General features: G+C 70.6%; 103 protein-coding genes, 1 tRNA gene, 1 other RNA gene and 2 pseudogenes (1 of these 107 only partly in view). 58 read left to right on the top strand and 49 right to left on the bottom strand.

The features are described 5' to 3' along the window. Both nhaA and BM314_RS19605 read right to left on the bottom strand, forming a co-directional pair. Positions 1-280: the start of a Na+/H+ antiporter NhaA gene (gene nhaA, locus BM314_RS19610; RefSeq protein WP_091675543.1), read on the bottom strand. It extends 923 nt beyond the left edge of the window; only the first 280 of its 1,203 coding nucleotides appear in the window; its start codon is at positions 278-280; its stop codon lies beyond the left edge, outside the window. Between the two features lie 54 nt (positions 281-334). Beyond that, positions 335-976 carry a thiol:disulfide interchange protein TlpA gene (locus BM314_RS19605; RefSeq protein WP_091979658.1) on the bottom strand — a complete coding sequence of 214 codons (642 nt, stop codon included), beginning with the start codon at positions 974-976 and terminating at the stop codon, positions 335-337. Positions 977-1,018: 42 nt separating this feature from the next. Between BM314_RS19605 and argH the strand changes: the two genes are divergently transcribed. The 3 genes from argH to BM314_RS19590 all read left to right on the top strand — a co-directional run bounded on the left by argH (position 1,019) and on the right by BM314_RS19590 (position 3,770). Then, positions 1,019-2,398, top strand: a complete 1,380-nt coding sequence (gene argH, locus BM314_RS19600) for an argininosuccinate lyase (protein ID WP_091979656.1) — start codon at positions 1,019-1,021, stop codon at positions 2,396-2,398. A gap of 253 nt (positions 2,399-2,651) precedes the next feature. Next, positions 2,652-2,933, top strand: a complete 282-nt coding sequence (locus tag BM314_RS19595) for a hypothetical protein (RefSeq protein WP_091979654.1) — start codon at positions 2,652-2,654, stop codon at positions 2,931-2,933. A 108-nt stretch (positions 2,934-3,041) separates the two neighbouring features. Continuing rightward, positions 3,042-3,770 (top strand): hypothetical protein, encoded by a 729-nt coding sequence (locus BM314_RS19590; RefSeq protein ID WP_056524404.1) that lies wholly within the window; start codon positions 3,042-3,044, stop codon positions 3,768-3,770. An 8-nt stretch (positions 3,771-3,778) separates the two neighbouring features. Here the strand turns inward: BM314_RS19590 and BM314_RS19585 are convergent, their stop codons facing one another. Next, positions 3,779-4,060 (bottom strand): hypothetical protein, encoded by a 282-nt coding sequence (locus tag BM314_RS19585; protein WP_091979652.1) that lies wholly within the window; start codon positions 4,058-4,060, stop codon positions 3,779-3,781. Between the two features lie 407 nt (positions 4,061-4,467). Next, positions 4,468-5,145 carry an HAD family hydrolase gene (locus BM314_RS19580; protein ID WP_091979650.1) on the bottom strand — a complete coding sequence of 226 codons (678 nt, stop codon included), beginning with the start codon at positions 5,143-5,145 and terminating at the stop codon, positions 4,468-4,470. Positions 5,146-5,332: 187 nt separating this feature from the next. Here BM314_RS19580 and BM314_RS19575 point away from each other — a divergent pair, with 187 nt between their 5' ends. Then, a complete protein-coding gene (locus BM314_RS19575) occupies positions 5,333-5,653 on the top strand; it encodes a hypothetical protein (protein ID WP_020091308.1) in 321 nt (106 codons plus the stop codon). A gap of 41 nt (positions 5,654-5,694) precedes the next feature. Here the strand turns inward: BM314_RS19575 and BM314_RS19570 are convergent. From BM314_RS19570 to BM314_RS19565, 3 genes and pseudogenes are all read right to left on the bottom strand, one after another. After that, positions 5,695-6,177 (bottom strand): annotated as a pseudogene (locus tag BM314_RS19570) (PAS domain-containing protein); the annotation flags it as partial. Between the two features lie 333 nt (positions 6,178-6,510). Continuing rightward, the gene (locus BM314_RS30675; protein WP_170855056.1) at positions 6,511-6,678 is read right to left on the bottom strand and encodes a hypothetical protein; all 168 of its coding nucleotides are present in this window, start codon (positions 6,676-6,678) and stop codon (positions 6,511-6,513) included. A 9-nt stretch (positions 6,679-6,687) separates the two neighbouring features. After that, positions 6,688-8,214: an FAD-dependent monooxygenase gene (locus tag BM314_RS19565; protein ID WP_091979648.1), complete on the bottom strand. Its 1,527-nt coding sequence runs from the start codon at positions 8,212-8,214 to the stop codon at positions 6,688-6,690. 55 nt (positions 8,215-8,269) lie between these two features. Between BM314_RS19565 and BM314_RS19560 the strand changes: the two genes are divergently transcribed. Then, positions 8,270-8,923, top strand: coding sequence for a TetR/AcrR family transcriptional regulator (locus tag BM314_RS19560; RefSeq protein ID WP_091979646.1), 654 nt, complete (start codon positions 8,270-8,272; stop codon positions 8,921-8,923). Positions 8,924-8,949: 26 nt separating this feature from the next. Here the strand turns inward: BM314_RS19560 and mepA are convergent, their stop codons facing one another. After that, positions 8,950-9,870 (bottom strand): penicillin-insensitive murein endopeptidase, encoded by a 921-nt coding sequence (gene mepA, locus BM314_RS19555; RefSeq protein ID WP_020091303.1) that lies wholly within the window; start codon positions 9,868-9,870, stop codon positions 8,950-8,952. Positions 9,871-9,990: 120 nt separating this feature from the next. Between mepA and BM314_RS19550 the strand changes: the two genes are divergently transcribed. Then, on the top strand, positions 9,991-10,407 hold the full coding sequence (locus BM314_RS19550; protein WP_170868146.1) for a PRC-barrel domain-containing protein: 417 nt from the start codon (positions 9,991-9,993) through the stop codon (positions 10,405-10,407). A gap of 25 nt (positions 10,408-10,432) precedes the next feature. Here BM314_RS19550 and BM314_RS19545 read toward each other — a convergent pair whose 3' ends face one another. The 4 genes from BM314_RS19545 to fumC form a co-directional block, all read right to left on the bottom strand. After that, entirely contained in the window at positions 10,433-11,059 is a 627-nt protein-coding gene (locus BM314_RS19545; RefSeq protein ID WP_020091301.1) for a ParB-like protein, read from the bottom strand. 85 nt (positions 11,060-11,144) lie between these two features. Further along, complete coding sequence (locus BM314_RS19540) at positions 11,145-11,369, bottom strand: ribbon-helix-helix domain-containing protein (protein WP_020091300.1); 225 nt, start codon at positions 11,367-11,369, stop codon at positions 11,145-11,147. A 137-nt stretch (positions 11,370-11,506) separates the two neighbouring features. Further along, entirely contained in the window at positions 11,507-11,704 is a 198-nt protein-coding gene (locus BM314_RS19535; protein WP_042672647.1) for a DUF4169 family protein, read from the bottom strand. A 62-nt stretch (positions 11,705-11,766) separates the two neighbouring features. Then, positions 11,767-13,176: a class II fumarate hydratase gene (gene fumC / locus BM314_RS19530; protein ID WP_091979644.1), complete on the bottom strand. Its 1,410-nt coding sequence runs from the start codon at positions 13,174-13,176 to the stop codon at positions 11,767-11,769. Between the two features lie 122 nt (positions 13,177-13,298). Here fumC and BM314_RS19525 point away from each other — a divergent pair, with 122 nt between their 5' ends. Then, positions 13,299-14,693 (top strand): cytochrome P450, encoded by a 1,395-nt coding sequence (locus BM314_RS19525; RefSeq protein ID WP_091979705.1) that lies wholly within the window; start codon positions 13,299-13,301, stop codon positions 14,691-14,693. Here BM314_RS19525 and BM314_RS31295 read toward each other — a convergent pair. The 4 genes from BM314_RS31295 to ssrA all read right to left on the bottom strand — a co-directional run bounded on the left by BM314_RS31295 (position 14,690) and on the right by ssrA (position 16,202). Then, positions 14,690-14,824, bottom strand: coding sequence for a hypothetical protein (locus BM314_RS31295; RefSeq protein WP_280142566.1), 135 nt, complete (start codon positions 14,822-14,824; stop codon positions 14,690-14,692). The two genes, BM314_RS19525 and BM314_RS31295, sit on opposite strands and share 4 nt — an antisense overlap. 4 nt (positions 14,825-14,828) lie before the next feature. After that, positions 14,829-15,089, bottom strand: coding sequence for a hypothetical protein (locus BM314_RS19520; protein WP_091979642.1), 261 nt, complete (start codon positions 15,087-15,089; stop codon positions 14,829-14,831). 40 nt (positions 15,090-15,129) lie between these two features. After that, on the bottom strand, positions 15,130-15,756 hold the full coding sequence (locus BM314_RS19515; protein WP_056524371.1) for an SspB family protein: 627 nt from the start codon (positions 15,754-15,756) through the stop codon (positions 15,130-15,132). Positions 15,757-15,820: 64 nt separating this feature from the next. Continuing rightward, positions 15,821-16,202: a transfer-messenger RNA gene (gene ssrA, locus BM314_RS19510) on the bottom strand. On the opposite strand from ssrA, the gene BM314_RS19505 reads away from it, so the two are divergent. The 7 genes from BM314_RS19505 (at position 16,194) to BM314_RS19475 (ending at position 23,253) form a co-directional block, all read left to right on the top strand. Then, entirely contained in the window at positions 16,194-17,051 is an 858-nt protein-coding gene (locus BM314_RS19505; protein ID WP_170855058.1) for a CPBP family intramembrane glutamic endopeptidase, read from the top strand. The genes ssrA and BM314_RS19505 overlap by 9 nt on opposite strands. 124 nt (positions 17,052-17,175) lie before the next feature. Next, complete coding sequence (locus BM314_RS19500) at positions 17,176-17,970, top strand: thymidylate synthase (RefSeq protein ID WP_091979639.1); 795 nt, start codon at positions 17,176-17,178, stop codon at positions 17,968-17,970. Continuing rightward, positions 17,967-18,455, top strand: a complete 489-nt coding sequence (locus tag BM314_RS19495) for a dihydrofolate reductase (RefSeq protein WP_091979637.1) — start codon at positions 17,967-17,969, stop codon at positions 18,453-18,455. Before BM314_RS19500 ends, BM314_RS19495 begins: the two co-directional genes overlap by 4 nt. 282 nt (positions 18,456-18,737) lie before the next feature. Further along, positions 18,738-19,931: an FtsH protease activity modulator HflK gene (gene hflK, locus BM314_RS19490; RefSeq protein WP_042672660.1), complete on the top strand. Its 1,194-nt coding sequence runs from the start codon at positions 18,738-18,740 to the stop codon at positions 19,929-19,931. After that, positions 19,928-20,905, top strand: coding sequence for a protease modulator HflC (locus BM314_RS19485; protein ID WP_020091289.1), 978 nt, complete (start codon positions 19,928-19,930; stop codon positions 20,903-20,905). Before hflK ends, BM314_RS19485 begins: the two co-directional genes overlap by 4 nt. A 113-nt stretch (positions 20,906-21,018) precedes the next feature. After that, entirely contained in the window at positions 21,019-22,572 is a 1,554-nt protein-coding gene (locus tag BM314_RS19480; protein ID WP_091979704.1) for a DegQ family serine endoprotease, read from the top strand. 141 nt (positions 22,573-22,713) lie between these two features. Next, positions 22,714-23,253: a coiled-coil domain-containing protein gene (locus BM314_RS19475; RefSeq protein WP_091979635.1), complete on the top strand. Its 540-nt coding sequence runs from the start codon at positions 22,714-22,716 to the stop codon at positions 23,251-23,253. 3 nt (positions 23,254-23,256) lie between these two features. Here BM314_RS19475 and serB read toward each other — a convergent pair whose 3' ends face one another. After that, positions 23,257-24,150, bottom strand: coding sequence for a phosphoserine phosphatase SerB (gene serB / locus BM314_RS19470; RefSeq protein WP_091979633.1), 894 nt, complete (start codon positions 24,148-24,150; stop codon positions 23,257-23,259). A gap of 14 nt (positions 24,151-24,164) precedes the next feature. Between serB and miaA the strand changes: the two genes are divergently transcribed. Then, positions 24,165-25,091 (top strand): tRNA (adenosine(37)-N6)-dimethylallyltransferase MiaA, encoded by a 927-nt coding sequence (gene miaA / locus BM314_RS19465; protein ID WP_091979631.1) that lies wholly within the window; start codon positions 24,165-24,167, stop codon positions 25,089-25,091. 133 nt (positions 25,092-25,224) lie between these two features. Here miaA and BM314_RS19460 read toward each other — a convergent pair whose 3' ends face one another. Beyond that, positions 25,225-26,094, bottom strand: a complete 870-nt coding sequence (locus tag BM314_RS19460) for an NAD(P)-dependent oxidoreductase (protein ID WP_020091284.1) — start codon at positions 26,092-26,094, stop codon at positions 25,225-25,227. A gap of 287 nt (positions 26,095-26,381) precedes the next feature. On the opposite strand from BM314_RS19460, the gene BM314_RS19455 reads away from it, so the two are divergent. The 5 genes from BM314_RS19455 to BM314_RS19435 all read left to right on the top strand — a co-directional run bounded on the left by BM314_RS19455 (position 26,382) and on the right by BM314_RS19435 (position 33,147). Beyond that, positions 26,382-28,442: a carbon starvation CstA family protein gene (locus BM314_RS19455; RefSeq protein ID WP_091979629.1), complete on the top strand. Its 2,061-nt coding sequence runs from the start codon at positions 26,382-26,384 to the stop codon at positions 28,440-28,442. A gap of 8 nt (positions 28,443-28,450) precedes the next feature. Next, complete coding sequence (locus tag BM314_RS19450) at positions 28,451-28,672, top strand: YbdD/YjiX family protein (protein ID WP_020091282.1); 222 nt, start codon at positions 28,451-28,453, stop codon at positions 28,670-28,672. 164 nt (positions 28,673-28,836) lie between these two features. Next, on the top strand, positions 28,837-29,037 hold the full coding sequence (locus BM314_RS19445; RefSeq protein ID WP_020091281.1) for a DUF3606 domain-containing protein: 201 nt from the start codon (positions 28,837-28,839) through the stop codon (positions 29,035-29,037). A 106-nt stretch (positions 29,038-29,143) separates the two neighbouring features. Next, positions 29,144-29,578 (top strand): tellurite resistance TerB family protein, encoded by a 435-nt coding sequence (locus BM314_RS19440; RefSeq protein ID WP_020091280.1) that lies wholly within the window; start codon positions 29,144-29,146, stop codon positions 29,576-29,578. Positions 29,579-29,850: 272 nt separating this feature from the next. After that, complete coding sequence (locus BM314_RS19435; RefSeq protein ID WP_091979627.1) at positions 29,851-33,147, top strand: efflux RND transporter permease subunit; 3,297 nt, start codon at positions 29,851-29,853, stop codon at positions 33,145-33,147. 97 nt (positions 33,148-33,244) lie between these two features. Here the strand turns inward: BM314_RS19435 and cynS are convergent, their stop codons facing one another. Beyond that, positions 33,245-33,733, bottom strand: a complete 489-nt coding sequence (cynS, locus tag BM314_RS19430; RefSeq protein ID WP_029358676.1) for a cyanase — start codon at positions 33,731-33,733, stop codon at positions 33,245-33,247. Positions 33,734-34,039: 306 nt separating this feature from the next. On the opposite strand from cynS, the gene BM314_RS19425 reads away from it, so the two are divergent. The 5 genes from BM314_RS19425 to BM314_RS19405 all read left to right on the top strand — a co-directional run bounded on the left by BM314_RS19425 (position 34,040) and on the right by BM314_RS19405 (position 40,012). After that, positions 34,040-35,932, top strand: a complete 1,893-nt coding sequence (locus BM314_RS19425; protein WP_091979625.1) for a sigma 54-interacting transcriptional regulator — start codon at positions 34,040-34,042, stop codon at positions 35,930-35,932. A gap of 86 nt (positions 35,933-36,018) precedes the next feature. Continuing rightward, positions 36,019-37,299, top strand: coding sequence for an EAL domain-containing protein (locus BM314_RS19420; RefSeq protein WP_091979623.1), 1,281 nt, complete (start codon positions 36,019-36,021; stop codon positions 37,297-37,299). Between the two features lie 177 nt (positions 37,300-37,476). Next, positions 37,477-39,039 carry a tRNA (adenosine(37)-N6)-threonylcarbamoyltransferase complex ATPase subunit type 1 TsaE gene (gene tsaE, locus BM314_RS19415; protein WP_091979702.1) on the top strand — a complete coding sequence of 521 codons (1,563 nt, stop codon included), beginning with the start codon at positions 37,477-37,479 and terminating at the stop codon, positions 39,037-39,039. Positions 39,040-39,058: 19 nt separating this feature from the next. Then, on the top strand, positions 39,059-39,811 hold the full coding sequence (locus BM314_RS19410) for a nucleotidyltransferase family protein (protein WP_091927888.1): 753 nt from the start codon (positions 39,059-39,061) through the stop codon (positions 39,809-39,811). A 124-nt stretch (positions 39,812-39,935) separates the two neighbouring features. Then, positions 39,936-40,012: transfer RNA gene (locus BM314_RS19405), tRNA-Arg, on the top strand. A gap of 182 nt (positions 40,013-40,194) precedes the next feature. Here the strand turns inward: BM314_RS19405 and BM314_RS31040 are convergent. From BM314_RS31040 to BM314_RS19370, 8 genes and pseudogenes are all read right to left on the bottom strand, one after another. Continuing rightward, positions 40,195-40,317, bottom strand: a pseudogene (locus BM314_RS31040) (IS481 family transposase); the annotation flags it as partial. Between the two features lie 220 nt (positions 40,318-40,537). Continuing rightward, the gene (locus BM314_RS19400) at positions 40,538-41,482 is read right to left on the bottom strand and encodes a glycoside hydrolase family 16 protein (protein WP_020091249.1); all 945 of its coding nucleotides are present in this window, start codon (positions 41,480-41,482) and stop codon (positions 40,538-40,540) included. Between the two features lie 132 nt (positions 41,483-41,614). Then, on the bottom strand, positions 41,615-44,245 hold the full coding sequence (locus tag BM314_RS19395; protein WP_091979621.1) for an FAD-dependent oxidoreductase: 2,631 nt from the start codon (positions 44,243-44,245) through the stop codon (positions 41,615-41,617). Positions 44,246-44,797: 552 nt separating this feature from the next. Continuing rightward, positions 44,798-45,910, bottom strand: a complete 1,113-nt coding sequence (locus BM314_RS19390) for a glycosyltransferase (protein WP_056524834.1) — start codon at positions 45,908-45,910, stop codon at positions 44,798-44,800. 71 nt (positions 45,911-45,981) lie between these two features. After that, the gene (locus tag BM314_RS19385; RefSeq protein WP_091979619.1) at positions 45,982-47,646 is read right to left on the bottom strand and encodes a Wzz/FepE/Etk N-terminal domain-containing protein; all 1,665 of its coding nucleotides are present in this window, start codon (positions 47,644-47,646) and stop codon (positions 45,982-45,984) included. Between the two features lies 1 nt (position 47,647). Next, a complete protein-coding gene (locus tag BM314_RS19380) occupies positions 47,648-49,678 on the bottom strand; it encodes a glycosyltransferase (RefSeq protein ID WP_091979617.1) in 2,031 nt (676 codons plus the stop codon). Positions 49,679-49,947: 269 nt separating this feature from the next. Beyond that, the gene (locus BM314_RS19375; RefSeq protein ID WP_091979615.1) at positions 49,948-51,267 is read right to left on the bottom strand and encodes a rhodanese-like domain-containing protein; all 1,320 of its coding nucleotides are present in this window, start codon (positions 51,265-51,267) and stop codon (positions 49,948-49,950) included. After that, positions 51,264-52,109: a hydrolase gene (locus tag BM314_RS19370; protein ID WP_244539983.1), complete on the bottom strand. Its 846-nt coding sequence runs from the start codon at positions 52,107-52,109 to the stop codon at positions 51,264-51,266. The genes BM314_RS19375 and BM314_RS19370 overlap by 4 nt, the downstream gene beginning before the upstream one ends. 625 nt (positions 52,110-52,734) lie before the next feature. Here BM314_RS19370 and BM314_RS19365 point away from each other — a divergent pair. The 6 genes from BM314_RS19365 to BM314_RS19340 all read left to right on the top strand — a co-directional run bounded on the left by BM314_RS19365 (position 52,735) and on the right by BM314_RS19340 (position 61,834). Then, complete coding sequence (locus BM314_RS19365) at positions 52,735-53,757, top strand: glycosyltransferase family 2 protein (RefSeq protein WP_091979613.1); 1,023 nt, start codon at positions 52,735-52,737, stop codon at positions 53,755-53,757. Positions 53,758-53,939: 182 nt separating this feature from the next. Then, positions 53,940-55,001, top strand: a complete 1,062-nt coding sequence (locus BM314_RS19360; RefSeq protein ID WP_091927912.1) for a glycosyltransferase family 4 protein — start codon at positions 53,940-53,942, stop codon at positions 54,999-55,001. Positions 55,002-55,245: 244 nt separating this feature from the next. Beyond that, positions 55,246-56,661, top strand: coding sequence for a lipopolysaccharide biosynthesis protein (locus BM314_RS19355; RefSeq protein ID WP_091979611.1), 1,416 nt, complete (start codon positions 55,246-55,248; stop codon positions 56,659-56,661). 279 nt (positions 56,662-56,940) lie between these two features. Then, a complete protein-coding gene (locus BM314_RS19350; RefSeq protein ID WP_091675635.1) occupies positions 56,941-58,299 on the top strand; it encodes a polysaccharide biosynthesis/export family protein in 1,359 nt (452 codons plus the stop codon). A gap of 150 nt (positions 58,300-58,449) precedes the next feature. Continuing rightward, complete coding sequence (locus BM314_RS19345) at positions 58,450-59,925, top strand: O-antigen ligase family protein (protein ID WP_091979609.1); 1,476 nt, start codon at positions 58,450-58,452, stop codon at positions 59,923-59,925. Positions 59,926-60,490: 565 nt separating this feature from the next. Then, positions 60,491-61,834 carry an FAD-dependent oxidoreductase gene (locus tag BM314_RS19340; protein WP_091979607.1) on the top strand — a complete coding sequence of 448 codons (1,344 nt, stop codon included), beginning with the start codon at positions 60,491-60,493 and terminating at the stop codon, positions 61,832-61,834. Positions 61,835-61,952: 118 nt separating this feature from the next. On the opposite strand, the gene BM314_RS19335 is transcribed toward BM314_RS19340, so the two are convergent. Then, positions 61,953-63,098, bottom strand: a complete 1,146-nt coding sequence (locus BM314_RS19335; protein ID WP_091979605.1) for a glycosyltransferase — start codon at positions 63,096-63,098, stop codon at positions 61,953-61,955. Between the two features lie 1,192 nt (positions 63,099-64,290). On the opposite strand from BM314_RS19335, the gene BM314_RS19330 reads away from it, so the two are divergent. The 3 genes from BM314_RS19330 (at position 64,291) to BM314_RS19320 (ending at position 67,077) form a co-directional block, all read left to right on the top strand. Beyond that, the gene (locus BM314_RS19330) at positions 64,291-65,049 is read left to right on the top strand and encodes a sugar transferase (RefSeq protein ID WP_091979603.1); all 759 of its coding nucleotides are present in this window, start codon (positions 64,291-64,293) and stop codon (positions 65,047-65,049) included. Between the two features lie 156 nt (positions 65,050-65,205). Next, positions 65,206-65,430: a hypothetical protein gene (locus tag BM314_RS19325; RefSeq protein WP_091979601.1), complete on the top strand. Its 225-nt coding sequence runs from the start codon at positions 65,206-65,208 to the stop codon at positions 65,428-65,430. A 1,134-nt stretch (positions 65,431-66,564) separates the two neighbouring features. After that, a complete protein-coding gene (locus BM314_RS19320) occupies positions 66,565-67,077 on the top strand; it encodes a hypothetical protein (RefSeq protein ID WP_026604632.1) in 513 nt (170 codons plus the stop codon). A 248-nt stretch (positions 67,078-67,325) separates the two neighbouring features. On the opposite strand, the gene BM314_RS19315 is transcribed toward BM314_RS19320, so the two are convergent. The 7 genes from BM314_RS19315 to BM314_RS19285 form a co-directional block, all read right to left on the bottom strand. Further along, positions 67,326-67,784, bottom strand: coding sequence for a hypothetical protein (locus tag BM314_RS19315; protein WP_244539982.1), 459 nt, complete (start codon positions 67,782-67,784; stop codon positions 67,326-67,328). Positions 67,785-68,522: 738 nt separating this feature from the next. Further along, positions 68,523-69,530 (bottom strand): dienelactone hydrolase family protein, encoded by a 1,008-nt coding sequence (locus BM314_RS19310; protein WP_091979599.1) that lies wholly within the window; start codon positions 69,528-69,530, stop codon positions 68,523-68,525. 115 nt (positions 69,531-69,645) lie between these two features. Beyond that, positions 69,646-71,457 (bottom strand): allophanate hydrolase, encoded by a 1,812-nt coding sequence (gene atzF / locus BM314_RS19305; protein ID WP_091979597.1) that lies wholly within the window; start codon positions 71,455-71,457, stop codon positions 69,646-69,648. A 15-nt stretch (positions 71,458-71,472) separates the two neighbouring features. After that, on the bottom strand, positions 71,473-72,387 hold the full coding sequence (locus tag BM314_RS19300) for a polysaccharide deacetylase family protein (RefSeq protein ID WP_091979595.1): 915 nt from the start codon (positions 72,385-72,387) through the stop codon (positions 71,473-71,475). Next, positions 72,387-73,169: an ABC transporter ATP-binding protein gene (locus tag BM314_RS19295; protein ID WP_091979593.1), complete on the bottom strand. Its 783-nt coding sequence runs from the start codon at positions 73,167-73,169 to the stop codon at positions 72,387-72,389. The genes BM314_RS19300 and BM314_RS19295 overlap by 1 nt, the downstream gene beginning before the upstream one ends. After that, positions 73,162-74,022: an ABC transporter permease gene (locus BM314_RS19290; RefSeq protein WP_091979591.1), complete on the bottom strand. Its 861-nt coding sequence runs from the start codon at positions 74,020-74,022 to the stop codon at positions 73,162-73,164. The genes BM314_RS19295 and BM314_RS19290 overlap by 8 nt, the downstream gene beginning before the upstream one ends. Next, positions 74,019-74,969, bottom strand: a complete 951-nt coding sequence (locus BM314_RS19285; RefSeq protein WP_020091228.1) for an ABC transporter substrate-binding protein — start codon at positions 74,967-74,969, stop codon at positions 74,019-74,021. Before BM314_RS19285 ends, BM314_RS19290 begins: the two co-directional genes overlap by 4 nt. 117 nt (positions 74,970-75,086) lie before the next feature. On the opposite strand from BM314_RS19285, the gene BM314_RS19280 reads away from it, so the two are divergent. Beyond that, positions 75,087-75,983 carry a LysR family transcriptional regulator gene (locus BM314_RS19280; RefSeq protein WP_091979589.1) on the top strand — a complete coding sequence of 299 codons (897 nt, stop codon included), beginning with the start codon at positions 75,087-75,089 and terminating at the stop codon, positions 75,981-75,983. A 12-nt stretch (positions 75,984-75,995) separates the two neighbouring features. Here the strand turns inward: BM314_RS19280 and BM314_RS19275 are convergent, their stop codons facing one another. Further along, positions 75,996-77,573, bottom strand: a complete 1,578-nt coding sequence (locus BM314_RS19275; RefSeq protein ID WP_091979587.1) for a winged helix-turn-helix domain-containing tetratricopeptide repeat protein — start codon at positions 77,571-77,573, stop codon at positions 75,996-75,998. Between the two features lie 203 nt (positions 77,574-77,776). On the opposite strand from BM314_RS19275, the gene BM314_RS19270 reads away from it, so the two are divergent. The 6 genes from BM314_RS19270 (at position 77,777) to phnE (BM314_RS19245) (ending at position 83,086) form a co-directional block, all read left to right on the top strand. Beyond that, positions 77,777-78,826: an alpha/beta fold hydrolase gene (locus tag BM314_RS19270; RefSeq protein ID WP_091979585.1), complete on the top strand. Its 1,050-nt coding sequence runs from the start codon at positions 77,777-77,779 to the stop codon at positions 78,824-78,826. Between the two features lie 65 nt (positions 78,827-78,891). Further along, entirely contained in the window at positions 78,892-79,404 is a 513-nt protein-coding gene (locus tag BM314_RS19265; protein WP_042671122.1) for a cytochrome P460 family protein, read from the top strand. 202 nt (positions 79,405-79,606) lie between these two features. Beyond that, on the top strand, positions 79,607-80,629 hold the full coding sequence (gene phnD, locus BM314_RS19260) for a phosphate/phosphite/phosphonate ABC transporter substrate-binding protein (RefSeq protein WP_056524895.1): 1,023 nt from the start codon (positions 79,607-79,609) through the stop codon (positions 80,627-80,629). A gap of 20 nt (positions 80,630-80,649) precedes the next feature. Continuing rightward, a complete protein-coding gene (gene phnC, locus BM314_RS19255) occupies positions 80,650-81,456 on the top strand; it encodes a phosphonate ABC transporter ATP-binding protein (RefSeq protein ID WP_244539981.1) in 807 nt (268 codons plus the stop codon). Further along, entirely contained in the window at positions 81,453-82,274 is an 822-nt protein-coding gene (gene phnE / locus BM314_RS19250; RefSeq protein ID WP_091979581.1) for a phosphonate ABC transporter, permease protein PhnE, read from the top strand. Before phnC ends, phnE (BM314_RS19250) begins: the two co-directional genes overlap by 4 nt. Beyond that, complete coding sequence (gene phnE, locus BM314_RS19245; RefSeq protein WP_042671111.1) at positions 82,271-83,086, top strand: phosphonate ABC transporter, permease protein PhnE; 816 nt, start codon at positions 82,271-82,273, stop codon at positions 83,084-83,086. The genes phnE (BM314_RS19250) and phnE (BM314_RS19245) overlap by 4 nt, the downstream gene beginning before the upstream one ends. Before the next feature lie 12 nt (positions 83,087-83,098). Here the strand turns inward: phnE (BM314_RS19245) and BM314_RS19240 are convergent, their stop codons facing one another. Next, positions 83,099-84,520, bottom strand: a complete 1,422-nt coding sequence (locus tag BM314_RS19240; protein WP_091979579.1) for a M20 family metallopeptidase — start codon at positions 84,518-84,520, stop codon at positions 83,099-83,101. 321 nt (positions 84,521-84,841) lie between these two features. Here BM314_RS19240 and BM314_RS19235 point away from each other — a divergent pair, with 321 nt between their 5' ends. From BM314_RS19235 to BM314_RS19180, 12 genes are all read left to right on the top strand, one after another. Continuing rightward, entirely contained in the window at positions 84,842-86,632 is a 1,791-nt protein-coding gene (locus BM314_RS19235; protein WP_091979578.1) for a peptide ABC transporter substrate-binding protein, read from the top strand. Between the two features lie 16 nt (positions 86,633-86,648). Further along, positions 86,649-87,608: an ABC transporter permease gene (locus tag BM314_RS19230; RefSeq protein ID WP_091927930.1), complete on the top strand. Its 960-nt coding sequence runs from the start codon at positions 86,649-86,651 to the stop codon at positions 87,606-87,608. Then, positions 87,574-88,506 (top strand): ABC transporter permease, encoded by a 933-nt coding sequence (locus BM314_RS19225; RefSeq protein ID WP_091979577.1) that lies wholly within the window; start codon positions 87,574-87,576, stop codon positions 88,504-88,506. Before BM314_RS19230 ends, BM314_RS19225 begins: the two co-directional genes overlap by 35 nt. A 2-nt stretch (positions 88,507-88,508) precedes the next feature. After that, complete coding sequence (locus BM314_RS19220) at positions 88,509-90,368, top strand: ABC transporter ATP-binding protein (protein WP_091979574.1); 1,860 nt, start codon at positions 88,509-88,511, stop codon at positions 90,366-90,368. 200 nt (positions 90,369-90,568) lie between these two features. Further along, complete coding sequence (locus BM314_RS19215) at positions 90,569-91,123, top strand: SiaB family protein kinase (protein ID WP_091979572.1); 555 nt, start codon at positions 90,569-90,571, stop codon at positions 91,121-91,123. A 13-nt stretch (positions 91,124-91,136) separates the two neighbouring features. Further along, complete coding sequence (locus tag BM314_RS19210) at positions 91,137-91,526, top strand: DUF1987 domain-containing protein (RefSeq protein ID WP_012321503.1); 390 nt, start codon at positions 91,137-91,139, stop codon at positions 91,524-91,526. Beyond that, the gene (locus BM314_RS19205; protein WP_082557813.1) at positions 91,523-92,368 is read left to right on the top strand and encodes a GGDEF domain-containing protein; all 846 of its coding nucleotides are present in this window, start codon (positions 91,523-91,525) and stop codon (positions 92,366-92,368) included. Before BM314_RS19210 ends, BM314_RS19205 begins: the two co-directional genes overlap by 4 nt. Positions 92,369-92,422: 54 nt before the next feature. Then, positions 92,423-94,231: a SpoIIE family protein phosphatase gene (locus BM314_RS19200; protein ID WP_091979570.1), complete on the top strand. Its 1,809-nt coding sequence runs from the start codon at positions 92,423-92,425 to the stop codon at positions 94,229-94,231. Between the two features lie 198 nt (positions 94,232-94,429). Beyond that, positions 94,430-95,560: an L-talarate/galactarate dehydratase gene (locus BM314_RS19195; RefSeq protein ID WP_020091212.1), complete on the top strand. Its 1,131-nt coding sequence runs from the start codon at positions 94,430-94,432 to the stop codon at positions 95,558-95,560. A gap of 635 nt (positions 95,561-96,195) precedes the next feature. Next, the gene (locus BM314_RS19190; protein ID WP_091979568.1) at positions 96,196-97,083 is read left to right on the top strand and encodes a heme/hemin ABC transporter substrate-binding protein; all 888 of its coding nucleotides are present in this window, start codon (positions 96,196-96,198) and stop codon (positions 97,081-97,083) included. Positions 97,084-97,107: 24 nt separating this feature from the next. Further along, on the top strand, positions 97,108-98,151 hold the full coding sequence (locus BM314_RS19185; RefSeq protein WP_091979566.1) for a FecCD family ABC transporter permease: 1,044 nt from the start codon (positions 97,108-97,110) through the stop codon (positions 98,149-98,151). 2 nt (positions 98,152-98,153) lie between these two features. Next, positions 98,154-98,975, top strand: a complete 822-nt coding sequence (locus tag BM314_RS19180) for a heme ABC transporter ATP-binding protein (protein ID WP_091979564.1) — start codon at positions 98,154-98,156, stop codon at positions 98,973-98,975. Here BM314_RS19180 and BM314_RS19175 read toward each other — a convergent pair. After that, positions 98,972-99,904, bottom strand: a complete 933-nt coding sequence (locus BM314_RS19175; RefSeq protein WP_091979562.1) for a glycosyltransferase family 2 protein — start codon at positions 99,902-99,904, stop codon at positions 98,972-98,974. The genes BM314_RS19180 and BM314_RS19175 overlap by 4 nt on opposite strands. Positions 99,905-99,908: 4 nt before the next feature. Next, entirely contained in the window at positions 99,909-100,928 is a 1,020-nt protein-coding gene (locus tag BM314_RS19170; protein ID WP_234081757.1) for a glycosyltransferase family 2 protein, read from the bottom strand. Positions 100,929-101,483: 555 nt separating this feature from the next. Here BM314_RS19170 and BM314_RS19165 point away from each other — a divergent pair. Continuing rightward, positions 101,484-101,705: a DUF6894 family protein gene (locus BM314_RS19165; RefSeq protein ID WP_020091205.1), complete on the top strand. Its 222-nt coding sequence runs from the start codon at positions 101,484-101,486 to the stop codon at positions 101,703-101,705. A gap of 20 nt (positions 101,706-101,725) precedes the next feature. Here the strand turns inward: BM314_RS19165 and BM314_RS19160 are convergent, their stop codons facing one another. Both BM314_RS19160 and BM314_RS30670 read right to left on the bottom strand, forming a co-directional pair. After that, a complete protein-coding gene (locus BM314_RS19160) occupies positions 101,726-102,802 on the bottom strand; it encodes an acyltransferase family protein (RefSeq protein WP_091979560.1) in 1,077 nt (358 codons plus the stop codon). Between the two features lie 175 nt (positions 102,803-102,977). Further along, on the bottom strand, positions 102,978-103,130 hold the full coding sequence (locus tag BM314_RS30670) for a hypothetical protein (protein ID WP_020091203.1): 153 nt from the start codon (positions 103,128-103,130) through the stop codon (positions 102,978-102,980). 211 nt (positions 103,131-103,341) lie between these two features. On the opposite strand from BM314_RS30670, the gene BM314_RS19155 reads away from it, so the two are divergent. Both BM314_RS19155 and BM314_RS19150 read left to right on the top strand, forming a co-directional pair. Then, positions 103,342-104,079 (top strand): sugar transferase, encoded by a 738-nt coding sequence (locus BM314_RS19155; RefSeq protein ID WP_091979558.1) that lies wholly within the window; start codon positions 103,342-103,344, stop codon positions 104,077-104,079. A gap of 54 nt (positions 104,080-104,133) precedes the next feature. Continuing rightward, complete coding sequence (locus BM314_RS19150; RefSeq protein WP_020091201.1) at positions 104,134-104,364, top strand: hypothetical protein; 231 nt, start codon at positions 104,134-104,136, stop codon at positions 104,362-104,364. A 309-nt stretch (positions 104,365-104,673) separates the two neighbouring features. Here BM314_RS19150 and BM314_RS19145 read toward each other — a convergent pair whose 3' ends face one another. Then, complete coding sequence (locus BM314_RS19145; RefSeq protein WP_091979556.1) at positions 104,674-105,531, bottom strand: glycoside hydrolase family 16 protein; 858 nt, start codon at positions 105,529-105,531, stop codon at positions 104,674-104,676. A gap of 206 nt (positions 105,532-105,737) precedes the next feature. On the opposite strand from BM314_RS19145, the gene BM314_RS19140 reads away from it, so the two are divergent. Beyond that, positions 105,738-106,763 carry a glycosyltransferase family 2 protein gene (locus tag BM314_RS19140; RefSeq protein ID WP_091979554.1) on the top strand — a complete coding sequence of 342 codons (1,026 nt, stop codon included), beginning with the start codon at positions 105,738-105,740 and terminating at the stop codon, positions 106,761-106,763. A gap of 31 nt (positions 106,764-106,794) precedes the next feature. On the opposite strand, the gene BM314_RS19135 is transcribed toward BM314_RS19140, so the two are convergent. The 4 genes from BM314_RS19135 to BM314_RS19120 form a co-directional block, all read right to left on the bottom strand. Continuing rightward, a complete protein-coding gene (locus tag BM314_RS19135; protein ID WP_091979552.1) occupies positions 106,795-107,100 on the bottom strand; it encodes a hypothetical protein in 306 nt (101 codons plus the stop codon). Between the two features lie 175 nt (positions 107,101-107,275). Then, positions 107,276-107,581, bottom strand: coding sequence for a hypothetical protein (locus BM314_RS19130; protein ID WP_020091197.1), 306 nt, complete (start codon positions 107,579-107,581; stop codon positions 107,276-107,278). A gap of 317 nt (positions 107,582-107,898) precedes the next feature. Continuing rightward, the gene (locus BM314_RS19125; RefSeq protein ID WP_091979551.1) at positions 107,899-108,126 is read right to left on the bottom strand and encodes a hypothetical protein; all 228 of its coding nucleotides are present in this window, start codon (positions 108,124-108,126) and stop codon (positions 107,899-107,901) included. A gap of 100 nt (positions 108,127-108,226) precedes the next feature. Beyond that, positions 108,227-108,448, bottom strand: a complete 222-nt coding sequence (locus BM314_RS19120; RefSeq protein ID WP_020091195.1) for a DUF6894 family protein — start codon at positions 108,446-108,448, stop codon at positions 108,227-108,229. Between the two features lie 406 nt (positions 108,449-108,854). On the opposite strand from BM314_RS19120, the gene BM314_RS19115 reads away from it, so the two are divergent. Continuing rightward, positions 108,855-110,240 (top strand): UDP-glucose dehydrogenase family protein, encoded by a 1,386-nt coding sequence (locus tag BM314_RS19115; protein WP_091979549.1) that lies wholly within the window; start codon positions 108,855-108,857, stop codon positions 110,238-110,240. 369 nt (positions 110,241-110,609) lie between these two features. Here BM314_RS19115 and BM314_RS19110 read toward each other — a convergent pair whose 3' ends face one another. The 3 genes from BM314_RS19110 to BM314_RS19100 all read right to left on the bottom strand — a co-directional run. Beyond that, on the bottom strand, positions 110,610-111,437 hold the full coding sequence (locus BM314_RS19110; RefSeq protein ID WP_020091193.1) for a LuxR C-terminal-related transcriptional regulator: 828 nt from the start codon (positions 111,435-111,437) through the stop codon (positions 110,610-110,612). A 763-nt stretch (positions 111,438-112,200) separates the two neighbouring features. After that, a protein-coding gene (locus tag BM314_RS19105; RefSeq protein ID WP_091979548.1) for an IS5 family transposase occupies positions 112,201-112,955 on the bottom strand; the annotation gives its coding sequence in 2 pieces (ribosomal slippage) (positions 112,201-112,625 and positions 112,625-112,955; 756 coding nt in all). 94 nt (positions 112,956-113,049) lie between these two features. Next, positions 113,050-113,193: transposase (locus BM314_RS19100; RefSeq protein ID WP_139237824.1), on the bottom strand; the 144-nt coding region annotated here is incomplete at its 5' end.

Below are 113,193 nucleotides of genomic sequence, written 5' to 3'. Positions count from 1 at the left end.
CGTCGAGGGCCTCGCGCTTGATCTCCAGGCCGACCAGCAGGAAGAACCCGGCCATCAGGCCGTCGTTGATCCAGTGCTGCACGCTCATCGGGCCGAGTTCGGCGTGGAGGGCGTGCGCGTAGGTGTCCGCGAGCGGCCCGTTGGCGACGACCAGCGCCAGGGCCGCCGCCGCCATCAGGATCAGCCCGCCCGCCGCCTCGCCGGCGAGCAGCGTGCGGATGATCGAGAGGGGGCGGGGCCTCCGCCTCGGAGGGGCGCGGTCAGGGGCGGGCGAGGTCATCGCGACACGCCTTGCCGCGCATCGGAGACGCGCGCAACCGCGCGGCCGCGACCGTTACGACGTCCGCCCCAGGGCCGCGCGGATCAGCGCAAGCCCGTCCGGGCTCGACCACGCGGCCGGTCCCTTCATCACCCCGATCGTGCAGCCCCGCGCGTCGACCAGCATCGTGGTCGGCAGGCCGGGCGACTGCGTGTCGCGCTGGAGGATCGGCAGCACGCGGCCGCCGGGATCGGCGTAGAAGGCGAGGTCGTGGATGCCCGCCTGCTTCAGCCATTCCGACGGCTTCTCGAGGTTGCGCGTGTCGACGTTGATCGCGACGACCTGGAAATCGGGGCCGCCGAGCTGCGCCTGGAGCCGGTCAAGGGCCGGCATCTCGGCCTTGCAGGGCGCGCACCACGTCGCCCAGAGATTCACGAGGAGCAGCCGGCCCCTGAGGTCGGCGAGGCCGGTCTCGGCGCCGTCCGGCCCCTTGAACCGGATGTCCGGCGCGGGCCGGGCCTGCGGCGGGGCCTGCATGGCGGCGACCTCGCCCTTCGCGGCCGCATCGACCCGGGCCAGCGCCGGCTTGGCGGCGGCGCAGGGCTGAAGGGCGCCGCCCGTGTTGCCGGGCAGGAGACCGCTCCCGTATAGGGCGAGGCCGAGGACGGCGAGCGCGGCGACGCCCGCGCCGGCCAGGATGGGCGTGCGGCCGGGCATCAGGCTCGGGCCTCGGGACGGTCAGGGCGCGGAAGGATCGACATGAGCAACCGGATGTGGGGCGGCCGCTTCGCGAGCGGCCCGGCGGAGATCATGGAGGAGATCAACGCCTCCATCGGATTCGACAAGCGCCTCGCGCCCCAGGATATCCGCGGCTCGCTGGCGCATGTGGCGATGCTGGGCCAAGCCGGCATCCTGCCGGCGGAGGATGTGGCCGCGATCGAGGCCGGGCTCAAGTCCGTGCGCGACGAGATCGAGAGCGGAAGCTTCGTGTACAAGCGCGAGCTTGAGGACATCCACATGTCGGTGGAGAGCCGGCTGACCGAGATCGTCGGCCCGGCCGCCGGGCGCCTGCACACGGCGCGCTCGCGCAATGACCAGGTCGCCACCGACATGAAGCTGTGGGTGCGCGACACCCTCGATTCCCTCGACCAGCAGGCCGCCGACCTGCAGCGCGCCCTCAGCCAGGCGGCGCTGAAGCACGCCGGCACCGTGATGCCGGGCTTCACCCATCTCCAGTCGGCCCAGCCGGTGACCTTCGGCCACCACTGCCTCGCCTACGTCGAGATGCTGGCCCGCGACCGGGGCCGGTTCCACGACGCCCGGGCGCGGCTCAACGAGTGCCCGCTGGGCGCCGCCGCGCTCGCCGGAACGTCCTTCCCGATCGACCGGCACGCCACCGCGGCGGCCCTCGGCTTCGACCGGCCGACCGCCAACTCCCTCGACTCGGTCGCCGACCGCGACTTCGCCCTGGAATCCCTGGCGGCGGCCTCGATCTGCGCCGTGCACCTGTCACGCTTCGCCGAGGAGCTGGTGGTCTGGACCTCGGCCCAGTTCAACTTCGTGCGGCTGTCCGACGGGTTCACGACCGGCTCGTCGATCATGCCGCAGAAGCGCAACCCCGACGCCGCCGAGCTGGTGCGGGCCAAGAGCGGCCGGATCATCGGCGCGCTGACCGGCCTGCTCGTCGTCATGAAGGGCCTGCCGCTCGCCTACTCGAAGGACATGCAGGAGGACAAGGAGGGCACGTTCGACGCCCTCCAGGCCCTGTCCCTGTGCCTCGCCGCCATGACCGGCATGGTGAAGGACCTGGAGCCCAACGCCGAAGTGCTCAGCCGCGCCGCCGGCTCCGGCTACGCCACCGCCACCGACCTCGCCGACTGGCTGGTGCGCGAGCTCGGCCTGCCGTTCCGTCAGGCGCACCACGTCACCGGCCGCCTCGTCGGCGCGGCCTCCGCCAAGGGCGTCGGTCTCGAGGCGCTGTCGCTGCCCGAGATGCAGGAGGCGGAGCCGCGGATCACCGAGGCGGTCTACGCGGTGCTGGGCGTCGAGAACTCGGTGGCGAGCCGCACCAGCTACGGCGGCACCGCGCCCGACAACGTCCGGCGCCAGGCGCAGGCCTGGATCGAGCGGCTGGGCTGAGCCGCCGCGGCCGACGGTGACCGGCGCCGGCTGGCGCTTCGCGCCGCTAGCCCGTGAGGGCTGCCGGGTGCCTGCGGCCCGCCGCTCCGCCCATCGGGTGGCCCCCCGGTCGCCCCGGACCGGGGAACGGGCCCCCGCTCATCCACAGGACCGTTCGAAATTGTGCATTGCAACCCTCGTCCCGCCCGCGCGTTCACCGTCTGGCTAAGTCCGCTCAGCTACAAGCTTCGCCGTCTGGATCGGAGTTCGCAGGATGCCTGTCGAGAGTTGGCTGAACACGGAGGAGGTGCCGGATTTCGCGGCGCACGCCACGGCGATGATCGACGCCGCCCTGACCGGTTCGGGCCTGACGCGCGAGGCCTACTGGGCCGCCGTGCGCAAGGGCTACAACACCCCCTACAACGACCCGCCCCGCAAGCGCGCCGCGCCGGTCCAGCCGAACGCGATCGCGGTGCCCGCCGGCCCGGCGGTCGATCCGCTGCCGGTTCCGGCCGGCGTCATCGCGGCCCGGGCGACGGAAGCCCGCGCCGTCTGATTGTCGACGGATCCCGCCCCGCCATCTTGCCGACGTTTTACGCAAGCTTCACTAATCCCGAACCCCGGTCCGGCTCCTGACGGAGCCGCCCGTCGTCAGGAAGTGAAGATGGTCCGCGTCCCCCGCTCGCTCCCGGTCGGAGCTCTCGCCCTGCTCGCCTCCGGGCTGGTTACCGGCCTCGTCGGAGGTGTTCTCGGCGGGACCTGCCTGGTCGCGACCGCGGCCCACGCCCAGGACGCGGCGGCGGCCCCGGACGCCGGCGGTGGCGACGCGGCCCCGTCGCGGCGCGGGCGGCGGCACGGCCGCGAGCGGAGCAAGCGCGCCGAGAAGAAGACCGCGACCCCGCCGGGGATGCAGCAGGCCACCCCGGTGGCGATCTTCGGCGACTGGAACGTGTTCGTGAACGGCGACGGCCGCAACAAGCTCTGCTACGCGATCGCGCAGCCGCAGACGCGCTCGCCCAAGACCCTGAAGCGCGACACCGCCTACCTGTTCGTGAGCGTGCGCAAGGGCGAGAACATCCAGAACGAGGTGGCGGTGATGCTGGGCTTCCCGTCGAAGCCCGCGGCCTCTCAGGTCAAGCCCGGCTCCGCGGCCGCGCCGACCGACCCGAGCCTCAACCTCGGCGCCAGCCGCTACGGCCTCGTGGTCAAGGACGGCAATGCCTGGCTGCAGAACCCCGCCGAGGAGGCGCGGGTCGTCTCCGAGATGAGCGCCCGCAACCCGAAGATCATCATCAAGGCCACGTCGATGCGCGGGAACCCGACGAGCGACGAGTACGCGCTCGGCGGATTCGCGGAGGCCATGAAGCGCACCCGGGACGAGTGCAGCAAGTAGCGGGCGGGTCAGGCCCGCCGCAGCGCGGGCCGGTGCGACCGGTCGTGGGACCGGGCGCTCATGCGCGCGCGGGCCGCGCGGGCGGCCTGCTCGGCCGTGCGGAACACGGCGCCGTCGAGCCCGTCGAAATCGCGCGCGGACGAGAAGAACCGGACGCCGCGCCCCTCGGGGACGGCGATCCCGGCGGTGACCTCACCGATCTCGATCACCCGGGCGGGTTCGCTCGGGCCGAGGGCCGGGTCCGCGAGGTCGGGGCGGTCTTCGGGTTTGTACTCTGCGAGGCTGTGCATCGGATCGGGAACTCCCTGGGCCGGCCGGTCGCCGTGCCGGATCGCGTTGGCTGCTGCGGAGGATCGACGGGGCTCAGCGTCGACAGCGCCGGCGGGCGGCGGGGCAGCAGGAGGCGATCGGGAGCGGGTGTCGAAGGGACGATGTGCGAGTGACCATCGGACGTCCTCCAGACTGAAGGACCGCGCGGCGCGGGGCCGGCGCAGTGCTTTAGCGTTTGATCACGCGGCGCAAGCTACGCTTCTCAAAGGACCGCGGCCGGCCCTGTCGCGCACCCGAGGGGCGCGGCCGGGCCGGTACCCCTGAAGATGGGCGCGGCACGGCGCACCGTCAACGGAACGGACTTCCGATTTCGAGGGCCGTCCTGGCAGGAAGCCGGTCCCGGGCACGCGTCCGGGAGGCGGATCGTTCAGGCCGCGGCGATCACCGCGGCGAGGTCGCAGAAGTCCGAGAAGATCCGGGCCGCGCCGGCCTCCGCGAGCCCGGCGCCCGCCGGGTCGTGACCCCAGTGGCCGCCGCCGGTGAAGCCCGCGACCCGCATGCCGGCGCTCCGGGCCGCCGTGACCCCGGGAACGCTGTCCTCGATCACGAGGCAGGCCGCCGGAGCGACGCCCATCCGCTCGGCGGCGAACAGGAACAGGTCGGGGAAGGGCTTGCCCCGCGCCACCTGCGTCGAGGAGAAGACGCGGTCGCCGAACAGGGGGAGCAGCCCGGTCAGCGTCAGGGAGTGGCGCAGCCGCACCGGGTCGCTGCTCGACGCGACGCAGACCGGCAGGCCCACGGCGGCGACCGCCTCGGCGACGCCGCGCATCGCCCGCAGCTCCGCGTCGAACAGCGCCAGGGTCTCGGCCTTCACCGCCTCGACGAAGCCGGCCGGGGCGGTGACGCCGTAGTCGCTCGCGATATGCGCCATGATCGAGGGCATCGCGGTGCCGGTGAAGCGCGCCCGCACGGTGGCGAAGTCGATGTCCACGCCGATCCGGTTGAGCCCGGCCGTCAGGCAGGCGAGGCTCAGGGGCTCGCTGTCCACCAGGACGCCGTCGCAATCGAAGATCACGAGGCCGAGATTCGTCGCGCGCGCGTCCAAGGTCGACCGTTCCCGCACGGCCCGCCGCCGCCGGGCGACCCTGTGGCACGGGCCCGAGGGCCCCGCAACCGCGCGGATCGACGCTCGCCCCGGGCGCTTGCACCTTGCGGCGCGGCCCCATACTCCCGGGGCGGGCGCGCCGATCCGGCACCCACGGCCCGTAAGGCAAGGCTCAGAAGGCCCCGCGATGTTCCGCTTCCTGGCCCGCGTCCTGGGCTTCCTGCTGATGGCCGGCGGCTTCGTCGCGCTGGTCTACGACGGCGCCCGCTCCATCGCCAACAACGGGCTGCGGGTGACGCCGCTCTCCGACGTGATCGCCACCCTGTTCAAGGACAAGGCCAGCGCCCTGCAGGGCAGCGTGGAGGGGGCGGCGCCCTGGCTCTGGCACATCCTGGGCCTGCCGCTCACCCTGGCGCCGGCCTCCCTGATCGGCCTCGGCCTCGGCGCGGTCCTGCTCTGGCTCGGCCAGCCGGGCCGCGAGCCGATCGGGTTCCTGACGAAGCCCTGATCCGACGAAGCCCTGATCCTCCGGGCGGCCTAGCGGGCCGCGAGCTTGGCCTCGGCCTCGGCCAGGGCGGCCTTCAGCCGCTCGATCTCGGCGGTCAGCGCGTAGTGCTCGCTGACGTCGAGCTGCGAGGCGAAGAAGTAGACCACCCGTCCCGCCTCGTCCCGCACCGGGCCGACGTAGAGGGCGTTCTGGAAGGTCGAGCCGTCCCTGCGGTAGTTGAGGAGGTCGACCCGGATGTCCTCCTCCCGCCGGACGGCCGCGCGGAGGCGGTCGACGGCCGCCGCCTCGGTGTCGGGCCCCTGCAGGAAGCGGCAATTGCGGCCGACCACCTCCATCCGGGTGTAGCCGGTCAGCTTCAGGAAGGCGTCGTTCACGAAGACGATCGGGTTATCGTGCTGGGCCGGATCGGTGATGATCATCGGCATCCGGGTCGCCCGCACGGCGGCCGCGAAGGGATCGCCCCGGTGCGCCTCCGCCTTGAGGTCGTCCGGCACGTGGCTCGTGGCGGTCCCGCCCGTCTCCATCCGGATCAGCCCCTCACAGCGTCGCGCAGGGCAGCCGTCCGACCCGCGTCGTCGGGGCACCAAGCCGGAATTTGCCCGCGCGGTCCAGTCTCTCGCGGCGCGGTTCGCGGAGGGCGGGCGCCGAACGTCGTCCGGCGGTCCCCGCCTTCCCGTATCGGGCGGCGCCCGAGACCGGGAGGCGGGCCGCTGGCGCACCGCTTCGCGGGGGCCTGCCACCAGCAGGCCCCGGCCAAGAAGCTGGCCAAGAAGCTGGCCAAGAACCGGGCCAAGAAGCTGGCCAAGAACCGGGCCGGCTCTTGCGGTCCGGCGGGAACCAGCGGCGCCGCCCGAGCCTCACGGGCTCCGGCCGTCGGGCCGCGTCTGCGGGCCCGGCACCGGGGCGCCGGCGGCGCCGCCCCGCAGGGGCGGCGTGCTGTTCGGGCTGCGCAGCACGATCAGGACGCTGCCGAGGACCGAGAGGGCGAGGGCGGTCGCGAGGAGGATGAAGAGCCAGCGGGGCATCCGGGGCGGTTAGCACATCGGAGCCGGCGCGCCGAGCGGCCCGGCCGGTGACGGGCCGAACCAGCGGCCCACCGCCTCCCGCAGGCCGTCGAGGGCGGTTGCCGCGCCCGTCCAGGCGACGCAGCCGTCGGGGCGGACCAGCGTCGAGGGCCCGTCCGGGACCGCCACGCAGCTCACCCGGCCCGTCGCCGCGGCGACCATCCGGGAGGCCGCGCCGTCGGCGCTGCCGTCGACGAGGAGGCCCCGGCCGTCCTGCATCGCGCCGTAGAGCGTCGCGCCACCGGCGCCGAGCGGCCCGTCGCCGGCCATTCGGCCGACCGCGTCCTCGGGCGAGCCGAGATCGTACCGGGCGCTCAGGCCGCGCATCAGGCCGCCGAGGATCCGGCTGACCTCGTCGCTCTCCAGGAGCCGCGCCATCAGGTCGCGCAGCGCGCCCGATTGCGGATCGGGCCGCAGGATCGCCGCCTGGGCGCGGGTGTTGGCCGTGACGGCCTCGGCCACCGGGCGCCGCTCGGCCGTGTAGGTGTCGAGCAGGGTCTCGGGCATCTCCCCGCGCAGCACGGCGGCGAGCTTCCAGCCGAGATTGGCGGCGTCGCCCAGGCCGAGGCTCAGGCCCTGGCCGCCGAAGGGCGCGTGGACATGCGCCGCGTCCCCGGCGAGCAGCACGCGGCCCCGGCGGTAGGTGTCGACGAGGCGCGTGTTGTCGCCCCACCGGTTCGCGACCGCGACCCGGGCGACGCGGACGTCCGTGCCGCTGACCCGGCGCAGCGCGGTCTCGATCGCGTCGCGCGTGACGGGCGCCTGCCGGTCGGCCGGCGGCCCGCTGAAATCCAGCATGAACAGGCGGCGCGGGAACGGCCCGTGGCCGTAGACGCCCCCCGGCCCGCGGTGCCAGCCGACCGGCAGCGTGCCGGCGGGATCGTCGAGATCGGCGATCGCCTGGTACATGGTGAGCGTCGGCGGCGTGCCGGGGAAGGCGAAGCCGGCCATCTTGCGGACCGCGCTGCGGCCGCCGTCGCAGCCGACGAGATAGGCGCAGCGGACGCGCGCGTCGCCCGTCGGCGCGGTCCAGGCCACCTCAACCCCGTCGGCCGCCTCCGTGAAGCCCGTGAGCGTGCAGCCGCGGCGCAGGTCGATCCCAAGCGCCGCGGCGCGGTCGATCAGCATGGCTTCGAGGCTCTGCTGATCGACCGCGCGCATGCGCCGGTCCGGCTCCGCCTGCGGGCCGCGGCGGATGAACAGGAAGCCGAAATGGCCGCTGAACTGCGCCCCGCGCGGGCCGCCGCCGACCCGACCCGGCAGGCGGCCCATCGCCGCGAGGCTCCGCGCCTCGGCGGCCTCGATCGCCGCGCCCATCCCCCGCCGCTGCAGCGCCTCGACGCCCAGGGGGCCGAGCCCCAGCGCCTTGATGGTGGTGCTCGGCTCGGTGAGGCGCTCCAGCACCCGGACGCGCGCGCCCCCGAGGGTCAGCTCGATGGCTGTAAAGAGCCCGACCGGACCGGCTCCAACCACGACGACGTCGACAGGCTCATCCATGGACTTAATCGATTTCTATACTCAGTCCATTAATGGATGCGGTATGAGGCGGCGCATGTCAACGCCTCCCGACCGCCGGTCCCGCAAGCGCCTCGCCACCCGGCAGGCCATCTCCGACGCCGCCACGCGGCTGTTCCTGGAGCGCGGCTTCGACGCCGTGACGGTGGATGAGATCGCGGCGGCTGCCGATGTCGGCCGGATGACCGTGTTCAACCATTTCCCCCGCAAGGAGGACATGTTCTACGACCGCGATGAGGAGGGGCGCGCACTCCTGCGCGAGACCCTGCGGCAGCGCGATCCCCGGGTCGCGCCGGTCGAGACGCTCCGCCAGCTGGCGCACCGGCTGGTGACGGGCCGGAACCCGGTCGTGGAATTCTCGGCGCGCAGCGGCGCCTTCGTCGCGACGGCGGCCGGGAGCGAGACGCTCAAGGCCCGGGCCCGGGCGATCCGGGACGAACTCGCGGGCGTGGTGCGGGTCGCGCTCGCCGAATCCGTCGGGCGCGGGCCTGAGGATCCCGACGCCGACCTGGCGGCCGGCCTGCTGCTGGCGACCTGGAGCGTGGCCTTCCTCCGGGCGCACCGGACCTTCCGGGCGACGCGGCGGACGGAGGCGGCGAATGGCGCCTTCCTGGCGGTCATCGACCGGGGGACGGCCGGCCTCGCGGCGGCGCTGGCCGGCACGCCCTACGCGGAGGCGGCCGCGCCCTGAGCGGCGACCATCCCCGGGGTCCCGGCCTACGGTGCCTTCAGCACCGCCCGGCAGGCGGCGGGCAGCGCCGCCATGGTCATGGCGGGCTTGGCCTTCGGCGGCGTCTTCGGGGGCTTCGGGTGGAGCACCGCGTCCGAGAACCAGTAGCTGAGGTCGTCGCAGCCGTCGCCCGGCGGCGGCGCGCCCTGGGGCTGGCAATCCTCCTGGCCGGCCGGGCAGGAAAGCCGGATATGGTAGTGGTAATTGTGCCCGTACATCGGGCGGACCTTGGACATCCAGCGGCTGCCCGCGGCGTCGCGGCAGAGGGCCTTCTTGATCGCCGCGTTGACGAAGATGCGCTCCACCTCCGGCTGCTCGGCGGTGATCTTGATCAGCTGCAGGTGCGTGGGCGTCCAGACCTGGGGATCGATGTCGAGGCGGTCGCGGCGGACCATGTCGGTGGCCGAGGTCTCCTCGCGCTCCGCCCGGCTCATGCGGTGGTCGGGCATCGGCGTCAGCCAGACGTCGGCGTCGATGCCGATCTGGTGCGAGGCGTGGCCGGTGATCATCGGGCCGCCGCGGGGCTGGGCCATGTCGCCCACGAGGAGGCCGGGCCAGCCGACCCGGGCGGCCTTCTGCGACAGCCGCTCGATGAAGTCGACGAGGTAGGGCGTGCCCCACATCCGGTTGCGGGACGGACGCATGACTTGCCAGTTCGGCCCGTCGAGCGGCAGCGCCTCGCCGCCGGCGAAGCAGCCCTTGGCGTAGAAGCCGTAGATGTGGGCCGGACCGGAGGACGCCTTGGTGACCCGCCCGAACAGGGCCTTGGCGGGCGTCGAGGGCGCGTCCGGATGCTCCAGGGGCGGCAGCGGCTTCGGATTGACGCTGCCGCGATCCTGGGCCTGCGCGGCGGCGGGCAGGAGCAGGGCGGCGAGCGCGAGGCTCTGGGCGAAACGCGGCATCGGCATGCGGGGGCTGTTCGTCCGGCTGGAGAGGGCGGGCGCGAGCGCCCGCCGGAACGTGGCCCAGGGGCGGGGCGTTTTTCGGGCAGACGGCGCGCGTCGCGCGGAAACGGTCGGGAGGCGGCGATGACGGCCACGGGAACGGGAACGGACACCGGTCAGCCCGGCACGGCGAACCCGGCCGGCCGGGAGCCCCGCCGCCTGATCGCCAGCGATCGGGTCATCGGGACGGATGTCCGCCGGACCGACGGGACACGGGTCGGACGGATCGAGCGGCTGATGCTCGACAAGGTCTCGGGTCGGGTCGCCTACGCGGTGATGAGCTTCGGCGGGTTCCTGGGCCTCGGCGAGGACTTCTACACGCTGCCCTGGTCGGTGCTGCGGTTCGAGCCGCAGCAGGACGCCTACGTGGTCGACATCACCGAGGCGCAGCTGCGCGCCGCCCCGGCCCGCACCCCCGAGGGCACCGATCCGGCCGCGGACGGCGCCTGGGAGGAGCAGATCCACCGCTACTACGACGCGGCGCCCTACTGGGGCATCTAGGCGGCGCCGCGACCGTCTGCGGGTCTCAGCGGACGTGGCGGGTCACCGGCCCGCACCAGCCGGGCAGGTAGTCGGCGTCCTTGGACTTGGCCAGCGACATCGCCCGCTCCAGGGCCGAGGAGAAGTCGTTCTCGATCCGCTTCTCCTTGATGTTCCGCCGCAGGAAGTCGGCCCAGAGGAACTCGCTGAACGGCGTCGTGTCCTTCGCGAAGCCGCCGGCCCGGCGCAGCTCGCCGGCGAGGCTGCGATACGGGTCGTCCACCAGGGCGTCGACGGATTTCGGGATGTCGTCGAAGTGCTGGCGCACGCCGTCGGCGTCGTAGGGGTGGGTCCAGGATTTGTGGTCGCAGACCGTCCAGAACGCGTCCTTGTCGAGGTAGTGCAGGTCGGCCACCACGGTGACGAGCACGTTCTCGACGCCCTCCTCGTGCAGGGCGCGGGAGAGGTGGTGGTGATCGATGATGTAGTGGCGCTTCTTCGGCCCGAGCAGCGTCGGGATCATGTGGGCGCCGAGGAATTCCTTCTTCTTCTCGCCGTCGTACTCCCGCCAGCGCCGCCGCTTCTCCGCCACTTCCCGGTAGCCCACGGTCATCTGCGTCGGGCGCAGCTCCGCGATCGGGATGGTCTTGAGCAGCGGCTCTCTACTGGCCATGGGGTCTCCTTCGTGCGTGGATTTGTCACGCGATCGTCAGACAACACCTATTCAGGATCGAGAGAGCGGCCAGGGCGCGCGGCGCTCACGTTTCCGGCATCGCGCGGACGGCCTCCAGCACGAACACGCGGATCGCCGAGGACAGGTTCTGGCCGTCGCGGCCGGCGTCGATGTGCCCGATGAGGGCCTGGACCGACTGGCCCCGCGCCTCCGCGATCGCCCGCAGGGCTGCCCAGAACGGGTCCTCCAGGGACACGCTGGTCCGGTGGCCGGCGATCATCACGGAGCGCTTGGTGATGCCCGGGCTCATGGCGAGGCGGCTGCGCGTCCCGTCCTCGCGAGCGGAGCGAAGCGACTTAGGGCAGCGCGACCCTGGTCGGCGTGGCGCGACTGGATCGCTTCGCTCCGCTCGCGAGGACGGTGGGGCTGCTGCATCCGGATTTGCTCTCAGTCCGCCGGATCGGGCTCGCCCCGCTCCAGGCGGTGGCCCTCGTGCCGCTCGGTCTCCAGGGCCTTGCGGCGCTGCTGGAGGGTCCTGGCCTTCTTCGGCTGCCCGAAGGCGATCCGGTTGGCCTCGGCCTTCGTGTCGGCCTCGGCGCGGGCCTTCGCCTTGCGGACCTGACGCAGGTTGATGATCTCGGCCATGGATCGCCTCCCGGCAATGGCGGCCGGCGCAGGACACCCGCGCCGGCCAAATACCCAAGAAACTAATCGGCGCTGGGGGCCAGCATGGTCTCCGGCCGGACCACGCGCTCGAACTCCGCCTCGGTCACGTAGCCGAGGCGCAGGGCCTCCTCCTTGAGGGTCGTGCCGTTCTTGTGCGCGGTCTTGGCGATCTCGGCGGCCTTGTCGTAGCCGATCGAGGGGGCGAGCGCGGTGACCAGCATGAGCGACCGGCTCATCAGGTCGGCGATCTTGTCCTCGTTGGCCTTGATGCCGACGACGCAATTGTCGGTGAAGCTCACCGCCGCGTCGGCGAGCAGGCGGATCGACTGCAGCACCGCGTTGGCGATCACCGGCTTGAACACGTTGAGCTCGAAATTGCCCTGGGAGCCGGCGAAGCTCACCGTGGTGCCGTTGCCGATCACCTGGGCGCAGACCATCGTCAGGGCCTCGCACTGGGTCGGGTTGACCTTGCCGGGCATGATCGAGGAGCCGGGCTCGTTCTCGGGGAGCGACAGCTCGCCGAGGCCGGAGCGCGGGCCCGAGCCGAGGAAGCGGATATCCTGGGCGATCTTGAACAGGCCGGCGGCGAGCGCCGAGAGGGCACCCTGCGTGAACACCAGGGCGTCGTGGGTCGCGAGCGCCTCGAACTTGTTCTCGGCCGACGTGAAGGGCAGGCCGGTCAGCTCGGCGACCTTGGCGGCGAAGCGCTCGGCGAATTCCGGATGGGCATTGAGGCCGGTGCCGACCGCTGTGCCGCCCTGGGCGAGCGCCAGCACCCCCGGCAGGGTCGCGGCGACCCGCGAGCCGCCGAGGGCGACCTGCGCGACGTAGCCGGAGAATTCCTGGCCGAGGGAGACCGGCGTCGCGTCCTGCAGGTGGGTGCGCCCGATCTTGACGATCGCGTCGAAGGCCTTGGCCTTGGCGTCGAGGGCGGCGTGGAGGTGGGAGAGCGCCGGCAGCAGGCGGCGCTGGATCTCGCGGGCCACCGCGATGTGCATGGCCGTGGGGAAGGTGTCGTTGGAGGACTGGCCGCGGTTGCAATGGTCGTTCGGGTGGACCGGCGACTTGCCGCCGCGCTGGCCGCCCAGGCGCTCGTTGGCGAGGCTGGCGATCACCTCGTTGGCGTTCATGTTCGACTGGGTGCCCGAGCCGGTCTGGTAGATGACGAGCGGGAACTCGTCGTCGTAGCGGCCCTCAACGACCTCGGCGGCCGAGGCCGCGATGGCGTCGGCGAGCTTCGGGTCGAGGGCGCCGAGATCCTTGTTCACCAGGGCGGCGGCCTGCTTCACGACGCCGAGGGCGTGGACGAGCGGCGCCGGCATCCGGTCGGTGCCGATCTTGAAGTTCTGGATCGAGCGCTGCGTCTGCGCGCCCCAGTAGCGATGCGCCGGGACCTCGATCGGACCGAAGGTGTCGGACTCGGTGCGGGTGGCGGTCTCGGTGGGCGACATCGTGGCCTCTACGTCTGGTGCAGTGCGGTGCCTACTTAAATGAGGCGCGGGTGAATCGCGATGCCGGTTTTCCCCGGTGCGCCGACAAGGGCGGGGCTCTGTTCCCGCCGGACAAGGAGCCGATGAGCGCCACGATCGATCTCTCCGAACCGATGGCCGGCACCCGGTTCCGCCCCGTCGTGCCACCGCCGCTGAAGGAGCCGCTCGGCTTGTTCGAGTTCCTGCGGGCGGCGCGCAAGAACCCGATCACCACCTGGATGGACGCGCATTTCAAGCTGCCGGTCGTGGCGGCCGAGGGCGCGATGGGCCGGATCACCCTGGTGAGTGACCCGGCGCTGATCCGCTACCTGCTCATCGAGAACCCCGACGGCTACCGCAAGGACGACCTCCAGCGCCGCGTGCTGGCCCCGGGGCTCGGCAACGGCCTGCTCAGCGCCGAGGGCGACGAGTGGCGGCTCCAGCGCCGGACGCTGGCGCCGATCTTCAACGCCCGGACGGTCCAGGGCTTCTCCGACGCGATGAACGCCGCCGGGGCGCGGCTCGGCCGCCGCCTCGTCCGCCGCGACGGCAAGCGGGTCGACGTCGCCCTGGAGATGACCCGCGTCACCCTCGACGTGCTGGAGCGGACGATCTTCACGCAAGGTTTGCCGAGCGATCCCGACGCGCTGGGCCGCGCGATCACGCGCTTCCTCGAGGCCGTCGGGCCGATCGACCCCCTCGACGTGTTCGGCGTGCCCGATTTCGTGCCGCGGATCGGCCGGTTGCGGGCGCGCCCGGCGGGGCGCTTCTTCGCCGAGGTGGTCGACGAACTGATCGCCCGGCGCAAGGCGCTGATGACGGGGGGCGAGGCGCCCCGGGACCTGCTGACGCTGCTGCTCGCCGCGCAGGATCCCGAGACCGGCAACGGGCTCTCGGACCTCGCCGTGAAGGCCAACATCGTCACCTTCATCGCCGCCGGCCACGAGACCACGGCCAATTCCCTGACCTGGGCGCTCTACTGCCTGTCGCAGGATCCCGCCGCGCAGGCGCGGGTCGAGGCCGAGGTCGACGCGGCCGGGCCGGGGGATTTCGCCGTCGAGCGCCTGCCCTTCACCCGGGCGGTGATCGAGGAGGCGATGCGGCTGTTCCCGCCGGTCCCGTTTCTCAGCCGGCAGGCGGTCCGCGACGACCGGCTCGGCCGGATCAAGGTGCCGCGGGGCTCGCTGGTGATGGTGGCGCCCTGGGTGCTCCACCGCCACCAGCTGCTCTGGGACGACCCGGAGGCCTTCGTGCCGGAGCGGTTCCTGCCCGAGAACCGGGACGCGATCCCGCGCTTCGCCTACCTGCCGTTCGGGGCGGGGCCGCGGGTCTGCATCGGCCAGAGCTTCTCGATCCAGGAGGCGGTGATCGTGCTGGCCCACGTGGTCCGGGCGGTGCGCTTCCGGCTGCCGGCGGATCACCCGCCGGTCACGCCGCTCCACCGGGTGACGCTCCGGCCGGAGCACGGCTTGCGCATGGAGGCGGCGGCGCGGGACTAGTCGCCCCGCCGCGCCTCGAGCCTGCGCGTGTTGCGGTCGTAGATCCGGCTCGCGATCCAGACACCGACGAAGATCGTCGCCGACATGGCGAGGGCCAGCGCGAGGATCTGGTTGGCATAAGCTTGGGTCATGCGATCAATCCTCCGGACGCAGGAATCTGATCATGAGCTGACCCATGAGATGTAGGACGATCGCCGCGATCAGCAAAGTCCAGCCGCCATCGGCGACCAGATCGAGATGCCGCTGCGCGAGGGGATTGATGACCGCGATGCCGATGGTCGCGATGGCCGACGAGTTCAGCAGGGTCGCGGCTGGCTTGAGACCCTCGTTGAAGCGCTTGGCGCGATGCTTCCGCTCACTCGCCGACAGCATCGGCTGCGCGACCGTGTCGTCCACCGCTCGGACCCCCCGGCCGTCGAGTCGGCCAGGGGCGATCTCAGCTCTTCTTGCGGAAGGCGTCCAGGCTCACGACCTCGGCGCTGCCCTCCTCGCCCTCCTTCTTGGCGGCGGGGCGGGGGGGCTTGTCGTCGGTCTTGCCGGCGTCCTTCTCGCCCGGGGCGGCGGGCGCGGGCAGCCCCTTCGGCGCGCCCGCGCCGATCGTCGCGAGACCGGCGCTCTTGGGCCGCACCTCGCCGGGTTCCGAGCCGGCGCCGCGGGGACCGGGCTTGGCCGGGGCGGCGTTGGCCTCCTCGGGGGTCTCGCCGGCCTCGCTGAGGTCGAACTTCAGGCCGAACTGCACGGAGGGGTCGAAGAAGCCCGACAGGGCGTCGAACGGCACCAGCAGGCGCTCCGGCACACCCGAGAAGGACAGGCCGACCTCGAAGGCGTGCTCGGTGACGTTGAGGTCCCAGAACTGGTGCTGCAGGACGATCGTCATGTCCTGCGGGTACTTCTCGCGCAGGGCCTGCGACATCCGCACGCCGGGGGCCTCCGTCCGGAACGAGACGTAGAAATGGTGCTCGCCCATCAGCCCCTCGCGGGCCGCGTCGGTCAGCACCTTGCGCACCACGCCGCGCAGGGCGTCCTGTACCAGGAGGTCGTAGCGGATCAGGTCGTCTGCCATCTGCGGTCGCGCTCTCGCCCGGTCTGCCCGGCGCCCCGCCGCGGATGGCCGGACCGAGGACTGAAGTGGAGGCTTCTGTTGCCAGGCGCCTCCGAACCCCGCCTATGCGGAGCTACCCGCTAGGACTTCAGGTCGATATTGGGGACCGCTTACGCGGCCACCGCCACCGGAGCAAAGTTGTCGTTGGCAACTATTGCAAAGGCCCGATAACGGCGGAACCATGCCGAGCGAAAGCTCAACCTTTACGCCCTCGTCGATCCTATTTCGCCCCCGCCGAAGCCCCGGTTCCGATCACGCCCCTTGCGGCAGCATGTCCTGGGCTCGGGTGGAGGCGCCGGGTACCGCCCCCGGGTCCGATAGGTTTATTGCGAAGAACGTTTATCGCCATAGCCGGCCTCGCGACCGGCTCCCGAGATATAGAGGGGATCGGTCCGGTTTTGAAGCCCGATCGTGTCGCGCCGCCGCCTCATTTGGAGCCTCCGGGGGAGGCTGTTGCCGGAAGTGCGCAGTCGCGCGCCGCCGTCCCCGACGCGCGGGGCCCGCTCGAGCGCGCCTGGGGCGCGACGTGGCGGCTCGGCGCCCTGGTCGCCCTCGTGGTCGTCTATCTCGGCGCGGCGAGCCTCCTGTCCCTCGCCACGGTGCGCGTCGGCTTCGACCTCTGGAGCGGGATCGACCCGTTCCTGCCCCCCGAGCGGCGCCCGTTCCTGGGCGCGGTGGAACTCGCCCACCGGGCCTTCGCGATCGACGCCCTGCGCCAGGTCTACCTCGCCGCCCTGGTGCTCGGCGGCGCGTGGTGGCACGACCGGGCCGGTTGGCGCCGCCGCCTCGCCCTCGACCGCGAGCGGCCGAACGGCATGCGGCCGGTCGCGCTGCTGGGCCTCCTGCTGGTCTGGCCGGTGCTGCACATCGCCTGGGTCACCGGCACGGCGGAGCTGTTCGGCGCGAGCTTCGGCCAGCACGTGCGGCTGTCGCCGTTCATGAGCCAGGCGGCGGTCGCGGCCTGGCTCGCCTATCTGGCGATCCTGGCGCCGGTGGCCGAGGAGCTGCTGCTGCGCGGCGAGGCCTTCGCCCGCGCCCGGGCGGCCGTCGGACCCGCGGGGGCGATCCTGGTCACCGCGCTCATCTTCGCCGCCGCCCACATCTCGTCCTGGGGGCTCGCCCGGCCGGTCTCGCTGCTGCCCCTCGCCCTGGCGCTGGGCTGGCTGCGCTGGCGCACCGGCCGGCTCTGGCCCGGCATCGCCCTGCACGGCTGGTCGAACCTCGCCCTGGTGACCTACCTGCTCTGGCCGGTCTGAAGGTCGGCCTGGCCGGCAGGGCGCCGCGCGCAGGCCTGCGCCGGGCAGGCTCCCGGCGCGACGGCGGTGGACATATGGCGGCGGCGCGCTTGCCGGCCGGCGCGCCGGCGCGCAGGAATGGGCGATGGACGCTTATCACGACCTGCTCCGGCGGATCCTCGACGCGGGCGTCGCCAAGGACGACCGCACCGGCACCGGCACGCTCTCGGTGTTCGGCCACCAGATGCGCTTCGACCTGTCGGCGGGCTTCCCGCTGGTCACCACGAAGCGGCTGCACCTGCGCTCGATCATCCACGAGCTGCTCTGGTTCCTGGCGGGCGACACCAACGTGGCGGCGCTGAAGGCGAACGGCGTGACGATCTGGGACGAGTGGGCGGACGAGCGCGGCGATCTCGGCCCGGTCTACGGCAAGCAGTGGCGCTCCTGGGAGAAGCCCGGCGGCGGCACGGTCGACCAGATCGCCGGGGTGCTCGACGAGATCCGGCGCAACCCCGATTCCCGCCGCCTGATCGTGTCGGCCTGGAACCCGGCCGACCTCGACCGGATGGCCCTCGCGCCCTGCCACTGCCTGTTCCAGTTCTACGTCAGCGAGGGGCGGCTCTCCTGCCAGCTCTACCAGCGCTCGGCGGACGCCTTCCTGGGCGTGCCGTTCAACATCGCGAGCTACGCCCTCCTGACCCACATGATCGCCCAGGTGACCGGCCTCGGGGTCGGCGACTTCGTCCACACCTTCGGCGACGCGCACCTCTACAGCAACCACCTGGAGCAGACCCGCACCCTCCTGGCCCGGGAGCCGCGCCCGCTGCCGCACCTGCGGCTCAACCCGGAGGTGCGCGACCTCTTCGCCTTCCGGTTCGAGGACATCGCCATCGAGAACTACGACCCGCATCCCGCCATCGCGGCCCCGGTGGCGGTATGAGCCCGATCGTTTCCCTGGTCGCCGCCGTCGCCCGCAACGGCGTGATCGGCCGCGACAACGGGCTCGCCTGGCATCTCTCCAGCGATCTCAAGCGCTTCAAGGCCCTGACCATGGGCAAGCCGATGCTGATGGGCCGGCGCACCTGGGATTCGATCGGCCGGCCCCTACCGGGGCGCCGCACCCTGGTGCTGACCCGGGTCACGGGCTTCCGCGCCGAGGGGGTCGAGACCGTCCACGACTGGGACTCCGCGCTGGCCGCCGCCGGGGCGGAGCTGATGGTGGTCGGCGGCGCCGAGATCTACGCGCTCGCGCTCCCGCACGCCGACCGGCTCCACCTCACCGAGGTCGAGGCCGAGCCCGCCGGCGACGTGCGATTCCCCGCCTTCGACCGCGCCCGCTTCCGGGAGACGTTCCGCGAGGCGCACCCGGCGGGCCCGCGGGACGAGCACGCCTTCGCCTTCGTCGACTGGGAGCGCGCACGCTGAGGCGCGCCGCCGCATTTGCGTTCCGCGCCGCGCATGCCCACCTGCCAGCCTTGACAGCACGGGGCGTGCGCCCGCAGGTGCCTGTCGGGTGCGCGCGCTCACGCCGGGCCTGCACATCCTGCGGGAAGATGCGCGTGCGGGCCCTCGAGGCCTCCAGCCGGGAGCGGTCGCGGTGCGATCGGTCCGGATGGTCGGGACTAGGCGGGCGAGCGTGGCCGTTCAGGCAGGGGGCGCCGGTCGGGACGTGGGCCGGGCGCGGACAGGCAGGAGACGACGGCTAGGATGCCTTGGAGCAATCAGAGCGGCGGCGGGGGGCCCTGGGGCCGGCCCGGCGGTAACGGCGGTGGTCCCTGGGGTGGCGGCAGCGGCGGCGGCGGTGGCAAGACGCCGCCGAACCTCGAGGACCTGCTCCGGCGCGGGCAGGACCGCCTGCGCGGTCTGATCCCGGGCGGCGGCGGCGGTTCGGGCGGCGGTTACGGCGGCGGCGGCTCGACCGGCGTCGGCGGCGGCCGCAGCGCGGCGGTGATCGCCGTCCTGGCCGTCGCCATCTGGCTCGCGACCGGCTTCTACACCGTCTACCCCCGTCAGGTCGGCATCGAGACCATCTTCGGCCGCTACGTCGGCACCAAGGGCGAGGGCCTGCGCTACAACTTCCCCTATCCGATCGGCGGGGTGGTGAAGCCGGATGTCGGCTCCCAGAACTCGATCCAGATCGGCTTCCGCGCCGGCCCGAACGGGCAGGGCCGCAACCGCGACGTGCCGGACGAGAGCCTGATGCTCACCGGCGACGAGAACATCGTCGATCTCGACTTCGAGGTGCAGTGGCGGGTCAACCCGCTGAAGGCCTCCGACTTCGTGTTCAACCTCCAGAATCCGGAGGGCACCATCAAGGCGATCTCCGAGAGCGCGATGCGCGAGGTGATCGGCCGCCGCAACATCCAGGCGATCCTCACCAACGAGCAGTCGAGCATCGCCCAGGAGGTGAAGGAGATGGTCCAGAAGGCGCTCGACGAGTACGGCGCCGGCGTGCGCATCGAGGTGGTGCAGCTCGTCTCGGTCAACCCGCCGCCGGAAGTGCGCCCCGCTTTCATCGACGTGAACGCGGCCCAGCAGGACGCCGACACGGCGCAGAACGAGGCCAAGACCTACGCCAGCCGCGAGGTGCCGCAGGCCCGCGGTAAGGCGTCCCAGATCGTCCAGCAGGCCGAGGCCTACCGGACGAAGGCGACCGCCGACGCCACCGGCCAGGCCGCGCGCTTCAGCGAGGTCTACGCCTCCTACAAGGCCGCCCCGGCGATCAGCCGCGAGCGGATCTTCCTGGAGACGATGGAGAAGGTCCTGGGCTCCGTGAACAAGGTGATCATCGACCAGAACGGGACGCAGTCCGGCGGTGCCACCGCGGCCGGCGTGCTGCCGGTGCTGCCGCTCTCCGAGTTCGGCGCCCGCGCCCAGACCCAGACGGGAGCTGCCCGATGAAACAGGCTCTCCGCACCGGCCTGATCGTGGTCGCGGCCATCGTCGCGATCGGCCTCTACGCCTCGATCTTCACCGTCGGCCAGATGCAGCAGGCGCTCGTCCTGCAGTTCGGCCGCGTCCGGGCCGTCCTCAACGCCACCGGCGAGGACAAGCCCGGCCTGTACTTCAAGATCCCGTTCATGGAGAACGTGGTCGTCTTCGACAAGCGCGTGCTCGACCTCGACCTGCCAGTCCAGACGGTGCTCACCGCCGACCGGCAGAACCTGGAGGTGGACGCCTTCGCCCGCTACCGGATCGTCGATCCGCTGCGCTTCTACCAGGCGGTGGGCAATATCGGGCTGGCCAACCAGCGGCTCGCGAGCTTCACCAATTCCGGCCTGCGCAACGTGCTCGCCCGCTCGACCCGCGACGCGATCGTGAAGACCGATCGCGGGCAGCTGATGCACCAGATCCAGGAGGACGTGAACCGGCAGGCCAAGGCGCTCGGCATCGAGATCGTCGACCTGCGCATGACCCGCGTCGACCTGCCCGCGCAGAACTCGGCCGCTGTCTACCGGCGGATGAAGACCGAGCGCGAGCGCGAGGCCGCCGACATCCGCGCCAACGGTGACCAGATCGCCGCCACGATCCGCGCCAAGGCCGACCGCGAGGTCACGGTCATCCTGGCCGAGGCGACGCAGAAATCCGAGCAGCTGCGTGGACAGGGTGACGCGGACAAGAACCGCATCCTCGCGGACGCGTTCGGGAAGGACGCGGATTTCTTCAGCTTCTACCGCTCGATGCAGGCCTACGAGAGCGGGCTGAAGGGATCCGATACCCGCCTGGTGATCAGCCCGAACACGGACTTCTTCCGCTTCTTCAGCGATCCGCAGGGCCGGGCACCCGCCCCGGCCGCCCGCGGGCCGCGCGGGCCGGCCGATCCGAGCGCCACCACGGGCTCGACGACCGGCTCCACGGCGGGGACGGCGCGCTGAGGGGGCCCGTTGGCGCCCCGGCGCCCGGGGATTACCGTGCAGGACAACCCGCGGGCGATCGGCCATCGGTCGAGGCCCGCGGGACCGGAAACGCGTTCATGAAGAGGTCGACCATGCACCCCGTCGCGAGCGCCCCCGAGGCGCCGTTCGACCGCGCCCCGGCGCGGCCCCGCTCCCGCGCCCGCGCGGTGATGGCCTCGATCCTGATCGGCGCCTCGGTCACCGTCTCCGTGGCCGCGACCGCCCTGCCGGTGCCGGCCTTCGCCAAGGGGCCGGCCTCCCTCGCCGATCTCGCCGAGCAGGTCACCGACGCGGTGGTGAACATCTCCGCGTCCACCACCGTCGAGGCCCGCGCCGGCCGTGCCGGGCCGCAGGTGCCCCCGGGCACCCCGTTCGAGGACCTGTTCGAGGAGTTCTTCAACCGGCGCGGCGGCCGCGGCGGCGGTGGCGGCGGTGACGGCGACGGGCCGCGTCAGCAGCGCAAGTCGAACTCCCTCGGCTCCGGCTTCATCATCGATTCCGCCGGCCTCGTGGTGACGAACAACCACGTCATCGGCGACGCCAACGACATCCAGGTCATCCTGCACGACGGCACGAAGCTGAAGGCCGAGATCGTCGGCAAGGATTCGAAGATCGACCTCGCGGTCCTGCGGGTGAAGCCCCCGGCCGACCGCACGCTGAAGGCCGTGCCGTTCGGCGATTCCGACAAGATGCGGCCCGGCGACTGGGTCATCGCCATCGGCAACCCGTTCGGGCTCGGCGGCTCGGTCTCGGCCGGCATCGTCTCGGCGCGGGGCCGGAACATCGAGTCCGGACCCTACGACAACTACATCCAGACCGACGCGGCCATCAACAAGGGCAATTCCGGCGGCCCGCTGTTCAACATGGACGGCGAGGTGATCGGCATCAACACGGCGATCCTGTCGCCGACCGGCGGCTCGGTGGGCATCGGCTTCGCGGTCCCGTCGGGCACGGCCAAGCCCGTGATCGACCAGCTCCGCGACTTCGGCGAGGTCCGCCGCGGCTGGCTCGGCGTGCGCATCCAGAACGTCGACGACACCACGGCCGAGGCGCTCAACCTCAAGGGCGGCGCGCGGGGCGCCCTGGTGGCCGGCGTCGACGAGAAGGGACCGGCCAAGACCGCCGGGATCGAGGTCGGCGACGTGATCCTGAAGTTCAACGGCGCGCCGGTGAAGGCCTCGGGCGACCTCCCGCGCATCGTCGCCTCGACCCCGGTCGGCCAGAAGGTCGACGTGGTCGTCATGCGCAAGGGCGAGGAAGTGACGAAGCCCGTCACCCTCGGCCGCCTGGAGGACGGCGACAAGCCGCAGCTCGCCAACCTGCGCCAGCCGGAGCCCGAGAGCGCGACCCGGCAGGCGCTGGGCCTCAACCTCTCCGGCATGACCGACGAGCTGCGCAAGAAGTACTCCATCAAGGACACCGTGAAGGGCGTGGTCGTCACCCGGGTCGACCCGAACTCGACCGCCGCCGACAAGCGGATCCAGCCCGGCGAGGTGATCGTCGAGGTCGGCCAGGAGTCGGTCAGCACCCCCGCGGAGGTGACCAAGCGGATCGACGCCCTCAAGAAGGACGGGCGCAAGTCGGTGCTGCTGCTGGTGGCGGGCGCCACCGGCGACGTGCGCTTCGTGGCCGTCGGCCTCGACTGAGCGGCCTCATCCGCGTCGCCGAGGGCCGTCGCTCCGCGGGGGGCGGCGGCCCTCGCGCGTTCAGGGGTCCCACATTGACGCTGCGCCGCGGCACGGCACACTGGGGCCGCGAGTCGGTGCGGCTCGGACGGGTTCGGACCCATGGCGGCCGTAGCGTTCGACACCCTGAAATTCGCCCGCGCCCTGCGGGAGAAGGCGAAGCTGTCGCCCGAGCAGGCGGAGGGCCTGGCCGACGCGCTGGTCGACGTCTTCGACAGCAATCTGGCGACGAAGGCCGATATCTACGAGCTGCGAGCCGATATTCAGATGGTCCGTGGTGACATCGAGGCCCTGAAAATCCAGAGCCGTGCCGACACCGAAGCGCTTCGGCTCGCCACCCAGGGGGATATCGAAAGCCTTCGCGTGACGACCAAGGCCGACAGCGACAATCTCCGGCTCTCGACCACCTCCGATATCGAGACGCTTCGCCTCTCCACGACGGCTGGCCTCGAAGGCCTACGGATGGAGATCAAAGCAGGCCTGGACAGTCTGCGCCTCGAGACCAAGGCCGACATCGAGGCCGTGAAGGGCGCGATCGCCTCCGCGAAGGTCGAGACGGTGCGCTGGCTCGTCGGCGCGATCGGCTTTCAGACGCTCGCCGTGCTCGGCGCGGTCATCGCCCTGACCCGCACCCTCCACTGAGCCTCAGCCCACGAACTCCGCCGCCGCGTAGCCCTGCAGGTACAGGAGCGCGGTGAGGTCGCCGTGCTCGACCTGGACCCGCGCCGCGGCCGCGACCGCGGGCTTGGCCCGGAACGCCACCCCGAGGCCGGCCTCGCCCAGCATGTCGAGGTCGTTGGCGCCGTCGCCGACCGCGAGGGTCTCGGCGGCGCCGAGGCCCAGCTGCCCGCGCAGCGCGATCAGCGTCGCGCGCTTCTCGGCCTTCCCGACGATCGGGTCCTCCACCAGGCCGGTGAGCCGCCCGTCCGCCACGCCCAGCACGTTGGACCGGTGCTCGTCGAAGCCGATCATCGCGGCGATCGGGCCGGTGAACAGCGTGAAGCCGCCGGAGACCAGGCAGGTGTGGGCGCCATGCGCCCGCATTGTCCGCACCAGCGTGCCGCCGCCCGGGGTCAGGGTCAGGTGCTCGGCGATCAGCCCGTCGACCGCGCCGACCGGGATGTCCTTCAGGAGCGCGACGCGCTCGCGCAGGGCCGGCTCGAAGGCGATCTCGCCCCGCATCGCCCGCTCGGTGATCGCCGCCACGTGGTCCTTGAGGCCGAGCGTCCCGGCGAGCTCGTCGATGCATTCCTGCTCGATCATGGTGGAATCCATGTCGGCCAGGAACAGGCGCTTGCGCCTGTGGGTGTCGGCGGGCAGCACCGCGAGGTCGATCGGCTCGCCGGCCAGCGCCGTGCGCAGCCTGTCGGTGAGGGACGCCGCGGCCGCGGGCTCGCCCGGCACCAGCAGCTCCGCCGCCACCTCGCCGTGCAGGATCCGGGGCTGGTGCTCCGTCCGCAGCACGGCGCGCGTCTCGGCCAGCACCGCGTCGGTGATGGACGGCCGATCCGGGTTTGCTATCAGGACCGCGACCAGCATCGTGGAGTTTCGCCTTGCCGCCAGACCGGGGGGAAGCCGGGGGGCGCCCGGCCGCGGTCCTCATCGCAGGGCCCACCGCGTCGGGCAAGTCGGCGCTGGCCGCCCGGCTGGCGGAGCGTCACGGCGGCGTGGTGATCAACACCGATTCCATGCAGGTCTACGCGGACCTGCGCCGCCTGACCGCGCGGCCCGACCCGGACGAGGAGGCGCGGGTGCCCCACCGGCTCTACGGCCACGTCGACGGCGCCGTGAACTATTCCGCGGGGCACTTCTCACGGGACGCGGCGGCGCTGCTGGCGACGCTCGGCGGGCGCCTGCCGGTCTTCGTCGGCGGCACCGGCCTGTACTTCCGGGCGCTGGAGCAGGGGTTTTCGGAACTGCCGCCGGTGCCCGACGTCGTGCGGCGGCAGGTGCGGGACGCGGCCGAGGGCCGCCCGACCGAGGCGCTGCACGCCGAGCTCGGCCGGCACGATCCCGAGGGGGCCGCCCGCCTGCGGCCGAGCGACCGGATGCGGGTGATGCGCGCCCTGGAGATTTTTCTCGCGACGGGCCGGCCGATCGCCAGCTTCTACGGCGACCCGGTGCCCGGGCCGCTCGCCGGCCGGAACCTCCAAAGAATCTTCCTGGCACCCGACCGGGCGGTGCTGCGCGCCCGGATCGACGCCCGCTTCCGGACCATGATCGCCGAGGGGGCGCTGGACGAGGTCGCCCGCCTGCGCGCGCGCGATCTCGACCCGATGCTGCCGGTGATGCGCGCCCACGGGGTGCCGGGCCTGATCGCCCACCTCGACGGCGCGATGAGCCTCGAAGCGGCGATCGTCCGGGGGCAGGCGGACACGCGGGCCTACGCCAAGCGCCAGGTCACGTGGTTCCGCCACCAGATGGGGCAGGCGTGGCGCTGGGTGGATCCGGAGGCGGCGGAGGTCGAAGCGCTGTTCTGAGGCGAGCGCCCGACCCGCCGGGCGAGCCCGGCGCGCCTTGCGCCGCGACCGGTGCGGCCCCCTCTCGCGCGGGAGAGAGGGCCTGTCGTGTCCGTCTTGCCCGGTCCTCGGCTCCGGGCGAAGGCCGGAGGCGTCAGCGCTCCAGCCGCGCCACGAGGCTCGACGTGTCCCAGCGGTTGCCGCCCATCGCCTGCACCTCGGCGTAGAACTGGTCGACGAGGGCCGAGACCGGCAGCTTGGCACCGTTGCGGCGGGCCTCGTCCAGCAGGATGCCCAGGTCCTTGCGCATCCAGTCGACCGCGAAGCCGAAGTCGAACTTGCCCGCGTTCATGGTCTTGCCGCGGTTCTCCATCTGCCAGGAGCCGGCGGCGCCCTTGGAGATCACGTCGAGCACCGCCTCGACGTCGAGGCCGGCGCGCTTGGCGAAGTGGACGCCCTCCGACAGGCCCTGGACGAGGCCGGCGATGCAGATCTGGTTGACCATCTTGGTGAGCTGGCCGGCGCCGGCCGGGCCCATCAGCCGGCAGGCGCGGGCGAAGGACCCGATCGCGCCCTCGACCTTGGCGTATGTCGCCGCGTCGCCGCCGCACATCACGGTGAGCACGCCGTTCTCGGCGCCCGCCTGGCCGCCGGAGACCGGCGCGTCGATGAAGCCGAGCCCCTTGGCCTCGGCCGCCGCGGCGAGCTCCCGGGCGACCTCGGCGGAGGCCGTGGTGTGATCGACGAACACCGCGCCGGGCTTCATGCCGGCGAGCGCCCCGTCGTCGCCCAGCACGACGCTGCGCAGGTCGTCGTCGTTGCCCACGCAGGCGAACACGATCTCGGCGCCCTCGGCGGCCTGCCGGGGCGTGGGCGCGTGGGCGCCGCCGTAGGTCTTCACCCAGGCCTCGGCCTTCGGGGTGGTGCGGTTGTAGACGGTGACGTCGTGGCCACCCTTCTTGGCGAGGTGTCCGGCCATCGGGCCGCCCATCACGCCGAGACCCAGGAATGCGACCTTCGCCATTGTCGTGCGCTCCTCGCGGGCCCGACCGCGCCGGCGCCCTTCCATCTCCGACGGCGGGCGGCGACGGAGCTCGGCAGCCGGGCCGTGAAGGGGGTCGGGGCCGTGCCGGGGGACCCGATGTGACAGATTGGGCGTCGTGCCGCCGCCGACGCTGCATCACAGCTCGGATCGCTTGCGTCAACGCCGGACCAATAGGATAACCCGCCCGTGTAGCCCGGGACCACGAAGTCCCAGCCGGAGCCCCCCGCGCGGCCCCGCGCGCGAGGCGTTCGGTCAGGGAGTGGGACATGGGTACGGCGATCGGCAGGCACGGGCCCTGGGCCCTCGTGGGGGCGCTCGGCGCCGCGGCGCTGGCGATCGTGGCGAGCCAGCGCGGCGAGACGATCAATGCCCTCTGGATCGTGGTCGCGGCGGTCTGCGTCTACCTCATCGCCTACCGCTACTATTCCCAGTTCATCGCCGACAAGGTGATGCGGCTCGACCCGAAGCGCGCGACCCCCGCGGTGCGCCACAACGACGGGCTCGACTACGTGCCCACCAACCGCGGCGTCCTGTTCGGCCACCACTTCGCGGCGATCGCGGGCGCGGGCCCGCTGGTCGGCCCGGTGCTCGCCGCCCAGATGGGCTACCTGCCCGGCATGCTGTGGATCCTGGCCGGCGTGGTCCTCGCGGGCGCCGTGCAGGACTTCATGGTCCTGTTCGTGTCGATGCGCCGGGACGGCCGCTCGCTCGGCGAGCTGATCCGGGCCGAGCTCGGCACGATTCCCGGCATCATCGCCCTGTTCGGCACCTTCCTGATCATGGTGATCCTGCTCGCCGTGCTGGCGCTGATCGTCGTCAAGGCGCTGGCCGAGAGCCCCTGGGGCACCTTCACGGTGATGTCGACGATCCCGATCGCCATGCTGATGGGCGTCTATTCGCGCTACATCCGGCCGGGCAAGATCGGCGAGGTCTCGATCCTCGGCTTCGTCCTGCTGATGCTGGCGATCGTCGCCGGCGGCTCGGTGGCGGCGAGCCCGGTCTGGGGGCCGGCCTTCACCTTCACGGGCCCACAGCTCTGCTGGATGCTGATCGGCTACGGCTTCGTGGCGTCGATCCTGCCGGTCTGGCTGCTGCTGGCCCCGCGCGACTACCTGTCGACCTTCCTCAAGATCGGCACCATCGTGGGCCTCGCGCTCGGCATCGCCTTCGTGGCGCCGCACATGCAGATGCCGGCGATCACCAAGTTCGTGGACGGCACCGGCCCGGTCTGGGCGGGCAGCCTGTTCCCGTTCCTGTTCATCACCATCGCGTGCGGCGCGGTCTCGGGCTTCCACGCCCTGATCTCGTCGGGCACCACCCCGAAGCTGATCGCCAGCGAGTCCGACGCCCGCTTCATCGGCTACGGCGGCATGCTGATGGAATCCTTCGTGGCGATCATGGCGCTGGTCTCGGCCTGCGTGATCGACCCGGGCGTCTACTTCACCATGAACTCGCCCGCGGCCCTCGTCGGCACGACGCCCGAGACCGCCGCGGCCGCCGTGACCAAGCTCGGCTTCGCCACCACCCCGGAGGTGATCACCCAGACCGCCGCCGACGTCGGCGAGCACACGATCATCTCGCGGGCCGGCGGCGCGCCGACCCTCGCGGTCGGCATGGCCCACATCATCTCGTCCGCCATCGGCGGCAAGGCGATGATGGCCTTCTGGTACCACTTCGCGATCCTGTTCGAGGCGCTGTTCATCCTCACGGCGGTGGACGCGGGCACCCGCGCCTGCCGGTTCATGGTGCAGGACCTCGTGGCGCTCGCGGTGCCGTCGTTCAAGAACACCACGTCGTGGGGCCCGAGCATCGCGGCGACCGCCATCTCGGTGGGGGCCTGGGGCTACTTCCTGTACCAGGGCGTGACCGACCCGCTCGGCGGCATCAACACCCTGTGGCCGCTCTTCGGCATCTCGAACCAGATGCTGGCCGCGGTGGCGCTGACGCTCTGCACGGTGGTGATCTTCAAGATGAAGCGCGAGCGCTACGCGTTCGTGACCATCATCCCCACCGCGTGGCTGTGCATCTGCACTCTCACGGCCGGCTGGCAGAAGATCTTCTCGGCCGACCCGAAGATCGGCTTCCTGGCGCACGCCGAGCGCTACGCGGCGGCCGCCGCCGAGGGCAAGATCCTGGCACCGGCCAAGAACGCCGACCAGATGAGCCAGATCATCCTCAACGACCGGATCGACGCGGTGCTGGCGGCCCTGTTCATCGGCCTCGTCGTCGCCATCGCGGGCTTCGGCATCGCCGCCTGCCTGAAGGCGTGGCGCGCCGATCGCTGGACCGCGCTGGAGACCGAGCCGCACATGGTCCCGGCCGAGTAGGAGGTCCCATGCTGCCGTCGTCGAACCTGCGGGACCGGATCCGGACGCTGTCCAAGTGCGTCTGCGACGGTGCCCGTCTGATGGTCGGGCAGGGGGACTACGCGGCCTATGCCGAGCATGTCCGCCGCACCCATCCCGACCAGGCGCCGATGAGCGAGGTGGAGTTCTTCCGCAACCGGGAGAACGCCCGCTTCGGGGTCGGCAACACCGCGGGCTTCCGCTGCTGCTGACAGGCGGCCGGTGAGCTTGGTCGTCCTTGCTTCGCTGCGCGCGCGATGACGGCGGCGTGTCCTCGCCGCGGACCGGGCCCCGCTCGCTGCGCGGACCCGATCGGGCCCGGCCGGCGTTCTCCACGCCGGAGGGCCGCCCGGCCCTCGCCAGATGCGGAAGGCCGATGACCGACCAGAGCGTGCAGGACCCGATCGAGCCCCGGGCCGTCAACATCGCCCATGCCTGGGAGCGGGCCTACTGGGCGCGCCGGTTCATGGTCCCGGTGGAGCAGGTCGAGGCCGCCGTGGCGGCGGTCGGCGACGATCCGGCCCGCGTGGCCGCCCATCTCGGGCGGGACTGGCCGGGCCACGAGCCCGCCACCTGATCCCGCCGCGCGAGGACTAGTCCTCCGCGATCCCGGGCTTAAGCTCGGCCGCATCTTGACTCCGCCGCCACAATATCCGCCATCTCAGGCCCGACGGGAGGTCGGCATGAGCATTTTCCAGGACGCCATCCTTCGGTTCGGCCGCACGATCATGTCGTACGCGGGCGACGCGGTCTTCCTGCAGGCCGCGGTCTCGTCCGCCGCCAACGTCATCGTGGCCGATGGCGACGTGGGCGAGGAGGAGATCGAGTCGGCGATCACCGGCATCCGCGCCAACCCGATCCTCGAGAAATCCTACGACACGCTGCGCGTGGAGCAGGAGCTCTACGAGGCGATCACCCGGGCCAAGACTCGGGCCGGGCGGCTGGAGAACCTGCGCCATGTCGGCGCCATCGCGGATCGGCCGATCGAGCAGCGCCAGGACGTGTTCCTGATCGGCGCGGACGTGGCCGATATCGACGGCATCAGCGAGGTCGAGCACAAGGCGCTCGACGAGATCGCCGGGGCGCTGCAGGTCGACAAGTCCGCCCTGCTGCGCTGATCCGGCCGGCCCGTCGCCCGGCAGAATCCGGGACGGCGCGCCGGGACCGCTCTCCCCGTCCGGCACCCGCATCCCGAGGTGACGCGGCCCGGCCCGCCGTGCCGGGTCTTCGCGGACGCCGGCGCGGGCGCGAGGCCGCCGCCATCCCGAACCTGCGGCGACGCGGCCCGTCCCTTGCCTGACCGGACGTGATAGCGAAACAGTCCGGGTTTAGCCGGTGAGCCGGTATACAACGCGGAGTTGCCGGCCCGGGGCCGGACGGCGGAGACCGCATGGGCCTCGTCCTCTACGCGCTCAAGTTCCGGATCACGACCTACGTGCTCGCGGTCCTGATGATGCTCGGCGGCGTCGGGGCGATCGTCGTCGCGCCGAAGGACGTGCTGCCGGTCGTCGACATCCCGGTCGTAGTGGTGGTCTGGACCTATACCGGCCTCTCGGCGCCGGAGATGGAACAGCGCATCACGACCTACGCCGAGTACGGCATCTCCAACAACGTCAACAACATCCGCCGCATGGAGTCGACGACGCTCCAGGGCACGGCGGTGCAGCGGATCTACTTCGAACCCACCGTCAGCCTCAATCTCGCCATCGCCCAGGTGGTGTCCTCGACCAACTCGATCCGTGCCGTGATGCCCCCCGGCACGCAGCCGCCGGTGATCGTGCGCTACTCCGCCTCCTCGGTGCCGGTGATCCAGCTCGCCCTGACCTCGGCCAAGGAGAGCCTCAACCAGGTCTACGACTACGCCCAGTACCGGATCCGCCAAACCCTGGCGCAGGTCCCGGGCTCGACCCTGCCGTCGCCCTTCGGCGGCGCGCCCCGGCAGATCATGGTTGACCTCGACCTCAACGCCCTCCAGGCGCTCGGACTGACGCCGCTCGACGTCACCAACGCCATGACGGCCCAGAACCTGACCGTGCCGTCCGGCCTCGCCAAGATCGGCGAGCAGCAGTACCCGGTCCAGCTCAACGGCACCCCGCCGTCGATCGAGACCCTGAACCTCGCGCCGATCAAGGTGGTGGCCGGCCAGCCCGTGCTGGTGCGCGACGTCGCCTACGTCCGCGACGGCGGCCCGCCGCAGGTCAACGTGGTCAGCGCCGACGGCCAGCAGGCGGTGCTGATGCAGATTATCAAGAACGGCAACGCCTCGACCCTCAGCGTGGTCAACAACGTCAAGGCGGCGATGCCGACCATCCGCGCCGCCGCACCCGAGGGGCTGGCGATCAAGCTGCTCTTCGACCAGTCGGTCTACGTCTCGAACGCCATCGAGGGCGTGCTCCACGAAGCGCTGACCGCGGCGGCCCTGACCGGTCTCGCCATCCTGCTGTTCCTCGGCTCCTGGCGCTCGACGATCATCGTGCTGATCTCGATCCCGCTCTGCGTCATGACCTCGCTCGCCGTGCTGGCGGCGCTCGGCGAGACCATCAACGTGATGACGCTGGGCGGCCTGGCGCTCGCGGTCGGCATCCTGGTGGACGACGCCACGGTGGCGATCGAGAACACCTACCGGCTGTTCGAGGAGGGCGAGGAGTTCCGCGAGAGCGTGGTCCACGGCGCCGCCGGCATCGCCAAGCCGGCGCTGATCTCGACGCTCGCGATCTGCGCGGCCTTCACGGCCGTGTTCGCGCTCACCGACACGCCGAAATACCTGTTCACCCCGCAGGCGCTCGCGGTCGTGTTCGCGATGCTGACCTCCTACCTGCTGTCGCGGACCCTGGTGCCGCTCCTGATCGACGTGATCGTGGCGCCGGAATACCGCCAGAAGCACGCCAAGGACCGGGACGCGCACCATGACGCGCACCCGGCGCAGCACGCGGCGCCCCGGCGGGGCCGGATCGCCCGGGCCGTCGGCCTCGTGGGCGCCCCCGCGCTGCGGCTCGCCGGCCGGATCCACGGCGCGTTCGAGCGCGGCTTCGCGCGGTTCCACCGGGGCTATGTCGGGCTGCTCCACGCGGTGCTGCGCCACCGCGTCGTCACCCTGGGCGCCGTCGGCGGCGTGCTCGGCATGACCGGCGTGCTGTTCGTGTTCGTCGGCCAGGACTACTTCCCGCAGATCGAGGCGAGCCAGATGACCATGCATCTGCGCACCCGCGTCGGCATGCGCATCGAGACCGCCCGGCAGGTCTTCGCCGAGGTCGAGGACACCGTCCGCGAGGTGATCCCGGCGGGTGAGGTCGACCAGATCCTCCAGAACATCGGCCTGCCGTCGAACAATTACAACTTCGCGTTCTCGGACGGCTCGTTCGTCTCCTACAATGACGGGCAGATGCTGATCAGCCTGAAGGAGGGGCACGGCCCGGTTGCGGGCTACATGAAGCGCCTGCGCGAGGTGCTCATGAAGCGCTTCCCCGACGTGGTCGTCTACTTCCAGCCCGCCGACATGATCACCCAGATCCTGAACTTCGGCGTCCTCACGCCGATCGACGTGCAGGTCTCCGGCCGCCACAAGGAGAAGGACCTGGAGGTCGCCCAGCGCATCGTGCAGCGGCTGAAGCACACGAAGGGCCTCGTCGACGTCCACCTGCAGCAGATCGTCAACGAGCCGCAATTCTACGTCGACGTCGACCGGCGCCTCGCCTCCGAGCTCGGCCTGACCGAGCAGCAGGTGGCGCAGAACATGAACATCTCGCTGTCCGGCAGCTACCAGGTCACGCCGAATTTCTGGCCCGACCCGAAGACCGGCATCCCCTACCAGCTCTGGGTGCAGACGCCCGAGTACCGCAACAGCTCGCTCACCGACCTGCGCAACACGCCGATGTTCGTGCGCGCCGCCGCGACCTCCGGCTCCGGCCCCGGGGTGCTGACCCTGCTGTCGAGCCTCGCGGACATCCGCCGGACGCCGACGCAGACCATGATCAGCCACGTCAACATCCAGCCGACCTTCGACATCTTCGCCTCGGTGCAGGACCGGGACCTCGGCTCGGTCGCGCGCGAGATCGACAGGATCGTCGAGGACGAGCAGAAGAACCTCGAGGCGCCGGACAAGATCGTCGTCCGCGGCCAGATCGAGAACATGCGCTCGGCCTTCTTCCGCCTGGAGATCGGCCTCGGCATCGCGCTGATCGCCGTCTACCTGCTGATGGCGGTGAACTACCAGAGCTGGGGCGACCCGTTCGTGGTGATCGCCGCCCTGCCGATGGCCTTCTGCGGCATCACCTTCGCGCTGTTCGTGACCGGCACGCCGTTCTCGATCCCGTCGATCTTCGGGGCGATCATGTCGGTGGGCATCGCCTCGGCGAACTCGATCCTGCTCGTCACCTTCGCCAAGGAGCACCGGGAGGAGACCGGGTGCAGCGCCCTGGAGGCGGCGATCACGGCCGGCGAGACCCGGCTGCGGCCGGTGCTGATGACCGCCTCGGCGATGTTCCTGGGGCTCATCCCGATGGCCTTGGGCACCGGCGAGGGCGGTGAGCAGAACGCCGCGCTCGCCCGCGCGGTCATGGGCGGCATCGCCTTCGCGACGCCCGCGACCCTGCTGCTGGTGCCCTTCCTCTACGTGCTGATGCGCGGCGGCCCGGCGCGGCCGGTGCAGGATTACCTGGAGCCGGAGGGCCGCCCGGCGGCGGCGTGAGGGACGGCGGCGCGTCGCGCGCCGCGGCCGGTGTCGCTGGCCCGATCCGGATGCCTGACCGTCGGATCCCGATCGGGGGGATACCCTTGCGGGTCGCTCACCCCTCCTTGAAGCCGTATTCCGGCGTGTCGTCGTCGTTGCCGTAGTACTTGTACGGCAGGAACTTGCCCGACATGGTGAGCTTCACGCGGTCGCCCTTGTTGTTGGCCTCGCGGGCCATGTCCATGTTGAAGTCGATCGCCGACATGATGCCGTCGCCGAACTCCTCCTGGATCAGCTCCTTGAAGGTCGTTCCGTAGACCATCACCAGCTCGTAGAACCGGTAGATCAGCGGGTCGGTGGGCGGCATGGACGGGATCGAGCCGCGATAGGGCGGCTCGTTGAGCATCCGTTCCTCGGCGGCGGTGAGGCCGAAGAGCTCGGCCGCCCGCTTGGCCTGGGCCTTCGGGAGCTTCATCTGGCCCATGCAGGCCGCGGTGATCAGGAACGGCGACAGGCCGCCGATCTCCGCGTGGATGTGCTTCCAGCTCCACCCCTTCTCGCGCTTGATGTCGAGAAGCTTCTCGGTGAGGTCTTCGCGCTTCATCGTCGGCTCCCGGATCTCGATCTGCGATGGGTCCGGTGAGGCCGCGCGCTCCGCGGCCCCACCCACCCGGTGCGGGTGCGCGTCCGGACCGCGACCGGTGAGGGGGGACGGTCGCGTCCGGACGCGGACATCCGCCGGGCGTCGTCGCGGCGCCCCTTCGGGAGCGGTGCCGGCCGACGGGCGGACAGCCTCACTCGGCAAAGGGTGTGCCAGAAGGGATGCCGGAGAAATCGCTCGGTCTGCCAGAGGTTTGGGTCGCCGGATGTCGCTCACGACATCTCGTTGGAAACGAGATATCGTGAGCCAATGACGCTATCTCGTGAGTCCGGTACCGCCGGAAGCTTCGGGCCGGTCTTCGAGGCGAGCCCGGATCCCATGCTGGTCCTCGCGCCGGAGGAGGACCGGGTCGCGGACGCCAACCCGGCGGCGGCGCGCCTCCTCGGCTACGGCCGCCCGGCGCTGCGCGGCGCGCGGGCGAGCGCCCTGTTCCCGGGCCAGCTCCCGGCGCTCACGGTCTTCACCGAGGCCGCGCTGGCCCGGGGGCACTGGTGGACGCGCACATTGGCGCCGCGCGACGCGGCCGGACGCGACCTGCGGGTCGAGACCGCGGCCTTCCCGCTCCCGGGCGACGCGATGCGCCTCCTCGTCACCCTGGCGGACCCGGACACCCTCCACCGCCGCCAGGTCGACGGCGAGGCCGAGGCCCACATGCGCGCCGGCCTCTCGGAGTGGCAGCGCGTGGAGCGCATCTTCCGCGACATCGAGCGGGGCAACCAGCTGATCCTGCGCGCGGCCGGGGAGGGGATCTACGGCGTCAACGCGGAGGGCGTGACCACCTTCGTCAACCCGGCCGCCGCGCGCATGCTCGGCTGCGAGGCCGCCGACCTCGTCGGCCGGGACATGCACGCCGCCGTGCACCACACCCGCCCGGACGGGAGCCACTACCCTCACCGCGACTGCCCGATCTACGCGGCGTTCCGGGACGGGACCGTGCATCAGGTCGATCACGAGGTCTTCTGGCGCGCCGACGGCACCGCCTTCCCGGTCGAGTACACCTCGACGCCGATCCGCGACCGGGGGCGCCTGCTCGGCGCCGTCATCGTGTTCCGCGACATCAGCCAGCGCCGTGAGGCCGAGGCTCGCCTGACGAGCGCGCTCGCCGAGGTCGATTCCCTCCGGGAGCGCCTGGAGCTGGAGAACGCCTACCTGAAGGAGGAGATCCGGGCCGAGCGCCAGCACCAGGGCATCATCGGCCGCTCGCCCGCCATCGCGGCGACGCTCCGGCAGGTCGACCGCGTCGCCGCCACCGACGCCACCGTGCTGATCACCGGCGAATCCGGCACTGGCAAGGAGCTGATCGCCCGGGCGATCCACGAGGGCAGCCGCCGCAGTGCCCGCCCGATGATTCGCGTCAACTGCGCGGCGATCCCCCGCGAGCTGTTCGAGAGCGAGTTCTTCGGCCACGCCAAGGGCAGCTTCACGGGGGCGCTGCGCGACCGGATCGGCCGGTTCGAACTCGCCGACGGCGGCACGCTGTTCCTCGACGAGGTCGGCGAGATCCCCCTCGACCTCCAGGGCAAGCTGCTGCGCGTCCTGCAGGAGCGCTCGTTCGAGCGGGTCGGCGAGGCGCGCACGCGGGCGGTGGACGTGCGCGTGGTCGCGGCCACCAACCGGGACCTGCGCGCCGAGATCCGGGCGGGCCGCTTCCGGGAGGACCTCTACTTCCGCCTCAACGTCTTCCCGATCCAGGCGCGGCCCCTGCGCGAGCGGCCCGAGGACATCCCACCGATCGCCCAGCACCTGCTCCGGGTCGCCGCGCGCCGCCTCACCGTCCCGGAGCCGCGCCTCACGGAGGGCGATGTCCGCCGCCTCTGCCGCTATTCCTGGCCCGGCAATGTCCGGGAACTGGAGAACGTGATCGAGCGGGCGGTGATCCTGTCCGCCCGGGGGCGCCTCCGCCTCGACCTGCCCGACGGTGAGGCGACCGGACCCGCGGACGCGGCCAGCCCGGCCGCGCCGCCCGGCGGGCGGCCCGCCACCGAGGCCGAGCGCCGGGCGCGCGACCGCGCCGAGATCGTCGCGGCCCTGGCGCTGGCGGGCGGCCGGATCTCCGGGCCGGGCGGCGCGGCCGCGCTCCTCGGCCTTCGGCCGACGACGCTGGCCTCGCGGATCAAGGCACACGGGATCCCGCGCGGCTGATCCGGCGGGCCCTTGATCCGATCTTAAGGCCGCTGTGCCAAAGCTCGCGCCGGGCTTTCCCCGCGAAGGCGCAGCGTCCCCGACCGATGCACGACCTCTCCGATCCCGTCACTCTCCCGGCCGGCACCGTCCTGTTCGAGGAGGGGGCGATCGGGCACTGCGCCTACCTGATCCTGAGCGGGCGCATCGCGATCTTCCGGCGGCGCGACGGCGGTGAGGCCGTGCTCGCCCGGCGCGGCCCCGGCGAGATCTTCGGCGAGATGGCCATCCTCGACGCCCTCCCGCGCTCCGCCGGCGCGCGCGCCGAGGCGGATTGCGTGCTCGTCCCGGTGGACGCGGCGCAGATCCGCCAGCGGCTCGCCGGCGCCGATCCGATCCTGCGCCTCTGCCTCGAGGGACTCATCGCCCGGTTTCGCGAGACCCTGCCCCGCCTCGGGCCGGCTTCCGCCGAGGGGCTTCAGGCGCCGCCGTCGCCCTCCGCCCGCGCCGATTTCGACGCGACGGTCGCGTCGCTCGCGCAGGAGCGCGCCCTGCGGCGCGCCCTGGCCCGGGACGAGTTCGCGCTGTTCCTGCAGCCGATCGTGCGGCTCGCCACCGGGCGCCTCGCCGGCTTCGAGGCCCTGATCCGCTGGCACGATCCCGAGCGCGGGCTCGTGCCCCCCGCCGCCTTCATTCCGGCCGCCGAGGCGAACGGCCTGATCCTGGCGATCACCGCCTGGGTGATCGACGCGATCGGCCGGATCGTGCCCCGCATCCTGCAGGCCGGCCTGCGCGCGCCCGCCTCCGTCGAGCCCTCCCTGTTCGTGAGCTTCAACGTCACGGCCCAGGATCTCGCCCGCGCGGACATACCGGGCCTCGTCGACGCGATGCTGCGCCGGACCGGCCTCGCGCCCGGCGCCCTCAAGATCGAGGTCACCGAGAGCGCGCTGATGCAGGATCCGGCCGGGGCCGCGGCCGCCCTCGCGCGCTGTCGCGCCGCCGGCCTCGGCATCGCGGTGGACGATTTCGGCACCGGCTACTCCTCGCTCAGCCATCTCAGCACCCTGCCGATCACCACGCTCAAGGTGGACCGGGCTTTCGTCCGGGCAATGCTGGCGGAGCCGCGCGATCGCCGGATCGTCCAGACCATCCTGCGGCTCGCCGAGGAGATCGGGGTGGCGGCGGTCGCGGAGGGCATCGAGGGCCGCGCCGAGGCGGAGGCTCTCGCGGCGATGGGCTGCGCCCTGGGCCAGGGCTACCATTTCGGCCGCCCGATGCCGGAGGCAGACGCCCTCGCGGCGGCGGCGGCCTGGAACGCCGAGGCGTGGCGCGTCGGGCTCTCCGGGGAGGCTGATCCGGGGCGGCACGGGTTCCACGCCCGGGCCTGACGGATTCCCGGGCCCGGCGCGGTCTTTCGCCACCCCCGCGAGCGTGGTTTCGATGCACCGGGCGGGCGGGAAGCGCGCGGCTCCGGGCGGAAACGCTTGCATCCGGTGCGTGTTTTCGGACCATGCGTCTTCGGGTCTCGGAGGCGGGCTTTGGGCGGAGACGAGCTGGACGGGCAGATGGCCGAAGGGGCTGCGGGGGCATCCGCGCATCCGGCGCCCTGGGAATTCGTGCTGCCGGAGGAGACGGCCACCGAGGATCTCGGCCTGTTCCTCTCCGAGTTCCTGATGCCCGGGGACGTCGTGGCTCTGTCCGGCGGCCTGGGTGGTGGCAAGACCACGCTCGCCCGCGCGGTCATCCGCGAGCTCGCCGGCGACCCGCGTCTGGAGGTGCCGAGCCCGACCTTCACGCTGATCCAGCCCTACGCGGCCCGCGACGGCCGGCCGATCGTCCACGCCGACCTGTACCGGCTGCGCGACCCCGACGAGTTGGTGGAACTCGGCTTCGACGAGATGGCCGAGGGCGCGATCACCCTGGTGGAGTGGCCCGACCGGATGCCGCCCCGCGCCGGCCCGGTGCTGACCGTGGACCTGTCCCTGCGGGCGGAGTTCGGCCCCGAGGCGCGGCTCGTGCGGATCGACGGCACCGGCGGCATGCGCGCCCGCCTCGACCGGGCCCGCGCGGTGCGCCGCCTCCTCGACCGCAGCGGCTGGGACATCGCCGAGCGGACCTTGATGCAGGGGGACGCCTCCTCCCGCGCCTACGAGCGCCTGACCAAGCCCGACGGCACCAGCGCGGTGCTGATGATCGCGCCGCCGCGACCCGACGGGCCGCCGGTGCGGGACGGCAAGCCCTACAGCGCGATCGTGCACCTCGCCGAGAGCGTCCACGCCTTCGTCGCCCTCGACCGCGGCCTGCGGGCACTCGGCTTCTCGGCCCCGAAGATCTACGGCGAGGACCTGACCGAGGGCCTGCTCATCCTGGAGGATCTCGGCAGCGAGCCGGTGATCGAGGGGGGCGCCCCGCGGCCCGAGCGCTACGCCGAGGCCGTGCGCGTGCTGGCCAAGCTCCATGCCAACCCGCTGCCCCCGGTCCTGCCCGTGGCGGAGGGGATCGAGCACAGGCTGCCGCCCTACGACATGGAGGCGCTGCTGTTCGAGGCGGAGCTGATGCCCGAATGGTACGCCCCGGCGATCCGGAACGTCAGCCTGTCGGCGGAGGCGCGGGCGGCCTTCGTCGACCTGTGGCGGGCGGCCCTCCAGGGGGCGATTCCCGATCGGCCGACCTGGACCCTGCGCGACTACCATTCCCCGAACCTGATCTGGCTGCCCGAGCGCGACGGGCTGGAGCGGGTCGGGCTGATCGATTTCCAGGACGCCGTCATGGGCCACCCGGCCTACGACGTCGCCTCGCTGCTGCAGGATGCGCGGGTCGATTCCAGCGCGGAGTTCGAGCTGCGGCTCCTCGGCCTCTACGCCCGCGAGCGCCGCGGCCGGGACCCGACCTTCGACGTCGGCGCCTTCGCCACCGCCTACGCGCTGCTGGCGGCCCAGCGGGCCACCAAGATCCTCGGCATCTTCGCCCGGCTCGACCGGCGCGACGGCAAGCCCGGCTACCTCGCCCACCTGCCGCGGATCGAGGGCTACCTCGCCCGCAACCTCGCCCATCCGGCGCTCGCCGGTCTGCGGGCCTGGCACGCGGACCATCTGCCGGGCCTCGTCGCCCCGGCGCCCGACCCCTGACCACCGGATTCCCGACCGCATGAGCGATCCCAGCCCCGCCGTCAGCCGCGCCTTCGTCCTGGCCGCGGGCCTGGGCAAGCGCATGCGGCCGGTGACCGCCACCGTGCCGAAACCCCTGGTAGAGGTGTCCGGCAAGGCCCTGCTCGACCATGCCCTCGACCGGGTCGCCGAGGCCGGGATCGGGAGCGCAGTCGTCAACGTCCACTACCTCGCCGACCTGATCGAGGGGCACCTCGCGCGCCGGGCCGAGGGGGCGGCCCCGGGACCGGCCACGACCGTCTCCGACGAGCGCGCGGCGCTGCTGGAGACGGGCGGCGGCATCCGCAAGGCGCTGCCGCTCCTGGGCGACGCGCCGTTCGTGGTGCTGAACTCGGATTCGTTCTGGCTCGAGGGGCCGGCCTCCAACCTGCGCCGGCTGATCGAGACCTGGGACGGGGACCGCATGGACGGCCTGCTGCTGGTGGCGCCGACCGCCACCAGCCTCGGCTACGAGGGCGCCGGGGATTTCGTGATGGATCCGGACGGCCGCCTAGAGCGCCGCGGCGAGCGCGCGGTGGCGCCGTTCATCTACGCGGGGGTGGCGATTCTCACGCCGGGCCTCTTCGCCGACACGCCGGAGGGCGCGTTCTCGCTCAACCTGCTGTTCGACCGGGCGATCGCGGCGGGGCGGCTGTTCGGGATGCGGCTCGACGGCCAGTGGCTGCATGTCGGCACGCCGGAGGCGATCCGGGCCGCGGAGGAGCGCGTCCGCGCGAGCGCCCGGGCCCCGTAGAGAGCCGGATCCGGGGCACGATGCGCGGAGCGCGAAGTCCTTGTCCGAAGTGTCTTGCCAAGCCGGATCTGAGCCTCTAGAAGCCCCTTCACACCGGCGGGCCGAGAGCCCGCCGCCGTGTCAGGCGCCCGTAGCTCAGCTGGATAGAGCACCAGACTACGAATCTGGGGGTCAGAGGTTCGAATCCTTTCGGGCGCGCCATTTAAATCACGTGCTTAGCGGATGCCGGGGCAATGCCCTTTCCCGCTGACGACTGTCGGACGACCAACCCACGAAGTCTCTGAACTCGCGACGAGAGCGTGTTTGGTCCCGGCCTTTGGTGGAGCGGGTCGAGCCTGAAGTGCTCTGATTCTGCGGCCCAGGCTTTGCTGACAGCCTCGCAGCTCGATCGACAGCACGGTCGAATGCCGCTCCTTCGGCCCAGTACGCTGATCGAGGACGGACGTGCGCGTCTTCCACTTCGCCACGGCTTTCAGGTTGATGCCGTAGCGCTCGGCCAGCGTTCGATCTGGCGCAGCTTCAGCACCACCTGCTCCCCGCTCGTCTTCTGACCGCGCCGCATGTCCGACGCCTTCGGGCCCAACTGACCCTCTCAATCAGCCCGGTCCAAAGCCAGCCGGTCAGGTCAGATTCGGAGCGACGCGCTTGGTGTGCCGTCCGCGATGAGAACAGGTCGCGGGCGCGAGCCTCGCCGCCCTCACGGATTCGTCGGCGCGGCGTCCGAGGCTACGCGTACACGCGAAAGTAATCGACGCGCATATGGGTGAGCTTCTGCGCTTCGGTCAGTTGAGGGGCCGGGACATCCGTCCGCAACGCCAATGTGAGGAGCGGCCAGAAGACGTCGCCGGCTTGTTCCATCTCCGACGCGCGGGTGAGTGTCCAGATATTGAGCTGGTTCGTCTTAGGATTGATGATTGGCTTGCGCTCGAAATAAGGAATGCATTGACCGTCCTGGATCAGCACGCCGTACCGGCAGTACTGTTCGGTCATGTCGACGGGCGTGGGAACGCCGGTGCCTTCGTTGTGCTCGCCGGGCTGCCCCCATTCGTGCAGGTACGCGCCGTAGAGCTTCGGCTCGAAACCCTTATGCTCGACGATATCGACCTCTATGCTCCGTTTGGCATTGGTGATGCCATCCCGGTTGAGAAGCCAGAACGCCGGCCACGTGAGCGGATGCCGCGGGAATCTCATCCGCGCTTCGAGATAGCCTTGGCGCCAGCCGACCGATACGACACCGCTGCGGCTGCCGGTCTGCAAATTTCCGGAAATCCACTGATAGTCGGATGTGTTGTTTCCATAGTAATTCACGACGCTCATCTTGCGTCCGATGTATTTCGCGGAAATCTGGAGGGCCGTGCCGCCCGTGGCCTCCGCATCCGCGACGATCTCGTAGGGTTTGAAGCCTTCCGCCCCGGCAAGGGGAGCGAAGGCGGAACGGCCGTAGAAACCGGACGGCCCAGTCGTGGCCTTCGGTCCGCCATTCCAGATCCGTCCGTTGATCTCCGCGAAGGGCTCATCGAAGACGAGCGTGCGGCCCTGCGTCGGATCCACGGAGGCGTCGATCGCCGCGCTCGAGCCGCTGGTCGGCAGCAGGGACGCGGCCGCGCAGATCGGTAGATCCCGGAAGCACGATTTCAGCAGATCGCGGCGTACCCAGCGAGGTTTCGTCATGGCTCAGGCTCCGAGTTCCGGCGTGGTAAGTGAGAGAGAACTTCGCGGCACGAACCTTCCTTTCGCGGCGACGCCATGAGCTGGGACGTGCCGGTGCCCGGCGGCGCGCCGCTGTGGTGAGGCTGACGGCTTTCAGGACCGGTTTCGCTCCCGTGTTTCCGCTCGCAGGATGTCCAGCGCCATGGCGCGGGCCCTGGCCATTCCGTAGCGGTGTCGATACCCGGCCTGCCGCAGACGATCGTTGGGGAACCGCATCCTCCAGAGAGGATTGCGCAAGGGCAGCGTCCGGTTGCGCAGGAAATCGTGGAGCCAGTCGACGAGGGCCGGCATCGGGATGACCCGGAAGCGGGGATCGCGGCTTATCGCGAACGCCCGCCGCATGAAGTCGCCGATCCGCGCATCGCGCGCCTCGTGATCGGAGAGATTGAAGACCTGGACCTCGCCCGCCGGCCAAGCCCCGGTCAGGGACCGCGTCATCGTCCAGATCGCCGCGTCCGTGACGTCCCGGACGTAGACGTGATGGGAGGGCCGATGCGCTGCGAAGAGGCGCTTCGAGAGGCTCCAGTCGCGCAAGCCGATGAGATTATGGAGATCGACGACCACCGTCGGGCGCAGGATCACGTAGGGAAGGGTCGAGGCGATCCGCCTGATGGCCTCTTCGCCGGCGAGCTTCGTTCGACCGTAGGCGCGAACGTAGTCCAGGGCCCAGTATTCGGATTTGACGTCGACGCTGCTGGTGAGAACCGGCGCCGTCTCCGTCACGGTGCGCGCGCGGCCGCTGCCATACACGGAGACGGTGCTCATGTAGCAGAAGGCCCGGACCCCGTCCCGCTCGGCGGCTTCGGCCAGTCGCCGCGTCGCCTCGACATTGATGGCCTGCATCCGATCCTGCTTCCCGAGCTCGGCGGCGAGATGCATGACGGCCGCGCAGCCGTGGACGAGGCCGGCGTAATCCTGATCCGCCGTGAAGTCGAAGGTCCGCCACTCGATCCGACCCGTGCGCGGCTGCGCCTCGGTCAGGGGCTGGGACGTGACGGCCCTGACCGCGTAGCCGCGTTCCTGCAGGTCCTCCACCAGGATGCGGCCGATCCGCCCCGTCGCCCCCGTCACGAGGACGCGGAGATCGCCCGGGACGGGCGGAGACGTTCGGAGGTCGGAGACCACGGTGTCGCGCTGCTCCCGGACCTTCAGCAGGTCGGCGAGGCGGATCGCCAGAGCGACGATCATCTGCGTGGGATTGCAGTGGCCTCCTGTCGGGAACACCGAACTTCCCGTGACGAACAGGCCGTCGATCCCGTGAACCTGGCCGCGCGCATCGACGACGCCCCTGGCGGCATCGTCGGACATGCGGGTGGTGCCGGTCGGGTGGGCGACATCGACGAAGCTGAGCGGGATCGGCGCCTCTTCGCGCACCCAGTCTGCTAGCTCGGGCACGGGCAGGCCCAGGCGGGCGAACTCGGAGACGACGAGCCGCGCCGTCTCGCGCATCGTGCGGCCTTCATCTTCGTGACTGCGCCAGTCGATCAGGGGCAGCCGGCTGCCCAGGTGATCCCGCTGATCGGACAGCATGACCCGGCTCTCGGGATCCGGCCGCTGCTCGACCATGCATTCGAGGCTCAGCTCGGACAGCTTCCGCGGAAAGCCGTTGCGCGCGATGAAATGGTCCCGGCAGCCGCGCAGGAGCAGCGGCAGGTTCGACGTCAGCGTCAGGATGTCCTTCGCCCGCGGCTTGCCGACCAGGATCCTCCGGATCGCGTCGCCCGGGTCGTCGGGGGCGAGCGTCTCCCCGAGCCAGACCGCGCTGTTCAGGAGCTGGCGGCTTCGCTGGACGTCCGGGCTCAGGCGGAGCCCGCCCCGGAACAGCCGATCCTCGATGGTGTAGCGGCCGAACCGCCGCTGCAGCGCGCGCGATCGGTGAGGGTCGAAATGCGCGACCGGCCCGCGCAGGTGATCCATCAGGTAGCGACCCACGCGGTCGAACCTGTTGCCGAGGCCGCCCGGGACCTGATGATCGGAGGCGAGGAGGAGCCGCGCATTCTCGATCCCGCCGGCACACAGGACGACATGGCGGGCCGGCAGCTTGACGATCGCGCCGTCGGGCGCCGCGACTTGGACGCCCTGTACCCTGTCGCCCGTCCCGTTCACGTCGATCGCGACGACGGTCGCGCCGCTGATCAACGTGACGTTCGGGCCCAACTTCTCGTCCAGTTTCCGCCCGAAGCGCGTGTACTCGAACGGATAGGCTTCCGCGTCGTCGCGGCTGAACTGCCAGAAGAAGGGCAGGAGCATCCGAGGATCCGGCTCGGACCAGGCCGGCTGCGAACCGAACAGGTCCCAGAAGCGCGCGTCGCTGAAATGGTTGCCGTAGGCGAGCCCGAGATACTTGGCCGTCCGCTCGAGATAAGGATCGAGTGCGTCGCGCTGGAACGGCCACCCACTCTCCGGGACCCAGGCACGCTGCTCGAAGTCGATCGTGTCGAAAGGGGCGCACCGGCCGCCCCACGTGTGCGAGCTACCACCCACGATCCGGTTCCGGACGGCCCACTGGGTCGCGCGCGGCCGGCCGACATTCACGATGGCGTCCAGCGCGTCCGCGCTCTCCATCCGGTCGAGGCCGCCGCTCTCCAGCAGCACGACCCTCAGGCCGCCGCCGGACAGCTCGCGCGCCAAGGTGCTCCCGGCCGGGCCCGTCCCGACAATGCAGACATCGCAAGCCGCATCCAGAAGACCCTCGATTTCACGTGCGGCACGCAGTTGGATCACGGTGGGCGGCTCCCGGGCTCATTCCATCGAGACTACCGTCGCGCACTTATTGCTGAAGCGCGGACGTGGACGATCGACGCGTTGAGGAGGCATGAATATGCTCAGTGTCCACTTGCCATGACGCCGGATCGTCAGTGATTCTTCGGGCACGACGCGGATATGGACCAGCGATAGATCCGTCGACGAGCGGGCGCGACGGTTGCGCGCGGTCGTGAGGACGGCGATCCATGACGCTCCGCGGCGCGGTCCGGACGTTGTCGGCCGGTGGTGCGGCTCTCCCGTGCGACGCGCGCCTATCGCCCCGTACCGGCCGGCCGGCGCATCGCGGCTGCGAACCCTGACGCGCTCGGCGGGCCGCCGCGTCGATGCTGCTTCCGCGGCGCGCGCGACGACTTAGAGCCGTGCCCGATCGCGTTGCAATCGGGCACGGCTCTAGACCTTTGTCTTGACGCGCTCTCTTACGCCGAACCGGTATCCACTTCGGCGGAGAGCGCTCTAGGGTCGAGGTGGAGGATGGGCCGGGCCGCTGCGCGACCGGGGGCTGGCCGAGGTTCAGCATGCCGATTGCCGGATCGCGTCGGCGTGAATGTGCACGATCCTCTCGGCACTGTACTGGTCGATGTGAAGCTTCCTGAATTCCGAAAACGATCTCTCCAGGATTATATTGTCGCAGTAATACTCCATGGATTCTATGAGCGCCTCCTCGTCGTCGGGTGGGATCAGGCGCCCGAGACGTCGGTCGACCAGGATGTCGCTGGGGCCGAATTCGCAATCGGTGGATATGACGGGCAGTCCGCACCGGAGGGCTTCGCAGATCGCCAGCGACCAGCCCTCCCATCGAGACGTCGCGACGAAGACATCACTCGCGAAGAGCGCCCGTTGCGGGTTGTCCGGGTAGTGGACGAGCCGGACGACCTCGGACAGGCCGAGCGCCTGAATCTGGTCCGCCAGCGCCGCTTTGTCGGATCCGTGGCCGACCAAGTTGAGCCGCACGTTCCTGCGCCGCTCGTACAATCGCGCGAACGCGCGCACCAGAAGGTCCTGACCCTTCTGGAAGGCGTAGCGTCCGACATTCACGAAGGTGATGACGGCGGGGTCGGGCCGGATGTCGGCGTCCGACGCTTCGAAGTGCCTGACCGGGTTGGGAACCCAGTACATTGGCCGTCTGCAGTTGAAATCGGCCTCGAACGCCCGGAGCTGCCGCGGCGACGTGCCGAAAACGGAAGCGATCCGCGGGAGGATGTAATGCTTCAGGAGGAAGAACTTGACCTTCGATTTCAGGCTGGCGGATTCGCGCCGCGGGTTGCCGTGCAGGTGCATCGTGATCCGCTGCGGGATGCCCAACCGGGCGAGCCAGAAGATGACGGTCGGCTCGATCTGCGGGACGATGACCAGATCGTAGCGGCCTCCTTTGCTGACATCCCTGAAGATCCGCAGGAGGTGCAGGCGCGATGTGACCGGCCGGAAGACGCTTCTGTAAGGCCGCGGTTCCGCCGGGTAGTTCGCGTGCTGCGTGACTCGCAGCACGTCGACGGCGAACTCGGTGCCGCACTTCTGCGCGAGTTCCCCGCCGATCGTGTCGACCACTCGCTCGATGCCGGCGAAGACGGAAGACCCCGGCTGTAGATAGAGGATCTGGACCTTCTCACGATCTCCGGCCGCCATCCCAACCAACTCCTTCCGTTCGAAGCTCCGGCGATCCGGGCGCGGGCCCGTCGACGATGCCGGAGTCCGACTCACGCGCGATTGAGGACGGCGCCGATCACGTTCGCGCCGGCACCGATCAGGCCGTTCACCGCGTCCGACAGCTCGTCGACGGTCGTCCGCCCGGCCTCGGCGACGATCACCACGACATCCGCTCGACGGGCCGCGACCCGGGACTCGGCCGAGACGGAGAGCGGAGGCAGGTCGAGGATGACGTAGCCCCCCCGGCGCATCTGGTCGATGACGCTCTGGAAGACCGAGGAGCTGAGGGAGATGCCGGCGCCGACCGCCGTGTACGGCGACCGCGACGGCAGGACCGAGACGCCCCCGAAATCCACGAACTTGGCGAGGGCCAGATGGCTCGGATTGATGATCAGGTCGGCGAGACTCGCGCCGACCCCAGCCTTGGAGTCCGGGGTCAGGAAGAAGGTTCCGGCGCCGTGGATATTCGTGTCGATCAGCCGGGCGGTCCGGCCGCCTTCCTGCAGCAGGCGCGCCAAGCTCAGGCCGATCAGGGTCGTGCCGGTGCGCGGGGTGCAGCCGACCAGGGCGATGACACAGTCGGAATCGTGGCCGCGCGCGGAGAGGGCCAGCTGGATCGACGTCCGAAGGTCGCGGACGCCCGTGGAGAATTTGACGTTGAGGAACCACGGCGCGTTGACGTTGCGCAGATCCACGGTCTCGCGGCGCCCCTCGGCCGTCTTGCGCAGGACCTCGGGCATCACGGCGAGGCAGGGGATGCCGGCCCTCTGGACGAGATCCTGCGGCGTCCGGATCCGGCGGTCGAAGGCCTGCAGCAGCGCCACGGCCAGGAAGCCGCCGACGAGGCCGATCATCGCGCCGAGGCCGAGGATCAGGGTCTTCCGCGGGGCCGAGGGTTTGAGGGGCTGCAGCGCCGCGCCGATCACCCGCGCGTCGGCATCGGGCGTCGGCGCGTCCGGCAGCGTGCCCTCGGTGACGGCCGCCGCGGCGGACCGCGCCTGGGAGGCGAGGGCATTGACGCGACCCTGGAGGAACTCGGCACCGTTCTTGGCCGCATCGGCTTTGGCAGCGATGGATTGCAGGAGATAGGCCGAGACGGCCGCGTTCGCGACGCGCCGCGCCAGGTTCGGGTCTCTGGACGTGTACGAGACCTCGACAACGTACGACTGTCCGACCCGCCTGACGGTAAATCGCTCGGCGAAGTTCTCGAACTTCCTCTGCTGCAGGATGGCTGCCGTCGACGGCGGGGCGGTCCGCAGCCCCGACAATTCGGACGCGCCCGGGCCCGGCTCCTTCGGGCTCTCGGCTTCCGGAGGACCGAATTCCGGATTGTTCGCCAGCTGGAGACTGTTGAACACGTTCGCCAGCAGCCGTTCCGAGCGGAGGACCTGGAGCTCACTCTCGGCCCGGCCCACATCGAGGCTCGGCATCAGGGCGCCATCGGAGGAGCCCGAGCCCACCGGGCGCCGCGGCTCGAGCAGCAGCACCGCGGTCGCCGTGTAGAAGGGGGTCGCGGTCACCGTGTAGAGCGCCGCGCAGCCGATGCAGAAGACCACCCAGACGGCCACCGCCAGTTTGTGCCGGCGGGCCGCCTTGAGGGCCGCCGAGATGACGGCCAGCGGGCCGTCCTGCACGCCGATGGAGGTCGTCTCCGGAGAATGGGAGACCGATTGGGACTGGTCCGGCGGGATCCGGTTGGTGTTGTGGATGTTCATCTCACACTTTCCGTCGGATCTTCAGGGCCCGCTCGGGCTCCAGCCGTCCCAGGAGCACGTCCGCGGCGCCGCGCAGATTGCCGCGCAGCCGGCCGCGCCGGTCGATGAACGGCTCGGGGGCCGCGAAGCGCGTCACGTTGCTGAGAACGTTGCGGGTAATCTGGCCGAAGACTTGAGACAGGGTCATCGTGCCCTTGCGCAGCATGTATAGCGGGTTGACAATCTGCGAATAGCCGAGCCGATCGCCGGAGATGCGGCCGCCTTTCACGCCCATATGGACGCCGCGGGCCTCCATGCATTTGACGAGCCGGCCGCCTCGGGCCGCCAGGGCCGCGCCGAAATCGCGATCCTCGAGCCAGCCGTACAGGACGAGCCGCTCGTCGAAGCGCAGCGTGCCGATGGCCGCGCGACGGAACGCCATGTTGCAGCCGTACGGGCTGAAGGCCTCGATGGGCGCCGCCGGCTCGACCGGAGCCAGCGCGGCGAGCATCCGGTCGACCTCGGTGAAGCGCAGTCCGGGCCCCTTGATGCCGTCCGCGACGACGTCGCCCGTCAGGCCGACGATGTCCGGCTCGTCTTCGAAGCGCTGCGCGGCTGCCGCGAGCCAGCCGGCCTCGGGGACGAAGTCATCGTCGAAGAAGACCACGATATCGATCGCCTCGGGCAGCGCGGCGAGGGCGGCATTTCTCTGAGTGGCGAGGCCGGGACGCCCCGTGACCACCGTCACGCCGGGCCACGCGGCCGCCTCGCCGGCATCGTCCGGGGTGACGCAGGAGATCAGGATGGCGGCGGGCTTCAGGGTCTGCCGATCCAGGATCCGCCGCAGCGTGCCGGTCACCACCTCGGGACGGCCCAGCGTCGCGATGGCGACGGCGATGCTGGGCGGAGATGGCGGTGCCGCGGATCGCGCGGCAGGGCGCGCGGCGGGGCGCGCGGTCGGCCGCACCTTCGGCGCCCGCATGAGATCGAGGTAGCCCTGCGCCGAAGCCTCCCACGAGAAGAGGGCGGCCTGATCGCGACCGCGGCCGATCAGGTCCGATCGCAGGTCCGGGCTCGCGGCCAGGGCACGGATCTGGTCGAGCCAGCGTTCCGGCCGGTCCGGCGGAGCGAGCAGGGCCGCCGACCCGCAGATCTCCGGCAAACTCGCGCGGTCGGTCGAGACGACGGGGCAGCCGCGTGCCATCGCCTCCAGCGCCGGAAGCCCGAACCCCTCCGTGAGGGAGGGGAAGGCCAGGCACAGGGCGCGCTCCATCAGGTAGGCGAGGTCGTGGTCGGTGACGAAGCCGAGGTGGCGGACATTCTCGCCGCGCCGCAGGTCCTCGGCGGCGTAGATGGTCGCCTGGCCGCCCGCCACCACGAGGTCGAGCCCGAGTTCGCCCAAGGCGGGCGCCAGTTTGAGCAGCAGATCGAGGTTCTTGTGGCGGGCGCGGGACCCGAGGGCCAGCACGAAGGGGCGCTCCAGGCCGTCAGCGTCCCGGTCCAGGGCCGCCGGCGCCCGGACGGCCTGTCGCGGATCCCAGGCGTGCACGTGCTCGTGCCCGTTCGGGAGCACGACGATGTCGGAGGCTCTCACCGAGAGATGGTTGGCGATCTGTCCGGCCGAGAAGCTCGAGACGGTGGCGATCCGCGCGGCACGGCGCGCCAGAAGCGGCTGGAGCGTCCTGTAGAAGGTCCGGAACGACGCGCTGTAGCTCTCCGGCGCGTTGAACACGTTCGCGTCGTGGATGCAGACGACCTGATCGGCCTTCAGCGCGGGGGCGGTGTTGCAGAGGTTGAGCAATCGGCCGGGCCAGGCGCGCGGCAGGACGAATTGCTCCCAGGCATGCCCACCCGCCGGTCCGACGGTGCGGAGCGGCGTGCCTGCGAGACGGGGATCCTCCGCGTCCGGCACGGACAGCAAGGGGGCGCTCTCGCCCCGAGCGGCCAGGACCGCGCTCAGCGCCCGGGTGACGTTCATCGCGTAGCGCTGAACCCCGGTCATCGGCTGGGTGAGGAACCGACCGTTGATTCCGAACGATCCGACTGCCGTCATGCTGTCGCTCTACTCCTGTCGGAGCCCCGATTCGCGGATCGAATACGAGAACAAGAGTGTTCCACCTTTCGCGTGAGCGGCGCGGTCGGACCCGCGATCCCAGGAACCGGGATCGCGCATGACCCCGCGCGTGCGCAGAATTCGCGTACGTAATAGAGGCAAAAATCCGGGACGCTAATTATTTTATAGTCAGCATTCTGATTCTCGACAGGAAAATCCAAGTTCAGTAGCCGAGGCCCGAACGCTGCATTCGACGACACGGAGAGACCTCAGTTCGCGCCAGAGGCCTGCCGGCGCCACAGGGGCGGCTCCGCGCGCGCCTCGGGCGCGGGCTCGCGGCGGCGGACGAGACGGGACGTGGCCTCCCTTCGAAGGGCGCGACCGGCGTAGACGGCCTCGATCACGGGAAGCAGGAACCGGCCGGCCCGCGGGAAGAAGCGGAGAAGCGCGCCCTCGCGCCAGAGACTGTCGCGGATCTGCTGCGCAGGTCGGGCCGGCCGCGGTGTGGCGTACTGCGCGCTCAGCTCGACGCGTCCGAAATCGCGGGATCTGCCGCCGAGACTCAAGGTCGAGACGGTCCGGTCATCCGGCCAGATGATTGCCTTCTTCAGGGCCGCCCACGCCCGCGCCGCGTCGTCCGGGATCGCCGCGACGCTCTCGGAGCGAAGATCGTCGATGTAGGCCAGGACACCGGTGAAGAGGTCCGGCCGCGTCGATGCGATCCGCGCCTCCCAGCCCTCGTCCTGAAGATTGGCCCGCGGCGGCGATCCCGGGACGGCCTGGGCGAAGGTGCGGACGCTTGGCAGGTCCGGTTCCAGGCAGGCCTCGATCAGGTGCCAGAAGCGCAGCACCGACGTGCGCGCGTCCCAGGGCTTGTACCAGTCGCTCTCGACACTCAGGCCGAACGTGCGGCGGAAATGCGGTGTGGCGAGGCGCTTGTAGTTGCAGCGGGCGAGCTGGAGCCCTGACCACGTCCGCTCCGGCAGGCCCTCCTGAAGCATGCGGACCGTGCTGCCGTAGAGCCCGGTATCGACCAGCACGCAGTGGCGCGCCGGGCCGGCGCAGGCCTCGAGATGCGTGCGGAAACGGGCATCCTGTTGGGCGACCGCGGCGTGAAGGCGGGCCACGCCGGGCTGGTTGCCGGACAGCAGCGCGGTGAAAGCCCCCTCCTCGAAGGGCTCATCCCAGGACGCCGGAAGGGCCAGATCGTCGCGTTGCGCCAGCGCCGCCGCGATCTCCGCCATCGACCGGCCGCTGAACTCCCGACCGAGTTCGGAGAGCATGCCGGGGCTCGGCGGATCGAAGGCGGTGCGGGCGGCCACGAGGCGCGAGACCATCAGGGCCGCGCGCGGGAGGTTCTGTGGCAGGCCGGTTCGCTGGAGGAAGCGCTCGTAGACGAGTTGCAGGCGCAGGCCACCCCGGGCGCAGAACAGGAGGACGGTCCTGTCCGGCGCGAGGAAGCGTTCCGCGAGCCAGAGGCGCAGGCAGAACTCGGCGAGGATCGGGCCCAGCACGCGCTGGCCGAACGCGACCGCGTCGTCGCCCGCGTCGTCGCCCGCGGGGCCGCGTGCGGCGTCGGTCGCGCTCACGGCCCGATCCTCCTGGCCCCGCTGCGGGCGGCACCGATCCAGTGCCGGTGCATCACGCGAGCGCGGACGGCATCGAGGCGGCGACGCAGCACCACGTGGCGCGGCCGGAGCAGTTGTGCCGTCCTCAGGCCCGCGGCGGCGGCCATCGTCACGTCCGCCAGCGTGTCATCGCCGAGGTGGAGGATCTCGGCGGGGGGCACTTTCTCGCTCCGGAGAACGACATCGAAGAGCGCCCGTGTCCGCTTGGTCGCGTCGTGGTCGGCACTGGTGTAGATGCGCGCGATGGGATGGTCGGGAGCCAGCGCGTTCAGCAGATGCGCGATCGTCTCGCCGCGGTGGTACGTATCGCTCACCGCGATGATCCTGCCCCCGGCCCGCGCCCGGCCCCTCAGCCACGTCATCAGCCGGGTGTTCGCGCGCAACTGGGCGCGTTCGACCGTGATCTCGGCCCGATACAGGATATCCGCGGCCCGATCATCGAGACCGAGGACGCGCGTCATGGCCGCGAGCATGTCGGCGAAGCGCACGTCGCCCGAGGGATTGGCCAAGTCGAGCGCCCGGTAGGCCGCTCGCTGCACCTCCAGGCGCGCGGCGTAGATCGCGCCCGGACGGCGCACCACGCCGTGCTCCGCCGCGAGCAGCTGCGACGCGACGGCCGCGATCTCGTGGAAGCGGCAGCGCTCGGACCGGTGATCGCGCAGGAGCAGCGTGTCGAAGACGTCGCAGGATACGATACGGGCTGCCGTCTCGGGTAGGTGCATGATGGCTAGATCTCTCCCGATCGATGGCGATCGAACCTGATGCCTGCCCGCCGGGCCGCGTCCGGCGGATCCCTTCTGCAATGACGGTGCCGTGACGGCACCACGCTGCGCGCGATGTCCATCCTCCAACGAGTATAGCAACAATCTGTCCCGTCCGACATCAATGAAGGCGTGCTGCTACGGCCATAAGAATTGACGAGGCGACCGCGCACCCCCCGAAAAGGCGGGTTGATCGGCCCGACCGAGGGGGAATTTCCGGGAAAGGGGGCCTTAGTGGAGCTTGGGGGCGCCCAACAAGACCGCCGTTCGGAGTAGGTCCGGGAGATCAAAGGTACGACCGCCCGCGCTGGGAGGGCGGTCGGCGCCGTCGGCCGCGACGGATCGACCGACAGGCTCGACTTGCCTGGATGTCACCTCGATCTCGCGCCTCATCCGGGGTTCAACACGTTCCTGGAAGCCCGGCTCGGGCCGGAAAGGGATGGACCTCGATCGATTCTCGATCACGGAGAATTGACTATTGTCATCGAGACAACGTGAAATGCTGATCTCGTCAGCGATAAATCCGGCAATTATACTTGGATTGTGGCTGCGTCTTCATGTATCGATTGTGGATCTCGGCGGGATGCCGTGCTAGCCAACATCCTGTTGAGCGCTCGAGACAGTGAGAGACGGGAGCGCGGAGCGACGAGCGAGAAAGACGTCTGTCGTGGTCAAGGATCCTAAGCTCGCAGTCATTATTACATGCTTCAACTACGAAAGTTTTGTCGATAAAGCGATTCAGAGTGTCGTCGACCAGCACAACGACTCTTGTGAGATCGTCGTGATAGACGACGGATCGACGGATGACTCATGGTCGATTATCCAGCGGTCCGGCGTCGCGGCATTCCGGATTCCGAACGGCGGTCAGAGGGCGGCCTGCCTGTATGGATTGGCCAAGACTTCTGCCCCGTTTCTGCTCTTTCTCGACGCGGACGACGAGCTTCTGCCGGGTGCTCTCGACCGTATTCTCGCGGAACTAGATCCGACTGTCGCCAAACTTCAGTTCTGTCTGAGATGCGTCGACTCGGCGGGGGCGATCCTGGCGGACCCATACCCCGCTCTCGGCGCGTTCCGCGGGCAGGACAGGACTGTCGGCGACATCCTGCGCTCAGGCGTCTACCAGGCGCCGCCCACGTCCGGGAATGTCTTCCGCCGCGATGTCTGCGATCTGCTCCATCAATGCGCGTACGACCAAGCTGTCGATGGCGTGATCCTGTTGGCTGCCCCGTTCATGGGCGAGATCGTCAGCCTTTCCGAAAGTCTCGGGCTCTACCGTGTCCATGGCCGCAATGACTCCGGTCTGGGCCGCGTCCCGCAGGCGGCCACCGTCGAGCGGGATCTTCAGCGTTTCCAGTCACGTCTGAGGCATCTGCGCGGTCTTCTTCACGACTGGCGTCCCGGGATCTCCCTCGTCGAGCCAGAGCAGACATACTATTTTCAGTTCCTCGAGTTCTGCATGGCGATCCTCCGGGGTGTCCGGTACGGTGGCAGGCCGTTCCTGGGCCTGATCAGATCTGTCCTGATCGAGCCGCGTTCCCTGAAGTGGAAAATGGCGAATGCGCTCTTCGTCGTCGCGACGTTTCTCGCGCCCGTTCGCTGTGCGCAGGCATTGCTCGCCTTCCGCTTCTCGCCCAAGCGCCGGCCGGTCCGACAGATCCTGCGCGCCACGATCGGTGCGGGGCATTGTTGAAAATCAGTAATGCGCCGGATTTTTCTGTTGCGCCCGGTCGCGCTTTTACACCTAGATGGCTCCGGAATATGTGGCGGCTCTCCTGTTCGGCCAGGGTCGTATCTCCCGCCTAATCGGCGCCGCGGCTTGCATGGAGTCCAGCGCAGGCCGGGGCTCGGATCCGACACGAGCGCTCGTAAGTCATGCGTATTCTCCATCTGCTGAATCACACGCGCCGACTGAACGGCCATGTCCACGCGGCCGTCGATCTCGCGTGCCAACAGGCGCAGGCCGGACACCGGGTCGCGATTGCCAGTCAGGGTGGGGATTTCGATGCGCTGCTCCGGTCCAACGGCGTCGAGTCGATCTTCGCGAGCCACGCGCGCACGCCGGCCCGGATCCTGACGTCGTTCCTCGGATGTGGCGGTGTGCTCCGGCGTTGGCGTCCCGATGTCGTCCACGCCCATATGATGACCAGCGCCGTGCTGGCTTGGCCGACCTGCAAGCTGCTGCGCGTTCCCCTCGTGACGACCGTCCACAATGAGTTCGAGAAGGGTGCCGTCCTCATGGGCCTTGGGACCAGGGTCATCGCTGTGAGCGGCGCGGTCGCCGCGTCGATGCGGAAGCGCGGCATCGCGGCTTCCCGCATCGACGTCGTGCTCAACGGGACCATCGGCTCAGCCCGCATGCGCGGTCGGTCCGAGGAACCGCAGGCTCTGGATCATCCCGCCATCGTCTTCGTCGGAGGCCTGCATCCCCGGAAGGGATTGCCCGATCTGCTGCAGGCCTTCGACAAGGCGTTCCCCCACAATCGCGCCATGCGGCTCTACGTCGTCGGCGGCGGTCCTCACCGGGACGCCTACGAGCAGACCGCGCGCACGCTGGCCTGCGCGGATGCCATTACCTTCGCCGGGCCGCGGGACGATCCGTACCGCTGGATGCTGGGCGCCGACATCTTCGTGCTCCCGTCCCACGCCGATCCGGCACCGCTCGTGCTCTCCGAAGCCCGGGAGGCGGGCTGCGCGATCGTCGGCACCGACGTCGACGGGATTCCCGAGCTGCTCGACGGGGGAAGGGCGGGCATTCTGGTCCCGGCAAACGATCCGGACAAGCTTGCGCAGGCGCTGATCACGCTCACGACCGATCCGAGCGCCCTGGGCGCTTTGAGAGCGAAGAGCCAGATCAACTTGGATCACCTGCGGATCGCACGGGTGGCCGACGAGACCTTGACCGTCTATCGGCGCGCTGCCGGCCTCGCGGGGTGATGCGCGTCCCGGTGCGCGGAACCCGGACACGGCTCCCACAACGCACCGCGGGCGCGGCTCGATCGCAAGCTGACCAAATTAGCTAGATTGATGCCGCCGCCGGATGCTGGTTCAGGACTGCCTTGCAGAGCGTGTCAGGATCGGAATCGCCATGTTGCTCAGATCCGGATCCATGTCGTGACCACGAGGCACGACGTCGTTCCGGGCTGGTGTGGCGCCGGTCAGTCCTCCGTGGGACACGTTCATGCTCGCCTCTAAGACGCTGCGCGGCGCCGGATGGAGTGTCGCCGCGCGGATCTCCGCGCGCGCGATCGATCTCGGCACGCTGCTCGTCCTCGCACGGATCCTGTCGCCCGCCGATTTCGGCCTGACGGCCATCGCCGCGTCCCTGATCTCGATCGTCGAGATGATCCTCGAGATCCCGCTGGTTCAGGCCCTGTTGCGTCTGCAGAAGATCGAGAAGTCGCATCTGGATACTGCATTCACGCTGGGCCTTCTCCGGGGCGGGGTCATCGCCGTTCTGATGATGGCCGCCGCTTGGCCGGTCGCCCACATCTACGACGACGTCCGACTGATCCCCATCACGCTCGCGCTCGCGTCGGCGCCGATCGCGCGAAGCCTCTACAGCCCGGCCATGGTACACCTGTTCCGCAAGATCGACTTCCGTGCGTCGTTTCTCGCGGATTTTTCCGGAAAAGTGGCCGCGGCCCTGATCTCGATCGGGTCTCTCTACTTGGGAGCCGGCTACTGGGCCCTGGTGATCAACCCGGCTGCATCCGCGATCCTGCCGACCATCCTGTCCTACGTGCTGGCGCCTTACCGACCGGGGCTCTCCCTGGCGCGGCTGAGTGCCTTCTCGGCGTTCACAGGCTGGTTCACATCCTCACAGATCCTCGCTGCCTTCAGTTGGCAGTTCGATCGCATGTTCCTCGGTTACCACGTCGACAAGGCCGTACTCGGCCGCTACGGGGTGGCGAGCGATTTCTCCGTCCTCCCGACCCAGAGCGTCATCGGTCCGGCTATGCGGCCGGTCATGGCCGCGTTCGCGACGATGGCCGATGACCGCCTCCGCTTACGAGCCGCCTTCCTGAAGGCGGCTCGACTCACGATGATCATCGCGCTCCCGGCTGGCGTGGGCATCGCACTGACCGCCGACCAGATCGTGAGCGTCATCCTCGGTGCGCAATGGATTTCCGCGGCGCCCTATCTGCGATGGCTGTCGCTGGCCGTCATGTTCACCGCCTATTACCAACCTGTCTCAACGCTCTGCCTCGCGATGGACGAGCCGAACGTGATGCTCAAGATCACGCTCCTCGAATCGGTGGCGAAGGTCTTGAGCATGACACTGGGATTCTATCTCGGCGGCGTGATGATGATGATCTACGCGCGCCTTGCCACGGCCCTGTTTCACTTCCTGATCAGCGCGATCTACGCGCGGCGTCTCGTCGGTGCCGGTGTGGCGGGGCAGATCCGTAATTTCTGGCAGATTGCCCTCTCCTGCGCGGTGATGGCGGCCGCCGTCCTCGCGCTGCGGGCCGCCTTGAGCCGCTTGGATATCGGCTCGGCCGGGCTTCTCGCGGCCCTGATCCTCGGCGGCGCGGCGGCTTACGGCGTGAGCATGCTGCTGCTCGGCTTTCGCCTGCGGACCCTGCGTCCATGAGGCCGGTCGCGCGAGGGCCAGCGGCGAAGAACGCAGAACTTACAGCCGCCATGGGGCTGATCCACGAGATTGCGGAGGGTATAATTTTGGCCGCGCTCACTTCAACGGCTCGGATGAGCAGCGGCCGCAAGACAGACCTCGGGTCGTTAAATCTTGGCTAACTTGGCGGCGTCTGCTACCTTTCGATGTGGCCTTCGGGATTCTGTGCTACGGATACCGTAGGGCGATCGCAGCGCGCAGACTTATACTCAAGATTTGGCTCTGGTCGGGGAGAATTTGATGCGTCTGCGTCTAGTTGCGGCGGCGTGCGTCCTGCTGTTCGGCAGCCCGCACGCGAATGCGGCCGCCGACGAAGCCGGTCGATATCTGCTCGGCCCTCAGGATCATCTGACAATCCGCGTCTATGATTTGCGTCGCAACACCGGCGAAGCGTACTCGTGGACGGCACTGAACGGTCAGTTCGTCGTTGCAGCGGACGGAACCGTGTCCATGCCACTGATCGGCCAGATCAAGGCGGCGGGCGGCACGCCGATCGATCTCGCGAACGCCATCGGTGTCGCTCTGAAACAGGTCGCCGATCTCGCGGAGAAGCCCGCGGCATCGGTCGAAGTCGCGACCTACCGTCCCTTCTACATCATCGGTGCGGTCCAGCAGCCCGGCAAGTACGAGTATCAACCCGGCCTGACCGTACTACAGGCCGTCAGCACGGCTCAGGGACTGATGCGCGGCACCGACCCGCGCAGTATCCAGCGCGACGCGGTCACAACGCGCGGCGAGTTGCGAAATCTGGCCGCGGAGCGGGTCGCCTTGGCCGCCAAGCTGGCGCGTCTCGAAGCGGAGGTCGGCGGCGCGGAGACGATCGCGTTCGGCGGCGAGCTGAAAGGCACGGTGGACAGGATATACGCGGAGCAGGCCGTCCGCGGTGAGCAACTCCTGTTCGACACGCGTCGGAACGCGCTGAAGGCCGAGATCAAGTCGATTGAACAGTCGATCGCCAGCTTTCAAAATGAAATGAGCACGCTCGATAATAAGTCCAAAACGCTGGACCGCCAGATCGAGCTCAGTCGCGGTGAGCTCGGCCTGATCAACGATCTGGTCTCGAAGGGGCTCACGATCGCGCCGCGCAAGCTGGCTGCGGAGCAGAGTCAGGCGTCGTTCGAGAGCAGCCGACTCGACGTGCAGGTCGCCATGCTGCGCGCTCAGCAGAGCCTCACGCGCGCCGAGCGCGACATCATCGACCTCAAGGCCCGGTTCCGCCGCGAAGCTCTGTCGGAAGCCGCGGATGCCCGTCAGAAGCTCGCCTCGATCGACGAGAAGGCGCGGACAGCCGAGCGGCTCGCGGCCGATGCCGAGTCTCAGATGGTCGGCAGCACCGACGACGCGGCAGAAGCCGTGAGCGCGCGCTACGAGATTACCCGGAAGCAGGGGGTGAAGGCGGGCACATGGCTCGCCTCCGAGGAGGCCGTCGTCGAGCCCGGCGACGTCGTGCGGGTGACGCTCGTGCGCCAGCCGGCCGACAAGGCCGGGGAGACGCGGCCGTCCCCGTCGCCGCGGCCCGGATCATCGGGCGCTCCGGTGAGCCGCGGTCCGGCCGCTTCGGATGCGCCACTGCGGCCAACCGAGAGTGCGAATCGCTGAGATGGTCGATGCGTGCGCGTCGCATCGATCCGGGCGGTGACCAGACGACGCGATCGCCCGATCCCGGCCCGGCACGACCGCCGGGGGTGCCGGTGCGTCGCCTGAGTGCCACCGCCGCTCCGCCGTCGATCATGCCTGGATCAGCCTGACATGAGCTTCGAACCAATAGGCGCCATCGCGGTCGTCATCGGCCTGTTCTGTCTGCTGTTCGGCAGGGAATCGGTGGTGATCGCCTTCGTGGTGTTCTGCAATCTCGGCTCGGCCGCGGCACTCCTGCTGGGCGGCGCCAACGTGCAGCCGGCGCATCTCTTCCTCGTGTTCCTGATGATCGCGACACTGTTCCATCGCAACATCTCGACACAGGTCCTGAGTTCGTTCCGCCTACCTGAACCGGGTTTCTGGCTTCTCTGTCTCACTCTCTACGGGGTGGCGAGCAGCTACATCCTGCCGCGGCTCTTCGCGGGGCAGACCTATATCGTGCCGCTGGGAACGTCGTCACACCTGATCACGAGCGACGGCGTCGTTCCCCTGGGACCAGTATCCAGCAATTTCACGCAGCCGATCTATCTCATCGGTGATCTGGTCTGTTTCAGTATCATCACCGCTTTCGGATCCTCGAAGAACGGGATTGAGACGCTCGCGAAGGCGCTCATCCTCTACGCGGCTGCCAACATATGTTTCGGTATCATCGACGTGCTCACGGCGGCAACGGGCACGCAGGAGGCCCTGCAATTCATTCGCAACGCTCAGTACACGTTCCACGACGAGGAGAGTGTCGGCAGTATGCGGCGGATCATCGGGGCTTGGCCGGAGGCGTCGGCCTTTGCGGGAATGACACTGGGAGGTTGCGGGTTCACGGGCATGCTGTGGCTCTGTGGCCGCAAGCCCTTGGTGACGGGACCTCTGGCGTTGATCTCGCTGTTGTTCGTGATCCTGTCGACATCCTCGACTGGCCTGGTCGGCGCCGCGGTGCTGATCCCGATGCTCTACACGATCGCGTTGCTGCGATGCAGCACGCGTCGTCAGGACCGCTTCAGCGCCTGGCTGGTGGTCGCGGGTCCGTTGGTCGCCTGCGTCCTCGTGCTCCTGGCCTTCTCGGTCGGCGGCGTGCCTGAGCGCGTCTACGATTACGTCGATACGCTTGTCCTGAGCAAAGCCGAGACGAGTTCGGGTGTTCAGCGTTCGGCCTGGAACGCCTATGCGTGGCGGAACTTCATCGACTCGAACGGCCTGGGCGTCGGCCTCGGAACCAATCGCACATCGAGCTTTCCGCTCGCGGTGCTGTCGAATGTCGGGATTCCCGGAGCCGTCTTCTACGTGCTTTTCCTGGCGTCGGTGTTCGGATTTCGGCGCGGAGCGCCGCGGACCTACGCGAGCGACATCCGTGCTGCTGGCCGCGTCGCCTGCCTGTCCCTTCTCCCTGGCAGCCTCATCGCGGGCCCGACCGTCGATCAGGGCTTGATATTCTACATCTTCGCCGCCACCGCCTGCGCCTATCCCGCACGTCATCCAGTCGGGCGTATCGGTGTCTCCGCAACTCCGATCGAGCCGGCCGCGGTCGCGATACGGTCGCGGCTCGCCGAACCGGCTCGCCATTCGGCTCAGAACGTATCACTCGGCACGTGAGGGCGGCCCCGGAGGCCGATGGCCGGACCGAGGGCCGGGCGTTGCTGCCGTCCGGCACCGGGAACTGCCGCTCCGTGTTCCGCTCCGGGAGCAAAACCACGGACCGCGCCGTCGCGCCGCGACGGCCGTGCAGGGAGCTCGGAAATGGCCCGGGGGCGCAGGGGACGCTCAAGGTATGCTGGGTGGATCCACTGCCTCGAAGCCATTGATCAAATGGCTCATGGGACATCTGTCGTTTTCGTTGTTGACTTTACCCTGCTGAAGGGCGGCCAATGCTGCCTCTGTCGGCCGCAAGGCGCGGAGTGCCTGTCCGCTCGTTCGGAACGGGGACAGATCCATAGTGCGATCGTCAGGCGATGTTTCGGTCCGCGCGCCGCGGTGTGTTTGCAAATTCTGCTCAGTTAACGGTAGTCATGACTGGGTTCCGAACTGATCCTATGGTATCGATCCGCAACTTCCGATCTGATTCGAGTGTCGGCGATGATCATCGTGCTCGGCGCGGCCGACCATCATGCTCCGGCATCGTCCTCCATCGCCTGACGCCGTGGCCGATGCAAAGCGAATCATGACCGTTTCTTCAGCCTTCGATTGTCATGGGCACTCGGGAGACGAGATTTTCGATGCGATCGTATTAGGGGCCGGTATTACAGGCCTCGTATCGGCTTCAATTCTTCACGATCTCGGCTGTCGAAATATTGCCGTCATCGACGAATTTGAAAATATCGGCGGCAATCATATCGACCGATCCATCAATGGATATACATTCGACATCGGAAGTCTAATATTTCAGGACGATTCGCCGCTGCTGAAGTATTTTCCGGAGTTGCTGGAACATTACGTTCCGATCAAGCCGACGTGGGGAAAGCTGACACCCCAGGCTTTCGTCACCTCGTACCCGCTGTCGATCCGGGACGACATCGTCCGGGCCGGTCCATGGGGCATCTTCAGGATCGTGCTATCGGCCGCTTTCTCGCGCGTGGCGCGGCGCAGAATCGGGAATGCGCGGGAGTTTGCTCGCTACTGGATCGGTGATTATCTGCTCAGAAGGTCCGGCCTCGAGAGCTACATGAAGCGGTTCTTCGGCGTTCCGGCCGACTGGGTCGATCTGGAATTTGCCGAGAAGCGGATGCTCTGGATCAAGGAGCACGCCAGCCCGCGCGTCTTGTTGCGCTATGTCCGCCGGCATCGCGCGCCGGGTCCGACCAACAGGCAGTTGGCGCGACCCCGCGAAGGCTTCAATGCCCTCTACGAAGTGGCCGCCCGAACCCTGCGGCAGCGCGGTTCGGTCTTTCATCTGGGCGAGCGGATCGAATCGATCACACGGCGCGGGACGCAATTCGATGTCCGCACAGGTGGCCGCCGTTTGACCGCTCAGCGACTCATCTCGACGATCCCCATTGCGCGGACGTTGGCCCTCTGCGGAGTCCGAGAGGATCCCGGTCTCGCCTCGGTAACGTTGATCAGCCTGTATTTCAGCTTCGACGGGAATCGCGGCTTCGACTGTTCGATCCTCTACAACTTCGCGCATGACGGCGCTTGGAAGCGGCTCACGATGTATTCCGATTTCTACGGTCGGGTGGAGGGGCGCGAGTATTTTGGAGTCGAGGTCATCGCTGGCCACGCGAACGATTCCGTGGCGATCGCCGAGCAGGATTTTCGGGCACATGTCGCCAAGAACGGGCTCTTCGCCGGTGATCTGGTTTGTGAGGGCAGCCAAGTGGTGCCCTGTGCCTATCCCATCTACACCGGGCAGGCCCATGAGCGGGTGTCGCGCGCGCTCGCCCAACTCGCCGACTTCGGGATCGAGTCGTTCGGACGACAGGGCGGTTTCGACTACCAGCCGACGGCCCGTGTTTCGACGCTCAACGCGGCGGCTCACCTGATGCCGACAAGGACATCGGACGCTTAGTCGAGTCGATTCGGCCGGCGGGCGCCGCGCGCCGCCCTCTGAGACCGGGGCCTCCCCCGCCTCGGTCGTGACCTCGGCGGTTCGGCGAGGCGGCCGGGGCCGCCGACGCGGGGCCGTCTCACTGGACCAGATAGGCGCGGCTCGGCTCACGCGGAGGACGAGGGGCCGCCAAGCGTTCGCGCGCGAGGACCCCGTCGACGAAACGGCTGATCTCGTCCGCGAAGCGGCCGACACCGAAGTCGACTGCGCGCCGGACGAGGCGCTCTGGCTCCACCCCGATCGCCCGACAGCGCTGGACGGCATCGATCAGGGCCTCGACGGACTGCTCGTGGAAGAAGGTGCCGGTCACGCCGTCGATGACCGTCTCGGTGACACCACCCTTGCCGAACGCGACGACCGGCCGGCCGCTCGCCATGGCCTCGACCGGGACGATGCCGAAATCCTCTTCTCCGGGGAAGATCAGGGCTTGGCACCGTGCGTAGTGGTGTTTCAGGACCTCGAAGGGCTGCGGACCGAGGATCTTGATGTGCGGACCGGCCATGCTGCGCAGTTCACGCAGCATCTCGCCGCCGCCGATCACCACGAGGGGCTGCCCCAACCGGTTGAAGGCCTGGATCGCCAGTTCCGGCCGCTTGTAGCGGACCATTTCGCCGACCATCAGATGGTAGTCACCGCGCTGGCCATCCGGAGCGATCTCGAAGGCCGCCGTGTCCACGGGCGGATGGATGACCTTGGCTTGGCGCCGATAGTAGGTCTCGATGCGTCGCGCGACCGTGTCCGAGTTGGCGATGAACTCGTGGACCCGGCCCGCCGAGACCGCGTCCCAGTTGCGCACGTAATGGGCCACCGGCGGCATCAGCAGGCGCGTGAGCAGCCCCGTCCGCTCGCGATAATCGTGGTACATGTTCCAGACGTACCGCATCGGTGAGTGACAGTAACAGATATGAAGCGCGTCGGATGGCGGGATGATTCCCTTCGCCGGACCCGATTCGCTGCTGATGATCAGATCGTATCCCCGCAGATCGAGTTGCTCGAGGGCCATCGGCATCAGGGGTAGATAGGATTTGTATCGGCTGGTCGCGAACGGCAATCGGCCGATGAACGAGGTCCTGACCCGGTGCGCCCTGATGGTCGGCGACATGGATTGCGGGGCGTAGGCGTGCGTGAAGATGTCGGCTTCCGGATAGAGGTCGCAGAGCGCCTCGACGACCTTCTCGCCGCCGCGCATCCCGATGAGCCAGTAATGGACGATCGCGACTCTCATCGCTCGGAACCTGCTTCCCCGATCGCCGCGCAGCTCTCACCGAGTCGCCCGGTGGATGTCCGATCGGTCGCTGGCAGGCAGCTGCTCCACAGGCAAGGGACCATGATTGCGCTATTCTCAGTCTTGATCGGAAACGTGCGCCTTCGGCTGGACCTGTGTGGTTCGAGCCTCGGGAGCCGCGGGGATTGATGACTTTCAGACGGGATCGACGGGTCTCACGCCATCCGCTGCGGATGGACGTTGCAGGCAGGCCTGGCCGACTTGGCGGGTATGCTCCGGGGCCGCATCAGGCTCTGCGCTCCCACCCGTCGGCCGAACAGGCGCAGACCACCCGGCGTGCCGCGCCACCCGGCACTCTGTTCTCTCTCGGCGCATGCATCATGAGTGGCCCCAATCCGTACTGGCTCCGGCATTGTGGCCGCTCCTGCACGTTGGATGCCGCTTAGCCATCCGCAGGATACTGAGTTCGCCCATCCGGGTCACGCTGCGGAACCCGCCGCCATAGGGATTAGTCCCGCGGCATCGCAATAGGGCCGCGCACGCACGGTCCGTCGCGGCGCGGCGGCCGATGCCATCGATCCGGCACGCGTCTCATCCCGCTGACCGCGCCTGAGGTACTGTATCGGAAGTCCATCCATAGAGCGCGCCCCGCACCTTGTCATGATCGCCCTCGGCGCGAAATTGATTTCGTCGCGCCATTCAGCAACATCCCGGCGATCGCCGCCGCAGCGATCTCCCGGAATGCCTGCGGCGGGACGTCTGGACATTGCACCGCGATCCCATGCGCGAGCGTCCCGGTCCGGACGGGTGGCCCGCGCGCGCGGGAGAAGCACAGAGCTGCAAGTGGCTCAGCTCTCGACCATCAACCGTGGGAACGCGCGGCATTCCTCGGGCCGGACGAACGCAGTGCACAATGATGGGTGAGCATCCGGCCAAGGTCGGTGTCTCGTGACATTGCTTGGATTGCGGCATCGAGGCGGATTCGTGGCCGGGTCGAGAGGCAGAGGCCCGGTGCCACTGTGCTTCATCCTGCGGGATCGAAATCTATTCTTGCATTTTTGGGCGGAAAATATACTGGCATTTAGGGTACGGTTAAGCTTGAAACAGGCGCGATGATTTGATATCCCGTAGTTAACAATTGATTAACCGTTGCTGCGCCTGGCGGCCACCTGCCGTCACGAGGAGCCAGAACATGCTGCGCGACGTCGGCCCACCGCTTCAGCCTGCCTTGCGTGCGCCGCAGTACGGTGTCGAGCTGGCGGACCAAGTGGGCGATGCCGCGGAGGCTGTCGCGGAGGCCGTTCTGCCAACGGCGCCGTTCGTGGCGCGCGGTCTGCGGTTGGGTTGGGCGGCCAAGCGCGGGCTCGACATCACGGTGGCGGCCACGGCCCTCTTCCTCTTGCTACCGTTGCTGATCCTGATCGCCGCTCTCGTGTATGCCGGTGATCGCAAGGCGCCGATCTTCCGCCACATGCGGGTGGGCCGGGACGGTCGCCGCTTCGGGTGCCTGAAGTTCCGCTCCATGGTGACGAATGGCGACGCTGTTCTGGCGGCCCATCTGGCCGCCAATCCTCTGGCCCGGGCCGAGTGGGCGGCGACGCACAAGCTCAGCGACGACCCGCGCGTCACCGCCGTCGGCTACGTGCTGCGCAAGACCTCGCTCGACGAGCTACCGCAGCTCTGGAATGTGCTGCGCGGCGAGATGAGCTTGGTCGGTCCGCGCCCGATCGTGCCGGCCGAAGTCACCCGCTACGGGCGGGCATTCCCCACCTGTTTCGCCGTGCCGCCGGGCGTGACGGGGCTGTGGCAGGTCTCGGGCCGCTCCGACACGACCTATGCCGAGCGCGTCGCGCTGGATCTGGACTATGCCACCCGGTGGACCTTGCACCGGGATCTCGCCATCATGCTGCGCACCGTTCCCGCGGTTCTGGCGCAGCGCGGGAGCCGATGAGGCGCGGGTGGTCCCCGAGCCGCCCCGCGCCGGGGCACGGCGTGCTCTGGCCCTGCGCGACGGCGCACCACGAACCGCGCACCCAGATCCGGTTCGGGGCAGCACTTTGCTGGTCCGACAGATGAGGGCCGGATCGGATTGTGGCGGGTTCCAGCGATGACCGAACGAGACCCGTACCGCCACGAGGATCCGATCTGGTACGATCGGATCGAGGCGGATGAGCCGCCTGGCGTGATCCTCGATCTGCTGGCGCACGCGTTCGTGCCGATCATGGCGGCTCTCGGTGCGGTGAGAGCGCTGTACTGGCTACCGACTCGACTGTGGTGCCGGGCCGCGCGCTCGATCCTGCGCGATCGGACCACCGCTGCGAAGCGGCTCTGAGCCGAGCGCAGCATCGTCACAGTCGAGCATTCGCCGGGCTCGAGCGGCCTGTCGTGATACGTCATCCGCCGACGGACCCGCGACGCGGCCTCCAGCCGTCCGAGCTCCGGTGAGCGTGATGCCACGCTGAACGCGCATCTGAGCGTCCGTTCACCGCCCACCTCTCGGGCACGCAGGCCGGTTATGTCCGGAGCATACCGAACTCGGAGCCGCGGCGCCGGTTGTGGGAGCTTCATCAGGTCGAGATTGACAATATTAACGCTATGAAGTAGCGCTATTGACTATTCTGAAAATTGACAGACGTGATGGATCCCGAACGGGATCAGATGTCATTTGCCCATATCGAGTGGCGAGTGCTTGTATGAGGTTCTCGGAGGCAGGGGCTGCCATTCGGCGCTGGCACTTTGGCTGGCCGCCGCGCACGCGCAGGATGACCGCCAGCGAGCGCTCCCTCTCGGTCGGTGCCTGCCAAACGTGCGGGGCAAAGGTGGAGATCTCCAACGCATACTGCGTTCCCTGCGCCACAGAATACGCCGACTGCGATGTCGCATATTTTGATCGATGGTTGCTGGTCTTTATCTGGGTTGCTGCAGGTGTAACGCTGTTCGGCGTAATCTATTTTATGTTGAGATTCTTCGGTGTCGTATCATAGAGATGTTCACGATCCTTCGTCGCTCGGCGTTCGCGTCATCGCCGACGTCGGATTGTGGAGCGGTCGGAAGGCTCACCGATCGGAGCGGAACGGCGCAAGCGGCATTCTCAGGATTCGGTGCGCGATGCCGCGCCATCGATTCCAGGTCTGGGACGTATAGGTCCCTGGTCAGGAAAGGTGGCACGTTCCCGGTATCGGATGGCGATCGCGTCGATGCGCCGGCTGTCAGGTTCGTGCACGCTCCTGTCCCGGACCCAGGGCCCTGGCTCGGCGATCACGGGCGGGCCGGCGCTCGAGCGTTGGTATACGGTCCGTCCAGCTCGATATCCCGGTGGATGAGAGATCTGAGTACCTCTATCGGGTGATGGACGCTGGCCATTGCTCGGTAGAATGGCTGTGGGACCCGCTGTTCAGGGCGCGATCACGGCTGACGATACAATCGAGTCGGGTCTGAACAGGTTGCGGGTGAGGGTGAGGGCAGGATGCGCGGCTTGGTTTCGACGGCGACGCTCTCCGGAGTGCTGGCGCTTGTCTTCAGCATGCCCGCATCGGCGGCCTCCGATATCACGGTCGCTGCCATCGCCACCGGTCGCCTCTATGTTGTCGGGACAACCGATCGCCCGCACACGGCCGTGATTTTGGACAACCGGTTCAAAACGGAGTCCGACGAGAACAGGAAGTTTCAGTACGAGTTGGTGTACCATCCCGCCAATTGTGTGGTTTCCGCCGCAATCGATGGGACGATACATGAAGCGGTTGTCAGCAATTGTGGGCAGCAGGTGGTGCCCGGAACTTGGCTGGACCCGAAGCCCGCGATGACGAGGCCGACTCCTCTGGAACGGGTGCTCTCACCGACGGTCGAGGTGCCCTCCACCGTCTTCTGCCCCTCGGTTCAGACAGAGCGCTCGCAGGATCCGGCACGCATCGAGCTTGCTGACCGCACACCACCGGTCTTCACCGTCGTGACGGGGATGAATTTCTCGCCGCGCTACTGACGCTTGGCCGCAGGTGTGAAGAAGGCGGAGAGGATGGGTGCGGCGCATCGTCGGGATCCTCCCCGGAAGGAGTCCGCGAACGGACTTCTGTGCGGCGTCGGCTGACGGAGCGCACGGCGAAAGCGATGGCCGCTTTGCCGGCTTGGGGGCCGTAGTCGGGACCGGCGTGGCGGGTGAGAACGCACCGAGGCGTGCCGGTCGATACGGAGAACTTGCCGTTCACTCTCGAGCCGCGTCGAAGAGCGACGTCAGCATCCTGAGCATACGCTCTTCGCGGCGCCGCGTCCGCCCTTAAGGAGCGCCGCCATCGCCGCTTCGCGATTGTACTCCGACATGATCCTCTTGGTGGCGAGATCCTTATCGAAGCCGGGAATGTTGTCTTTCTGTGTGGCCGAGGCTTCTCCGACGCCGGCACCGTTCGACATGCGGGACAGGCCGGAATAGATCGGCGGCTTCGTCAGATTCTCCGGACGGAGACTCTTCCAGCTCATGCGGTTGCGCATCGAGGAATCGAGAACCGCCAGAGGGTTCACACCGTTCTGGCCGATCTGCGCGTCCGTGAGCTTCAGAGTGCCGGGAATGACGATGGGGAGCGGATCGATATCGGACTCAGCACGCGGCGCCGCGGCGCCCACGAGCGGGCCCGTCGACGCGGTTGCCGCAGGCATCGCGGTCGGGGGCGGCAAGGCGCTGTAGGCAGTCGGCATCAGCGGCGCGTGGGAGCACGCGCCTAGAGTGAGCACCGCCACGAGCGTTCCGATTCGTCTGAAAGCCATGGTCGCCCTCGCGCTGCGCCGGGCCATTCTAGCCAAGCTTGCGCATGACATACCAGTGTTGGGCGGGGCGAGTCCAACCCCTATAAACTGGCTACAGCAATCTCCGAAGTACGCAATGACCAAAAGTAGTATAGGGGCTCAGTGGCCATTCTTGCCGGCGGATCTCGGCGATGGGCTCCGTCTCGCGACAAGTGACTTTCGGCCCTGATATGAACAGCTCCGATTTCCGTGCACTTAAGACAAATCGAATTTCGATGATGTATCTAACGCAGTAGATTTGTCGATTGAAGCGCGCAGCTACGCCCTCGGTTGTCCCTGTCCTTCATGCGAAGTTGGTTGCGGTGTTCGGGTCGGAAGGTGTCCGTGCCCGCGAGAGCGGGGTCGCGGGTCTCCGGGCATTTAAAGATAGCCCCGATAGATCGTCCTCGCCGTCGAAGAGGCTGCGCCTACTGGCCCAGTTGGGCACGAGATCGCCACAGTTCGGCCGAGCACGTTCGATCTGTGAGCATTCATGACGCTGCCTGCAGGTAGGACGCCACGCGACACGCAGGTTGGGGGCGGCCCGGGCGGTGCGGGGCAAGCCGACGACGTCAATTGACCGAGTCGGCCGCCGCACGAGCGCGCGGCCGGCAGGCAGGGGCCGCGCAGATCCGCACCGCGCTCCGTCGGTCACCGTCCCCGGAACGCGGCGTCCAGCGCGTGCGAGACACGCGCCAGGATCCCGGCGCGGGCGGCGGCGTCGGAGCCAATATGCGGGTCGCGCTGCACGCACGGGTCCGCGTAGGTGAACGGCGTGGCGTCCGGGCCCGCCACGAGGGCGCCGTCCGCCGCCTCGCTTATCGCGCAGGCGCGGACGGTCTGCGCGCCCCGGGCGACCACGGGCTGGGTCGGCCCGGCCGGGTTGTCGAAGACGTGCTGCGCTCCGGGAAAGACGGTCAGGTCGACATCGGCGCCGGCCGCCCTCAGCCGCTCCGCGTAGGCCGCGCAGGTGGCGGCGGGATTGTAGTCGTCGCTGCCGCCACCGAAGATCCGGATCGGCCGATCCGCCACGGCCGTGTCGTCCCGGAAGCGGATGGAGCAGTCCGGGTAGACCGGCAGGTAGAGGGCGGGGATCACGCCGGAGCGGTTCCAGGCCGCGTCGAAGCGCTTGAGGCTGGCGTAGAGCGCGGCCTGCCCGCCGCGCGAGAAGCCCATCACGGCGATCCGCGCCGGGTCGACCCGCGGATGCTTCGCCAGCACGCCCAGCGCCCGGTAGATGTCGAGGATCAGGTTCGTGCGCGCCAGGAGGCTCTGGTCGGAGTTGACGCTGGTCAGGCCGCGCCCGGTGAAGCCGTCGATCGCGAAGGTCGAGATCCCGCGCGCCGCCAGCGCCCGCTGCCAGAACTCGATGTTGCCGCCCAGGCCCCCGGAGCCGTGCATCAGGATCACGGTCGGCAGGCGCTCGGTCCCCGCCTTGGCGATGCGCAGGATCCCCGCGACCGTGACCGGCTTCGCTCCCTCGGACGTGCCGGTGAGGAACTGCCGGTCGGTCAGCGTCAGGCTCTCGAACGGGTGAACCTCCACGCGGGCGGCGTAGCTGCCGAGATCGGCGACGCCGTCCGCTGCGGGCCCGGCGGAGGCCGCCGGCGTGATGCCGGCCAGCAGACAGGCCGCCAGGAACAGGATCGATCGCCGCATCGGAACGCTCCTCCACCGGGCGGCAGCCTAGCAGCGGCGCGGGCGGCCTGTCGCCGCGCGAGGGACCGGAACCGGTTTCCTCTCGCTGCCCGATGTCAGGCCCCGGGGGCGAGGGCTACGCGGCCGCGCGGTCGGCCAGGTAGGCGCGCCAGCCGCCGAAGCGCGTGATGTCGGCCGCCCCGTCGAGGCCGGCTTGCTCGACCAGGAAGCCCTTGGGCGCCGTGCCGTCGGCGAGCCGCAGCGTGCCGATGCCGAGCGGTGCCGGGATGGTGGCGACGAAGCGTCCGAACGCGGCGGGCGGCAGGGCCCACACCTCGGTCTCGATGGGGGCGCCGTCCCCGGCCGCCACCCGGAGCAGCCCCGGGCGCTGCGGCGGGCCGCCCGGCAGGGCGTAGAGCCGATAGTCCCGGGCCGTCGGCACGGCGCGCAGGAAGCGCCCGCCGCAGCCGGCCAAGTCGCGGTTCAGCGGCAGTCCCGAGAGATGCGCCCCGACGACCGCCAGCTCGATCGCGTCCGGTCCGGCCGCAGCCAGCCCCGGCTCCACGGCCGGCACCGGCATCGTGCCCGCGCCGATCCGCGGCGCCGAGGCCGCGTGCAGGCGTGCCCCGAGGGCGGCGAGGAGCCCGTCCGAGCCGCGCGGCGCCAGCAGGGTGATCCCGGCGGGGAGGCCGTCGGCGCGGGGCCGGCCCGGCACCGCCAGGGCGCACCAGTCCAGCAGGTTGACGAAGTTGGTGTAGGTGCCGAGTTCGCTGTTCGGCCCGATCGGGTCGGCCGCGACCGCCGCGCAGGTCTGCGGGCGCGGGTAGGTCGGCACGGCGAGGACGTCGATCCGGTCCCAGACCGCGTCCGCGGCCCGGCGTAGCGCCGCGAGGCGGTAGAGGCCCGCGAAGGCGTCGGCCGCGCTGTGGCGCTCGGCGGAGGCGATGACCGCCCGCGTCGTCGGGTGGAGGATGTCGGGGCGCGTCTCCATCACCGGGCGGATCGCCGCGTAGCGCTCGGCGACCCACGGGCCGTCGTAGAGCAGGGCCGCGACGGCGAACATCGGCGCGAGATCGACCGGCGCCGCCGCCCCGGCGAGGGCTTCGAGATCGGCGACCGTCGCCGCGAAGGCCGCCTCCGAGAGCCCGTCGCCGCCGAAGCGGAGGCTCGCCGCGTCCGGGAGCCCGAGGCGCAGGCCCGGCGGGAGGCCGGCGGGGGTGGGCGGTACCGGCAGGGCCCGCGACCAGGGATCGGCGGCGTCCGGCCCCAGCATGACCCGGAAGGCCGCGTCGGCGTCGGCCACGGTGCCGGCGAAGACCGAGAGCGTGTCGAGGGTCCGGCAGGCCGGCAGCATCCCGCGGCTGGAGACCGCCCCCAGGGAGGGCTTCAGCCCGACGACGTTGTTGAGCGCCGCCGGCACCCGGCCCGAGCCCGCGGTGTCGGTGCCGAGGGCGAAGGCGACGATCCCGTGGGCCACCGCCACGGCCGAGCCGCTGCTGGACCCGCCGGGCACGTAGGCCGGGTCGATCGCGTTGCGCGGGGCCGGGTAGGGGGTGCGCAGGCCCACGAGCCCGGTGGCGAACTGGTCGAGATTGGTCTTGCCGATCAGGATCGCGCCGGCCGCGAGGAGACGCGCCACCGCGGGCGCGGTCTCGGCGGGGGTGTGGGTGAAGTCCGGGCAGGCGGCAGTGGTCGGCAGCCCGGCGACGTCGATGTTGTCCTTGACGGCGAAGGGCACGCCCCAGAGCGGCATCGCCGCGGGGTCGAAGGGCGGGAGCGCCGCCGCGGCTTCGCGAGCATCCGCCTCCGGGACGAGCGCGAGGAAGATGCCGGGATCGTCCACCGCGGCGAGCCGCCGGTAGGCCTCGGCCACGACGGCGCGCGGGTCGAGGCCTTCGGCGTAGGCCGCGTGCAGGAGCGGGATGGTCGGGAAGGGGGGCACGGTCATTCCTCGCAGCGAGGCTCAGGATTCGTCGCCGGTGGCGCGGTACCAGTCGAGGATCTCGACCCCCTGCATGAACACCGCGTCGTCGCGGGCCAGGACGGCGTCGAGCAGGCGCTCCAGCAGGCCGATCCGGTGCGGCACGCCGGTGATGTAGGGGTGGATCGCGAAGCTCATCACCTTGGCCCCGCCGAGGGAGCCGGGGCCGGCGGCCTCGGCGGCGAGCCGGTCGAGATGGGCGAGCGCCCGCTCCACGAACTCGTCGGCCCGGTGGTGCTGGATGGCCAGCAGCGGGATGTCGTTGAGCTCGACGGAGTAGGGGAGGGCGACGAGGTCGCCCGTGCGCGTCGCCACCCGGCAGGGGCGGTCGTCGACCACGAAGTCGCCGACGTACTCGAGGCCGGCCGCGCGCAGGTGGTCGGGCGTGTCGAGGGTCTCGGTGAGGCCCGGTCCCAGCCAGCCGCGCGGCGGGCGCCCCGTGGTCTGGGTGATCGCCGCGATGGTGCGGGCGATCATCGCCGGCTGGTCCGGGATCCGGTGCGTCGGGACCTGGTGGAAGCCGTGGGCCATGAACTCCCAGCCGGCCGCGTGGGCGGCCTCGGCCACGCGGGGATAGGCCGAGCAGACCGAGCCGTTGATCGACAGCGTCGGGCGGATTCCGCGGCTGGCGAAGGCCTCGAGGAAGCGCCAGAAGCCGACCCGCATCCCGTACTCGTGCCACGCCCAGTTGGGGATATCCGGGAGCAGGCTCGCGGCGGTCGGCGACACCAGGATCTGGCGCGGCATCGGGTTGTCGATCAGCCAGTGCTCGACGTTGACCACCGGCCAGACCGCCACGTGCTTGCCGCCCGGCAAGGTGAGGCGCGGCCGGTCCACGGCGGCGCGGTAGGCGAGGCGATTCTCGGGCCGGCGGGGATCGTCGGGCGCGGTGTCCATCAGGCGGCGGCCCGCGGGGCGTGGTGGCTGTGGAGCTGGGCCGCCAGCATCCGGCGCAGGTCGTTGAAGGCCGGGCTCGACACGTCGCGCCGCCGCGGCAGCTCGACCGGGTGGATCGCCTCGATCCGGCCGGGGCCGGGCGACATCATCACGATGCGGTCGGCCAGGAAGATCGCCTCCTCGATGGCGTGGGTGACGAACAGGATCGTCAGCCCCGTCCGCGACCACAGGTCGAGCAGCTCGTCCTGCAGTCGCTCGCGGGTCATGGCGTCGAGCGCCCCGAAGGGCTCGTCCATCAGCACCACCTCGGCCTCGTTGGCGAGCACCCGGGCGATGGCGACCCGCTGCTTCATCCCGCCCGAGAGCTGGTGCGGGTAGGCGTCGGCGAAGGCCTGGAGGCCGACGAGGGCGATGTAGCGCTCGGCGGTGTCGCGCACCTCGGCGGCGGGCCGCCCGCGGGCCTTCGGGCCGAAGCCGATATTGTCCCGCACCGTGAGCCACGGGAACAGGCCGTAATCCTGGAAGACCATGCCGCGGCTCGGCCCCGGCCCGGCGATCGGCTTGCCCCACATCAGGGCCTGCCCGGCGGTCGGGGCCTCGAAGCCGGCGGCGACCCGCAGCAGCGTCGACTTCCCGCAGCCCGAGGCGCCGAGCAGGCAGACGAACTCGCCACGGGACACCGTGAGGTTCGCCTCGCGCAGGGCCTCGGTCCGGCGGCCGCCCGCCGCGTAGGTCTTGGAGACCGCCCGCATGTCGAGGATCGGGATCGTCGGATCAGCCATGATTGGGGCTCCAGGCGAGCAGCCGGCGGCCGAGCTGCATGACCAGCCAGTCGGAGACGAAGCCCGCGACCCCGATCACCGCCATGCCGCAGATCACGATCTCGGTGCGCGAGAGCTGGCGCGCCTCCATGATGATCGCGCCGAGGCCGGTCTGGACGCCGGTCATCTCGCCGACCACGATCACCACCCAGGCGAAGCCGAGGCCGAGCCGCAGGCCGGTGAAGATCGACGGTAGCGCCGCCGGCAGCACCACGCGGACGAACTGGGCCGGCCCGGTGCAGCCCAGCATCGCGGCCGCCTCGAACAGGCGCGGCTCAACGGAGCGGACCCCGAACACGGTGTTGACCAGGATCGGGTAGAACGCCCCGAGGAACACGAGGAAGAAGGCCGAGCGCGGCCCGAGGCCGAACAGGATCATCGCCAAGGGCAGCCACGCGGTGACCGGAACCGGCCGCAGCACCTGCAGGACGGGATCGAGCAGAGCCCGGATCAGGGGCACGCGGCCGATCAGCAGGCCGAGCGGCAGGGCGGCGGCGGCCGCCAGCGCGAAGCCGCCGTAGACCCGGCTCAGCGACGCCGCGAGATGGGTCCAGAGCGTGCCGCTGAACGCGTCGTCGTTGACGCCGCCGACCGCGAGATCCCGCATCTCGGCCCAGACCTCCGCGGGGGGCGGGATCAGGCTGTAGGGCCGGCCCGCGGTGGTGACCTGCCAGACCGCGACGAGCGCGGCCGGCACCACGCAGGCGAGCCCCAGCCGGCGCAGGTGGGCGAGCCCGGGTCCGGATCCGGCCCGGCGGGCGGGCGCCGACCTCACCGCCGCCGGCAGGGCGCCGGCCTCGATCCCGGTGCTCACGCCCGCCCCAGCGCGTCGACGAAGCGGGTATCGATGAAACCCGGCTCCGGCAGCCGCTTGATCTGCTTGAGCGCGAGCATGTGCTGCGCGTAGGCGTCGGCCTGCCGGATCTCGTTCGGCCCGAGGCGCCAGGTCAGCTCGACGTTCGGGGCCGAGAGCTCGAGCGCCTCGCGCTTCTGGCCGAGCTTCGCCACCGCCATGGCGATCATCGCGTCGCGGTCGCCGGCCGCGAAGTCCGTCGCCTTGCGGTGAATCTCCAGCATGGTCCGGACGAGGTCCGGCCGCTCGGCCAGCGTGTCGCGGTGGGCGCCGAACACCATGTTCAGCGCGCCCATCTCGGTGCCGTAGGGGTACTCGACGAGCTGGCCGACGCCCGAGGCGAGGCTGACGCCCGGGCCCGGCTCGGCGCCGACATAGGCGTCGACGTCGCCGCGGGCGAGCGCGATGTGCATCTCCGAGAAGGAGACGCGCACGGGGGTGATGTCCTTCACCGAGAGCCCCTCCATGCGCATCCGCTCCAGGACGAAGACCTCCTGGGTGCTGCCGGGCCAGATCGCGACGCGCTTGCCGCGCAGGTCCTTGATGGCGTGGATGTCGGAGCCCTTCTTGGCGATCACCGCCATCCCGCGGTTGCAGGTGGAGGCGATGACCACGAGCGGCTCGCCGGCGGCGGCGCCCAGCGTCGCGGCGGCGATCCCGAAGGTGCCGAAATCCACCGACTTGGTGACCACGGCGTTCTTGCACTCGGTCGGGCTCTCGAAGGGCACCACCTCCACATTCACCCCGGGCGGGGTGAAGCGCGCGTAGAAGCTCGGCGCGATCGAGTGGATCAGCTTGAGGGAGCCCATCCGGATCGTGACGGGCGCGCCCTGGGCGCGGGCCCGGGCCAGGGGTCCGAGGGCGAGGCCGGCCCCGAGACCGGCCAGGAGGGTGCGGCGGCGGATCATCGAACGGCTCCTGAAGGGTCCCGATGTGCCGACGCTACGGGCACCACCTGTTGCGAGGAAGTGCTATTTTCTGAGTATGCCGTTGCCATAAACGCAACAGCTGGGCAGGATAGGGGCGTGAAGCACCTGCGCACCGTCACCTACGTCGCCGAGGTCGCCCGCGCCGGCTCGATCCGGCGCGCCGCGGAGCGCTTGAACCTCACGCCCTCGGCCCTGACCCGGCAGATCCAGGATCTCGAGTACGAGCTCGGCACGCCGATCTTCGAGCGCCTGCCGCAGGGGATGCGGCTCAACGCGGCCGGCGAGCTCTTCGCCCGGCACATCCGCGACCAGGCCGCCGATCTCGACCGGGTCCGCTCGCAGATCGCCGACCTGTCGGGCGTGCGGCGGGGGCACGTGGCGCTCGCCTGCAGCCAGGCCTTCGTCACCCAGGTGGTGCCCGAGGAGGCCGAGGCCTACCGCGCCCGCTTTCCGCAGGTCGGCTTCACCGTGCAGGTCCGCGACCACGCCCAGGCGGTCACCGCCCTGGCGGAATTCGAGGCCGACCTCGCCCTGATCCTGCAGCCGCCGCCCTCGGCGGAGCTGCACCCGCTCTATTCCGGCCATCAGACCCTGTGCGCGCTGATGCGCAGAGGCCACGCGCTGGCGGCGGAGAGCGGGCCGGTGCGGCTGCGCGACTGTCTCGCGCACGCCCTGGCGCTGCCCGACCGATCGCTCGCCATCCGCCACCACATCGAGCACGCGCTGGCCCGGCGGGGCGTCGAGCTCCGGCCGGTCGTGGAGTCGGGCTCGCTGGAGTTCCTGCGCAACCTCACCCTGCGGGAGGACGTGGTGAGCCTGCAGGTGCCCAGCGGCATCCCGGAGGATCCGCGCCTGCACAGCCGGCCGATCGACACCCGCGACCTCACCCCGATGACGCTGGTCCTGGCGCAGCTGCGCGGGCGCTCCCTGTCGGTGGCCGCCGCCAAGTTCGCCGATCAGCTCGTCGTCCGGCTGAACCGGGAAGGGGCCTGACCGGCGTCCCGCTCAGGCGGGCAGGCCGGCTTCGGCCAGGGCCTTGGCGTATCGCTGCCCCAGGGCGGCGACCGGGAAGGGGATCCGCGCCAGGAAGCCCGTGACCGTCAATCCGGGCTCGATCGCCAGGAGCTCGGCGACCGCCTGCCGGGCGCGCTCCGGCTGGCCGAGCCCGACATGGGCCACGGCGAGCGCCCGTAGGGCGACGGCGAAGCGTCGGTTCTGCGCCAGCGCCCGCTCGGCCCACCGGATCGCCTCGGGATAGTCGGCCTCGCTGACCGCCGCGACCGCCATCACGCCCGACATCAGCCAGCCGCGCGGATCCCGCGGGTTGAGCTGCAGCGCCCGCTCGATCATGGCGCGTCCCGCCTCCGCGCGGCCGCACATGGTCTCGATCCAGCCCGCGAGGGTGAGCGCCAGGGCGGAGTTCGGGTTGACGAGCAGCGCGCGGCCGAACAGGTCGCGCGCCCGGTCCCGCCCGGTCTCCGACATGTTCCAGACCGCGAAGGCCGCCATCCACAGCACCTGCGCGTCCCCGGGCGCGCGCTCGACCGCGCCCCAGGCCAGCCGCACGGCCGCCGCGCGCTCCGCCTCGCCCTGCGCGATCCAGCCCTGGAAATGGCACTGCGCCCGGCAATAGGCCGCCGCGGCCATCGCCGGGGCGTAGCCCGGGTCGAGCGCCAGGGCCTCGTCCAGATGATCGAGCGCCGCCGCCATGCCGGCGGCGGTGAAGTCGGCGAGCCGGGCATTGGCCCGGAGCAGCCGGTCGTAGGCGTCCGGATGGGCCGGCGCGTCGTGGCCGAGCCGGCCGATCTCCGCCAGCTGGAGGGTGGGCTCGATCGCGGCGGCGGCACGCGCGGCGACCCGCTCCTGCAGGGCGAAGACGTCGTCGAGCCCGCCGTCGAAGCTGTCGGCCCAGAGATGGGCGCCGGTCCCGGCATCGACCAGCTGGCCGGTGATCCTCAGGCGCGACCCGCCGCGGCGCACGCTGCCGGCGACCACGTAGCCGACGCCGAGCTCCTGCCCGACCCGGCGCACGTCGATCGCCGCGCCCCGGTAGGTGAAGGTCGAGTTGCGCGCGATCACGAACAGGCCGCTGACGCGGGACAGCGCCGTGATGATCTCCTCGGTGATCCCGTCGGCGAAGTAGGCCTGCTCCGGATCCGCGCTCATGTTGGTGAAGGGCAGGACCGCCACCGCGGGCAGGCGCGGCCCGGTGCGCCACGTGACGCCCGCCTCCGCCGCGTCTTCCGGAGCGACCCCGGGCGAGACCTCCGATGCGGCCTCCCGCACGGCGCCGACGAAGCGCACGCCCTTGCGCGGGAGCGTCCGGATCCAGCGCTGCTCGGTTCCGGTGTCGCCGATCGCCGTCCGGGCCGCGTTGATCCGGCTGCCGAGGGTCGCCTCGGAGACGATGCGCCCGTTCCAGACCGCCTCCAGCAGGTCGTCGCGGCTCACCACCCGGTCGCGCCGCTCGATCAGCACCCGCAGGAGGTCGAAGACCTGCGGCTCGACGGCGATCTCGGCGCCGTCCCGGCTGAGCTCGCGCCGGGCAGAATCGAGGGTGAAGGATCCGAACCGGTAGATCACGGGGCGTTCCTGGGCGGGGCCATGTCCTCGTTCCGCGCCCTGCTCACCGAACCGGTCTCCGCGGCGGAGGGCGCTCTAGCACGGGCCCGGGCGAGCATAAATCATGGGCCTCTGAAGGTGTCCTCAAGGTCCTCTCAAAGCGCGGTGTCGAGCATCGGGATAGGTTTCGCTCCATCGAAGACTTTCCGACGAGGGAGCCGTCCATGGCCCGCGAGACCGATCCCGACACATCCGCCTGGAGCCGCCGCCGCCTCCTGAAGAGCGCGGTAGCCACCGCCGCCCTCGCCGAGCTCGGCCTCGGCGGGACCGCGCGGGCGCAGGGCGACTCGGCCCCCGGCGCCCCGGTCCCCGGCGCCATGCCGGGCGTCCTGAAGCAGGTCGAGGCCGGTGTGCTCGACGTCGGCTACGTCGAGGCCGGTCCCGCCGACGGGCCGGCGGTCATCCTGCTGCACGGCTGGCCCTACGACATCCACGCCTTCGCGGAGGTCGTTCCGATCCTCACGGCGGCCGGGCACCGGGTGATCGTGCCGTACCTGCGCGGCTACGGCACCACCCGTTTCCTGGCGTCGGACACGGTCCGGAACGGCGAGCAGGCGGCACTCGCGGTGGACGTCATCGCCCTGATGGACGCCCTGAAGATCCCCCAGGCCGTCCTGGGCGGCTTCGACTGGGGCGCGCGGACGGCCGACATCGTCGCGGCGCTGTGGCCAGAGCGGTGCCGGGCGCTGGTGGCGGTCAGCGGCTACCTGATCGGCAACCAGGAGGCCGGCAAGAAGCCGCTGCCGCCGCGGGCCGAGCTGTCCTGGTGGTACCAGTTCTACTTCGCCACCAGCCGGGGGCGGGCCGGCTACGAGGCCTACCGCGCCGACTTCGCCAAGCTGATCTGGCAGACCGCCTCGCCGCGCTGGCGCTTCGACGACGCCACCTTCGCGCGGAGCGCCCCGGCCCTCGACAACCCGGATCACGTCAGCATCGTCATCCACAATTACCGCTGGCGGATGGGCCTCGCCGAGGGCGAGCGCCGGTACGACGCGCTGGAGAGCCGCCTCGCGCAGGCGCCCACGATCGGCGTGCCGACCATCACCCTGGAGGGCGACGCGAACGGCGCGCCGCATCCGGACCCCGCCAGCTACGCGGCCAAGTTCACCGGACGCTACGCGCACCGGCTGATCACCGGCGGGATCGGCCACAACCTCCCGCAGGAGGCCCCGCGCGCCTTCGCGCAGGCCGTGATCGACGCGGCCGCGGCCTGACCGCGCCGGCGCGGCCGGATCATCCCCGGACACACGATCATCCCGAGACGATGACGGAGGTTGCCATGCGGTTCCTGGCTGTCGCGCTGCCGGCCCTGCTCGCTGCGGGCCTGATTTTGGGAGGCTCCGCGGTGCGCGCCGTGGATGCCGGGACCGCCCCGGCGGCCTCGCCGATCTACGGCGTCACCGTCCCGGACGGGTACCGCGACTGGCAGCTCGTCGGCGTCGCGCAGGAGACCGGGGCCCTCGACGAGCTGCGCGCCGTGGTCGGCAACGCGCGGGCGCTGGACGCCTACCGGTCGGGCACCCTGCCGTTCCCGGACGGGACGGTGCTGGTGAAGCGCGCCTGGACGAGGGTGCCGTCCGCGGAGTTCGCCCCGGCCTTCGTGCCCGGCGGCGCCACGACGGTTCAGGTCATGGTGAAGGATTCGCGGCGCTACGCGGCGACGGGGGGCTGGGGGTTCGGGCGCTTCGTCGACGGCAAGCCTGCGGACGCGGCCCAGCACGAGACCTGCTTCGCCTGCCACAGCGCCAATGTCCGGGACCACGACTACGTGTTCACGCGGCTCGCGCCCTGAGGCCGGCCGCCGCCCGGACGGCCGCCCGGACGGCCGCCACGACGCCCCTGTCAGCGCGCGGCTTCCCTCAACGTCCGCTCGCTGTCGCGCCTTGCGTCTCCCGTCAGCCGGCGCCTACACCTTTGCCGGCTCAAGCTCGGCCCGGACCGGGCGGGACACGACGGCGCCGGCCCGAGGCACGGCCCCGCAGGGAGGATAGCGCGTGACGATCGCCCGATACGGCGCAGCCCTGGCGCTGCTCTGCGGCTTCGGTTCCCTCTCGCCCTTGAGGGCCGACGAGTGCCCCAACCGCGGCCAGCTCGACGACGCCTACTGCGACGCCAACAAGGACCTCGTTGCCGACGTTCCGGCCAAGACCCGCGACCCGAGCGTGATCGTCTTCGCCTACACGCCGGTGGAAGATCCCGCGGTCTACGAGAACTCGTTCAAGCCGTTCACGACCTACCTGAGCCAGTGCACCGGCAAGCGCGTCGTCTACTACCCGGTCCAGTCGAACTCGGCCGAGATCGAGGCGATGCGCTCCGGCCGGCTCACGGTGGCGGGCTTCTCGACCGGGCCCCTCGGCTTCGCGGTGAACATGGCCGGCGCGATCCCGTTCGCCGCCAAGGGCACCGAGAAGGGCGCCGAGGGCTACAACCTGATCGTCGTGGTGAAGGCGAGCAGCCCGTACAAGACGCTGGCCGACCTCAAGGGCAAGCGCGTGGCCCACACGGCGCCGTCGTCGAATTCCGGCAACCTCGCGCCCAAGGCGCTGTTCCCCGAGCAGGGGCTGAAGCCCGGCGAGGACTACAAGCTCATCTACTCGGGCGGCCACGACAAGTCAGCGCTTGGCGTCGGCACCGGCGACTACGACGCCGCCCCTGTGGCCTCCGACGTGTTCTACCGGATGGTCGCCCGCGGGACGATCAAGGGCGACGATTACCGGGTGATCTACACGAGCGAGAAGTTCCCGACCTCGGGTTTCGCCTACGCCCACGATCTCAAGCCGGAACTCGCCGAGAAGCTGAAGCAGTGCTTCTACGACTTCCGCTTCCCGCCCGACATGGTGAAGGATTTCGAGGGCGACGACCGGTTCGCGCCGATCACCTACCTCAAGGACTGGGCGATCGTCCGCAAGGTCGCGGAGGAATCGGGCACGCCGTACAACAAGGTCGCCTACGAGCGCGAGGCCGCCCGCGAGGCCGAGGCGGCGCGCAAGAAGGCCGCGGGCGCGCCCAAGCCGTGACTCAGGCGTTGACGTCGGCCGTGACGGCGAGGAGCGCGGCGCGCGCGGTGGCGGCCGGACTCGAGGGCGATCCCGGCGCCCTGGTGATCCGGGGACTGACCAAGGCGTACCGGGCCGGCCAGCCGGTCCTGAAGGGCATCGACCTCGTGGTGCCGGGCACCGGGCTCACGGCGATCATCGGGCCGTCCGGTACCGGCAAGAGCACCCTGATCCGCTGCATTAACCGGCTGGTCCAGCCGACCTCGGGGGAGATCCTGTTCCGGGGCGAGGACCTCGCCCGGCTCTCCGGCCCCACCCTGCGCCGGGCGCGCCGCCGGATCGGGATGGTGTTCCAGGAGTACAACCTGGTCGAGCGCCTCTCGGTGATGGAGAACCTGCTCTGCGGCCGCCTCGGCTACGTGCCGGCCTGGCGCGCGTGGCTGCGGCGCTTCCCCGAGGCGGACATCGCCCGCGCCTTCGACCTCCTCGACGCGGTCGGCTTGTCGGGCTTCGCCACCCGCCGGGCCGACGCCCTGTCGGGCGGGCAGCGCCAGCGCGTCGGCATCGCCCGGGCGATCATGCAGGAGCCCGAGATCGTGCTCGCCGACGAGCCGACCTCGTCCCTCGACCCGAAGAGCTCCGTCGAGATCATGGAGATCCTGTCCCGGCTCGCGGCCGAGCGCGGCGTGCCGGTGGTGGTCAACATCCACAACGTGGCGCTCGCCCAGCGCTTCGCCGCGCGGATCGTCGGCATGTCGGGCGGGCACGTGGTCTATGACGGGCCGCCGGACCGGCTGAGCGAGGCCGACCTGCGCGGCATCTACGGCGGCGAGAACTGGCTCGAATGAGCGCGCCCGCCCGCCCGGCCTCCCCCGACGCCTCCCCCGACGCTTCCCCCGACCGCGTCGCGTTCCGGCCCAACTGGACCGCCCGCGCGGGCTGGGCGCTCCTCGCCGTCTACGCGGTCTACGCGGCGACCCAGCTCGGCTTCTCGCCCGAGCGCTTCGCCGGCGGCCTCGCCCACGGGCAGCAGTTCCTGGCCCGGATGTTCCCGCCGAACTTCTCCCGCTGGGAACTGATCCAGTCGGGGATCCTCGAGAGCCTGCAGATCGCCGTGATCGCCACGGTGGTCGGCATCGCGGTCGCCCTGCCGATCGGCTTCCTGGCGGCCCGCAACCTGATGCCGCCATGGGTGACGTGGCCGACCCGCATCCTGATCGCGCTCTGCCGGTCGTTCCACCCGATCATCGTGGCGATCCTGTTCGTGAAGGCGATCGGCTTCGGGGCGCTCGCCGGCGTCATGGCGCTGATCGTCGCCTCGGTGGGCTTCATCGCCAAGCTGTTCGCCGAGGCGATCGAGGAGATCTCCCTGAAGCAGGTCGAGGCGGTGCGGGCGACCGGCGCCGGCTTCCTGTCGATCCTGATCATGGGCGTGCAGCCGCAGGTGCTGCCGCGCTTCATCGGCTTCGCCACCTACCAGCTCGATTCCAACCTGCGGAACTCGACCATGGTGGGCATCGTCGGCGGCGGCGGCATCGGAGCGACGCTGTTCACCGCCTACCAGCGCTTCGACTTCGACGTGGTGCTGGCGATCCTGATCGTCATCGTCGCCCTGATCATGGTGGCCGAGATCGTCTCCGGCTGGGCCCGCAAGGTGTTCCAGTGAGCGTGGCCCTCGCGCCCGCGTCCGCCGGCCCGCGCCGCTGGCAGCGCTTCCCCCTGTGGAAGCGGCTGGCGCGGCTCGCCTTCACGCTGTGCGCGGTGGCGGCCTTCGTGGCGAGCCTGCGCACCATCGAGGTGATCCCGGAATTCCTCTACGACGCGCCCGACCAGCTGGCCGACCTGTTCGGCCGGATGTGGCCGATGGATGCCGGCTATGTCGGGCCGACCCTGCGGGCGCTGGTGGAGACGCTCCACATCGCGACGCTCGGCACCCTGATCGCCATCGCGATCGCGGTGCCGATCGGGCTGATGGCGGCCCGCAACGTCACGCCCAACCGCGCGCTGAACCTTTTCGCCAAGTTCGTGTTCGTGACCTCGCGCTCGGTGAACTCTCTGGTCTGGGCACTGCTGTTCGTGGCGGTGTTCGGCCCGGGGCCGCTGGCCGGGACCCTGGCGATCGCGCTCCGCTCCGTCGGCTTCACCGGAAAGCTGTTCGCCGAGGCGCTGGAGGAGGCCAATCGCGGCTCGATCGAGGCCCTGCAGGCCGCGGGTGCCGGCCGGATGTCGACGCTGCTTCTCGGCTACTGGCCGCAGGTGAAGCCGGCCTTCTGGTCGATCGCGCTGTTCCGCTGGGACATCAACATCCGCGAATCCGCCGTGCTGGGGCTGGTCGGCGCGGGCGGCATCGGCGTCGCGCTCGATACCGCCCTGAACCTGCTCTACTGGGACCAAGTCGCCGTGGTGCTCGCCGCGATCTTCGGCGTCGTCATCCTGGCCGAGATCGTCGTCACGGCGCTCCGCGCCCGGACGCTCTGAGGCGGGACTGCGTCAGCGCCCCAGCGACATGCCGAGCGGCGGCTCGACCTCCGGCGGCAGCGGCGAGACGTAGCCCGCCGCGCCGACCCGGCGGGCGAGGTCCGCCTTGGCGGCGTCGCGCAGGGCCGCGTCGGTCACCGCCCGGGCCCCGGTGGCGGCCATCGCCTTGGCGACCTGCACCATCGCCTTGTGGGCCGCGGGGGTCTTGCCCTGCGCCACCACCTGCCAGGTGTGGAACGGCGTGCCGATGGCCACCGTGGGCGCGTGGGCCTGGACGGTCGGCACCACCCAGCTGACGTCGCCGACGTCGGTGGACCCCACCGCCGGGTTGCGCAACGCGTCGAGGGGCACGAGGAAGTCGGCGAGCGGCGCCTCGGTGCGCGGCATCCCCACGGCGCGGAACACGGCGTCGATGTCGCCGTCGGTGAGCGTCGCCCGGATCTTGCCGGCGAAGTCCCGGTCGGCGGCGTCGAAATGCGGCGGCCCGAGCTCCTCCATGACGCCGTGCAGCGCCCGCTCCAGGGGATCGTTGCCCAGCAGGTTCGACACCGCGCTGACGATCCGCACCTCGACGGCGGTCTCGGTCATCAGGGCGGCGCCCTGCGCGATCTTCTTCACCCGCTCGACCAGCGCCAGCATGCCGGGCAGGTCGCGGGCCCGGATCGAGTAGCGCACCGTCGCGCCGGCCTGGACGACGTTCGGGGCGATGCCGCCGGCGTCGAGATAGGCGTAGTGGACCCGCGCGTCGGACGGCATGTGCTCGCGCATGTAGTTCACGCCGACGCTCATCAGCTCGACGGCGTCGAGCGCCGAGCGCCCGAGATGGGGCGCGGCCGCCGCGTGGGCGGTGCGGCCGGTGAAGACGAAGTCGGCCCGGGTGTTGGCGAGGGCGACCGGCGGTGCCACCTCCCAGAAGCTGCCCGGATGCCAGGTGATCGCGATGTCGGCGTCCGCGAAGGCGCCGGCGCGGACCATGAAGGCCTTGGCGGCGCCGCCTTCCTCCGCCGGGCAGCCGTAGTAGCGCACGCGGCCGGGCGTCCCGGTCTCGGCGAGCCAGTCCTTCAGCGCGGTGGCGGCGAGCAGAGCCGCCGAGCCGAGGAGGTTGTGGCCGCAGCCGTGGCCGTGCCCGCCCGCCTCCACCGGCCGGTGCTCGGCGACGCCGGCCTCCTGCGACAGGCCCGGCAGGGCGTCGTACTCGCCAAGGAACGCGATGACCGGCCCGCCGTCTCCCGCCTCGCCCATCACGGCGGTCGGGATGCCGGCGACCGCCTCGGTGACCCGGAAGCCCTGGTGGCGCAGCTCGGCGACGTGCTCGGCGCAGGAGCGGCTCTCCGTGTAGCAGACCTCCGGCATGCCCCAGACCCGCTCGGACAGGGCGATCAGCCGTTCCGACTGCGCGTCGACGTGGCGCCACACGGCGTTGCGGTTGTCCATCGGGTCCACTCCGGGAAAGCTGCGCATCGAGGTCGCGCCACCATAGCGGGCTCCGCGCCGTCTTCGCGAGCGCAGCGAAGCGACCCAGGGTTGCGCGCCCTCGGGAAGCGTGGCGCCGCTGGATTGCTTCGCTCCGCTCGCAAGGACGGACACGGCGTGCGCCCTGCTGCTGCCTGACCGCATGCACTGCCCAGGCCATGCTCCTGCCCGAACCAAGCGTCCGTCAACACGTTCCGATTGAACCGTCACTGGCCCGCCCCTTGCCAAGGCCGCTGCCGGAATGTTGCTGTGCCTGTCACGGCGGTAAACGGGAAAGCGTACATGGACGAGCGGGATCTGCGCGGCCTCATCGGGCAGGTGAAGGACGGCCGCCTGTCGCGGCGCGCTTTCGTGCAGCGGATGGTGGCTGTGGGCCTCACCGCGCCCATGGCCGGGCTGATGCTGGCCGGGAACGGGGTTGCGATGGCGGCCGATATCCGGGCCGGCTACAAGCCGACCAAGGCCGGCGGCGGCGGCGCGCTGAAGCTCCTCTGGTGGCAGGCGCCGACGCTGATCAACCCGCATTTCGCCGTCGGCACCAAGGACCAGGACGCCTCGCGGATCTTCTACGAGCCGCTCGCCGCCTGGGACGCGGACGGCAACCTCGTGCCGGTGCTCGCCGCCTCGATCCCCTCGAAGGAGAACGGGGCGCTCGCCGCCGACGGCCGCTCGGTTGTCTGGACGCTCAAGCCCGGCGTGAAGTGGCACGACGGCAAGCCGCTCACCGCCGACGACCTCGTCTTCACCTGGGAATACGCCCGCGACCCCGCCACCGCGGCGGTGACGGCCGGGTCCTACAAGGATTGCAAGGTCGAGAAGGTCGACGACCTCAGCGTCCGGGTCCTGTTCGACAAGCCCACGCCCTACTGGTGCGACGCCTACGTGGGCATCGTCGGGATGGTGCTGCCGAAGCACCTGTTCGGACCCTACAGCGGCGCCAAGTCCCGGGACGCGCCCCAGAACCTCGCCCCGGTGGGCACCGGCCCGTACCGGTTCGTGGAGTTCCGGCCCGGCGACATCGTCCGCGGCGAGCGCAATCCCGACTACCACCTGCCGAACCGGCCCTACTTCGACACGGTCGAGATGAAGGGCGGCGGCGACGCGGTCTCGGCCGCCCGAGCCGTGCTCCAGACCGGCGAGTACGACTACGCCTGGAACATGCTGATCGAGGACGAGGTGCTGAAGCGCCTGGAGACCGGCGGCAAGGGCCGGGTCGACGTGGTCTACGGCGGCAAGCTCGAGTTCCTGCTCCTCAACGCCGCCGACCCGAACGTCGAGGTCGACGGCGAGCGCGCCTCGATCACCACCAAGCACCCCGCCTTCTCCGACCCGAAGGTGTGCCAGGCGATGAACCTCTTGGTCGACCGCAAGTCGATCCAGACCTACATCTACGGCCGCACCGGCAAGCCCACCGCCAACACGGTCAACGGCCCGGAGCGCTTCGTCTCGAAGAACACGAGCTTCGCCTTCGACCCGGCCAAGGCCAACGCGCTCCTCGACGAGGCCGGCTGGAAGAAGGGCTCGGACGGCATCCGCGCCAAGGACGGCAAGAAGCTCAAGCTGGTCTTCCAGACCTCGATCAACGCCCCGCGCCAGAAGACGCAGGCGATCATCAAGCAGGCGGCCGCCAAGGCCGGCATCGAGATCGAGCTGAAATCGGTGACCGGCTCGGTGTTCTTCTCCTCCGACCCGGCGAACCCCGACACCTGCACGCATTTCTACGCCGACATGGAGATGTACGCCTACAGCATGACGCAGGCCGATCCGGCGATCTGGCTGCTCATGTACGCCTCCTGGGAGGTGGCCCAGAAGGCCAACAAGTGGCAGGGCCGCAACGTCGTGCGCTGGCGCAACGCGGCTTACGACGAGGCCTACAACGCCGCCCAGAGTGAGCTCGACCCGGTCAAGCGGGCGGCGCTCCTCATTAAGTGCAACGACCTCGCGGTCTCCGAGAACGTGCTGCCGCTGATCCACCGCGCCGAGGTCTCGGCGGTGGGCGCCACGCTCACGGCGCCCCGCAGCGGCTGGGACAACGACCTGTCGTTCCTGCCCGACTGGTACCGGGAGGCCTGAGCGGGAGCGCCGCGCCATGGGCGCCTACATCCTGCGACGGCTCCTGATCGCGATCCCGAGCCTGCTCGGCATCAGCCTGATCCTGTTCACCGTCCTGGCGCTCGCGCCGGGCGACCCGTTCGGCGAGCTCGCCAGCAACCCGAACGTGCCCCCGGAGGTGCGGGCGGCGCTCCGCGTCAAGTTCGGCCTCGATGACCCGATCCTCACCCGCTACCTGCACTGGCTCACCGCCATGCTGCAGGGCGACTGGGGCTTCTCCTTCGCCAGCCGGGTGAACGTCGACACGCTGATCCTGCAGCGGCTGCCCACGACCCTGTTCGTGGTCGGCTCCTCCCAGGTGCTGGCGCTGCTGATCGCCGTGCCGGTGGGCCTCTACGCCGCGCGCCGGCCCTACTCGCTCGCCGACCAGGTCGCCAACACGCTGGCCTTCGTGGGCTTCTCGCTGCCGACCTTCTTCACCGGCCTGCTGTTCATCCTGCTGTTCTCGATCAAGCTCGGCTGGCTGCCCTTCGTCTACCAAGCCGACCTGCCGGGCTCCGGCCTGCCCTGGGTCTGGGCGAATGTCCGGCAGGCGATCATGCCGGTGGCGGTGCTGGGCTTCTTCCAGGCCGCCTCCTACACGCGCTACGTGCGCGCCTCGGCGCTTGACGTCGCCCGGCTCGACTACGTCACCACGGCCCGGGCCAAGGGCCTGACCGAGGGCACGGTGACCCGCCGGCACATCGCCCGTAACGCCCTGATCCCGGTGGTGACGCTCGTCGCCCTTCAGATCCCCGCGGTGTTCGGCGGCGCCATCGTCACCGAGCAGATCTTCCGGATCCCCGGCATCGGCTCGCTGCTGATCGACGCGATGCTGTCCAACGACACGCCGGTGGTGATGGCGGTGACCTTCGTGTTCGCCGGCCTCGTCATCCTGTTCAACCTCGTCGCGGACCTGCTCTATGGCTGGCTCGACCCTCGCATCGCCCTCCGATGAGGCGCCTGCCCTCGCCCGCGCGCCGGCCTCGCCGGGGCGGGAGACGTGGCGGCGCTTCCGGCGGCACCGGCTGGCGCTCGCCAGCGTCGGCGTGCTGGCGCTCCTCGTCGCCGGCGTGGTGTTCGGCGGCCTGCTCTGGCCGGTTGCCATCGACGACATCGACTTCGCGGCCCAGCTCCAGGGCCCGTCCTGGGACCACCCGTTCGGCACCGACGATCTCGGTCAGGACCTGCTCGCCCGGATGATCTACGGTGGCCGGATCTCGCTCGCGGTCGGCTTCGCCGCCATGGCGGTGGCGAGCCTGATCGGCGTGCTGGTCGGCGCGCTCGCCGGCATGTCGCGCCGGTTCCTCGACCCGGTGCTGATGTGGCTGACCGACCTGTTCCTGTCGCTGCCGCAGCTGCCGCTGCTGCTCCTCGTGATCTACCTGTTCCGCGACAGCCTGAAGGCCGTGTTCGGCAGCCAGGGCGGCGTGTTCCTGATGATCGTCGCGGTGATCGGCGGCCTGCGCTGGATGCCGGTCGCCCGGCTGGTGCGGGCGCAGTTCCTGTCCTTGCGCGAGAAGGAGTTCGTGGAGGCGGCCCGCTCGCAGGGCGCGACGACCGGGCACCTCGTGCGCCGCCACATCCTGCCGAACGCGCTCGGTCCGGTGATCGTGGCGGCCTCGATCGAGGTCTCGTCCGCGATCATCGCGGAATCGACGCTGTCCTTCCTGGGGCTCGGCTTCCCGCCCGACATCCCGACCTGGGGGCGGCTCCTGTTCGACGCCAAGGACCATCTCGACGTCGCCCCGCACTGGGCGCTGTTTCCCGGCGGCGCGATCTTCCTCACGGTGCTGTCGATCAACTTCATCGGCGACGGCCTGCGCGACGCCCTCGACCCGCGACGGGTTCTCTAGCGATGACGGATCCAGTGGACCCGATCCTCTCGGTCTCAGACCTCACCGTCTCCTTCCGCTCGGACGGGCGCTGGCGCGAGGTCGTGCACGGCGTCTCGTTCGACGTGGGCCCGCGCGAGACCGTGGCCCTCGTCGGCGAATCCGGCTCCGGCAAAAGCGTCAGCGCCCTCTCGATCCTGCGCCTCCTGCCGCGGGACGCGAGCCGCATCGGCGGGCGCGTGCGCTTCGAGGGCCGCGAGCTGCTCGCCGCCCCCGAGGCCGAGATGCGGCGGGTGCGCGGCGATTCCATCGCCATGATCTTCCAGGAGCCGATGACCTCCCTGAACCCGGTCCTGACCATCGGCTTCCAGATCGCCGAGGCGCTGATCCGGCACCGGGGCCTGTCGCGGTCCGCCGCCGAGGCGGAGGCGCTCCGGCTCCTCGACAAGGTCCGGATCCCGGCCGCCCGCTCGCGCCTGCACGAGTATCCGCACCGCTTCTCCGGCGGCATGCGCCAGCGGGTGATGATCGCCATGGCGCTCGCCTGCCGGCCGAAGCTCCTCATCGCCGACGAGCCGACCACGGCGCTCGACGTCACGATCCAGGCCCAGATCCTCGACCTCATCAAGAGCCTGCAGGACGAGGAGGGCATGTCGGTCCTGTTCATCACCCACGACATGGGGGTGGTCGCCGAGATCGCCGACCGCACCGTGGTGATGTACCGGGGCCGCGCCGTGGAGGCCGGCCCGACCGCGCGGATTTTTTCCGAACCCACCGAGCCTTATACGCGCGCGCTGCTGGCCGCGGTCCCGCGCCTCGGGACCATGGCGGGCCGGGCCCGCCCGATGCGCTTCCCGGTGGTCGACCGGGCGACCGGCCTCGCGGCACCGACGCCCGAGACCCCCGACACCGTCAGGGCCGCCGAGCGCCCGGTGCTGGAGGTGCGCGACCTGACCACCCGGTTCGACATCCGCTCCGGACTGCTCGGCCGCGTGACCGGCCGCGTCCACGCGGTGGAGCGGGTCTCGTTCAGCCTCGCGGCCGGCGAGACCCTGGCGCTCGTCGGCGAATCCGGCTGCGGCAAGTCCACCACCGGGCGCTCGATCCTGCGCCTCGTCGAGCCGCTCTCGGGCTCGGTCCTGCTCGACGGCGAGGACATCAAGGGCCTCGATGCCGGCACCCTCCGAGCCCGCCGCCAGCGCATGCAGATGATCTTCCAGGACCCGTTCGCCAGCCTCGACCCGCGCCTGAGCGTCGGTGCGGCGGTGGCGGAGCCGCTGCTGATCAACCGCCTCGCCGCGCCCCGCGAGGCCCGGCGGCGGGCGGAGGATCTGCTCGCCCGGGTCGGGCTTCCGCCCGAGACCGCGGCGCGCTTCCCGCACGAGTTCTCCGGCGGCCAGCGCCAGCGCATCTGCATCGCCCGCGCGCTCGCCCTGAACCCCCGCCTGATCGTCGCCGACGAGGCGGTCTCGGCGCTCGACGTCTCGGTGAAGGCGCAGGTCGTGAACCTGATGCTCGACCTGCAGGCGCAGCTCGGCCTCGCCTACCTGTTCATCTCGCACGACATGGCGGTGGTCGAGCGGGTCAGCCACCGGGTGGCGGTGATGTATCTCGGCGAGATCGTGGAGATCGGCCCCCGGGCCGCGATCTTCGGCGATCCGCGGCACCCCTACACGAAGAAGCTGCTCGCCGCGGTGCCCGTGCCGGATCCGGCCCGGCGGGGCGAGCGGCACGCGCTGCCGGACGACGAGATCCGCAGCCCGATCCGGACCCCCGACTACGTGCCGCCGGAGCGCCTCTACCGGGAGGTCGCGCCCGGCCACGTCGTGCAGGACTGGGGCACCGAGTGGGACGCGGGCGCCCGCCAGGGCGCGGCCGCCTGAAGCCGGCGGCCCGGACCCTCGCGCGCGATGCTGCGCGGTCCGCGACAGGATCCAGCGTAAAGCTTGCGGCACTGCTCGCAATACGGGCAATGTTGCTCAGAAAGCGATCAGTACCGGTAAGAAATCTTTGATTATTTCCGCATTAATGTCGGCCCTACACACGCGGTGTGTTGCCGCGATGAAGCGGTCGAGAGGCTTCCTTGCGCGCGAGCGATTTCCGATCCTTCCACGAGGCGTCGAAGCGCAGCGGCGTGATCCTGACGTTCGGCGGAGATCTCTCGGAGAACATCCTGTTCTCGCTCGGGGAAGTGCTGAAGCTGCGCATGCGGCACGAGGAGACCGACGCCGCGGTCGCCAAGCGCGTCTTCTCGATCTTCGTCGAGCAGGCCCAGAACGTGATCCGCTACTCGGCCGACAAGGTCGCGCCCGCCGAGCCGCCGGGCCCCGCCCGGGTCAGCGCCGGCATGATCGCCGTCGGCACCGAGGAGGGGCGGTTCTTCGTGGTCTGCGGCAACGAGGTCGGCAGGACCGAAGTGCCGCGGCTGCGCGAGCGGCTCGACGAGATCGCCACCCTGTCGAGCGACGAGCTCAGGAAGGTCTACCGCGAGAAGCTGCGCCAGCCGCCGGACGAGGGCAGCCTTGGCGGCAGCATCGGACTGATCGAGATCGCCCGCCGGTCGAGCGCCCCGGTCGAGTACGACTTCCAGGATCTGGGCGCGGAGCGCAGCCTGTTCTGCCTCAAAGCCTTCATCTGAGGATCGCACGGACATGGACCGCATCACGCTGCCCCGGACCGAGCGCTCGCCCGAGGTCGATTTCGACTTCGCGTCGGGGCGGCTCGTCCTGCGCGGCGAATCCTACCCGGAGGACGCCGCCGCATTCTTCGGCCCGCTGCTGCAGGCCCTGCGCGGCCACCTCGCGGCGACCGAGGCGAGCCCGATCACCTTCGACGTCGCGCTCGCCTACTTCAACTCGTCGAGCGCCAAGGCGCTGATGAACCTGTTCATGCCCCTGGAGGACGCCGCCGCCGAGGGGCGCCCGGTGACGATCCGCTGGATGTTCGGCGCCGACGACGACGTGATCCAGGAGGCCGGCGAGGATTTCGCGGCCGACTTCGCGCATGCCCGGTTCGAGATGATCGCGAGCGTCCCCGCGTGAGCCCGCACCGGGCGCCGGCCCACGATCTCCTGTCCGAGCCGGCGGACGCCTTCAGCCTGTTCGACACCGAGGAGGCCGTTCTCGGCCGATCCGAGGTGATGCTGGCCCGCCTCGCCGAGGTCGGCGACGGGGTGCGGGAGCTCGCCGGCGCCTACCGGCGCAGCTACCACGAGCAGCGCCGGCTGGTGCGGCTGAGCGACCGGATGCAGCTCGACCTGCACCGCGCCAACCAGCGGATGGCCGAGCAGCAGCGCGCCCTGCGACACCTCAACGACGCCCTCTCGGCGGAGATCGAGCACCGGGCGCGCCTCGAGGCCGAACTCCGCCGCCTCGCCGACACCGACCATCTCACCGACGCCCTGTCGCGCCGCCGCTTCCTGCAGATCTGCGAGGAGGTCTGGGCCCGGACCCAGTCGGGCGACACGCCCTCCAGCGTGCTGATGCTCGACCTCGACCGCTTCAAGCTGATCAACGACCGCTACGGCCACAGCGCGGGCGACACGGTCCTCAAGGCCTTCGTCGAGACCTGCCGCGACAGCCTGCGCGCGGTCGACGTGATCGGCCGCATGGGTGGTGAGGAATTCGCCATCCTCGTCACCGGCACCGTGATGGCCGAGGCGCAAGTCATCGCCGAGGCGCTCCGCCGCGCGGTGGCGCAGCGGCCGGTGCGCCTGGAGCACGGCCCGCTGCCGATCTCGGTGAGCATCGGCCTCGCGGCGTTCGGCCCGAGCGAGTCGATGTCGGCGACGCTCCGGCGGGCCGACGCGGCGCTCTACGCCGCCAAGCATGCCGGCCGCGACTGCGTGCGCTGCGCGGCCGAACCGGGCGCGTCCCTGACCTGAGGCGCCGCGCGCCCGGCCTCGGAGCGGAACCGCTGTGACACGGAGTGACGTCGCGTGAGCGGACCTGACACGGCCCTGGACAGCCCGCGTCCCGCCGGGGGGATCCGCGGCGCGCGACCGCTGCGGACCGGGGATGCACTGGCGCGGCTCGGCTTCGCCGACATCGATCCGGTCCCGGCCGCCGGCGGCGCCGGGCGCGCGGGCGGCCTGCGCGGGGCCGGCCCGATCCGCCGGGGCGATCCCCTGTCGAAGCGCGGCTTCGCCGACGTGCTGGCCGCGGGCGCGCCCGCGGACGAGCTGATGAAGCCCGGCGCCCTGCGCGGGGCGGCCCGAGGCCGCGACCTCGACAGCCTGTCCCACACCCTGTTCCTGCGCATCTACCCGGTGATCGGCGCCCTCCTGCTGCTGACCCAGCTCGGGATCGCCTGGGTGACCTACACCGACCAGCTCCGGCTGTACGGCGACCGGGCGCATCTCCTCGCCCGGCTCACCGCCGCGGCGATCGCGCGGCCCGACTGGGCGCGCGACCCGGACGCCTACGACGGCCCGCTCAAGGCCCTGGCCGCCGAGCCCGATTTCGCCCACGCCGTCCTGCGCGACGCCACGGGCCACGTCGTCGGGACGGCGGGCGCGGCGCCCCCCGCGCGGGGCTGGTCCACCCTCTCGGCCCAGGCCGACCTGTCGGTGCCCGGCCGCGCCGGCCCGGCGGGCAGCCTGACCGTCACGGTCTCCACGAAGGCGCTGCGGGACAACGCGGCGTGGCAGGTGATGCTCGCCCTCGGCGCCAGCGTCGGGCTGATGATCGCCTTCGTGGTCACCCTGCACGCCACCGTGCGCCGCCACGTCATGGCGCCGCTGATGCGGCTGCTGCTCGCCATGCGGGAGATCGAGCACAAGCGCTGGACGACCGTGGAGCTCGGGGGCGCCTACCGGCCGAGCAACGAGATCGACGTCATCAGCCAGGCCTTCAACCGCATGGTCGAGGGCCTGCGGAGCGGTGACGCCGCCAAGCAGCTCCTCGTCGAGCTGGAGCAGGCCCACGATAGGCTGGAGCGCGCCAACCGCCAGGTGGTCGAGAGCATCGGCTACGCGCGGCGCATCCAGGATTCGGTGCTGCCGGATCGCAACGCCCTGGCGGGCGCGGGGGTCGAGGTCGCGGTGCTGTGGGAGCCGCTCCACGTCGTCGGCGGCGACTATTTCTGGCTGGAGGAGATCGACGGCCTCTGCGTGATCGCGGTGGCCGACTGCACCGGCCACGGCGTGCCCGGCGCGTTCCTGACCCTGATCGTCGCGACCGCCCTCGACCGGCTGCTGCACGAGCGCGGCCTGCGCGCGCCGGCGGCGATCCTGGCCGGGCTCGACACGATGGTCCGCACGCAGCTCCGCCAGGACGGCCGCGGCGCCGAATCGGATGACGGGCTCGATTGCGGCCTGTGCGTCTGGGACCGCGCGGCCGGGACGCTGCACTTCGCCGGCGCCGGCCTGTCGCTCACGGTGGTCCGGGACGGCGTGGCCGAGCGCGTCCGCGGCGGCCGCCGGGGGCTCGGCTACCCGCGCCCCGCCCGTGACGGGCAGCCGGAGGACGTCGTCGCGGACATCGCCGTTCCGGTGGCGGGCGCCACCTTCTACCTGATGACGGACGGCATCACCGACCAGATGGGCCGCGCGGCGCCCGACCGGGCGCCGCGGCTCCTCGGCCGGCGCGGCGTGGCCGACAGCCTCCTGCGCCACGCCGACCTGCCCCTCGCCGCCCAGACCGTGGCCCTCGAGGCCGATCTCGACGCCTATCGCGGGACCGAAGCCCGGCGGGATGACATGACCCTGGTGGCGTTCCGGCTTCCTCCGGCGACGGCCGCCGGCTGAGACCGGCCGTCCCCCTCGGGGCCATCGATGCCAGGTGCGCATCGATCGATCCAACAATGACGTTGGACAGGCCGTCCGGCCTGCGCCACTCCTGGGCCCGGCCCCGGGAGAGCCGTCGCGGTCGCCGCCGAGAGGCACCGCCAAGAACCGCCTCCGGGGCTTCCAGCGCGCCCCCGCGGACAAGACCTGGAGGAAGCCATGGCTGAGGACGCCGTCACCGGGATCCGCCTGCGGTCCGTCGCCCTGCCGCTGAGGACCCCGATCAGCGACGCCAAGGTGCTCACCGGCCGCCAGAAGCCGATGACCGAGATCGCGATCCTGTTCTGCGAGGTCGAGAGCCGGGAGGGCCATCGCGGCCTCGGGATCAGCTATTCCAAGCGCGCCGGCGGGCCGGGCCAGTTCGCCCATGCCCGCGAGATCGCTCCGGCGCTGCTCGGGGCGGATCCGAGCGACATCGCCAAGGCCTGGGACACGCTCGCCTGGGCCGGCGCCTCGGCCGGCCGCAGCGGCCTCGCCGTCCAGGCGATCGGCGCCTTCGACGTGGCCCTGTGGGATCTCAAGGCGCGGCGGGCCGGCCTGTCGCTCGCCAAGCTCCTCGGGGCGCAGCGCGACTCGGTGCGCTGCTACAACACCTCGGGCGGCTTCCTGCACACGCCGCTGGAGGAGCTGCTCGTCAACACCGACCGCGCCCGGGCGAAGGGCATCGGCGGCATCAAGCTGAAGGTCGGCCAGCCGGACTGGGCCGAGGATATCCGCCGGGTCTCGCGGGTGCGCGAGCATCTGGGCGACGCCTTCCCGCTCATGGTCGACGCCAACCAGCAATGGGATCGGCCGACCGCGATGCGGATGGGCCGGACCTTCGAGCGCTTCAACCTGATCTGGATCGAGGAGCCCCTCGACTGCCTGGACGCCGCCGGGCACGCGGCCCTGGCCGCCGCCCTCGACACGCCGGTCGCCACCGGCGAGATGCTGACGAGCGTCGCCGAGCACTGGGACTTCATCCGCCAGGGCGGCGCCGACTTCCTGATGCCCGACGCGCCGCGGGTCGGCGGCATCACGCCCTTCCTCAAGGTGGCGGCGCTCGCCGAGTTCGCCGGGCTGACGATCGCGCCGCACTTCTCGATGGAGCTCCACATCCACCTCGCCGCCGCGCTGCAGCGGGAGCCCTGGGTCGAGCATTTCGAGTGGCTGGAGCCGCTGTTCAACGAGCGGCTGGAGCTGGAGGACGGCCGCATGCGCGTGCCGACCCGGCCGGGCCTCGGCCTCTCCCTGAGCGAGCAGGCGCTGGCCTGGACGCGCGAGACCGCCGGGTTCGGCAGCCTCGGCTGAGCGCACGGGGAGGGGACGCTCCGAGGCCGGCCGACCCGGATCGTCCGATCCTCCCCCCATCCCGCGGTGCGGTCGCGCGGCGGCCGCCTCGAAGGAGCTCTCTGCCGAGGCCGCGACGCGTCACCTCAGGACGAGGGTCGGACCTCGTCGTGCCGCGCTCCGCCCGAGCGGGCACAGCGAAGGCCCGTTCTGTCCCGACCACGCCGTCGGGCGGCCCACCGGAGCCGGGGACCGGCGCCGCCTGTACCAGTGTCCGCCGCCCGGAATCGACCGCCGGCGCGCGCGCGACGATATCCTGACCTGGAAAATGACATAGGCCGCTTTTTCAAGCCGGTCAGCGAAGTAAAACCGTGACTTTTTCGCGGGGTAGCGTCCGCGATCGATTACCGATACGCTGCGCTTCTGTCGTCGCGATCCTCTCATTTGAAAATTTATAAAGAACAGATCTGGAGTGACCGGTCCATGTCGTGTGTCGAAGGAGAAGGTCATCGCCGCGTCCCGGGCGGCACGCGCGCGGGGCCCGGCGCGACGCGGCCGGTCGCGCGTTCCGAGGCGGCGGGCAAGATCGTCAACCGCCACGGCGATCACGCCTGTCGCCTGCGGCTGACCGCCGGCGCCGCGCCGATGCTGACCCGATGAGCCCCCCCGGCCATCTGTCGCGCCGCGCGCTCCTGGCCGCCGCGGCGGCCGGGGCGCTCGCCCCGCGCGCCGCCGCCGCGCAGGCGGCCACCCGCATCGCCGCCCTGGGCGGGGCCGTCACCGAGATCCTCTACCGCCTCGGCGCCGGCGGCCGGATCGTCGCGGTCGACACGACCAGCCTCTACCCGCCCGAGGCGCTGCGCGAGAAGCCGAGTGTCGGCTACCTGCGGGCGCTCTCGGCCGAGGGCCTTCTGGCGCAGCAGCCCGACCTGATCATCGCCGCCGAGGGGGCCGGGCCGCCGGCCGTCCTGGCGCAGCTGCGCGAGGCCGGGCTGCGCGTCGAGACGGTGACAGAGCCGCCGAATCCCGAGGGCGTGCTGGACAAGATCGAGACGGTCGGGCGCCTCGCCGGCCTGGAGCGCGAGGCCGAGGCGCTCGAGACCGAGGTCCGCGCGCGCTTCGCCGACCTCGCGACCCGGCGCGCCCGGATCGCCCGGATCGCCCGGGCGGCCCGGGCCCTCGTCGTCCTGTCGGTCCAGGGCGGCCGGACCGTCGTCGGCGGCACCGGCTCCTCGGCGGACGGCATCCTGGCCCTGGCGGGCATCGGCAACGCGGCCGCGGGCCTGGAGGGCTTCAAGCCGATGACCGACGAGGCCATCGTGGCCGCCGCCCCCGACGCGGTGGTGATGATGCAGAACGGGCCCGAGCCGCCGAAGCCCGAGAGCATCTTCGCCCCCGGCACGGCCCTCGGCCAGACGCCGGCGGCGGCGCGGGGGCGGCTGGTGGCCATGGACGGCCTCTACCTCCTCGGGTTCGGGCCGCGCACGCCCGAGGCCGCCACCGACCTGATGCGGGCGCTCTACCCGGACCTGCCGCGTGACTGAGCCGCGCGGCGGCGGGCGGGGCGCGTGAGCCGCCGCGCGGCGCCCTGGGTGCTGGGTGTCCTGGCGGCCGTGGTGCTCGCCGCCGCCCTGCTCTCGGTGAGCCTCGGGGCGATCCCCATCCCGCCGGACCGGGTCCTCGCGGTCCTGATCGGGGAGGGGAGCGATCCGGCCCGCGCCCGCGACGGGCTGGTGATCCTCTCGATCCGCCTGCCCCGCACCCTGCTGGGGCTGCTGGTCGGGGCCGGGCTGGCGGTCTCGGGGGCGCTGATGCAGGGGCTGTTCCGCAACCCCCTGGCCGATCCGGCGCTGGTCGGGGTCTCGTCGGGGGCGGGGCTCGCGGCCGCGGTGATCATCGTCCTGGGCGACCGGATCCTCGCCGGGCTGGGGCTTGCCGGGCCGCTGCCCTACGCCGCGCTGCCGGCCGGGGCCTTCCTCGGCGGCCTGTGCGCGACCCTCATCCTCTACGCCCTCGCCACCCGGTCCGGGCGCACCGCGATGGCGACGATGCTGCTCGCGGGGATCGCGCTTGGGGCGCTGAGCGGCGCGCTGACCGGCCTGCTGACCTTCGTCAGCGACGACCGGCAACTGCGCGATCTCGCCTTCTGGTCCCTGGGCAGCCTCGGCGGGGCCACCTGGTCCAAGGTCGCGGCCTCGGCGCCGCTGATCCTGCCGGTGCTGGCCGCGGTCCCGCTCCTCGGCCGCGGCCTGAACGCCCTCGTCCTCGGCGAGGCCGAGGCGTTCCATCTCGGCGTCCCGGTGGAGCGGCTGAAGCGCGCCTGCATCGTGCTGGTGGCGGTCGCGGTGGGCGCCAGCGTGGCGGCGGCGGGGGTGATCGGCTTCGTCGGCCTCGTGGTGCCGCACGCCCTGCGGCTGCTGATCGGCCCGGGGCACCGGCTGCTGCTGCCGGCCTCGGCACTCCTCGGCGGCGCCTTCCTGGTCCTCGCCGACGTGGTGGCGCGCCGCGTCGCCGCGCCCGCCGAGCTGCCGATCGGGATCGTCACGGCGCTGGTCGGCGCGCCGGTCTTCCTGTGGCTGCTTCTCGGCCGGGTGCGACCGGACGATGTCTGACAATGTCTGATCCGGCCCTGCTCACGGCCCGCGACCTGACCGTCACGGTGGCGGGGCGCGACCTCGTGCGCGACGTCTCCCTGGCGGTGGCGGGCGGCACCCTGCAGGTGATCGTCGGCCCCAACGGGGCCGGCAAGTCGACCCTCGTCCGCCTGCTCAGCGGCGCCCTTCGCCCGACCCGGGGCAGCGTCGCCTATGACGGTGCGCCCGTGGCGACGATCCCGCCCTGGCGCCTCGCCGCGACGCGGGCGGTGCTGCCGCAGGCGGCGCGCCTCGCCTTCCCGTTCGCGGCGGCCGAGGTCGCCCGGATCGGCCTCGACGGCATCGGCCGGGGCCTCGGGGCCCGCGACCGGGCGGCGATCCTGGCCCAGGCCCTCGCGCGGGCCGACGTGGCGCATCTCGCCGACCGGGCCTACCCGACACTCTCGGGCGGGGAGCAGGCGCGGGTGCAGTTCGCCCGCGTGCTCTGCCAGCTGGAGGCCGGCCGCACGGTGGCGGACCGGCAGGTGCTGCTCCTCGACGAGCCGACCGCGAGCCTCGACCTCCGGCACCAGGGCGCGCTGCTCGACGCCGCCGCCGGGCTGGCGGCGACCGGCGTCGCCGTGGTGGCGATCCTCCACGACCTCAACCTCGCGGCCGCCTACGCCGACCGGCTGCTGGTGCTGGACGGGGGCCGGCTGGTCGCCGGCGGGCGGCCGGCCGAGGTCCTGACCGACGACCTCATCGCCGGGGTCTTCGGCGTCCGCTGGCCGGTCGGGCGGGTGCCGCCGGGCGGCCAGCCCTTCCTGCTACCGCACCGGAACGCGCCCGGTCGGCGCGGCTAGCGATAGCGCGACGGGTGGTATTCCCGGTAGCTCACGCCGATCACGGCCGCGAGCAGCCCGGCCCCGCGGCATAGCGTGTAGCCGCCGCCGATCAGGGTCGCCGGCCTGAGGGACAGGCCGGCGATCCCGAGCCGCAGAAGGCCGCCGCCGAGGCGCACGAAGCCGCGGCCCGCGTTGGCGAGACGGCCGCCCACCGTTTCCGGGCGGAGCCGGCCGAGATAGGCCTCGACGCTGCCGCTGCGGTACCAGCGCGCCAGCAGCCAGCGCACCCGCATCCGGTGCGTCGGGATGCTGTCGTAGACCACGGCCGTCTCGGCCCAGGCGATCCGGTGCCCGGCGAGCATCAGGGCCCGGAAGAAGAACGTGTCCTCGCCGCCCATCGTGTTGAAGCGCATGTCGAACGACAGGCCCAGCGCCCGGATCACCCGCAGGTCCAGGAGCGCGTTGGCGGTGTAGCCGTCCTCCACGTAGCCGTCGCGGACCGGCAGGCGCTTGGCGAAGAAGCCCCCGGCGGCCGCCCAGGCGGGCGGAACCCGGTCGAAGAACGGCACGACCGGCCCGACGCAGGCCGCGACGCCCGCGGCGAGGGCGGTCTCGAGCAGGTTGTGGAGCCAGTCGCGGTCGGGAAACTCGTCGTCGTCGATCAGAGCGACCCAATCCGCGCCGGCCGCGGAGGCCTCCGCGAGGCTGCGGTTGCGGACCGCGGCGAGGCCGCGGGTCTCCTCCCGGGCGTAGGTGACGGGGAAGCGGCCGGTCGCCCGGTAGGCCTCCACCACCGGGACGGCGGCGCGGCTGCGCCCGTTGTCGATGATCAGGATGCGCAGGGCGGTCTCGGCGAGGCTGCCGAGCCGCTGCTGGTCCAGGGCCTTGAGCAGGCGCGCCAGCCCCACGGGCCGCTCGCAGGTGCAGATGCAGATGCACAGGCGCATCGTCTTACCTCTGTCCGATCGGGTGGGCGTGCGGCCGCGGCCGCAGGCGCTTGCCCGCCGCCGCCAGCAGCGTCGCGGCCAGGAACCGCCAGATCCGGGGATGCCGGAGCGCCAGGGTCGCGCCCGCGCGCCAGCGGCCGGCCTGGGCCGCCTCGATGACCTGGGCGATCAGCCGCGTCACCGCGAGGCCGTCGCGGTAGGCGCGGCTGCCGTGGCGGATCTCGGCGGAGCGCGACCGCGCCTCGGCGAGGCGGCCGTGCTCGGCCCGGGCCGCGAAGGCCGCGTCGAGGCGCGCGATGTCGGCCTGGCGCAGCCGGTGCGACAGCGAGGTGGGTCCGCGCCGGTAGCCGTAGCCCGCGTAGGTGGTGACCACGAACCGCGCCCCCGCCGCGAGGGCTTCCAGGCACAGCAGGAAATCCTCCCCGATCCGGACGCCCTCGTCGTACCGGATGCCGTGCCGGCGCAGGATCTCGGCGCGCATCATGGGCTTGAGGTAGCCGAGCTTGGTCACCCGGCTGAGCAGCTGGTTGCTGGCGATGTACTTGGCGAGGTCGATCTCGAACAGGTACGGCTCCCGGCCGCCCTCCAGCATGCCCGGCCCCTGCGGGTCGAACATGTCGGTGAACGGGATCGGGTTGTCGGCGACGATGTCGGCATCCGCCGCGAGCGCGAGATCGAGCAGGGTCCGGGTGCGGTCGGGCAGGATCAGGTCGTCGGCGTCGAGGATCGCGATCCACCGGCCCCGGGCGGCGTTCAGCGCCGCGTTCCGGGCGCTCGACGGGCCCCGGGGCGTGCCCGGTCCGGCATCGGCGAGAGGAATGACGCGGACCCGCGGATCGGCTTCCGCCAGGCGCGCCAGCACGGAGGCGGTCCCGTCCCGCGAGCCGTCATCGACCGCCACCACCTCCACGGCGACGCCGGTCTGGGCGAGGGCGGAACGGATGGCCGTCTCGATCCAGGGCGCCGCGTCGTGCGCGGCCATGATGAACGAGACGTCCACGAAGGTGCCCCGAGCATCGGACAAGAGTTGATCCGCCATCGCGCTTCCTGGGCCGCCGGGCGCGGCCTCCGAGACCGCCCCCGACTTTGGCCGGAAGCGATCGGCGCGCACGACGCTCAAAGGGCGTAGGGCGGCCGCCATCCCCTCCCATTGCGGGGGATGGCCCCGACGGCCGGAACAGGTCAGTGCGTGTCGGGGGCTGTGTCGCCCGTGGGGCGGGAATTCCGGACGCTGAGGCCCTTCGCCAGAATCGTCCGGACGTGGGCGCGCAATTTTTGTTTCCTCTCCGCCGAGGCAGGAGAATCTTTTTTGAGGCTCGAATCGCCGGAGGCTGCCATGTCGAACGCCCCTGAGGCCCGTCACCGCGCGCCGCCATCGCCGAAGCGGCCGCAAGGGTGATCGGCGATACCTATAATGGATTATTTGGCTGGAATCTCGACATTATTGCAACGCAACCAACGAAAACAGTTTTGATGTTTGTTAAGGTTTATGTCTCCTACTGAGCATTGTCGGACGTGGGCGAACTACGTAGGTAGTATCCGAGGGCCCTCCCGAGGGCGGAAATCAGGGAGGAGATGAGTGCCCAGTCGCTTCTATTTCGACATCGAGAACGGCGAGGAGACGATCCGCGACGCGCAGGGCGTGGAAGCCGCGGACTTGGCCGAGGCGCTCGCGGAGGCCCGCAGCGTGATCGACGAAATGGCGGGTGAACTGGAGGTCGCGGGACCGGCCGGCGCGTGGACGCTCGTCGTGCGCGACGCCACCGGCGCGGAGGTCGGCCGGGTGCCGATCAAGGGCTGAGCCGGGGACGCGCGAGCGGATTACGGGCCGACCAGCGCGGAGGCGCCGACCCGCCGGCGCGGGGCCCGCAGCAGCCGGCGTGCGGGCCGCTCCAGGAGCCGCCACGACAGTTCGGCCAGCAGCAGCGTCAGCATCAGGTCGAGCGCCATGGAGACCGAGCGCGGTCCGGCGACGTCGAGGCCGACGAGGGCCAGCACGCGCTCCGCGTGGAGCGGCACGTGGAACAGGTAGGCGGCGTAGCTGATCACGCCGATCCGGCGCAGCCACGGGATCTCCAGGAGGGCGACCGCGCGGCCCTCCCGCGCCTCGACCACCTGCAGTAGCAGCAGCGCCGCCAGGACGCCGCTGAGGCGGCCGAGAACGAGCCACCAGCCGGTCGGCGCGATCAGGAGCGGCAGGGCCGCGAACAGGGCCAGCACGCCGGCCAGGGCGGCGTCGCGGGCGAGCCAGGCCGGGAGCGGCCGGGTGCGCAGGCCGGCGAGGCCGCCCAGCGCGATCAGTCCGACATTGGCCAGGGTGTCGACGTCGAAGCACCGCGGCGCGGCGCCCGCCCGCCACAGGGCACCGTGCGCCAGGACGCTGATCCCGACCAGGAGCCAGCACAGCGTGCCGAGGTGGCGCCGCGGCAGGAACAGGGCCGCCGGCGCGAACAGCAGGTAGAATTGCTGCTCGACCGCGAGGCTCCAGAGATGGCCGAGCTCGGTGCCCCAGCCGTTCAGCTCGATGTAGATGTTGGTGACGTAGAACCACGTCGCGAGCTTGAACGCGTCGTTGCCGAGACTGGCCGGGTCGCCGGGCCGGACCGTGTAGAGCACGAACAGGAAGACGTAGTAGACCGGCACGATCCGGGCGACGCGATTCCGGTAGAACAGCCCGAGGCTGCCGAGCGGGGTCGACGCGCCCGCCTCCACGGCCGTGCGGGCCGCGGCGAGGATCCGGACGATCAGGAAGCCGCTCAGGACGAAGAACAGCCACACGCCGGCCGTGCCGAGGGCCTCGGTCCTCGGGCTCGGCGCCTTGTGGCTGACGAAGACCATCAGGAACGCCAGGGCCCGCAGGCCGTCGAACCCGTTGATGCGGCGCTCTGAAGGGGCCACGGCGCGTCCTGTCCGGTGATCGACCGCGCCGCGCCGGGGCAGAACGCGCCCGCGCGGCCGGGTCCGGCCGGGAGGGCCGGGCAGCCCGGTTTAGACCGGCCCCCGCGCGGGGGGCCCTTACCTCGATCGGCGGACGGGACCTCCCCGAAAGCGGTCCCGCCGCCCGGCAGGGCCGTCAGCGGCGGCGGATGAGCAGGACGACGAGGCCGACGGCGACGGCCGCCCCGGCCTGGGCGGCCAGCAGCGCGAGCAGGAACCCCTTCGGTAGAACAACCGCGAAACCGATCGCTCCTCCAATCAGTGCAGCGAACACCAGCACGACCAGCAACGCCTTACCTCCATTGATGGATCGGCGGCCGTCTTGTTGCCGAACCGGTCGTGGGCCCAGTGTTGTCGCAAGGGTTCCGCCTGCGATCGACGCCCCTTCGGACCGGCCGAGCGCCGCCGAAGCCGGCTGCGGCGAGGCTGGCCGAACCGGCCGGCTGCGCACGTCGCTCCGCAAGTTCCGATCCCGTCTCACCCCGAGTCAAGGAGCCGACATGTTGCGCCCGGCTGGGACCCCGACGCCGATCGAGTCGTCGACGCCGCAGGATATGGTCGAGACGCTGAACGAGGCGTTGGTCAAGACATTGCCGGCCCCGCGGCAGGCCGGCCCCGGCCTCCGGGCGAGCTGGGCGATGAAGCGCGTCCTCGACGCGACGATCGCGCTGACGGCGCTCTTCCTGCTTCTGCCCCTGCTGCTGTTCATCGCCCTGCTGATCTGGGGCAGCGACGGCCGGTCGCCGATCTTCCGACACAAGCGCCTCGGCCGGCACGGGCGCCCCTTCGGATGCCTGAAGTTCCGGTCCATGGTCGCGGACGGCGACGCGGTGCTGGCGCGGCATTTCGCCGAGAATCCCGAGGCCCGGGCGGAGTGGGAGGCGTCCTTCAAGCTCACCCACGATCCCCGCGTCACGGCGCTGGGCCATGTCCTGCGCAAGACGTCCCTCGACGAGCTGCCGCAGCTCTGGAACGTGCTGCGCGGCGAGATGAGCCTCGTGGGGCCGCGGCCGATCGTCCAGGCCGAGGTCGTGCGCTACGGCGCCGACTTCACCGCCTGCTTCTCCGTCCCGCCGGGCCTGACCGGCCTCTGGCAGGTCTCCGGGCGCAGCGACACGGGCTACGCCGAGCGCGTCGCCCTCGATTGCGCCTATGCCAGCCAGTGGAGCCTCCGCCGCGACGTCGCCATCCTGCTCAAGACGGTTCCGGCCGTGCTGAGCCAGCGCGGCAGCCGCTAGGGCCATGACCGGTCGGCCGCGCCGCGCCCGCCGCGCCCGCCGCGGAGCGCGCCGATGAAGGGCATGATGCTCAACGCCCTGCTGGGCGTGATGCTGGGCCGCTTCGGCTCCGTCTGGCGGCTGCTGGTCTTCGTCCCGATCGTCGCGGCCGAGGTCGGCTACGGCCTCCTCGTCTACAACCTGAGCGCCGGCGCGTGCCTGCGGCGCGGGACGGCGCTGCTGGTCTGCGGGCAACTGGCCTTCCTGCTCGGCGCCCTGCTGCGGCCCATCGCCAACGAGCGGTGAGCCGTCCGGGCCCGGTGCGGCCCGGCGCGGCGAACCGGACACGTCAGGCCGGATCCTCCTCGGCGGCCGGCGCCTGAAGGCAGAGCCGCCAGAACTCCACGAAGCCGGCGGCGTACGCGGCGATGACGAGGCTCGACCAATGCATCGCGTGGCTCCGGGCGCGTTCGAGGGCCCAGCCTGCCGCGGAGACGTTAAGATTTAGTCCGGCCCGGTGTCGGGTCCGGTTCCAGGGTCCGGTGCCCGGCGCGGTGTCATGTGTGGTCCGATGCCCGGGGCGGTCGCCGGTGCGGCGTCCGCCCGCCGGTGCGGCTAGCGGCAGACGATCGATTCCTTGAAGCCGCACGGATCGCCCATCCGGGTGAACGCGACCCGCTCGAACAGCGCGGTGACCGGCTGTCCCGAATACTCCGTCGGTCCGAGCCACGACGCGAAGTCCGGGCCCTGTCCCGACCAGACGCTGAGCATGATCTTGCTCGGATGGGAGGGAAGCGGCCGGTCGGGCGTGCCGACGACCTCGCGCAGCAGGCGTCCGTTGACGTACCAGCGCAGGCGGTCGGGCAGCCACTCGAAGGCGTAGTCCGCGGTGGTGGTCGCGGCGTCGAAGCCGAGGGCATCGAGGCTGACGTGCTCGCCGACGCCGCCGACGAAGTAGTTGAGCTGGACCTTGCTCGTGTCCTTGCCGAGCCACTCGAAGTCGATCTCGTCGTTCGTCCGCCGGTCGCCGTTCTCGGGGCCGTTATAGGTGAAGAATGCCGAGACCATGCCGGACCCGGTGCCGGCCCGCATCCGGACCTCGTAGGTGCCGTAGCCGTAGCGCTCGCGGGTCTGGATCTCGGCGCAGCTGAAGGGGCGCTCCTTGTAGGTGATGTCCGTCAGGGACAGCGAGAGTTCGCCGGGCGTCGCGATCCGGGCGCGGTGCTTCGACCACGTGCAGCCCTGCCAGTCGCCGTTGACCCAGCCGTCCGAGACGTACCAGCGGCGTTCGTTCAGGGTGCTGAACAGCTCCACGAAGGATGCGCCGCCCTGGGCAGCCTGGGCCGCGGCGGGAGAGGCGGCCTGGGCCGCGGCCGGCGGCGCGGCGGTCTCGCCCGCGCTCGCGGGATAGGCCTGCAGGAGAAGCGTCGCCGCCACGCAGAGGCGGCGGCCCGGGCCGGACCAGATCGTCATGCGCACGTCCTCAAACCAGTCGCCGCAGGATCGCGGCGGCGCGCATCGTAGCGGCGGGGGCGGCTCCGGCCGGGGATCATTCGGACGATCCGGCCCGGGGCCGGCCCCCTCCTTTCGGACGATCTCGCGCGCCGTGCCGGGATCGCCCTACCGTGCCGGCGGACCGGCCGCGGCGCGGACCGGCCGGAGAGTCGCGGAGTCGTCCGGTGCGCAGCTTAGAGGCCTCGTCCCCCGTCCCGGAGGTCTGCGTCATCATCGCGGCCCGGGACGCCGCGGACACGATCGCGACCGCCGTCGCCTCGGCGCTCCGGCAGCCGGAGGTCGCCGAGGTCATCGTCGTGGACGACGCCTCCGCGGACCCGACGGGCGCGGCCGCCGCGGCGGCCGACGACGGTACGGGCCGCTTGCGGGTTATCCGGCTCACCGAGAATGTCGGGCCGGCCGAGGCCCGGAACCGCGCCATCGCGGCCGCCCGCGCCCCGCTGCTCTGCATCCTCGACGCCGACGACTACTTCCTCGAGGGCCGGCTCGGCCGGCTCCTCTCCGCGCCCCGGACCTGGGATCTGATCGCCGACGACATCGTCATGGTCCGCGGCCGCGAGGCGGCCTCCGCCGCCGGCCTCGTCACCGGACCGGGGCGGCCGCAGCGGCTCACCCTCGCGGCCTTCGTGACCGGCAACATCCCCCGTCCCGGCGCGAGCCGGCGCGAGCTCGGCTTCCTGAAGCCGATCATGCGGCGGGGTTTCCTGGACCGGCAGGGGCTGCGCTACGACGCGCGCCTGCGGCTCGGGGAGGATTACGCCCTCTACGTCGAGGCGCTGGCGGCCGGGGCGGTGTTCGCCGTGACCGCGCCCTGCGGCTACGTCGCGGTCGAGCGGTCGAACTCGCTGAGCGCGCAGCACCGGACGGACGACCTCGGGGCGATGCTGGCCTTCGACGACGCCATGCTGGGCCGGCCGGGTCTCGCCCCGGAGGCGCGGGTGGCCCTCCGGGCCCACCGCGCCGCCACGGCGCGGCGCTGGCAGCACCGGCGCGTCCTCGACCGGCGGCGCGCCCAGGGCTACGCGGCGGCCCTGCGGGAGCTGCTCGGCACGCCCCTGGCGTGGCGCCACATCCTGTCGGTGACCCTGGCAGCCAAGCTGGCGCGCCTCGTGCCCGCGTCCGTGCCGGAGCGGGAGACCGGTCCGCGCCTGCTCCTCGGACCGGAGCGCCGCCTCGAGCCGGCGCGCTGAGCCGGCGCTGGGCCGGGCCGGCAGCGGCGCGTCAGCGGTCGCGCTCCTCCCTGCGCGCCCGCACGGCCGCCACGTCGGACCGGACCTCGTCCAGCGCGCTGCGGACCCGCTCCAGGGCCGTCGAGACCGTCGCGTCCAGGTCCGGATCGACGGCGTCCGGCGCCGTGCCGTGACGGAAGCCGTCCAGCAGGTAGGGCATCATCTTGCCGTGGAGCGCCGTGTAGGCACCGGGACTGGACAACTCGTAGACGACCGCGAGAGCGTGATAGGCTCGGACGAGAACCTCGAGCGCGACATCCGCGCTGCGCGCGCCCCGATCGCAATCATCGCTGCCCATCATCGTGCTTGATAATTTATTGCTGCCCCGTCCGCCGGGTAACATGCCCACCTAAGACTGTCGACGTCGGGAGCCATTGCAATCTTCGATCCCCTATGGCGCGGGGCCGTTTATCCGCGCGCCATGGCTCGACTGCAACAGTCACTGAATAGCGGGGGGCAATTCAAGGTCTCGTCTAGCCGCGGAGCTGCCGCGTCGGCCGGATCATTGTGGCGATCTTGGTCTCGACCTCGACCAAAACGCTGTTCACAAGGTGAAGGGCGCCGTCAACTGTACCGGTTGTCAGGCTCTCGTCGCGGCTCGTCTCCTGGATGATGCGGAAATTGTCCTCGACGAACGCGCGGATCTTCTGCTGAACGTCGACGAACTCTCCCGGATGAGCCGTCTCGTAGAGGAGCGCCAGGGCCAGGTAGGCGCGCCCCACCATGTCCAGCGCCAGGGTCGTGCTGACCTCAGAATGTCCGGCGTCCGGGGGCGACACGACGACTGAATTTCCTGTCGGATGTTAGTTATTTACACTATCACGGACTTTATTTGGCGCCAACCGCGCCGATGATCGGTGATGTGGATTCTGCATTGATTCCCGTCGACCGTGGGCCGGTCCCCGGCGCGGCGGTCGGTGCCCGGTCGGAGCGCCGACACGACGCGCGCGGGCGCCGCGCCTGCCAGCAATCCTCGCCACAGTGATGGACGGACCGCCGGCAGGCCGGTCCGGGTGAGCCCGGCTCGGGTGGTGAGACGCATCCCGTCGCGCGCGGCGCGGGCTCCGTGACCGTCCCGGGCCGATCGCGCGCGGCGTTAACGGCCGGCGGTGGTCCGGCGCTCGGCGCGGTCTTGGCCCGGCGCCAGATCCTGCGCGATCCGCAGCTTGAGCGCGAGGATCCGGTTGTGTCGCGCCATCGCGAGGAGCGACTCGGCGGTCCCGACATCGCCGCGCATCCGCAGCGCGTGGGCGGCCAGCGCCATCTGGGCAGCCATCGCGTCCGCCTGGCGGGCGGCGTGCGGGACGTTCTGGGAGAGGGGCATTCCGGATGGCCACGGTTCGAGGGCTCAGCCGATCCTCCGGACGATCCGTTAACGATATCTTAATGGCCGCACCCCCGCGCTGTCCGAGCGGCGCGGGCCGTCACTTCCGGATGGGCAGGCGGCCGACCAGCCAGCCCTCCTCGTTGCGCACGAGGAGGGTCCAGGGCGGCTCCCGGCCGTTTCCCGTAATCTCGTCGGCCATCTCGGCGATCACGCTACGCGCCTCGATCAGGGCTTCCTCGAGGCCAGCGGCCTCGACCCCCACGTGGTCGTGGATCGTCTCCTCGGCATTTGCGATCTCGAAGTAGAAACGCGCCGCCAACAGGGTTCTCCTCCGCCGGAACTCTTCGGGGAGTTCAGTTCTATAGACCGGTGTTAGCATCTTAGCCGTTCGCGCTCCCGGACAAAGCGGTCGGGAAAAAGCAGCCTGTCTTTGACAATTCGGGTGATGCGCCGGGAAAATGTTCGCGCGATCGTCGACCGGCGCCGCCGGATCAGCCGAATGGCGTAGCCGCCCGGCCGCCGCCATGGCCGGATGGCGATGTAAGGCGCGGTTCGGGGCGGCCCGGCTGCCGGTTCGGGACGGGCCGCGGCGGGGTCGGGCCGGTCGGGCCGAATCGTCGCCGCTACGCCCGATCGGCAGAGCCGCGTACGCCTAAGATATGATGTTGGTGGCCCTGTCGGGCCGCCGTAGACCCGAGCGTCGGTGCGATCGCGGCGAGGATTCCATGAACATCACGATGGTCGGGTCGGGCTATGTCGGTCTGGTCTCTGGCGCGTGCTTTGCGGATTTCGGCCACACGGTCGTGTGCGTCGACAGCAATCGCGGCCGGATCGACGCGCTGAATGCCGGCCGGATGCCGATCTACGAGCCGGGCCTCGAGGCCCTGGTCGCCGAGAACGTCCGCCAGGACCGCCTGTCCTTCATCACCGACCTGGAGACGGCGGTCGGTCAGGCCGACGCGGTCTTCATCGCGGTGGGCACGCCCTCCCGCCGCGGCGACGGCTTCGCCGACCTGAGCTACGTCTACGCGGCCGCCCGCAGCATCGCGCGCGCGCTGCGCGGCTTCACGGTGGTGGTGACCAAGTCGACCGTTCCGGTGGGCACGGGCGACGAGGTCGAGCGCATCATCCGCGAGACCAACCCCGAGGCGCAGTTCGCGGTCGTCTCGAACCCCGAGTTCCTGCGCGAGGGCGCGGCCATCGCCGACTTCAAGCGCCCCGACCGCATCGTCGTCGGCGCCGAGGAGGCGCGGGCCGTGGCTGTGATGGGGGAGGTCTACCGGCCGCTCTACCTCAACGCGGCGCCGATCGTGGTGATGTGGCGCCGGACGGCCGAGCTGACCAAGTACGCGGCGAACGCGTTCCTCGCGGCGAAGATCACGTTTATCAACGAAGTGGCGGACCTGTGCGAGGCGGTGGGCGCGGACGTGCAGGCGGTGGCGCGCGGCATCGGCCTGGACAACCGGATCGGGTCGAAGTTCCTGCACGCCGGGCCGGGCTACGGCGGCTCGTGCTTCCCCAAGGACACGCTGGCCCTGGTCAAGACCGCGCAGGACGCGGGCACGCCGCTGCGGCTGGTCGAGACGGTGGTGGCGGTCAATGACCAGCGCAAGCGCGCGATGGCGCGCAAGGTGATCAAGGCCTGCGGCGGGTCGGTGCGCGGCCGGACGGTGGCGCTGCTCGGCCTGACCTTCAAGCCGAACACCGACGACATGCGCGACGCGCCCGCGCTGGCGATCGTGGCGGGTCTGCAGGACGCCGGCGCCGTAATCCGCGCCTACGATCCCGAGGGCATGGAGCAGGCGCGCCCGCTCCTGCCCGGCGTCGCCTTCGCGGAGGATGCCTACCACTGTGCCGAGGGCGCAGACGCGCTGGTCCTCGTCACCGAGTGGGACGCGTTCCGGGCCCTCGACCTCGACCGGCTGCGGGCGGCGATGCAGCGACCGGTCCTCGTGGATCTCCGCAACGTCTACCGGGCCGCCGACGTCCGGGCGCACGGCTTCGCCTACAGCAGCGTGGGCCGCCCTGACGAACCCGGTGACCAGCCCGGCGACGAGTCCGAGATCCCGCCGGCTCTGCCCCCCGCCGACGCCGTCGCCGGGACCGCGTGAGGCGCGGCCGGGCCCGCGGAACGCGGGCCCGTCGTCGCCCGGCGCCGATGAGGGCGGCGGACGGGAGCCCCGCCGATCCGCTGGACGATCCCCCGTACGAGCGACCCGGCGCGCGGCCGCTCCGGCCGCGGGGACCGCGCCGGCGCGCGGGGCGAGAGGACGGGGAGGCCGATCCGCGGCGTCGGGACCGGGCCGGTGGCGCCGCGCCGATCCGCCGACCGCTTGGCGGGACGGTCCGACGCGAAACGGGTCCCCTCGCGGGCCGCCCGGGCAGGCGACCCACGAGGAGACCCCGAAGCTCCGTCCGGCCGCGCCGGACCGAATTTCTGCCAGGGCGGCCCCGCCGCGGCGGGGCCGGCGCCCGAGCGATCAGGCCGCCGGGGCCTTCACGCTCGCCAGGCTGGAATCTTCCCGGAGGAAGTACTTGTTGGTCAGGTAGGCGACCTCGGTCCGGTTCTTGGCCTTGAGCTTCTTCATGATGTTGCGGACGTGAACCTTCACGGTGCTCTCGCACATGTTGAGTTCGTACGCGATGATCTTGTTCGGCGTCCCCTTCCGGAGCGCCCGCGCCACGCAGAGCTGCCGCGGCGAGAAGATGTCGTCGTCCCCGGCCTCGACCGGCTCGTCCACCTTGATGTTGGCCAGCAGGGGGAGGAGGCATTCGGCCGGGATGTAGACGCCGCCGGCCTGCACGAGCTGGAGCGCCTGCAGGGCGATGTCCACGGAGGTCGTCGTCGGGATGTAGCCTTTGACGCCGAGCTTGATGATCCGCACGATCTGGTCGAGGTTCTCGCCGTCCGAGATGACGGCCACCGGCGGAGCGCCGGCCTCGCCCTGCAGGAACGCCAGTTCCCGCGTGATCTCGGTCCATTCGGTCTCGGTCAGGTTGCCGTCGGGCCGGCAGAGAACGACCACGCTCGCGGCGACGAACGGCGTCTGCCGCTTCCACGATTCGATGTCCGCGAAGACTTCGAACGACGTCTGCCGGTCGGCCTCGCTGAGCGAGGCGGCGAGGCATCGGCCGACGAGCTGGCGTCGATCGATGATGACGATGCGGCTGGCGCGGCCCCGGGACTGGTCCCGTTGCTCGACGACGACCGGGTTGTCACCGGCATGTGCACCCGAAAAGCCGCGGCGGCTTTCGGCCGTGTCCCGCTCAACGAGGGTGAGCGCGTCTCGAGTACCAAGACTGGCCATAGAAAATTACCTCCTTTCGAAGGAAGCCGAATGTCAGCGATGACGGGATACCCAATGCGCTCGCCGACGGCGTGACACTGAGATACGCGGTGGCGCCGGTCGCCTTGGGGCGATTGCCGATGACCACGGATACAATGCTAGCTTTCGTAAAATCGTCTGTAAATACCCTATTTGAATCTTAACCCTTAAATTGCAGGGCTAAATACAATCATCGCGCACTACGTACGTACATAGTGATTTGTTTGATTGCGCACGACGGTGCTGGTGGAGAAATGCATTCGCAAGATCATTCGCCGTCTGTGGTGGTCCGATTCAAGATCTTTTCGAATGTAGTCGCTCAGATGTGGGTTTTAAGAATATCGAAACTTTGTCTTATTCGGAACTACTAGTTGCGTGGTCGTATCGGTGGGACTTCGAGGGCAATTCAATGATCTCGGTGCGATGTAGGTATTCGTGACGGGAGTATTCGAGGGATGAGGGCCCGCTGTACCTGACTGAGGCTAAAAGGCAACATGCGTACTCGGTTGTTTACCATGTTGGGGACCGAGTACTGATTTCATCGGTGCGGCGCTGTACCAAACGGCACGCTCCGCGGGAGGAGAGGCCGCCCCGCGCGCCGTCCGACGCGACGGGCGAATCACTGGCGGATCCCTGCCGGGATCCGGAATCGCCGCGGCGGCGATCGAGAGCGCTCTCCGCCGAAGTGGATACCGGTTCGGCGTGAGAGAGCGCGTCAAGACAAAGGACTAGGTAGGGGACTCATTCAGGTCCATGCGATGACAGAGGAAACGAGCGCGACGGCTGCGAGATAGTTGCAGGCTAGGCGATCGTAGCGGGTCGCGACGCGCCGCCAGTTTTTGAGGTGGCCGAACAGCCGCTCGATCCGATTGCGCCGCCGGTAGGCGACCCGGCTGTGCTTATAGGGTACCGTCCGGGTGGCCGTGGATGGGATGGTGGCGATCACCCGGTGGCTCTTCAGCCAATCTCTCAAGCTCTGTGCGTCGTAGGCCTTGTCGGCGATCAGACGCTTGGGCGGCACCACAGCGCACAGCAGGGGCAGCGCCATGGTGATGTCGGCCACGTTGCCGGGCGTCAGGGCGAACGCGACCGGTCGGCCACGATCATCGGCCAAGCAATGGATTTTGCTCGTGAACCCGCCTCGCGAGCGGCCGATCGCCTGGCTCCAGGCCCCCCTTTTCCGCCGGCAGCCGAGCGGTGGGCCTTCACGTGGGACGCGTCGAGCATCAACTCATCTGGCACGGGGCCTGTGGCCGCGATCTTGGCGAACAGCCGCTGCCAGATCCCGCGCTGAGACCATCTGTTGTAGCGGTTGTAGACCGTCGTGTGCGGACCGTAAGCGGAGGGCGTGTCCTGCCAGCGGCAGCCGACCTTCAGCACATGCAGAATGCCGCTGATCACTCGCCTGTCGTCGACCCGGGGCTTGCCCGGTTGGCCGTGCGGCAGGTGCGGCTCGATCCGCCCCCAGGCTTCATCGGAGAGCCAGAACAACCGTGCCATCGCGAACCTCCTGCGCTGGAAACCCCAATCTCAGGACGAAAACACGAGCAACAGCAGTTGGTTGTATGAGTTCCCTACCTAGGTCGCGGACTCATTAAGCTCGCAGCCAGACCCGCACGGCTGCGAGCTTGACGCTGGCGAGGAAGTTGTCGGGATCCTTGTCGTAGCGCGTGGCGACGGCGCGGAAGTGCTTGATCTTGCTGAAGAAGCGCTCGACCAGATTGCGGTACTTGTACAG

This window comes from Methylobacterium sp. 13MFTsu3.1M2, assembly GCF_900112625.1.
GTDB lineage: Bacteria > Pseudomonadota > Alphaproteobacteria > Rhizobiales > Beijerinckiaceae > Methylobacterium.
This window is presented reverse-complemented; position numbering and strand designations above follow the sequence as displayed.

What these genes read in the sequence shown, in the direction of transcription:
- BM314_RS19320 (WP_026604632.1), top strand. Translation starts at nt 66,565, where the DNA reads ATGCGCGGCTTGGTTTCGACGGCGACGCTCTCCGGAGTGCTGGCGCTT.
- BM314_RS19500 (WP_091979639.1), top strand. Translation starts at nt 17,176, where the DNA reads ATGGACGCTTATCACGACCTGCTCCGGCGGATCCTCGACGCGGGCGTC.
- BM314_RS19285 (WP_020091228.1), bottom strand. Translation starts at nt 74,969, where the DNA reads ATGATCCGCCGCCGCACCCTCCTGGCCGGTCTCGGGGCCGGCCTCGCC.
- BM314_RS19495 (WP_091979637.1), top strand. Translation starts at nt 17,967, where the DNA reads ATGAGCCCGATCGTTTCCCTGGTCGCCGCCGTCGCCCGCAACGGCGTG.
- phnE (WP_091979581.1), top strand. Translation starts at nt 81,453, where the DNA reads ATGAGCGCGCCCGCCCGCCCGGCCTCCCCCGACGCCTCCCCCGACGCT.
- atzF (WP_091979597.1), bottom strand. Translation starts at nt 71,457, where the DNA reads ATGACCGTGCCCCCCTTCCCGACCATCCCGCTCCTGCACGCGGCCTAC.
- mepA (WP_020091303.1), bottom strand. Translation starts at nt 9,870, where the DNA reads ATGCCGATGCCGCGTTTCGCCCAGAGCCTCGCGCTCGCCGCCCTGCTC.
- fumC (WP_091979644.1), bottom strand. Translation starts at nt 13,176, where the DNA reads ATGTCGCCCACCGAGACCGCCACCCGCACCGAGTCCGACACCTTCGGT.
- BM314_RS19315 (WP_244539982.1), bottom strand. Translation starts at nt 67,784, where the DNA reads ATGCCGACTGCCTACAGCGCCTTGCCGCCCCCGACCGCGATGCCTGCG.
- BM314_RS19300 (WP_091979595.1), bottom strand. Translation starts at nt 72,387, where the DNA reads ATGGACACCGCGCCCGACGATCCCCGCCGGCCCGAGAATCGCCTCGCC.
- BM314_RS19560 (WP_091979646.1), top strand. Translation starts at nt 8,270, where the DNA reads ATGTCAACGCCTCCCGACCGCCGGTCCCGCAAGCGCCTCGCCACCCGG.
- BM314_RS19110 (WP_020091193.1), bottom strand. Translation starts at nt 111,437, where the DNA reads ATGGCCAGTCTTGGTACTCGAGACGCGCTCACCCTCGTTGAGCGGGAC.
- BM314_RS19270 (WP_091979585.1), top strand. Translation starts at nt 77,777, where the DNA reads ATGGCCCGCGAGACCGATCCCGACACATCCGCCTGGAGCCGCCGCCGC.
- tsaE (WP_091979702.1), top strand. Translation starts at nt 37,477, where the DNA reads ATGGCCGAAGGGGCTGCGGGGGCATCCGCGCATCCGGCGCCCTGGGAA.
- BM314_RS19525 (WP_091979705.1), top strand. Translation starts at nt 13,299, where the DNA reads ATGAGCGCCACGATCGATCTCTCCGAACCGATGGCCGGCACCCGGTTC.
- BM314_RS19340 (WP_091979607.1), top strand. Translation starts at nt 60,491, where the DNA reads ATGACCGTTTCTTCAGCCTTCGATTGTCATGGGCACTCGGGAGACGAG.
- BM314_RS19180 (WP_091979564.1), top strand. Translation starts at nt 98,154, where the DNA reads ATGTCTGATCCGGCCCTGCTCACGGCCCGCGACCTGACCGTCACGGTG.
- serB (WP_091979633.1), bottom strand. Translation starts at nt 24,150, where the DNA reads ATGCTGGTCGCGGTCCTGATAGCAAACCCGGATCGGCCGTCCATCACC.
- BM314_RS19335 (WP_091979605.1), bottom strand. Translation starts at nt 63,098, where the DNA reads ATGAGAGTCGCGATCGTCCATTACTGGCTCATCGGGATGCGCGGCGGC.
- BM314_RS19450 (WP_020091282.1), top strand. Translation starts at nt 28,451, where the DNA reads ATGCTGCCGTCGTCGAACCTGCGGGACCGGATCCGGACGCTGTCCAAG.
- BM314_RS19155 (WP_091979558.1), top strand. Translation starts at nt 103,342, where the DNA reads ATGTTGCGCCCGGCTGGGACCCCGACGCCGATCGAGTCGTCGACGCCG.
- BM314_RS19585 (WP_091979652.1), bottom strand. Translation starts at nt 4,060, where the DNA reads ATGCACAGCCTCGCAGAGTACAAACCCGAAGACCGCCCCGACCTCGCG.
- BM314_RS19540 (WP_020091300.1), bottom strand. Translation starts at nt 11,369, where the DNA reads ATGAGCCCGGGCATCACCAAGCGCTCCGTGATGATCGCCGGCCACCGG.
- hflK (WP_042672660.1), top strand. Translation starts at nt 18,738, where the DNA reads ATGCCTTGGAGCAATCAGAGCGGCGGCGGGGGGCCCTGGGGCCGGCCC.
- BM314_RS19480 (WP_091979704.1), top strand. Translation starts at nt 21,019, where the DNA reads ATGCACCCCGTCGCGAGCGCCCCCGAGGCGCCGTTCGACCGCGCCCCG.
- BM314_RS19195 (WP_020091212.1), top strand. Translation starts at nt 94,430, where the DNA reads ATGGCTGAGGACGCCGTCACCGGGATCCGCCTGCGGTCCGTCGCCCTG.
- BM314_RS19590 (WP_056524404.1), top strand. Translation starts at nt 3,042, where the DNA reads ATGGTCCGCGTCCCCCGCTCGCTCCCGGTCGGAGCTCTCGCCCTGCTC.
- BM314_RS19175 (WP_091979562.1), bottom strand. Translation starts at nt 99,904, where the DNA reads ATGCGCCTGTGCATCTGCATCTGCACCTGCGAGCGGCCCGTGGGGCTG.
- BM314_RS19190 (WP_091979568.1), top strand. Translation starts at nt 96,196, where the DNA reads ATGAGCCCCCCCGGCCATCTGTCGCGCCGCGCGCTCCTGGCCGCCGCG.
- BM314_RS19240 (WP_091979579.1), bottom strand. Translation starts at nt 84,520, where the DNA reads ATGGACAACCGCAACGCCGTGTGGCGCCACGTCGACGCGCAGTCGGAA.
- cynS (WP_029358676.1), bottom strand. Translation starts at nt 33,733, where the DNA reads ATGAAGCGCGAAGACCTCACCGAGAAGCTTCTCGACATCAAGCGCGAG.
- BM314_RS19475 (WP_091979635.1), top strand. Translation starts at nt 22,714, where the DNA reads ATGGCGGCCGTAGCGTTCGACACCCTGAAATTCGCCCGCGCCCTGCGG.
- BM314_RS19460 (WP_020091284.1), bottom strand. Translation starts at nt 26,094, where the DNA reads ATGGCGAAGGTCGCATTCCTGGGTCTCGGCGTGATGGGCGGCCCGATG.
- BM314_RS30675 (WP_170855056.1), bottom strand. Translation starts at nt 6,678, where the DNA reads ATGCCCCGCTGGCTCTTCATCCTCCTCGCGACCGCCCTCGCCCTCTCG.
- BM314_RS19135 (WP_091979552.1), bottom strand. Translation starts at nt 107,100, where the DNA reads ATGGGCAGCGATGATTGCGATCGGGGCGCGCGCAGCGCGGATGTCGCG.
- BM314_RS19225 (WP_091979577.1), top strand. Translation starts at nt 87,574, where the DNA reads ATGGCTGGCTCGACCCTCGCATCGCCCTCCGATGAGGCGCCTGCCCTC.
- BM314_RS19295 (WP_091979593.1), bottom strand. Translation starts at nt 73,169, where the DNA reads ATGGCTGATCCGACGATCCCGATCCTCGACATGCGGGCGGTCTCCAAG.
- BM314_RS19265 (WP_042671122.1), top strand. Translation starts at nt 78,892, where the DNA reads ATGCGGTTCCTGGCTGTCGCGCTGCCGGCCCTGCTCGCTGCGGGCCTG.
- BM314_RS19150 (WP_020091201.1), top strand. Translation starts at nt 104,134, where the DNA reads ATGAAGGGCATGATGCTCAACGCCCTGCTGGGCGTGATGCTGGGCCGC.
- BM314_RS19360 (WP_091927912.1), top strand. Translation starts at nt 53,940, where the DNA reads ATGCGTATTCTCCATCTGCTGAATCACACGCGCCGACTGAACGGCCAT.
- BM314_RS19235 (WP_091979578.1), top strand. Translation starts at nt 84,842, where the DNA reads ATGGACGAGCGGGATCTGCGCGGCCTCATCGGGCAGGTGAAGGACGGC.
- BM314_RS31295 (WP_280142566.1), bottom strand. Translation starts at nt 14,824, where the DNA reads ATGACCCAAGCTTATGCCAACCAGATCCTCGCGCTGGCCCTCGCCATG.
- BM314_RS19605 (WP_091979658.1), bottom strand. Translation starts at nt 976, where the DNA reads ATGCCCGGCCGCACGCCCATCCTGGCCGGCGCGGGCGTCGCCGCGCTC.
- BM314_RS19310 (WP_091979599.1), bottom strand. Translation starts at nt 69,530, where the DNA reads ATGCGGCGATCGATCCTGTTCCTGGCGGCCTGTCTGCTGGCCGGCATC.
- BM314_RS19390 (WP_056524834.1), bottom strand. Translation starts at nt 45,910, where the DNA reads ATGGCGGCCGGAGATCGTGAGAAGGTCCAGATCCTCTATCTACAGCCG.
- BM314_RS19485 (WP_020091289.1), top strand. Translation starts at nt 19,928, where the DNA reads ATGAAACAGGCTCTCCGCACCGGCCTGATCGTGGTCGCGGCCATCGTC.
- BM314_RS19575 (WP_020091308.1), top strand. Translation starts at nt 5,333, where the DNA reads ATGTTCCGCTTCCTGGCCCGCGTCCTGGGCTTCCTGCTGATGGCCGGC.
- BM314_RS19345 (WP_091979609.1), top strand. Translation starts at nt 58,450, where the DNA reads ATGAGCTTCGAACCAATAGGCGCCATCGCGGTCGTCATCGGCCTGTTC.
- BM314_RS19385 (WP_091979619.1), bottom strand. Translation starts at nt 47,646, where the DNA reads ATGAACATCCACAACACCAACCGGATCCCGCCGGACCAGTCCCAATCG.
- BM314_RS19220 (WP_091979574.1), top strand. Translation starts at nt 88,509, where the DNA reads ATGACGGATCCAGTGGACCCGATCCTCTCGGTCTCAGACCTCACCGTC.
- BM314_RS19535 (WP_042672647.1), bottom strand. Translation starts at nt 11,704, where the DNA reads ATGGCCGAGATCATCAACCTGCGTCAGGTCCGCAAGGCGAAGGCCCGC.
- BM314_RS19355 (WP_091979611.1), top strand. Translation starts at nt 55,246, where the DNA reads ATGCTCGCCTCTAAGACGCTGCGCGGCGCCGGATGGAGTGTCGCCGCG.
- BM314_RS19125 (WP_091979551.1), bottom strand. Translation starts at nt 108,126, where the DNA reads ATGCCCCTCTCCCAGAACGTCCCGCACGCCGCCCGCCAGGCGGACGCG.
- BM314_RS19115 (WP_091979549.1), top strand. Translation starts at nt 108,855, where the DNA reads ATGAACATCACGATGGTCGGGTCGGGCTATGTCGGTCTGGTCTCTGGC.
- BM314_RS19440 (WP_020091280.1), top strand. Translation starts at nt 29,144, where the DNA reads ATGAGCATTTTCCAGGACGCCATCCTTCGGTTCGGCCGCACGATCATG.
- argH (WP_091979656.1), top strand. Translation starts at nt 1,019, where the DNA reads ATGAGCAACCGGATGTGGGGCGGCCGCTTCGCGAGCGGCCCGGCGGAG.
- BM314_RS19545 (WP_020091301.1), bottom strand. Translation starts at nt 11,059, where the DNA reads ATGGCCAGTAGAGAGCCGCTGCTCAAGACCATCCCGATCGCGGAGCTG.
- BM314_RS19330 (WP_091979603.1), top strand. Translation starts at nt 64,291, where the DNA reads ATGCTGCGCGACGTCGGCCCACCGCTTCAGCCTGCCTTGCGTGCGCCG.
- BM314_RS19380 (WP_091979617.1), bottom strand. Translation starts at nt 49,678, where the DNA reads ATGACGGCAGTCGGATCGTTCGGAATCAACGGTCGGTTCCTCACCCAG.
- BM314_RS19410 (WP_091927888.1), top strand. Translation starts at nt 39,059, where the DNA reads ATGAGCGATCCCAGCCCCGCCGTCAGCCGCGCCTTCGTCCTGGCCGCG.
- BM314_RS19145 (WP_091979556.1), bottom strand. Translation starts at nt 105,531, where the DNA reads ATGACGATCTGGTCCGGCCCGGGCCGCCGCCTCTGCGTGGCGGCGACG.
- BM314_RS19400 (WP_020091249.1), bottom strand. Translation starts at nt 41,482, where the DNA reads ATGACGAAACCTCGCTGGGTACGCCGCGATCTGCTGAAATCGTGCTTC.
- BM314_RS19455 (WP_091979629.1), top strand. Translation starts at nt 26,382, where the DNA reads ATGGGTACGGCGATCGGCAGGCACGGGCCCTGGGCCCTCGTGGGGGCG.
- BM314_RS19435 (WP_091979627.1), top strand. Translation starts at nt 29,851, where the DNA reads ATGGGCCTCGTCCTCTACGCGCTCAAGTTCCGGATCACGACCTACGTG.
- BM314_RS19550 (WP_170868146.1), top strand. Translation starts at nt 9,991, where the DNA reads ATGACGGCCACGGGAACGGGAACGGACACCGGTCAGCCCGGCACGGCG.
- BM314_RS19565 (WP_091979648.1), bottom strand. Translation starts at nt 8,214, where the DNA reads ATGGATGAGCCTGTCGACGTCGTCGTGGTTGGAGCCGGTCCGGTCGGG.
- BM314_RS19350 (WP_091675635.1), top strand. Translation starts at nt 56,941, where the DNA reads ATGCGTCTGCGTCTAGTTGCGGCGGCGTGCGTCCTGCTGTTCGGCAGC.
- BM314_RS19515 (WP_056524371.1), bottom strand. Translation starts at nt 15,756, where the DNA reads ATGGCAGACGACCTGATCCGCTACGACCTCCTGGTACAGGACGCCCTG.
- BM314_RS19420 (WP_091979623.1), top strand. Translation starts at nt 36,019, where the DNA reads ATGCACGACCTCTCCGATCCCGTCACTCTCCCGGCCGGCACCGTCCTG.
- BM314_RS19445 (WP_020091281.1), top strand. Translation starts at nt 28,837, where the DNA reads ATGACCGACCAGAGCGTGCAGGACCCGATCGAGCCCCGGGCCGTCAAC.
- BM314_RS19425 (WP_091979625.1), top strand. Translation starts at nt 34,040, where the DNA reads ATGACGCTATCTCGTGAGTCCGGTACCGCCGGAAGCTTCGGGCCGGTC.
- BM314_RS19325 (WP_091979601.1), top strand. Translation starts at nt 65,206, where the DNA reads ATGACCGAACGAGACCCGTACCGCCACGAGGATCCGATCTGGTACGAT.
- BM314_RS19595 (WP_091979654.1), top strand. Translation starts at nt 2,652, where the DNA reads ATGCCTGTCGAGAGTTGGCTGAACACGGAGGAGGTGCCGGATTTCGCG.
- BM314_RS19230 (WP_091927930.1), top strand. Translation starts at nt 86,649, where the DNA reads ATGGGCGCCTACATCCTGCGACGGCTCCTGATCGCGATCCCGAGCCTG.
- BM314_RS19210 (WP_012321503.1), top strand. Translation starts at nt 91,137, where the DNA reads ATGGACCGCATCACGCTGCCCCGGACCGAGCGCTCGCCCGAGGTCGAT.